The organism is Serratia sp. 2C06 (assembly GCF_050037615.1).
Lineage (GTDB): Bacteria > Pseudomonadota > Gammaproteobacteria > Enterobacterales > Enterobacteriaceae > Serratia > Serratia ureilytica.
Genome location: NZ_CP188299.1, coordinates 4,763,443 through 4,874,505, shown reverse-complemented (window position 1 = coordinate 4,874,505; position 111,063 = coordinate 4,763,443). Strand labels below are relative to the sequence as shown.

The window sequence follows — 111,063 nt, the reverse complement described above, 5'->3', positions numbered from 1 at the left end:
GGAAGGCAGCTGGATATTAAATGCGGTGCAGGATCTGGAAAGCCGGGTGCGCAACATCCCCAAGCTGGACAATAATATCCGCCTGGCGGTAGACACCTTCTTCCCGTTGGAAACCCTGACGCAGGATATCCGCGACTATATTCAGCATTGCCCGAACGCCAGTATCTCGGTGCAGCGAGAAGCGTTGAACGGCACCTGGGATGCGCTGAAGAACAACCGGGCGGATCTGATCATCGCCATCGGCCAAATTCCCGACAGCGTGCAGGCTAAAACCCTGATGCTCGGCAAGCTCAACTTTGTGCTGTGCGTGTCGCCTTCGCACCCGTTCGCGGCGCAGAGAAAGCCGGTGTGCAAGAAACAGCGGTTGAACGACATCGTGGTGGTGATCGCCGACAGCAGCCATGAGCTGCCCAAGCGTAATCACGGCACGCTGCCCTTGCAGCGTCAGTTGGTGGTATGCGACGTGGAAAGCAACCTGGCGCTGCTCAAACGCGGCATCGGCCACGCTTTTCTGCCGCCTGCTTTGATCGAAAAGGAATTGGCCAGCGGCGAACTGGTGACGGTGCCGGTGGAGATGCAAAAGGGCGACGAAATGATTTGGCTGGCGTGGCACCCGGCCAGCAAGGGCGCCGGGTTTAACTGGTGGCATGAGCGGCTGACGCGCAAAAGCGATGTCTACAGCCTGATGGGCCGCGAAGTGGTGCGGGATGGCGGTTATCCTTGGTGCCACAACTGAAGGAATAGAGACGAAGGGACGCGAAAATCAAACGGTTAACTCAATGAAAACCCCGCAGCATTCGGCTACGGGGTTTTTTTACGGCTTACGCCACGCGGCCCACCTTCAGCCAGGCGCCGTCAGAACCGGGCGCCGAGGTGATGTAACCCCATTTGGTTTGCCAGACGTAACCCTGGTAGGACACCAGCGCGCCCTGCGCGTAAGTGGTGCCCGGCACATAAGCCGGCGCGGTCATGATCGGCAGGTTGCCGGGGCCGACGCCGGTGTAGCGCAGCCCGGTGCCCATATCCAGCTGGCTGTCGTCGTAGTCCGCGGCGTTGAAATAGCGATCCAGCGAGGCCAGCAGATCGCCGTTGCGGTTGTCTTGCCCCAGATGCCAGAACATCACGCCGCCCAACTGCTGCTGCTTGATGTATTTCGCTTTGTATTTGAAGCTCTCGGCATCGTCATAGGTGACGAACAGCCCTTTCTGCGCATGATACAGGTAAGGCGTTTTGGTCTTGTCGTTCCACAGCCGCTGATAGCCGTAGTTGCCCAGCAGCATCTGCTCCAGCTGGCGATAGGAGGCGATGCGCGGATCCTTGTCGCGCACGCACTCTTCGCAGCCCACCAGCCAGTAATCGGTGTTCGGGTACGGATCTTCGCCCGGCGTGCTGTGGCTGCTGTATTGCCCGCTGTTGCCGCCGCTGACGCCCTTGAAGGCGCGGCCGTAGAAGGGCACGCCCATCACGATTTTGGCGCTCGGCACGCCTTCCATCATCAGGTGTTGCTGCACCGCGGCGTCGACCGTCAGGCTGAACGGGCTGGGGAAGGCGCGGGTCAGTTCTTCCCAGCTCCAGCCCAGGTTGGCTTCGCGCAGCGCATTGTAGAAGGTCGGCCCGGCCGCATCGCCGAACAGTGCCGCCTGGTGGTTGGTTACCTTCTCCCAGGGGCCAGCCAGATCGTAGGTCATCAGGTTGATGTAATCGAGCGGCGCGACGATCTGCGCCAGCTTGCTGTAATAGCGCGACAGGAAGAAGGCGCCGCCGGCGCCGGCGATGGTCAACTGGTACGGCAACGCCTGGCGGCCGTCGGCGATGGTTTGCTGGTTCAGCAGGGTGCGGATCTCCTGCAGCGCGGCGATGAAACCGTCCACTTCCGAGGCTTGCGGGTACTCCCAGTCGATGTCCACGCCGTCGAAGCCGTAATCCTTCATGATGCGCACGCAGGATTGGGCGAACTTGGCGCGCGACGCTGGGGTTTTCACCGCGTTGACGTAGTTGGCGTGCGACACGCCCAGATCGTTGGAGTAGTACCAGCCGCCGATGGAGAACATGATGCGCAGGCTGGGGTTGTGCGCTTTGAGCGCGGTCAGACGGTTGACCACATCGCGCGCCTTGGCGTCGTTGGTGGCCGGATCCCAGGCGCATTCCAGATTGCTGTTGATATCCAGGAACGAGAAGTTAATGTGCGTCAGCTGCTTGGCTTTGGCCGGCGTGATGTTGGAAACCGGGAACGGCACGACAGACGTATCGGTCTCGGTGTAATTATTGATTTGGTTGGTCGGAATAAAATAATACCCAATAACGGCTTTACGTGTGGACATGGCATTTCTCCAGAGTGGATGTTTTTCGATGGGGAAATATTTCCCGTTGCCATTAATGTTTATTTTTCGCGGAAATAACAGTCGAAACAAATCACGATAAGAATGAATTTTTTATTCACTGCCGCCTGCCTTGGCGTTTATGTGTTGTGCCAGCATTCAGCATGAATTAATTCGACCATAGGGCCTGTATTTATTCATTTGCTTTGTAATAGCATCCTTAACTAGATTCTGAGTATCCGATGTCCCACCGGCCGTGATTGGCATTTAATTAAAAATAAAAAAGGAGATGAGCTATGTCCAGCATAGAGCCTGACGCTGTTGGCTTAATAGTCCAGCGAGTATGTGAATATCTTCAGCCGGTATTGAACGCCATTCTGGCCGGCGTGATGGCGCTATTACACGGCGCCTATCGCAACGTGGGTATTCGGCGACGTTTATTGAATGCGGCGATGTGCGCGTTATTGGCCTGGACGGTGCGCGATGCGCTGGCGTTGATGGGCCTGGAATTAAACTGGGCGAATTTGGCCAGCGTATTGATTGGCTTTATGGGGGCGGATTACATCAACGCCTTAATTAAAAAATTCATCGGCAAAAAAACGGGGTTTAAAAATGTTAAATGACATCGAAGAGATTCGCTTTACCGCCCGCAGCGAAGAGAATCTGCGCGGCGTGCATCCGGATCTGGTGCGCGTTATTCGTCTGGCGCTGCGCTATTCCCTGGTGCCGTTTTCCGTCAGCGAGGGGCTGCGCAGCATGGCGCGCCAGCGGGAAATGGTGCGCGCCGGCAACAGCCAAACGCTGCGCAGCCGCCATCTGACCGGACACGCGGTGGACGTGGTGGCGATGCCGGCGGGCGTGGTCTCCTGGGAGTGGGATTACTACGCGCAAATTGCGGTGGCGGTGCGGCGCGCGGCGCGTGAATGCGGCATCAACGTCGAATGGGGCGGCGAATGGAAGACCCTCAAGGACGGCCCGCACTTCCAACTGCCGTTCCGGGACTATCCGGCATGAGCGGCTGGCTGCAAAAACTGATGCAGGGCGGGTTGCTGCTGCTGTTGCTGGCGGCTATCTGCCTCGGCGGCTACAGCTCGCTGTTGTCGCACCAGTTGGCGTCTGCGCGGCAACAGGCGGCGGAACTGCAAAAAAGCCTGGCGCAGCAGGCGGGGCTGATCGCCACCTTGCAGACACAGGATGCGCAAAATCGCGCGCTGATGGCGGCGCAGCAGCGACAGGAACGGCAGCTGCGCCAACAACACGAGGCTTATCAGAGGAAATACCGTGAAGCGATTAAAAACGATCCCTGCGCCGCTCGGCCTCTGCCTGGCGCTGTGCTTGAGCTCCTGCGCCCGGCCGCCGGCGCCGCAGGCCGTGCCGCTGTTGCCCCCTGAGTCGGTATTCGCTCCCTGTGAGCAGCCGCAGTTGCAGGGGGAGACCTGGGGCGATGCGGTAAGCTATGCCCTGGCGTTACAAACCTCGTTACACATTTGCGCCGGCCAGGTGGAGACGCTCAACGCCTGGCGCGCCACGCTGCCGCCGCGCTGACGGCGGCGCTTGTCTGACTTGTCCCGCAGGCCTTCTTTTTTTACTTTTAAAACGCTCTTTCGACCAAGGTTATGGCGCGCTTCAAAGTTTGTGATGTTTCTCTCACTATACTTCAAGGCTGTGCCCTGTCATTGTACCTGGGCGCCATGGCCCACGGCAGGGCGCAGCCTCAAAGCCTTACCTCAACATAAAAGCAAAAAACAAAGGAATCCATAATGGACGAACAGCTCAAACAGAGTGCCCTTGATTTCCATCAGTTTCCTGTCCCAGGGAAGATCCAGGTTTCCCCAACCAAACCGTTGGCGACCCAGCGCGATCTGGCGCTGGCCTATTCGCCTGGCGTCGCCGCGCCTTGCCTCGAGATCGCCGAAGATCCGCTGGCGGCCTACAAATACACCGCGCGCGGCAACCTGGTGGCGGTAATTTCCAACGGCACGGCGGTACTGGGTCTGGGCAATATCGGCGCGTTGGCCGGTAAGCCGGTGATGGAAGGCAAGGGCGTTTTGTTCAAGAAGTTTTCCGGTATCGATGTATTTGATATCGAAGTGGATGAGCATAACCCTGACAAATTAATCGACATTATCGCCGCGCTGGAACCGACCTTCGGCGGCATCAACCTGGAAGACATCAAGGCGCCGGAGTGTTTCTACATCGAACAGAAACTGCGTGAGCGCATGAAGATCCCGGTGTTCCACGACGACCAGCACGGCACGGCGATCATTACCACTGCCGCGGTGCTCAACGGCCTGCGCGTGGTGAAGAAGAACATCTCCGATGTGCGGCTGGTGGTGTCCGGCGCCGGCGCGGCGTCCATCGCCTGCCTGAACTTGCTGGTGGCGCTGGGGCTGCGTCAACAAAACATCACCGTCTGCGATTCTAAGGGCGTCATCTATAAAGGCCGCGACGCCAATATGGAACAGACCAAAGCCGCCTACGCCATCGAGGATAACGGCCAACGCACGCTGGGCGACGCCATCCCGAACGCCGACATCTTCCTCGGCTGCTCCGGCCCGGGCGTGCTGACGCAGGATATGGTGAAAACCATGGCGCGCGATCCGCTGATCATGGCGCTGGCCAACCCGGAACCGGAAATTCTGCCGCCGCTGGCCAAAGCGGTGCGCCCGGACGCCATCATCTGTACCGGCCGTTCCGACTACCCGAACCAGGTGAACAACGTCCTGTGCTTCCCGTTCATTTTCCGCGGCGCGCTGGACGTGGGCGCCACCACCATCAACGAAGAGATGAAGCTGGCCTGCGTGCATGCCATCGCCGATCTGGCGCTGGCGGAACAGAGCGACGTGGTGGCCTCCGCGTATGACGATCAGGATCTCTCCTTCGGGCCGGAATACATCATTCCGAAACCGTTCGATCCGCGTCTGATCGTCAAGATCGCGCCGGCGGTGGCCAAGGCGGCGATGGACTCCGGCGTGGCGACGCGCCCGATCGAAGACTTCGACGCCTACGTGGAGAAGCTGGCGGAGTTCGTCTACAAAACCAATCTGTTCATGAAACCGATCTTCTCGCAGGCGCGCAAAGAGGTGAAGCGGGTGGTGCTGGCGGAAGGTGAGGAAGAGCGCGTGCTGCACGCCACGCAAGAGCTGGTGTCGCAGGGGCTGGCTTTCCCGATCCTTGTCGGCCGTCCGAGCGTGATCGAGATGCGCCTGAAAAAACTGGGCCTGCAACTGACGCCGGGCAAAGATTTCGAAGTGGTGAACAACGAGTCGGATCCGCGCTTCAACGAATACTGGGGAGAGTACTACCAGATCATGAAACGTCGTGGCGTTTCGCAAGAGCAGGCGCGTCGCGCGGTGATTGGCAACCCGACGCTGATCGCCGCCATCATGCTGCACCGCGGTGAAGCGGATGCGATGATCTGCGGCACCATCGGCAGCTACCACGAGCATTACGACGTGGTGAAGAACGTGTTCGGCTTCCGTGAAGGCGCGCACGTCGCGGGCGCGATGAACGCGCTGCTGCTGCCGAGCGGCAACACCTTCATCGCCGACACCTACGTCAACGACGATCCGACGCCGGAACAGCTGGCGGAGATCACCCTGATGGCGGCGGAAACCGTGCGCCGTTTCGGTATCGAACCGAAGGTGGCGCTGCTGTCTCACTCCAGCTTCGGCTCGTCTGATTGCCCGGCGGCGCGCAAGATGCGTAAAACGCTGGAGCTGGTGAACGAGCTGGCGCCGGAGCTGGAGATCGACGGTGAAATGCACGGCGACGCCGCGCTGGTGGAAAGCATCCGTCACGATCTGATGCCGGACAGCCCGCTGAAAGGCTCGGCCAACCTGCTGATCATGCCGAACATGGAAGCGGCGCGCATCAGCTACAACCTGCTGCGCGTCTCTTGCTCGGAAGGGGTGACCGTCGGGCCGGTGCTGATGGGGGTGGCCAAACCGGTGCACATCCTGACGCCGATCGCCTCGGTGCGCCGCATCGTCAACATGGTGGCGCTGGCGGTGGTGGAAGCCCAGACCGAACCGCTGTAAGCCCGGGTTAATGACTGGCCCCCTGCGCCGTTGGCGCCGGGGGCTTTTTTATGCCTTGCAGCGCGCGGCGATGGCGCGAATATCCTGCGGGGTGGTGCGGCAACAGCCGCCGATCAATTGTGCGCCGAGCGCGCGCCACTCTGTCGCCTGATCGGCCAGGCTGCCGTGCTCGCCGCCGCAGGCGCGCCAGGTTTTGCTCACCGCATCGTAGTGCTCGCCGGAGTTCGGGTAGACCAGCAGCGGTTTGTCGGCCAGCGCGCTCAGCTGACGCAGCGCCGGGGCGACCTTGTCCAGCGCGATGCAGTTGATGCCGATGGCCAGCACCTGCGGGTTACCGCGCAGCGCGGACAGGACCTCCGTCAGCGGCGTGCCGTCGCTGAGGTGTTGGCTGTCGCGCAGGGTGAAGGCGAACCAGGCGCCGAGCGTCGGGAATTCCTGCAGCAGCGTCAGCAGCGCCTGCAGTTCGGTGAACGACGGCAGCGTTTCGCAGGCCAGCAGATCGACGCCGGCGGCGGCCAGCGCGGCGATGCGCGGGCGGTGGAAGGCAATGAAGTCATCCTGCGCCAGCCGGTAGTCGCCGCGGTATTCCGAGCCGTCGGCCAGATAGGCGCCGTACGGGCCCACCGAACCGGCGATCAGCAGCGGCGCCGCCTGCGGGTGCGCGGCCAGATAATCGCGGCGTGCGCGCTGCGCCAGCTGCACGCTTTTGGCGATCAACGCCAGCGACTGAGCCTGGTCCAGGCCGCGGCGCGAGAAGCCCTGCGGCGTGGCCTGATAGCTGGCGGTGATAGCGCACTGGGCGCCGGCGTTGAAATAATCGAGGTGTACCTGATAGATAAGCTCGGGATTTTCAATCAGCACCTTGGCCGACCACAGCGGATCGGTCAGATCGCAGCCGCGCGCTTCCAGCTCGGTGGCCAGCGCGCCGTCCAGGATCAGCGTCGGCCGTTCGGCCAGCAAACGAGCGACGGGGTTGTTAACCGACATGTTGTTCTCCCAAAGCGTTTTTTTGCCCGGCGCGCCGGGTCAGGAAATAGGTGAGATAGCACAGGGCGACGAACGGCAGCCCGCAGTAGAGCGCGATGCGCTGCTCCGGATCGAACGCCAGCCCGATGCAGGCCAGCAGGCACAGCGCAAAACCGAGGATCGGCGTCAATGGATAGCCGGGCGCGCGGTATTTCAGGCCGTTTATCGGCTGGCCGCTGCGCAGATAGGCGCGGCGGAAAGCATAGTGGGCGGCGCAGATGCTCAGCCACACCGCCACCACCGCAAAGCCGGAGATCGCCGACAGGGCGACAAACACCGTATCCGGCGCGATCACGCTGGTCAGCAGCGCCAGCACGCCGCCGAGCATGCTGAAGGTCAGGGCGTTGATCGGAATGCCGCGCGCATTGACGCGCGCAAAGTAGGCCGGCAGGGTGCGCTGGTGGGCCAGCGACCACAGCATGCGCCCCGAGGCGTACAGGCCGGAGTTGGCCGCCGACAGGATGGCGGTCAGGATCACGAAGTTGAAGATATCGGCGGCGTAAGGCACGCCGATGCGTTCAAACACCAGCACGAACGGGCTTTTGACGATCCCCGCCTGATCCATGGGGATCAACGCCGCCAGCACAAACACCGTGCCGATAAAGAACAGCATCAGGCGGATCACCGTGGTGCGGATCGCCAGCGGCACGACTTTCTCCGGGTTCTCGGTTTCACCGGCGGCGATGCCGATCAGCTCCGTGCCGGAGAAAGCGAAGTTCACCGCCACCATGGTCATCAGGATCGGCAGCGTGCCGTGCGGCAGCCAGCCGGAAGCGGTCAGGTTGTGCAGGAACGGCGCCGGGGTGCCGTCTTTCATCGGCAGCAGGCCGAACATGGCGGCGCCGCCCAGAATGATGAACGCCAGAATGGTCACCACTTTGATCAGCGAAAACCAGAATTCGCTTTCGGCAAAAAAACGGGTGGTCACGACGTTGAGCAGGAAAATGGCCGCGCAGAAGATCAGGCACCACAGCCACACCGGCGACTGCGGGAACCAGTACTGCATGCAGAATCCGGCCGCGGTCAGGCTGGAGCCCAGCGCCACCGTCCAGGTGAGCCAATACAGCCAGGCGACGGCATAGCCGGTGGCCGGCCCCAGATAGCGCGAAGCATAGACGTGAAAGGCGCCGGTTTCCGGCATCGCCACCGACAGCTCGCCCAGGCACAGCATCACCAGATACACCACCAGCGCGCCGATCAGGTAGGCCAGCAGCGTGCCGAGCGCCCCGGTGGTGGAGATGATGTAGCCGGTATTGAAAAACAGCCCGGTGCCGATCACGCCGCCCAGCGACAGCATCACCAGATGCCGGGCCTTCATGCTGCGTTTGAACTGCCCTGCGGCGGGCGCCGATGAGTGCATAATAATCTATCCGTATAGACGTCTAAATATCTGAATGGCTATTGGTTATACCCGCAATGCCGTTTCAACGCAATGCGTCACCGGCGATCGCCGCGTAAAAAAATCGTCAGGCCAGATCTATATGCAAATGATAATTATTATCTATAATGTCGCCATTTTCGCTAATGGGGCAACATGATGAGATATCTGATTTTATTGGCGGCGTTGGCGCTCGGCGCCTGCAGCCAAACGCCGGTGAAGACGCCGGCCAGCGACGTCGCGAGCATGGGGAATATCACCGATCTGCACAGCGGCGCGACCCTGACGCCCGAGCAGCTGTTGACGCGGTTGGCGCAGCAGCCGCGGGTGATCGTCGGGGAAAAGCATGACAATCCTTACCACCATCAGATTGAGCAATGGCTGGTGCAGCAGCTGCCGCAATTGCGGCCGCAGGGTAGCGTGCTGATGGAGATGATCAACCCGAACCAGCAGGCGCAGGTCGACAAAGTCAAGCAGTGGCTGCAGAGCGATCCCGCGGTGCGTGATGGCCGCGTGGCGGAGCTGATCGCCTGGCAGCCGGGCTGGAAATGGGCGCTGTATGGCGGGGTGACGATGGCGGCGATGCGCGCGCCTTACCCGCTGTGGTCGGCCAACCTGGATCGCAGCGAGATCGCGGCGTTCTATCAGCAGCCGCAGTTCCCGGCGGGGCAGCTCTCGTCGCAGCCGGCGGTGCGCAAGGCGCTGGAAGAGACTATCCGCACTTCGCACGGCGGCCAGATTGAGGCCGCGCAGCTGCATGCGATGCTGGCGATCCAGCAGCAGCGCGATAGGCGCATGGCGGAGCGCCTGCTGGCGGCGCCGACGCCCGCGCTATTGATCGCCGGCGGTTATCACGCCGCCAAATCGGTGGGCGTGCCGCTGCACGTGCGGGATCTGCAACCGGCGGCGGCGCCGACGGTGCTGATGCTGGCGGAGCCGGGCGTACAGGTTGACGCGCACACGGCGGACTACCTGTGGATTACACCATCAGTGAAATGAATACGTTAAGGCAGTGAAAAGGGGTGTTAATTATAGTTGCAAATGATTATCATTAGTAAATGTGATCTGCAATCATTCGCAATTAAGTAAGCTAATGCCCCTATGTTAAGTCAGTCTTATCCCCCTCCGGCCTTTGCGCTGCCGCAGCCGCGCTGGGCGCGCGGCTTGCTGCTCGCCCTGGCGGCGCACGCGGCGTTAGCGTTGCTGTTTTACTGGCCGCAGACGGCGCTCGAGCCGGTCGAGCTGCCGCCGCCGGCGGTGATGATGAGCTGGGCGGCGCAGATTGAAGCGCCGGAAAGCAAACCGTTGCCGCTGGGCGTGCAGCAGGCGGAATCCGCTGCGGCGCAGCCGGCGGAGCAGCAGCAACAGCCGGATCTGCCCAAGCTGGCGCGCGCCGATAAAGCGAAGATCGTGACGGCGGACAAGAAGCGCGCCGAGCACCGTCCCCCGCAAAAAGCGCAGCCGAAGCCGCAGGAACAGGCGAAAGAGACGCGCAACGCCGCCGCGTCCAGCGCCGCCGCGCCGCAGGCGCAGACGCTCTCTCACCAAACCACCGCCCCGATTAACAGCGACGCCAACAGCAACGCGCAGGCCAAGCTGTCGTGGGAGAGCCTGGTGAAGGGCAAACTGAACCGCATCAAAGAGTATCCCCTGGATGCCCGCAACCGCCGGCGCAGCGGCATGCCGCAGGTCAGTTTTAGCGTCGATGCGCAGGGGCGGGTGTCGAACGTGACCCTGCAGATCCGTTCCGGCACCGCGTCGCTGGATCGGGAAGCGGTGGCGGTGGTGTCGCGCGCGCAGCCGTTGCCGCCGCCGCCGCCGGAGATGCTGCAGCAGGGGGCCGTCAGGGTAAGGATGCCGATCGATTTCAATCTGGCGGAGCTGAATGCCCGCCGTTAATGCCCGCAGACGCGGCAGCGCCGCCGTCCGGCTCTTCAAACTTCGTGAGGGATTATGAATCCGCTGTTATTTACCCCGCGTCGTCGCATCGCGGCCGCGCTCTGGCTTTCTTTAGGCATCGCCGGCGCCGCGCTGGCGCAACCGCAGCCGCCGTTGGCGGAACGGGCGCCGAAAGCGCTGACGGCCCACGGCGAGACGCGTACCGACGATTACTACTGGCTGCGCGACGACAGCCGAAAAGATCAGAAGGTGCTGGACTACCTGAAGGCGGAGAACCGCTACACCGAGCAGATGATGGCGCCGTACCAGAAGCTGCGCGCCACGCTGTATCAGGAGATGCTGGGCCGCATGAACCCTGACGATCGTTCGGTGCCGTATCAGCTCAACGGCTATCGCTATCAGGAAAGCTACGCCGCCGGTAAAGATTTCGCGCTGTATCAGCGCCAGGCGCTCACTACCGACGCGCCGTGGCAAACCTTGCTGGACGCCAATCAGCGCGCGGCCGGCCACGCCTACTATCGCCTGGGGGCGATGGACGTCAGCCAGGACAACCGCCGGCTGGCGGTGGCCGAAGATCTGCAGGGCCGCCGCCAATACCGCATCTCCCTGCGTGAGATAGGCAGCGAACGCTGGTCGCCGGAAACGCTGGAAAACACCTCCGGCAACATGGTGTGGGCCAACGACAACCAAACCCTGTTCTACGTGCGCAACCACCCGCAAACGCTGTTGCCATACCAGGTTTATCGCCATCAGTACGGTACGCCGACGGCGGAAGATAAGCTGGTGTACCAGGAAAACGATCCGGCGTTCTACCTCAGCCTCGGCCGCTCGTCCTCGCGCGATTACCTGATTCTGACCATCAGCGGTAACACCACCTCCGAGGTGCGCCTGATCGACGCCAACCAGCCGCAGCGCGAGCCGCAGCTGTTCGCCGCCCGGCAGAACGGCCGCGAGTATTACCTCGATCACTACCGCGGCGAGTTCTACCTGCGTTCTAACCATCAGGATCCGAACTTTGGCCTGTACCGCACGGCGGCGGCGGGCAAACCCTGGCAGACGCTGATCGCGCCGCAGGCGCAGCACGAGGTGGAGAGCTTCAGCCTGTTCCGCGACTGGCTGGTGGTGCAGGAGCGCGCCAACGGGCTGGTGCAGCTGCGGCAAATCAGCTGGGACGGCAAAACCGAGCGCGCCATCCCGTTCGACGACGCCAGCTACATGGCCTGGCTGGGCTATAACCCCGAGCCGGACAGCGATCGTTTGCGTTACGGCTATTCGGCGATGACCACGCCGACCCGCACCTATGAGTGGGATCTGAACAAGGGCGAGCGCACTCTGCTCAAGCAGCAGGAAGTGAAAGGCGTCGATCCGAGCCTGTATCACAGCGAGCGCATCTGGGTCACGGCGCGCGACGGCGTGAAGGTGCCGGTCTCGCTGGTGTACCGCACATCGCTGTTCAAAAACGGGCATAACCCGCTGCTGGTGTATGGCTACGGCGCTTACGGCATGAGCATGGATCCGGCGTTCAGCGCCAACCGCATCAGCCTGCTGGATCGCGGCTTCGTCTATGCGCTGATCCACGTGCGCGGCGGCGGCGAGCTGGGGCAGAGCTGGTACAAACAGGGCAAGCTGACGCACAAACCGAACAGCTTCAACGACTTCATCGACGCCACCCAGGCGCTGATCAAAGACGGCTACGGCCAACCGGGGCGCATCTACGCCATGGGCGGCAGCGCCGGCGGCTTGCTGATGGGGGCGGTGATCAATCAGGCGCCGCAGCTGTTCAACGCGGTGGTGGCGCAGGTGCCGTTCGTCGACGTGGTGACCACCATGCTGGACGACAGCATTCCGCTCACCACCGGGGAATACGAGGAGTGGGGCAACCCGCACCAGCCGGCCGCCTATGCGCTGATGAAGTCCTACAGCCCGTACGACAACGTGCGTAAGCAACGTTACCCGAACCTGTTGGTCACCAGCGGTCTGTACGACTCGCAGGTGCAGTATTGGGAACCGGCCAAATGGGTGGCGAAGCTGCGGCGCTTCAAGCAGGGCGATTCGTTGCTGCTGCTCTCCACCGACATGACCGCCGGCCACGGCGGCAAATCGGGTCGCCTGGCGCGGTTGGAAAACGGCGCGCTGGAGTACGCCTTTATTTTGGCGGCGGACCGGCAGGCGCAGAAATAATCTTTAGCGCCGCAGCACGCTGCGGCGCAATAAAACAATAACAACCTTTTACCGCGCTTTCGGCGGGCTTTTTGCTGGGCATTGTCGGCCATCAAACCTTATTGGCTATTTCTGGGGATATATGAAAATCAAAATGATAGCGAGCCTGATCGGCGCGGGACTGGCGCTGTACGGGCCGGCTGCGGCCGCGCAGGAACAGGCGGAAAATAATAAAGGCAGCGTGGCGTTCAGCCCGCTCAACGTCTCGGCCGCCGACAGCGGCAAGAGCAGCGAAAAAGACGCGTTGGCGAGGCCAGGCGCGTTCAGTTCGCGCGATGAAAACAAGAATCTGGAGTCGGTGGACAGCATTCTGCGCAGCATGCCGGGCACCTATACCCAGATCGATCCCGGCCAGGGATCGGTCAGCGTCAATATCCGCGGCCTGAGCGGCTTTGGCCGGGTCAACACCATGGTCGACGGCATCACGCAAAACTACTACGGCAACTCCCCGAGCGATGCAGCGCACGGGGGATTGCCCACCAGCCAGTTCGGGGCGCTGATCGATCCTAACTTTATCGTCGGCGTCGACGTGGCGCGCGGCAACGCCACCGGATCCGCTGGGGTGAACGCCTTGGCGGGCAGCGCCAACTTCCGCACCATCGGCGTGGATGACGTGGTATTTTCCGACAACCCGTTCGGCGTGCGCACCAAATTCTCGGTGGGCAATAACGGCATTGGCCGCAGCGGCATGATCGCCGTGGGCGCCAAAACCGCCGCCTTTGCCGACGGCGGCAGCCTGGGGGCGATGGCGGCGATCAGCGGCAGTTCCATCACCTCCAACTACAAAAACGGCGCCGGTTTCGACAGCGAGATGTTCAACGTCGATAAGACCTACCGCCAGAACCCGAAATCCCAGCTGTTCAAGGTGGACATCAAGCCGGATGCCTTCAACAGCATCGAACTGTCGGCGCGCAGCTACCAGAATAAAATCACCCGCCGCCACATCGACAGCGACGATTTCTACCTTAAATACCACTATGCGCCGTTCTCGGAGCTGATCGATTTCAACCTGACCGCCAGCACCAGCCGCGGCAAGCAGCAGTTCATGTCCGACAACATGGCGGGATTCAGCGACAGCACGGCGAAAAACATCTCCGATGCGCTGGATATCAACAACACCAGCCGTTTCAGCCTGCAGGACGTCGATTTCGCTTTCAGCTACGGCGGCAAGCTGGTGCGCAACGAGTATAAGAAAAAGGCCTCCGGTTTGGTGACGGATGACAATCAGGCAGAAAGCTCGCCGGTGGGAATGTCGGGCAAGCAGGATATTTCCAGCCTGTACAGTGGCCTGCAGGCCAACTACGGCATCTGGCAGGGTAATTTCGATCTGAACTACACCGCCTATCGCCTCTCCGGCTATAAGCCGGCCTGTGATGAGCGCGTAGAGTGCTTCCCTCAGGGCGCCGGCACTATCAACCGCAATGAACACGGCTTCAACCCGTCGGTCATGCTGTCGGCGCAGGTGACGCCGTGGCTGCAGCCGTTCGTCAGCTACAGCAAGTCGATGCGCGGGCCGAATATCCAGGAAGTGTTCTTCGCCAACAGCGGCGGCCAGTCGATGAACCCGTTCCTGAAGGGTGAAAAAGCGGAGACCTGGCAGGGCGGGTTCAACGCCAATGCCCACGATCTGTTGTTCAAGCAGGACAGCTTCCAACTGAAAGCGGTCTATTTTGAAACCAGGATCAAAAACTACATATCCAGCCAAACCTACCTGGTGTGTAAAAACCGTCAGAAGTGCAACCGTTCGCAGGCGACGCAGGAAGAGTGGGATGACGCGGACGTCAACGTCAGCATGACCATGTATAGCAATGCCCCCGAACCGGTCAAAATGCGCGGGGTGGAGCTTGAAGCGCTGTACGACGCCGGTTTCGCCTTCACCAAGCTGTCGTTAAGCAAGGAGCATACCTCCCAGCCGACCAACCAGGCCAGCAACGTATTCGGCGCGGGCGATATCAGCGAGCTGCCGGAGTTCTACTTCACGCTGGACAGCGGGGTGCGCCTGCTTGACGAGACGTTGACGCTGGGCGGGGTGGTGAAATACACCGGCAAGTCGGTGCGCCTGTCGCCGGACTCTGATTACGATGAGAATGAGCAGTTGTTGAAAGAGCCGGCGCCGCATATTCCGACCATTATCGATCTGTACGGCACCTATCAGGTGAATCGCAATCTGCTGCTGAAGCTCAGCGTGCAAAACCTGATGGACAAGGACTACTCGGACGCGCTGAACAAGATGAACTCGCTGCCGTCTCAGTCGCAGTATGAGACGCCGACCAACACTGCCCGTGGACGCACCTATATCTTCGGCGGGGAGGTGCGCTTCTAAACCGCAGCGGAGCAGGGCGCAGTCACTGCGCCCGTTTCGCCTGCAGCAGCCATTTGTCCAGCTCGTTGGCGAACTGCTGGCGGTCGCGCTGGTTCAGGGCGTTCGGGCCGCCGGTCTGAATGCCGCTGGCGCGCAGGGTATCCATAAAATCGCGCATGTTGAGGCGCTCGCGGATGGTGTCCGGCGTATAGCGTTCGCCGCGCGGGTTCAGCGCCACCGCGCCTTTCTCTATCACCTCCGCCGCCAGCGGAATGTCGGCGGTGATCACCAGATCGCCCGCTTCGCAGCGGCGCACGATCTCGTTGTCGGCCACGTCGAAGCCGGCCGCCACCTGCAGCGAACGGATGTACTTCGACGGCGGCGTGCGCAGCGGTTGGTTCGCCACCAGCGTCACGGTGATGGCGGTGCGATCGGCGGCGCGGAACAGCACCTCTTTGATTACGTTCGGACAGGCGTCCGCATCGACCCAAATCTGCATCATTTCGTCTCCCGCAGCCAGTCGCGCACCGGCAGGAAATCGCGCGCCAGCGCCGCTTCCGGGCTGTCGCCTTCCGGCTGGTAGTTATATTCCCAACGCACCAGCGGCGGCATCGACATCAGGATGGACTCGGTGCGCCCGCCGGTTTGCAGCCCGAACAGCGTGCCGCGATCCCACACCAGGTTGAATTCCACGTAGCGGCCGCGACGGTACAGCTGGAACTGGCGCTCGCGCTCGCCCCAGGTCAAGGCCTTACGTTTTTCGACGATCGGCAGATAGGCGTCGAGGAAGCCCTGGCCCACCGCGCGGGTGAAGGCGAAACAATGGTCGAAATCCGGGGTGTTCAGATCGTCGTAGAACAGGCCGCCGATGCCGCGCGCTTCGTTGCGATGCTTGATGAAAAAGTAATCGTCGCACCACTGTTTATATTTGGGGTAGACCTCGTCGCCGAACGGCGCGCACAGCTCGGCCGCGGTGCGGTGCCAGTGCACGGCATCCTCTGCGAAACCGTAGAACGGCGTCAGGTCAAAACCGCCGCCGAACCACCACACCGGCGCTTCGCCCGGCTTTTCAGCGATGAAAAAGCGTACGTTGGCGTGGCTGGTGGGCACGTAGGGGCTGAGCGGATGGATAACCAGGGAGACGCCCATCGCCTGGAAGCTGCGCCCGGCCAGTTCCGGACGGTGTGCGGTCGCCGAGGCCGGCAGGGTGGCGCCGGAGACGTGCGAGAAGTTGACCCCCGCCTGTTCGAACACCGCGCCGTTGGTCAGCACGCGGCTGCGGCCACCGCCGCCTTCTTCACGCGTCCATTGGTCTTCGGTGAACACGGCGCCGCCATCGGCCTGGGCGAGCTGCGCGCAGATATGATCCTGCAGCGCCAGCAGGAAGGATTTTACTTCAGCGATGTTAGGTAAACTCATGCGGGGTCTTTATAGCGTCTGGCTGAACAAGGCGCTGAGTATACTCTTATTCGCCGCCCGCGGCATCAGCGGGGTTTGCGTTGGTGTGCGTCGAAGTAGTCGAAGAAGTTGACGATGCCGTCCGCGATGGCGCGGGCGATTTTCTCGCGAAACGCGGTGGTGCCCAGCAGCCGTTCTTCGTTCGGGTTGGTGATGAACGAGGTTTCTACCAGCACCGAGGGAATGGACGGGGATTTCAGCACCGCGAACGCCGCCTGTTCGGTGCTGTCGCTGTGCAGATGGTGTACCGGACGAATTTGGCCGAGCACGTGGCGGCCGAGCGTCAGGCTGTTGTTGATGGTGTCGGTTTGCACCAGATCGAACAGCACCTGCTGCAGGTAGTTGTCCTGATCCTTGTATTTGCCGCCCGCTACGTCGTCGGCGGCGTTTTCACGGTTGGACAGGTAGCGCGCCATGGCGCTGCTGGCACCGCGGTTGGAGAGGGCGAATACCGAAGCGCCGGAGGCCGACGGGCTGGTAAAACCGTCGGCGTGAATGGAAATGAACAGATCGGCCTGGTGCTGGTGGGCGATCTCCACCCGCTGGAACAGCGGAATGAATTCGTCTTCTTCGCGCGTCAGGCGCGCCTCGATGTGATCGTGCTCATGCAGGAAACGGCGCACGTGGTTGGCGATTTCCAGCACGATGTGTTTTTCCTGCGAACCTTCGTGGCCGACCGCGCCGGAGTCGATGCCGCCGTGGCCGGGATCGATCATCACCCGCTTTTTGCCGCCGGCCGGTTTCGCCGCCGGTTTGCTGTGCTGATTGCGCAGCATGCCTTCCGCCTTGGCGCTTGGGTTTTTCACGCCGAACAGCGCTACTGCCAGGCCGGAAAGCAACAGTTGGCGTCGCGTCGGGGAAACGGCAAGCGGCTTAAAATTGAGGAATTGTTTACCCTGCTTTTTCATTACGCAACGCTCCATCGACGATTCTATTTCGCGACGTTATATCGTATTGATAATCATTAATCGACCCGATAACTATTTCCATTTATTACGCCTGTTACCGGCGATTTCGGGGCAAATAGCGCGGTAAATCGCAGTTTGATATTGCGTAAGTGAATAATCACGCGATAATCAGATAAACACCTTAATTAACAGCGGCCAACATCGATGGAAATTCGCGTATTTCGACAAGACGACTTTGAAGAAGTCATTACCCTGTGGGAGCGCTGTGATCTGCTGCGGCCCTGGAACGATCCGGAAATGGACATCGAGCGCAAGCTGAACCACGATCCTGAGCTGTTCCTGGTGGCGGAAGTCGGCGGCGAAGTGGTCGGTTCGGTGATGGGCGGCTATGACGGCCACCGCGGCTCGGCGTATTACCTCGGGGTGCATCCCGACTATCGCGGGCGCGGCATCGCCAATGCGTTGATCAATCGTCTGGAGAAGAAGCTGATCGCCCGCGGCTGCCCGAAGATCCAGATTATGGTGCGCGAAGACAACGACACGGTGGTCGAGATGTACGAGAAGCTCGGCTACGAGATCCAGGGCATCACCAGCCTGGGCAAGCGGCTGATCGAAGATCAGGAATATTGATCGAGCGGCGGGCGGCGGCGTTGCCCCGCCCGCCGCAACGCATTACGGCAGCTTTTTGACGGTTTTCACGTCCACTTCGACGCTGCTCCAGTCTTTATCCACTTTGCCTTCCAGCTGCACCTTGTCTTTCGGCGTGACGGTTTGGCCGTTCCAGCGTTTGCGATCGATCTCGACCGTCAGCGTGCCGGTGGCGTCGCGGAAGGTGTAGGTATCGTCGCCGATGCGCTGCTCGATGTTGCCTTGCAGCATCACCCAGGTGTCGTCGCTCAGCGATTTCACCTTGTCCACGGTGGTCAGCGCCGCGCTGGGGCCGGAGAAACCACCTTGTGCGGTGGTTTGCGTTTGAGCCTGCGGCGCGGCCGGATCGAGGAACCCGCCTTGTTGCGCCAGTACCGGTGCGCTGCACAGCGCGATCAGAGCGGCCAGAGTCAGTTTTTTCATGTTGCGCTTCCTTATCGTTATCGAAAATCACATCCCGCTGATATCGGGTGCTTGCTAAGTGATAAGGATTAAAACACACCGATCTTAAGAGCTTCTTAAGCCGACGCATTGAAATTCCCATCGCCGGCGCCCATCTGTAGCCATAGTCTTTATTCTGTTGGCAAGGAACGAGCGTTGAAGCCATTCTCACCCCGGTTTTCCCCGGACGATTACGATCAGCACGGCGCGCTGCGGCTGCCGCTGGGATTTTGGGCCGTGCTGATTTTGCAGGCGCGCACCTGGCTGTTGTTCGTGATGGCCGGCGCTTCGCGCGAGCAGGGCGAAAGCTTGTTGGCGTTGTTTTATCCGGATACCCAACGCTTTTGGTACGGCATGCTGCTCGGTCTGCCGGCGGCGCTGGCGTTTTTGCTGAGCGGCCGTCGCCACCAATGGCCGCGGCTGTGGCGCGGTTGGCGCTGGGGGCTGGCTGTCTCGCTGCTGGCGTCGTTCGGCGGCTCGCTGTTCAGCCTGTGGCGCCAGGACGGCGATGCGCCGGGGCTGGAGCTGACGTTGGCGCTGCTCGACGCGCTGGCGCTGAGCTATCTGCTGCTGAACGCGCGTCTGAAAGCCTGTTTCGCGCCGGCGGAGCGCGCCGACTAATTGCCGAGAAGTGCGGCACTTTTCGCATTTTCCGCACTCCAAGCTGGCAACCGTTGGCGTAGTGCGGGCCGTTGTGAGAGGCTGGCACGCAGCAAAACGCCGAATGCGGCAGGAGCGGGTGACCCGCCCCGTGCCATTGATGTCTAAGGAGCTAGAGATGAATATTCGCCCCCTGTTGTTAGGGCTTCCGCTGTTACTGACCGGCTGTTCGAGCATGTCCAATTTCTCCTGGTCCAGCCTGTCGCCGTTCAACTGGTTCGGCAGCAGCCTGGAAGTCGGCGCCAAGGGCGTCGGCAAGCTCAACGCCGGCACGCCGATGTCGGAAAGCGCCATCAACGACGGGCTGGACGGCAACTACCGCCTGCGCGGCGGCATGGCGACCAACAACGGCCAGATCGTCTCTTATTATCAGGCGCTGTCCGGCGACGAGGTGAAGCTGGTGATCACCGGCGAACCGAAAGGGCGCCTGCAGCGGGTGGACGTGCTGGATCCGAAAGTGGCGACGGAGTGGGGCAACAAGCTCGGCACGCCGTTCGGCGACATGTACAGCAAGGCGTTTGGCTCCTGTAAGCCGGGCAGCGGCGAAGACGCCGGTAAAGTGGAGTGCGTGGCGGAGCAGAGCAAATACGTCACCTACATCTTCAGCGGCAAGTGGGCCGGGGCGCAGGATATCATTCCGCCGGACGACACCCTGAAAAGCTGGACGGTCAGCAAAATCATTTGGCACGCCAAGCCGCAGCAGTAACGCGTTCAACGGGCGCCGGTTCCCGGCGCCCGCTTGTCCAAATCATTACCCCTATTTTCTTTGCGCTGCTGCAAGGCAATCGCCTGTGCTTGCGGTATGATAGCGCGCGTTTGTAACAGGGACCCCGCGCGTCAACCGCCATACCTTACCTGTTGCCGGATTCTGGTATTGAGGATAACAACATGACACAGGTTCAGAGCGGCATTCTGCTGGAGCACTGCCGTTTCGCCATTTTTATGGAAGCCAGCGTACAGGGCGAATTCGCCGATTTGCGCCAGGGCTGCAAACAGTTTTGTCAGACGCTGAGCGAACTGCAGCAGCAGTTCCCCGATGCGCGCCTCGGCGCGGTGATCGCTTTCGGCTACGACGTCTGGCACGATCTCTCCAGCGGCCAGGGCGCGAAAGAGCTGAAGCCATTCACGCCGCTCGGCAAAGGGCTGGCGCCGGCCACCCAGCGCGATATGCTGATCCACATCCAGTCGCTGCGCCACGACGTCAACTTCACGCTGGCGCAGGCCGCGCTGGCGGCGTTCGGCAACGTCATCAAGATTGAGGAAGAAACCCACGGTTTCCGCTGGGTGGAAGAGCGCGATCTGAGCGGCTTCATCGACGGCACCGAAAACCCGCAGGGCGACCAACGCCCGGCAGTGGCGACGATCGCCGAAGGTGAAGAGGACGCTGGTGGCAGCTACGTGCTGGTGCAACGCTACGAGCACAACCTGCGCCAGTGGCAGCGCTTTACCACCGAACAGCAGGAGCAGATCATCGGCCGCACCAAGCACGACAGCGAAGAGCTGCCGGCGGATCGGCGCCCGGATACCTCCCACGTCAGCCGCGTCGATCTGAAAGAGAACGGCAAAGGCCTGAAAATTCTGCGCCAGAGCCTGCCTTACGGCACCGCCAGCGGCAAGCACGGCCTGTTCTTCATCGCCTATTGCGCGCGCCTGCACAATATCGAGCAGCAACTGCTGAGCATGTTCGGCGATCTGGACGGCAAACGCGACGCGATGTTGCGCTTCAGCCGTGCGGTCACCGGCAGCTACTACTTTGCGCCATCGCTGACGCGCTTGCTGTCACTTTGACGCCGTTGCCGAAGCCGGCGCGTCCGGCTTCGGTCTGTTTTCCCGCCCCAAAACGCCTCGCATTTCCTGCCTTATAGCGTTTGATGCTTGTAAATCACTAAACGGTATATAAAAGCGTTACAGCTCCGCACCGAGTTATAAATACACTGGTCGTCAATAAGGCGAAAGCCTGAAGGAATGACTCAGTGATAAGGTGCAGAATGAAACAAAACCGGGTTAAAAATCTCGTGCTGAAAGGTTGGCTGGCGGCTGCGCTGTTGGCGAGCGGCGCCGCGTCGGCGGCGGAATTGCTGAACAGCTCTTATGACGTTTCCCGTGAATTGTTCGTCGCGCTGAATCCCGGCTTTGAACAGCAGTGGAATCAGCAGCATCCGAATGACAAGCTGACCATCAAACAATCGCACGCCGGCTCGTCGAAGCAGGCGTTGGCGATCCTGCAGGGCCTGCGCGCCGACGTGGTGACCTATAACCAGGTCACCGACGTACAGATCCTGCACGATCGCGGGCAGCTGATCCCGGCGGACTGGCAGTCGCGTCTGCCGAACAACAGCTCGCCGTTCTATTCCACCATGGCGTTTCTGGTGCGCAAGGACAACCCGAAGGGCATCCACACCTGGAACGATCTGGTGCGTGACGACGTGAAACTGGTGTTCCCGAACCCGAAAACCTCCGGCAACGGCCGTTACACCTATCTGGCCGCCTGGGGCGCCGCCAGCCAGGCCGACGGCAACGATGCGGCCAAGACCCGCGCCTTCATGACCCGTTTCCTGAAAAACGTGTTGGTGTTCGATACCGGCGGCCGCGGCGCGACCACCACCTTCGTCGAGCGCGGTTTGGGCGACGTGCTGATCAGCTTCGAGTCCGAAGTGAACAACATCCGCAAGCAATACGGTGAAGACAAGTACGAAGTGATCGTGCCGCCGGTCGATATTCTGGCGGAGTTCCCGGTGGCCTGGGTCGACAAAAACGTCGCGCGCAACGGCACCGAACAGGCGGCCAAAGCCTATCTGAACTATCTCTACAGCCCGGCGGCGCAGCAGGTGATCACCAGTTTCTACTACCGCGTGTATGACCAGAAAGCGATGGCGGCGGCCAAGGGGCAATTCCCGGACACCCAACTGTTCCGCGTGGAAGATCAATTCGGCGGCTGGCCGCAGGTGATGAAAACCCACTTCGCCACCGGCGGCGAGCTGGATCAGCTGTTAGCGGCAGGGCGCAAGTAAATGTTGGCGTTGTCGTCCAGTAAGCGGGTGCTGCCCGGATTTGGCCTCAGCCTCGGCAGCAGCTTGTTTTATACCTGTTTGATTCTGCTGCTGCCGCTCAGTGCGCTGGTGATGCAGCTGGCGCAGATGAGCCTGGCGCAATATTGGGAAGTGATTTCCAACCCGCAGGTGGTGGCGGCGTATAAAGTGACGCTGCTGGCGGCCGCTGTCGCCAGCCTGTTCAATGCGGTGTTCGGCATGCTGATGGCCTGGATCCTGACGCGCTACCGCTTTCCCGGCCGTTCGCTGCTGGATGGCCTGATCGACCTGCCGTTCGCGCTGCCGACGGCGGTAGCCGGCCTGACGCTGGCCGGTCTGTTTTCCACCACGGGCTGGTACGGGCAGTGGCTGGCGCACTTCGACATCAAGGTCACCTTCACCTGGCTTGGGATCGCGGTGGCGATGGCGTTCACCAGCCTGCCGTTTGTGGTGCGTACCGTGCAGCCGGTGCTGGAAGAGTTAGGGCCGGAGTACGAAGAGGCGGCCGAGACGCTGGGCGCCACGCGCTGGCAGAGTTTTCGCCGCGTCGTGCTGCCTGAAGTGGCGCCGGCGCTGCTGGCCGGCACCGCCATTTCCTTTACCCGCAGTCTGGGCGAGTTCGGGGCGGTGATTTTCATCGCCGGCAATATCGCCTGGAAGACGGAAGTGACCTCGCTGATGATTTTTGTGCGTTTGCAGGAGTTCGATTACCCGGCGGCCAGCGCCATCGCCTCGGTGATCCTGGCGGCGTCGCTGCTGCTGCTGTTCAGCATTAACGTATTGCAAAGCCGCTTCGGCAGACGTTTGGGAGGAGGGCACTGATGGCTGATATTTCCGCCTTCAACGGCGCCGAGCGCCCGCGCGTCAACTGGGGAAAGTGGACGCTGATCGCCATCGGCACGCTGTTTTCGGTGCTGCTGCTGGTGGTGCCGATGATATCGATTTTCGCCGAGGCCTTCTCCAAAGGATTCGGCGCGATGTGGAGCAATTTGCTCGATCCGGACATGCTGCACGCCATTTGGCTGACGGTCCTGATCGCGCTGATCACCGTGCCGTTCAACCTGGTGTTCGGCACGTTGCTGGCGTGGCTGGTGACGCGTTTTACCTTCCCCGGCCGCCAGCTGCTGCTGACGCTGATCGATATCCCGTTCGCCGTATCACCGGTGGTGGCGGGGCTGATTTATCTGCTGTTTTACGGCAGCAACGGCCTGTTGGGCGGCTGGCTGGATGCGCATAACATTCAGGTGATGTTCTCCTGGCCGGGCATGGTGCTGGTGACCATTTTCGTCACCTGTCCCTTCGTGGTGCGTGAGCTGGTGCCGATGATGCTCAGCCAGGGCAGCCAGGAAGATGAGGCCGCCATTCTGCTGGGAGCGTCCGGCTGGCAGATGTTCCGCCGCGTGACGCTGCCCAACATTCGCTGGGCGCTGCTGTACGGCGTGGTGCTGACCAACGCGCGCGCCATCGGCGAGTTCGGCGCGGTGTCGGTGGTGTCCGGTTCGATTCGCGGCGAAACCTACAGCCTGCCGCTGCAGGTCGAGCTGTTGCAGCAGGATTACAACACCGTCGGGGCCTTTACCGCCGCCGCCCTGTTGACCCTGATGGCGATCGTTACCCTATTTTTGAAGAGCGCGCTGCAGTGGCGTCTGGAACGTCAAAACGCGCGTCTCGAGCGGGAGGAAAATCATGAGCATTGAGATTAACGGCATCAACAAGTCCTTCGGTCGCACCAAGGTATTGAACGATATCTCGCTCGATATTGCTTCCGGCGAAATGGTGGCGCTGCTTGGGCCATCCGGTTCCGGCAAGACCACGCTGCTGCGCATCATCGCCGGGCTGGAAAGCCAGAGCGGCGGCAAGCTGGGCTTCCACGGCACCGACGTCAGCCACATGCACGCGCGCGACAGGCGCGTGGGCTTCGTATTTCAGCACTATGCGCTGTTCCGCCACATGACGGTGTTCGATAACATCGCCTTCGGCCTGACCGTGCTGCCGCGCCGTGAGCGCCCGAACGCCGCGGCGATCAAACAGAAAGTCACTCAGCTGCTGGAAATGGTGCAGCTGGGCCACCTGGCTACCCGCTATCCGTCGCAGCTGTCCGGCGGCCAGAAACAGCGCGTGGCGCTGGCGCGCGCCCTGGCGGTGGAACCGCAGATTCTGCTGCTGGATGAACCGTTCGGTGCGCTGGATGCGCAGGTGCGCAAAGAGCTGCGCCGCTGGCTGCGTCAGCTGCATGAAGAGCTGAAATTCACCAGCGTGTTCGTCACCCACGATCAGGAAGAGGCGATGGAAGTGGCCGACCGCATCGTGGTGATGAGCCAGGGCAATATCGAACAGGTCGGGTCGCCGGTCGACATCATGCGCGAACCGGCGAGCCGCTTTGTGCTGGAATTCATGGGGGAAGTGAACCGCCTGAACGGCGAAATTCGCGGCTCCCAGCTGTTCGTCGGCGCGCATCAGTGGCCGTTGTCGTTCCAGCCGATGCACCAGGGCAGCGTCGATCTGTTCCTGCGCCCGTGGGAAATGGAAGTGGCGACCGAAAGCAGCGAACGTTGCCCGCTGCCGGTTCAGGTGCTGGAAGTCAGTCCGCGCGGCCATTTCTGGCAGTTGACGGTGCAGCCGATCGGCTGGCACCAGGAACCGATCAGCGTGGTGCTGCCGGAAGGCAACGCCACGCCGGTGCGCGGCGGCCGTTATTACGTCGGCAGCCTCAATGCGCGGCTGTATGCCGGCGATCAACTGCTGCAACCTGTTGCGTTAGCCAAAAGCGCCTGATAGGTTTTAGCAGCCCTTTATTCAAGGCAACCCCAGGGTTGCCTTTTTACTTTACGCACACCAACACACAGGCAAAGATCGTGACAACGCTCGAACAATGCATCGGGAATACCCCGCTGGTAAAACTGCAACGGCTGGCCGCCCAGGCGGGCAGCGAGGTATGGGTCAAACTGGAAGGCAACAACCCGGCGGGATCGGTGAAGGATCGCGCCGCGTTGGCGATGATCCAGCAGGCGGAGCTGCGCGGTGAGATCAGGCCCGGCGACGTGCTGATTGAGGCCACTAGCGGCAACACCGGCATTGCGCTGGCGATGATCGCTGCATTGAAAGGCTATACGCTGAAGCTGCTGATGCCGGAGAACATGAGCCTGGAGCGGCAGGCGGCGATGCGCGCCTACGGCGCCGAGCTGATCCTGGTCAGCCGTGAGCAGGGCATGGAAGGGGCGCGCGATCTGGCGCTGGAGATGCAGCGTCAGGGGCAGGGCAAGGTACTGGATCAGTTCAACAACCTGGACAATCCCTACGCCCATTTCACTACCACCGGCCCGGAGATTTGGCGCCAAACCGAAGGGCGCATCACGCATTTCGTTTCCAGCATGGGCACCACCGGCACCATTACCGGCGTGGGCGGTTACCTGAAAAGCCAGAATCCGCAGGTGCAGATCATCGGCCTGCAGCCGGCGGAGGGCAGCAGCATCCCCGGCATTCGCCGCTGGGCGCCCGCTTACCTGCCGGGTATTTTCCGCCCGGAGCTGGTGGATCAGGTGCTGGATATCGAACAGGGCGATGCCGAGCAGACCATGCGCCAGCTGGCGCAGCGTGAAGGCATCTTCTGCGGCGTCAGCTCCGGCGGCGCGGTGGTCGGCGCCTTGCGCGTCGCCGCGGCTCACCCCGGCAGCGTGGTGGTGGCGATCGTCTGCGATCGCGGCGATCGCTACCTTTCTACCGGCGTGTTCGGCTGAGCGCGCCCTCCCGGCGGTGTGTTCCGTCGGGAAAACCTTTCCTCCTTTCCTTTCGACAGACGGCAGCCCCGCTTGCGGCGGCTGCCGCTTGCCCGTGCGACAATGCCATGACTGAAGTAGAGAAATCGCGCGACAGCGGCCACAATAACGGTGACGAGACGCCAAGAGCGATGTGTAAGGATTGAGTAAAACCGGCTGCGGACCGGCGAAATTGGCGGGAAAATAACGAAAATCGGTGAAGGAGCAAGGCATGAAAATTTTACTGGTCGACGATGACCTGGAGCTTGGCACCATGCTGAGCGAATACCTGACGGGCGAAGGTTTCGACGCCACGCTGGTGCTGACCGGCAAGGCGGGGGTAGAGGGCGCGCTGTCGGGCGACTATACTGCGATGATCCTCGACATCATGCTGCCGGATATGAGCGGCATCGACGTGCTGCGCGACGTGCGCAAAAAGAGCCGGCTGCCGATCATCATGCTGACCGCCAAAGGTGACAACATCGATCGGGTGATTGGTCTGGAGATGGGCGCCGACGATTACATGCCCAAACCCTGCTATCCGCGCGAATTGGTGGCGCGTTTGCGCGCGGTGCTGCGCCGTTTCGAAGAACGGCCGCAAGATGCGGACGACGAGGCCGCCATCAGCGTTGGCGAGCTGACGTTAAACCCTTCAACCCGCAGCAGCGAATGGCGCGGCAAGGCGTTCGATCTGACCGCTTCGGAATTCAATCTGTTGGAGCTGTTGCTGCGCGCGCCGGACCGTGTGGTGTCGAAGGACGAATTGTCCGAGAAGGGGCTGGGGCGCCCGCGTGAAGCCTATGACCGCAGCGTGGATGTGCATATCAGCAATATCCGCCAGAAGCTGAGCGCGTTGGCCGGCAATACGCTGAGCATCGAAACGGTGCGCAGCATCGGCTATCGCATCCGGTAACCTGACATGCGCGGAAGACTGTTCTGGAAAATTTTGCTCGGCTTTTGGCTGACCTTTCTCATCATGACGCAGGCCCTGTGGGTGGCGTTTTCTCTTTATGGCGATCGCTATGTGCCGCCGGAGAACGCCATGGCGCGGCGGGCGATCGGCCTGCAGCTGACCTCCGCCGCCACCCAATTGCGCAGCGGCGGCATGCCGGCGCTGGAAGCGCTGATGCGCGACTGGCCCGAGGACGACAGGCGTCTGCTGTCGGTAACGCCGATGACCCAACCGCCGCCGCCCGCGCCGGAAGAACCGCTGTTTGAAGGGCGGCGGATGCCGAAAGCGATTTCCGCCTGGGTGCAGACCGGGGAAGGGCAGGGATACTGGCTGAGTTATAACGTGCGCGGGCTGCGGGAAGAGTATCGGCCGGAGCGGCGTTCCCATTTCTTCAACATTCCTGCGCCGATGTTGTGGGTCGGCGGGCTGGGCGGTTTGCTGTTCAGCGCCGTATTGGCCTGGAACCTGACCCGGCCGATGCGTCAGCTGCGCGGCGGCCTGGATCGGGTGGCGCAGGGCGATCTGTCGGTGCGGCTGTTCCCGAAAATGCGGCGCCGTCATGACGAGCTGTCCGACGTGGCGCGCGATTTCGACACCATGGCCGAACGCTTGGAGCTGCTGGTCAGCGCCCGCGAACAGCTGTTGCACGATGTCTCGCACGAGCTGCGTTCACCGCTGGCGCGCCTGCAGCTGGCGATCGGCCTGGCGCGGCAAAACGCCGGCAACGTCGAAACCTCGCTCAAGCGCATCGAACATGAGTCGGGGCGGCTGGACAAAATGATCGGCGAGCTGCTGGCGCTGTCGCGCACCGAACACAGCAGCCTGCCGGACGAGGAGTACTTCGATCTGTACGGCCTGGTGGATGCGGTGGTGAGCGATGCGCGCTACGAGGCGCAGGTGCCCGGCGTGGAGATCGTGCTGCAGGCCGAGTCGGACGTGGAGTATACCGTCAAGGGCAATGCGGAGCTGATGCGGCGCGCGGTGGACAACATCGTGCGCAATGCGCTGCGCTTTTCCAGCCAGGGCCAGCGGGTGACGGTAGCGCTGTCGCGCATCGACAACCAGTTCCAGCTCGCCGTCAGCGATCAGGGGCCGGGCGTGGAGGAGTCGAAACTGTCGAGCATCTTCGATCCATTCGTGCGCGTGAAGTCGGCGCAGTCGGGCAAGGGTTACGGCCTGGGGCTGGCGATTACCCGCAAGGTGGTATTGGCGCACGGCGGCCAGGTTGAGGCGCGCAACGGCGACAGAGAGGGGCTTATCATCACTCTGCGTATCCCGCGCTGGCAATAATAGACTATCTTACTTGCCATTTTGAACTAGGGCAGTGCTCGCCTTCGTCACGTACTGTGTGTACGCTCCGAAGGTTGCGCGCTGTCCATGTTCAAACTGCCTGCGCCGATAACGTCTATTATCCGCGGCATACCCAAAGGATTTCGAATTGCAGCTAGGCGGCAAGCGGGGGAATCCCCGGGAGCTTACTCCGGTAAGTGACCGGGGTGAGCACGTGCGGCCAACAACGCTGCGGTTCGAAAGACGAAGGGGATAAAAAAACGGCGCCGAGGGCGCCGTTTATCTTGCTCATTCGCGATTACTTCTTGATGCGGATGATCGGGGTTTCGCCAACGGTCACGCTGCCGGACAGTTTGATCAGCTCTTTGATCTCGTCCATGTTGGAGATAACGACCGGCGTCAGGGTAGACTTGGCTTTCTCTTCCAGCAGTGGCAGGTTGAACTCGATAACGACGTCACCTTTCTTGACGCGCTGACCTTCTTCGGCGATGCGTTTGAAGCCTTCGCCTTTCAGTTCTACGGTATCGATGCCGAAGTGGACGAACAGCTCAATGCCGCTGTCGGATTCGATAGAGAATGCATGGTTGGTTTCGAAAATCTTACCGATGGTGCCGTCAACCGGAGCAACCATTTTGTTGCCGGCCGGTTTGATGGCGATACCGTCGCCAACGATTTTTTCAGCGAACACTACGTCCGGCACATCTTCGATATTGACGATTTCGCCAGAAAGGGGAGCGACGATCTCGATAGTGCCCGTGTCTTTCTTGTCATCAGAAACCAGAGATTTCAGTTTATCGAACAAACCCATGATCTTCTCCTAAGCATTAAATTGGGCGGCGTTCCAGTGTCGTGGAAGTTTAGCAGAGCGTTTTTTCTTCGATGAATTTATTGACGCAATTCATCAGGTCTTGTGCCGTTGGCTGTGCCAAGGCTTGCGCTGCCAACGCCTTCACATCTTCGAAATTCGTGTTGCGAATAATTTTCTTGATGCGCGGGATTGAAATCGCACTCATGCTGAACTCATCCAGCCCCATGCCCAATAACAACAGTGTAGCACGCTCATCGCCAGCCAGTTCGCCGCACATGCCGGTCCACTTGCCTTCCGCGTGAGATGCATCAATAACCTGTTTGATCAGGCCAAGCACTGATGGGGACATCGGGTTATAGAGATGAGAAATCAGCTCGTTGCCGCGATCTACCGCCAGAGTATACTGGGTTAGATCGTTTGTCCCAATACTAAAGAAGTCGACTTCTTTCGCCAGGTGGTGAGCGATGACCGCCGCAGCCGGTGTTTCCACCATCACGCCCACTTCGATGCTCTCGTCAAACGCCTTGCCTTCTTCGCGCAGCTGCGCCTTCAGCGTCTCGATTTCGCCTTTCAGATCGCGCACTTCTTCCACGGAGATGATCATCGGGAACATGATGCGCAGTTTGCCGAACGCCGAGGCGCGCAGGATGGCTCGCAGCTGGGCGTGCAGGATTTCACGGCGGTCCATCGCGATGCGGATGGCGCGCCAGCCGAGGAACGGGTTCTCTTCCTTCGGCAGGTTCATGTACGGCAGGTCTTTGTCGCCGCCGATGTCCATGGTGCGGACGATCACGGCCTGCGAGCCCATGGCTTCCGCCACGGCTTTATAAGCCTGGAACTGCTCGTCTTCGGTTGGCAGCGAGTCGCGATCCATGAACAGGAATTCGGTACGATACAGGCCGACGCCTTCCGCGCCGTTGCGCTCTGCACCCGCGACGTCGCGCACGGTGCCGATGTTGGCGCAGACTTCAACCTGATGGCCGTCCAGCGTAATCGCCGGCAGGTCCTTCAGCTTGGCCAGATCGTTTTTCTCGGTGATGTATTGGTTCTGGGCGGCTTTCAGCTGATCGATAACGTCAGCTGTCGGGTTAACGTAAATCTGGTTGTTAACCGCGTCCAGAATCAGGTAGTCGTCGTTCTTCACCTGCTTGGTCACGTCGCTGGTGCCGACGATTGCCGGCAGCTCCAGGGAGCGCGCCATGATAGAGGTGTGGGAGGTGCGGCCGCCGAGATCGGTAATGAAGCCCAGCACTTTGTCCAGGTTCAGCTGCGCGGTCTCGGACGGGGTCAGATCGGTGGCCACCAGGATCACTTCATCCTGAATGGAGCCCAGATCGACGATAGGCATGCCCAGAATGTTCTGCAGCAGGCGTTTGCCGATGTCGCGCACGTCGGCGGCGCGTTCTTTCAGGTATTCGTCGTCCAACTCTTCCAGCGCTTTCGCCTGACCTTCGATCACGGTGTAGGCGGCGGCGTCTGCGGAGGCCAGATCGTCTTTGATTAGGGCTATGATTTCCTGCTCAAGCTCTTCGTCTTCCAGCAACATGATGTGGCCTTCGAAGATAGCTTCCTTCTCTTCGCCGAAGGTTTCGCCAGCTTTGGTCTTGATCGCTTCCAGCTGTTCGGACGCTTTCGCGCGGCCGGCCAGAAAACGCGAGACTTCCTGCTCTACTTGATCAGCAGAGATTTTCTTCCGGTTGATGACGATGTCGTCTTCTTTCAGCAAGAGAGCCTTACCAAAAGCGATGCCCGGTGATACTAAAATGCCTGAAATCATAACCCTACCTTACTCTTGACTGGTGTTAACTAAAAAGACGGGCCGATTACTCAAGCTCTGCCATCAGTTTTACCAAGTGCTCAACGGCTTTCTGCTCGTCTTCACCTTCAGCTGAGATGGTCACTACGGTCCCTTGAGTCAGCCCCAGAGTTTGCAGTTTGAACAGGCTTTTCGCGCTGGCGCTTTTGCCGTTGGAGGTCACGGTGATGTCAGACGTGAAGCCTTTGGCTTCTTTAACGAACTGAGCGGCAGGGCGAGTATGCAGACCATTCGGAGCGGTAATAGTAACTTCTTGCTGGAACATTGATGTTTCCCCAACTTATTGGATTAATGTTGTGGAGTTAAAGTTTAGCCCAGGGGCCTGACTTTAACTTGTCTGGTTATAGCGCCTGACTATGGACAGGGGCGAACGTTGATGCAACAGAAAACGACGCGTTAGGCACTTCAGATCAAAAAACTCGGCTTTAGACGTCGTTCCAATCCGCTCCCCATTATGCCCGATTCGCCGCGTCGGCGACAGATGAGTAAATCGATTCAGCCTCGACCAGGCTCGGAGAGTGATTAATTTTGCGCATCGAAATAATGCACCGTTAAATACTAAAGGCGACGGGCAAAAGCAATCTTGGACTGCTATAAAGTTTGATCCAGTCCACAAAAAAGCACCCCACAGGGTGCTTTTTTAGCGATTTGTGCAGTGGCGGGATTACTGCTGCAATTCCTGCTCGGTGAACAGATCGGCGAACAGCGCGGTGCTGAGATAACGTTCGCCGGAAGAGGGCAGGATGACCACAATGGTCTTGTCGGCGAACGCCGGTTCTTCGGCCAGTTTCACCGCCGCTGCGACCGCTGCGCCGGAGGAGATGCCTGCCAGGATGCCTTCTTCGTCCATCAGGCGGCGCGCCATGCTGATGGCTTCGTCGTTGGAGATTTTTTCGACGCGATCCACCAGGTCAAGATCGAGGTTGCCTGGAATGAAGCCGGCGCCGATGCCCTGGATCTTGTGCGGGCCCGGTTTCAGCTCTTCACCGGCCAGCGCCTGGCTGATGACCGGCGAGTCGGTCGGCTCGACCGCCACGGTGGTGATGGCCTTGCCTTTGGTGTTCTTGATGTAGCGGCTGACGCCGGTCAATGTGCCGCCGGTGCCGACGCCGGAGATGAACACGTCGACTTCCCCATCGGTGTCTTCCCAGATTTCCGGGCCGGTGGTTTTTTCATGGATGGCCGGGTTGGCCGGGTTGCTGAACTGTTGCAGGATCAGGTAGCGGTTCGGATCGGTAGCGACGATCTCCTCCGCTTTGGCGATGGCGCCTTTCATGCCTTTCGCCCCTTCGGTCAGCACCAGATTGGCGCCCAGCGCCTTGAGCAGCTTGCGGCGCTCGATGCTCATGGTTTCCGGCATGGTCAGCGTCAGCTTGTAACCGCGCGCGGCGGCGACGAAGGCCAGCGCGATGCCGGTGTTGCCGCTGGTCGGCTCCACCAGTTCTTTGCCGGCGGTCAGCACGCCGCGTTGTTCCGCATCCCAAATCATATTGGCACCGATGCGGCATTTGACGCTGAAGCTCGGGTTGCGTGATTCAACCTTGGCCAGAATGCGTCCGTTGCCGATACGGTTCAGACGAACCAGCGGCGTATGGCCGATTGTTAATGAGTTGTCTTCATATATCTTGCTCATAGCCCGTCCTTTAACTCTATGAAAATGTGGGGAACATCGAAAGCATACGCTAACAGTACCGGCAGGGAAGTAAAGAATTGGTATATCTATATGTTATTAGGAAATAAGTTTTAAGCACAATGATAAGGGCGCGAAATGCGCGCCCTGTCGAAAATTTCCGCGCTGTCGGCGGCAAAAAACGGCGGTTATCGGACGAATTGCGAGCGGTAGCGATCGACCCACATCGCGGTGGCACCGCAGACGGCGACCGGCAGGATCACCAGGTTGAGGATCGGGATCATGGTGAACAGGCTGACCAGCGCGCCGAACTGCAGGTTGTCGGTTTTGTGCTGGCGCAAAGCGCGGCGCATGTCGGCAAAGCTCACCTTGTGGTTGTCGAACGGATAGTCGCAATACTGGATCGCCAGCATCCAGGCGCTGAACAGGAACCACAGCACCGGCGCCACCGTCTGGCCGATGCCGGGCACGAAGTACAGCGCCAGCAGCAGCAGCGCGCGCGGCAGGTAATACATCAGCTTGCGCCATTCGCGCGCCATGATGCGCGGCAGGTCTTTGGCGATGCCGAGCAGGCCGGTGTCCGGCAGCGGTTTGCCGGTCAGGCTGCCTTCGAGCTGTTCGGCCAGCAGGCCGCAAAACGGGGCGGCGATCAGGTTGGTGAGGGTGCTGAACAGATAGCTGAACACCAGCAGCACCGAAATGACCGCCAGCGGCCACAGCAGGTAGCTCAACCATTGCAGCCAATCGGGAACGTGGCTCATCATCGCCGGGATCCAGTCGCCGAGGCGGCTGAACAGCCACCAGAAAGCGGAGCCCATCAGCAGCACGTTGACCAGCAACGGCAGGACCACATAGCGTTTAATCCCCGGGCGCGAAATCAGGCGCCAGCCTTCGGCGAAATAATGAATGCCGCTGGTGGAACGGGAAGGGGGCTGCGTATAGGACATATCTTAAGTTATCTCGTTGTCTGAACAGGCATCATTATCATATAGGGATGATTTTCCACTGGCTAGGGTAGGGTTGGCTGAAAAACCAGCAGAAAAAGGCAGTATAATCATCTTTATTGGCATAAAGTTCAGCACGGACTTGCACTTGTGTGCGCGGGCAAATAGAGTTAAAGAGTGAATGTTTGCCGCGGTGGCAATGTATTGGAACAACAGAGATAGCAATGATGCAGGATTTGCGTCTGATATTAATCGTTGTTGGCGCGATCGCCATAATAGCGCTGTTATTGCACGGTCTGTGGACCAGTCGCAAAGAACGGTCAGCGCTCTTCCGCGATCGCCCAGCCAAACGTTCCCAAAAGGAACGTGAACAAACTCCGATCGACGATCTCGAAGAAGGCGTCGGTGAGGTGCGCGTACGCGCCGCTCACCCGCAAGACGAGCCGTCATTCGGCCATTTCGATGCCGCACGCGAAGAACCCGTGGCCGCGCCGAAGCCCGCTCCGGCGGCTGCGCCTGCGCCCCGCGCCGTTCAGCCGGCTGCTCATCAGACGCCGCCTCCGCTGTCTCAGCGGCCGGAGTACGATGACATCCTGCTGAACAACTACGCGCCGGACGAAGAACCGGCCGAGCCGCAGCAACCGCAACCGGCCGCGCGCCGCGAGCCGCGCGTTGACGATCTGCCGCATGAACATGAGGCGCCGCTGGCGGCGGAACCGGCATTCCACGCCGAACCCGCCCCGGTGCAGCAAGCGCCGGAAGTGAAGCCTGCGTCGGAACCTGCACCGCAGCCGCAACAGCCGGCCGCTGCGCCAGTACAGGCTAAACTGAAAGAGACCGTGCTGGTGCTGCACGTCGCGGCCCATCAGGGCGGCGTGATCGGCGGCGAAGTGCTGCTGCAGAGCGTGTTGCAGGCGGGCTTCCAGTTTGGCGAGATGGGCATCTTCCACCGCCATATCAGCCCGGCCGGCAGTGGCCCGGTGCTGTTCAGCCTGGCGAACATGGTCAAGCCGGGGTCGTTCGATCCTGACATGATGTCCGATTTCTCCACGCCGGGCGTGTCGATGTTCATGATGGTGCCGTCTTACGGCGACGCCAATCAGAACTTCAAGCTGATGCTGCAGTCGGCGCAGCGCATCGCCGACGACGTGGGCGGTGTGGTGCTGGACGACGAGCGCCGCATGATGACGCCGCAGAAGCTGGAAACCTACAAAGCGCGTATCCGTGAAGTGTTGGAAAACAACGCCTGACCGGGTTGCCGCGCGCACTGAACATCCGTAACAACAAAGCCCCCGCTAGCCGGGGGTTTTTTATCTTTGATGGTGAGCCATGGAATCGATAATCCAACAAATCAATCAACTACGAGCCACATTGCGCCATCATGAATACCAGTATCATGTGCTGGATGCGCCCGAAGTGCCGGATGCGGAATATGACCGCCTGATGCGCGAGCTGCGCGAGCTCGAGAGCGCGCATCCGGAGCTGATCACCGCCGATTCGCCGACCCAGCGCGTGGGCGCGGCGCCGCTGGCGGCGTTTGATCAGGTGCGTCACGAAGTGCCGATGCTGTCGCTGGACAACGTGTTCGACGAAGAGAGCTTCCTGGCGTTTTACAAGCGCGTGCAGGACAGGCTCAAGAGCAGCGATCCGCTGACCTTCTGCTGCGAGCTGAAGCTGGACGGCCTGGCGGTCAGCCTGCTGTACGAAGACGGCGAGCTGGTGCGTGCGGCGACGCGCGGCGACGGCACCACCGGCGAGAACATCACCTCCAACGTGCGCACCATTCGCGCCATCCCGCTGCGCCTGACCGGCGACAACATCCCGCGCCGGCTGGAAGTGCGCGGCGAAGTGTTCATGCCGCAGGCCGGGTTTGAACAGATGAACGAAGAGGCGAGGCGCAAAGACGGCAAGGTGTTCGCCAACCCGCGCAACGCCGCCGCCGGTTCGCTGCGCCAGCTCGATCCGCGCATTACCGCCAAACGCCCGCTGACCTTCTTCTGCTATGGCGTCGGGCTGCTGGAAGGCGGCGAGCTGCCGCGCAGCCACTTTGAACGCCTGATGCAGTTCAAGGCCTGGGGCCTGCCGGTCAGCGATCGCGCCCAGCGCCGCACCGGCAGCGAGGAAGTGCTGGCGTTCTATCGCCAGGTCGAGCGGGACCGCGCACAGCTCGGTTTCGATATCGACGGCGTGGTGATCAAGATTGACGACATCGATCTGCAGGAAACGCTGGGCTTTGTGGCGCGTGCGCCGCGTTGGGCGACGGCGTTCAAATTCCCGGCGCAGGAGCAGATCACCGTGGTGCGCGAAGTGGAGTTTCAGGTTGGCCGCACCGGTGCGATTACGCCGGTGGCGCGCCTTGAGCCGGTGCTGGTGGCCGGGGTAACCGTCAGTAACGCCACCTTGCACAACGCCGATGAAATTGAGCGTCTGGGGCTGCGCATCGGCGATACGGTGATCGTGCGCCGCGCCGGCGACGTGATCCCGCAGGTGGTGGGGGTGCTGGAAGACCGCAGGCCGCAGGATGCGCGCGAAGTGGTGTTCCCGCTGCACTGCCCGGTGTGCGGCTCCGACGTTGAGCGCGTGGAAGGCGAAGCCGTTGCGCGCTGCACCGGCGGGCTGATCTGCGGGGCGCAGCGCAAAGAGGCGTTGAAGCATTTCGTTTCTCGCCGCGCGCTGGACGTCGAAGGCATGGGCGACAAGATCATCGAGCAACTGGTGGACAAGGAGTACGTGAAGAACCCGGCCGATCTGTTCCGCCTGTCCGCCGGCATTCTGACCGGTCTGGATCGCATGGGGCCGAAATCGGCACAGAACCTGGTTAACGCGCTGGAGAAATCCAAGCAGACCACCTTCGCCCGTTTCCTGTATGCGCTCGGCATTCGCGAGGTTGGTGAAGCGACCGCCGCCAACCTGGCGGCGCATTTCGGATCGCTCGAGAAGTTGTTTTCCGCCGATATCGAAGCGCTGAAAGAGGTGCCGGACGTTGGCGAAGTGGTGGCCAAACACACTCGCAACTTCCTCGATGAAGCGCTCAATCAGCAGGTGATCAACGAGCTGGTGGGCGCCGAGATTGGCATCCATTGGCCGGCGCCGGTGATGGTGGTGGCGGAGGAGATAGACAGCCCGTTCGCCGGTAAAACCGTGGTGCTGACCGGCTCGCTGAGCCAGCTGTCGCGCGACGAGGCCAAAGATCGCCTGACGGCGTTGGGCGCCAAGGTCAGCGGCAGTGTGTCGAAGAAAACCGATCTGGTGATCGCCGGCGAAGCGGCCGGTTCCAAGCTGGCGAAGGCGCAGGAGCTGGGTATCGCCGTGATCGACGAAGCGGAGATGATCCGCTTGCTGGGTGACTGATGGAAAAAGAAAACCTGCTGGAGATCGCCAATACCGTGATGCCGTTCGGCAAGTACCAGGGGCGGGTGCTGATCGATCTGCCCGAAGAGTACCTGCTGTGGTTCGCCCGCAAGGGCGAGTTCCCCAAAGGCAAGCTCGGCATGCTGATGGAGATGACGCTGGCGATTAAAATCGAAGGGCTTGACCACCTGGTCAAGCCGCTGAAGAAAAGCTGAACTGACGGGCCTTGGCCCGTCTTTTTTTACCCGCGCGACGCCTGCGCGTTGGCGTTGGGCACCGCCTGTTGCGCCCGCTGCTTGCGCTGATACCTTTTCGCCAGCACCGCACAGGTCATTAGCTGCACCTGATGGAACACCATCAGCGGCAGCACCATGATCCCTACCGTCGCCGCCGGGAACAGGATATTGGCCATCGGAATGCCGTTCGCCAGGCTTTTCTTCGAACCGCAGAACACGATGGTGATCTCGTCCGCCTTGCTGAACCCCAGCCAGCGTGCCATGTAGGTGTTCACCACCAGCACGATCGCCAGCAGCACGATGCTGCCGCCGACGATAAACGCCAGCGAACCGATCCCCACCTGATGCCAGATGCCGTGCGTCACCGCCTCGCTGAAGGCGGCGTACACCACCAGCAGAATCGAGGTCTGGTCGGTTTTACCGATCAGCGGGCGATGGCGCTCGATCCAGCCGCCGATCAGCGGCCGCAGCAGGTGGCCGGCGACGAACGGCACCAGCAGCTGCAGCACGATCGAGCCCACCTGCCGCAGGCTGCCGGTATCGCCGTGCACGTTCATCAGCAGGCCGACCAACAGCGGCGACACGAAGATTCCCAGCAGGCTGGATGCAGACGCGCTGCACACCGCTGCCGCCACGTTGCCGCCCGCCAGCGAGGTGAAGGCGATGGCCGACTGCACGGTGGCGGGCAGGATGCACAGGTAGATGAAACCGGCGTACAGCTCGGGGCTGACGTCGATCGGAGCCCACCAGGCGAACAGCATCCCCAGCGCCGGAAAAATGATGAAGGTGCTGAACATCACCCACAGATGCAGCCGCCAGTTATTGCTGCCGGCCAGGATGGCCTCGCGCGACAGCTTGGCGCCGTGCATGAAAAACAGCAGGGCGATGGCGGCGATGGTCAGGGCGTTGAGCCAGCCGACGAACTCGCCGCGAGCCGGCAGGAACGACGCCAGCAGCACGGTGGCGATCAGCGTCAGGGTAAAACGATCGGGCAGGAATCTCATGGCGATGCGCTCGGGTAGAAAATCGATGGGGCTATTCTCCCGCGTGGGCATATAATAATTAAATTGATTTATTTAATTCATCTATGAATAAAACACATGAATTACTCACTCAAACAGCTGCGGGTGTTCGTCGCCATCGCCCGCCACGGCAGCTTCAGCCGCGCCGGCGAGGCGATCGGCCTGACGCAATCGGCGGTCAGCCACAGCGTGAAAGAGCTGGAGGCGGAGGTCGGCGTGCGCCTGCTGGATCGCACCACGCGTGAAGTGGTGTTGACCGACGCCGGCCTGCGGCTGGCCAACCGGGTCGAGCGGCTGCTGGACGAACTGCAGGCCGCTTTGCTGGATGCGCGCAGCTTTGGCGTACAGCGCAGCGGCACGGTGCGGGTGGCGACGAGCCAGACCATTTCCGCCCATCTGATGCCGCAGTGCATCGCCGCCGGCGAACGCGAATACCCGGAGATCCGCATCATGCTGCGCGATCAGGCGCAGCAGCAGGTGCTGCACAGCGTGCGTAACGCCGAGGTGGATTTCGGCATCGTGGTCGATCCGGTGCAGGCGGTGGATCTGGAGTGCGAAGCGGTGTTGCACGAACCGTTTCTGCTGCTGTGCCGCGACGATCACCCGTTTGCTGAGCAGCAAGAGGTGCGTTGGTCGGCGTTAAACGGCTGCCGCCTGGTGTTGCAGGATTATGCGTCGGGCAGCCGGCCGCTGATCGACAGCGCACTGAGGCAGCAGGGCGTCGAGGCGCAGGTGGTGCAGGAAATCGGCCATCCGGCGACGCTGTTCCCGATGGTGGCGGCGGGGATCGGCATCAGCATTTTCCCGGCGTTGGCGCTGCCGTTGCCGGAAGGGGGGCGGCTCCGGGTGCGGCGGCTGGTGCCGGAAATTAACCGCGCGCTGATGCTGGTGCGGCGCAAGAACCGCTCACTGACGCCGGCGGCGGAGGCCATCTGGCAGGTGGCGCGTCAGCAGGCGGCGCTGCTGCAACAGCGCCGGCGGGAAAACGCGGCATATTGACTCAGATATAGACGTCCACCGCGTTGAGCGGCGTTGGGCGGTTTACGCCGTCGCCGGATTTCGCCGCGGCTTTTTCCATTTGCTCCTGCTGCTGCTTTTCCATTTCTTCTTTCTGGATGCGCGCGATCTCGGCCTGCAACATCTTGATCTGCGCTTCGATCAGCTGTTTCTGCTTTTCGATCTCTTTGGGATCGGCGTCGGAATCCTTCAGTTCCACCAGCTTTTGCTGCAGCGCCTGAATCTGCCGGTTCAGCGCCTTGATACGCGCCGAAGCGCGGCTTTCATTGAGGTTAACCGGTTCGTCATTGCCGTTGGCGCGTTCGTTTTTCTCCATCTTGCCGCCTTGCGGCTGGTTGTTGACCGGTTTGGCCATCAGTAATTCGCCCTGATGGCCCGGCGCGCTGAAGACGTTGCTGACGCCGGGGACGGTATTCTTGATCGGTACGATCATGGTGATGGTGGTCGACATGGTTGCTCTCCCTGAGTCTGGATCTCGCTGTTCAGGGTATCGGCAGCGGCGGCTAAATCTTTACCTGCCGCAGACGCGGCCAGCGCAGCAGCCAGCCTTTGTCGACCACGCGCTGGGCATAGGCCGTGCGATCGCCATTTTTTACGTTGAAGGTAATGGTGTCGTTGAACAGCGCCGCGAGCCCGAAAGGGGCGACCAGCGTGATGCTGTCGTCGGCGTTCAGGCGCGCGCCGATCGCCGTTTCCACTTCGGTCCAGAAGCTGATGGCCTCTTCGCTGTTGCGGTAGGGCGCGCGGCCGCTGCGCAGGTGCATGCGCGCCTGGTTCTTGACCGACCACGGCTGCGGCAGCCACTGCTGCAGCCGCGCCTCCAGCATGCGATCGCGTTCGGCGTCCGCCCGCTCCGCATCGAAGTGGATCACGTCGATATCGTTGAGCGGCGTGGGCTCCGCATAGCCGTGGCGCCGATCCCACACCAGGTTGCGCACAAAGCCGGCGCCGAGGCACCAGTCATTCAGGCCGAGCCGGCGCACGGTGCGCAGGGCGGCCATGCGCGCGCTATCTTGTTGCAGCCAGTCGATAATTTGCCGTTGCGGATCCATCACCCCTCCTGTTTTCGCGGCTACTGTAACCCGAAGCGGCGGCGGGTGAAATGGGGGGATGCGCGATGGCGGCGATAGCAGGCAAATTAATTTTCTTGCTTCACTGACTACACTTGGTGCAGGGCTTTTATCTCGTCACTCAGGGCAAGGGAGGGGGCTATGTATCAGGCAACGTTGGGCCAACGCGGCTATCGCTTCGGCGGCCTGCGCCAGCTGATGGCGAAAGCTTCGCCGGCGCGTTCCGGCGATTATCTGGCGGAGGTGGCGGCGGAAAGCGCCGAAGAGCGCATGGCGGCGCGCATCGCGCTGGCGGATGTGCCGCTCAAGACTTTCCTGCAGCAGCCGCTGGTGCCGTACGAGCAGGACGAGGTGACGCGCCTGATCATCGATAGCCACGACGCCGCCGCCTTTGAGCCCATCTCGCACCTCACGATCGGCGATTTTCGCGACTGGTTGCTGAGCGAGCAGGCGGACAGTGCCATGCTGGCGCAGGTGGCCGCCGGCATTACGCCGGAGATGGCGGCGGCGGTAAGCAAGATCATGCGCAATCAGGATCTGATCCTGGTGGCGAAGAAATGCCGGGTGGTGACGCGCTTTCGCAATACGATTGGCCTGCCGGGCCACCTCAGCGTGCGGCTGCAGCCCAATCACCCGACCGACAGCCTGCAAGGCATCGCCGCCAGCATGCTGGACGGTTTGCTGTACGGCAGCGGCGACGCGGTGGTCGGCATCAATCCGGCCAGCGACAGCCTGCCGCTGCTGGAAAAACTCAACTACATGCTGGACGACGTGATCCAGCGCTTCGCCATACCCACCCAATCCTGCGTGCTGACCCACGTGACCAACACGCTGCGGCTGATGGAGCGTGGTGCGCCGGTGGATCTGGTGTTTCAGTCGATCGCCGGTACCGAAGCGGCCAATCGCGGTTTCGGCATCAGTCTGGCGCTGCTGGCGGAGGCGCAGCAGGCGGCGCTGAGCCTCAAGCGCGGCACGTTGGGCGATAACGTGATGTACTTCGAAACCGGGCAGGGCAGTTGCCTGTCGGCTAACGCGCATCACGGCGTCGATCAGCAGACCTGCGAGGCGCGCGCCTATGCGGTGGCGCGGCATTTCTCACCGCTGCTGATCAACACCGTGGTGGGGTTTATCGGCCCTGAATACCTGTATGACGGCAAACAAATTATCCGCGCCGGGCTGGAGGATCATTTCTGCGGCAAGCTGCTCGGCCTGCCGCTGGGCTGCGATGTCTGTTACACCAACCATGCCGAGGCCGATCAGGATGATATGGACACGCTGCTGACGCTGTTGGCCGCCGCCGGGCTGACGTTCCTGATCGGCGTGCCGGGCGCGGATGACATCATGCTCAATTACCAAAGCACCTCGTTCCACGACGCGCTCTATATCCGTGAACTGCTGGGGCTGAAGCACGCGCCGGAGTTCGCCGCCTGGCTGGCGGCGATGAACATCACCGATGAACGCGGACGGCTGCGCGACGCCGCCGCCAATCACCCGCTGTTGCTGGCGCTGCAGGGAGAACGGACATGAGCAAACCGGTTCACGTCAACATTTGGGACGCGCTGCGCGCCTTTACCGATGCGCGCATCGCGCTGGGGCGCACCGGCGCCAGTCTGCCGACCGACGAGCTGCTGCGCTTCGGCCTGGCCCATGCCCAGGCGCGCGACGCGGTGCATCAGCCATTCGAGAGCGAACGGCTGGCGGCGGATCTGCACGATGCCGGTTGGCCCACGCTGGCGGTGCACAGCCAGGCCGTTGACCGCGCCGCCTATCTGCGCCGTCCGGATCTGGGGCGGCGATTGGCGCTGGACAGCCGCCGCCTGCTGCTCGGCGTGCCGCCGCGCCGGACCGATCTGCTGCTGCTGGTGGCGGATGGCCTCTCCTCCAAGGCGGTGCACCGCCAGGCATTGCCGCTGCTGCAGGCGCTGCGGCCCTATCTCGATACGTTGGGGCTGGCGATCGCGCCGGTGGTGTTGGCGCATCAGGCGCGAGTGGCGCTGGGGGATGAGATCGGCGAGTGCCTGCAGGCCCGGGCGGTGGCGGTGCTGATCGGCGAACGGCCGGGGCTGTCGTCGCCGGACAGCCTGGGGATTTATCTGACCTGGGAGCCGAACGCGCGCAGAAGGGACTCAGAGCGCAACTGCATCTCCAATGTGCGGCCGGAGGGGCTGGATTATCCGCAGGCGGCGTTCAAATTGGCCTGGTTGCTGGAACAGGCGTGCCGGCGAGGGCTGACCGGCGTCGAACTGAAAGACGAGAGCGACAACCCGGCGCTGCGCGGCCGCGTCACCCCGCTTTACGCCCAGTTGGGCGGTTGACCGATGGTTTGCTGCAGCAGGGCGGTGAAGGCCGCCAGGCGGGCGGACACTTTCGCCACCGGCCGCAGCAGATAGATGCCTTGCTGTTCATGGCGCGGATCTTCCAGCATCTGCACCAGCCGCCCATGCTGCACGTCCGGCCCCACCACCCAGTTGGGCAGAAAGGCGATGCCGAGGCCGAGCAGCGCCGCCTGACGCTGCGCGGTGAAGTCATCGCAACGCAGCGCCATGGTGCAGCGGTTCATCAACGCCGCGTCGAGGATCTGCGCCCAGCAGGCCGGCTGTTGTTTGTGGTAGCGGGCGATCAGCCGGTGCTGCGGCAGCGCCTCCAGATCGCTCGGCAGGCCATAGCGGGCGACGTAGCCGGGGCTGGCGCACATCACCCAGCGTTGGGTGGCGATGCGGCTGGCGTACAGCGCGCTGTCCTTCTGCTCGCCGATGCGGATGGCGGCGTCCAGCCGTTCCTGGGTCGGATCGGTCTGGCGTTCGGTCAGATCGAGATCGACCCACAGCTGAGGGTAGCGTTCCGCCAGCGTCGGCAGCAGCGGCAGCACATAGGTTTTGCCGAAGGTCGGCAGGCAGCTGATGCGCAGCGTGCCCTGCGGCGTTTCGTTCAGCGCGTTCAGCTCGGCGCGAATGCCGGTAATGTCCGTCATCAGCGCGGCGGCGCGTGCCAGCAGCAGCTCGCCGGCGTCGGTCAGCAACAGGCCGCGGGTGGAGCGTACGAACAGCGTCGCGCCGAGCGCGCTTTCCAGCGCATCGATATGGCGCACCAGCGAAGAAGGCACCATACCCAGCTGGCGTGCGGCGGCGGAAAAGCTGCCCAGGCGGGCCACGTCGAGAAAGATTGGCAGATGTTCTACATAGCGGGCGTCATTCATTTTTGCATTATATGCAAAAGCGTTTCTTATGAATACCCGCTTCTCTGTTGGCGATGCTGCGGCTACTCTGATTGCGGGTTGACGACGGGCTTCAGCGCCGCCGCATCCCGGCCGCATAGAGAGAAAACGCATAAACCTAGCGGCGTTTAGCACCAAATAGCAGATGTTTTTCCCAGGCTGCGTCAGCCGCCTGTGGCGTTGATTGTCGCTCCAACACCAGATTAACCGTTCAATTTGATATCCGACTCAACCTCAATGATTAGTGAGTCTTTACTTTCACTTATCTTCCTGTTGTTTCTGGATATCGGCCGGCCAGCCGTGCCGGTTTTTTTGTCGCCTCAGGCTGAATCGTTCCAACTGATGAACGCGCCTGAGGGGCATCTTGGCTCGCCGTCGGCGGGTCTTTTGAACGCGTGGAACCGCAGTTCCGCGCTGGTGGAGGAGTCAGCATGAACGAAAAACACGGGTGTTCCTGTGCGCGCCATTTGGCGCAGGGTTTCGCCAGGCAGTCGATCAACGCCGGGGAGGGCGAAATCTATCAAATCTCGCTGATGAGCGCGCTCATCGACGGGGTTTATGAAGGGGAGACCACCATCGCCGAATTGCTGAAACACGGCGATTTCGGCCTCGGCACCTTCAATCATCTGGATGGCGAACTGATCGCGTTCGATCAGGAAATACACCAGCTGCGCGCCGACGGCAGCGCCCGCCCGGCCGGTTTGCAACAGAAAACCCCTTTCGCCGTCGTCACCTTTTTCCAGCCCAGCGTCAGCCAGCAATTCGATCGGCCGATCACCAAGGCGCAACTGCACCAATGCATCGATGAACAGGTCGCCTCGCCGAACCTGTTCTGCGCGGTGCGGGTCGACGGTGAGTTCAGCCATGTCGAAACCCGCACCGTGCCGCGTCAGGAACGGCCTTACCGCCCAATGCTGGAAGCGATAGAAGAGCAGCCGACCTTCTCGTTCCATCAGCGGCGCGGCACGCTGGTCGGCTTCCGCTCGCCCGATTACATGCAGGGCATCGGCGTGGCCGGCTATCACGAACACTTCGTTACCGACGACCGCAGCGGCGGCGGCCACGTGCTGGATTACCAGCTCGATCATGGCCGCCTGCAGTTCGGCGTCATCACCCGTCTCAATCTTCAGTTGCCGCATGATGCGGATTTCTTGCGCGCCAACCTCTGTCCAGAGGATTTGGATCGCGCAATTCGTTCCGCCGAGGGCTAATCCCGGCGATCGTTTTCTTAGGAGGTGGAACCATGGCACAGGAAAAAACAGGCAATGACTGGCAATGCGGCGCCGACTTGGTGGTGAAAAACCTGGAAGCGCAGGGCGTCAAACACGTTTTCGGCATTCCGGGCGCCAAGATCGACCGGGTGTTCGATTCGCTGGAAGATGCGCCGTCGATCGAAACGGTAGTGGTGCGCCATGAGGCCAACGCGGCCTTTATGGCGGCGGCGGTCGGCCGCCTGACCGGCAAGGCGGGGGTGGCGCTGGTCACCTCCGGGCCGGGCAGCTCCAACCTGATCACCGGGCTGGCAACCGCCACCTCGGAAGGGGATGCAGTGGTGGCCTTCGGCGGCGCGGTGAAGCGCGCCGACAGCCTGAAGCAGACGCACCAGAGCATGGATACCGTCAGCATGTTCCGGCCGGTGACCAAGTACTGCGCCGAAGTGCATGCCGGTTCGGCGATTTCCGAGGTGATCGCCAACGCCTTCCGCCGCGCCGAGTTCGGCCGGCCGGGGGCGTCGTTCGTCAGCCTGCCGATGGATATCGTCAATGAGCCGGTCACGGCGCCGGTGCTGGCGGGCTGCCGCTTGCCGCGCATGGGGGCCGCGGCGGCGGACGACATTCAGGCGGCGGTGAAACTGATCCGCCAGGCCAAATGCCCGGTGCTGCTGCTGGGCTTGCAGGCCAGCCGGCCGGAGAACAGCGAGGCGGTGCGCCATCTGCTGTACCGCACCCATATGCCGGTGGTCGGCACCTATCAGGCGGCGGGGGTGATTGACGTCAATCACTTTGCCCGCTTCGCCGGCCGCGTCGGCCTGTTCAACAACCAGCCGGCCGATCAGCTGTTGCAAAAGGCCGATCTGGTGGTCAGCGTCGGCTACGATCCGATCGAATACGATCCGTGCATGTGGAACAGCCACGGGCGGCTGAAGCTGGTGCATATCGACGTGCTGCCGGCGGACATCGATACCTGCTATCGGCCGGACGTCGAGCTGGTGGGCAACATCAGCGCCACGCTGAACATGATGACCGAAGCGTTCAATGAGGCGGTCTGCGTCCCGGCGGAGGTGGAACTGATCCTGACCGATCTCGGCCGCCAGCGCGCCGAATTGGCGGAACGCGCCGCGCGCCGCGGCGGCATGCCGATCCATCCGTTGCGCATCGTCAAGGAGCTGCAGGACATCGTCAGCGACGACGTGACGCTGTGCGTGGACATGGGCAGTTTCCACATCTGGATAGCCCGCTATCTTTACAGCTTCCGCGCTCGCCAGCTGTTGATCTCCAACGGCCAGCAAACCATGGGGGTAGCGCTGCCGTGGGCCATTGGCGCGGCGCTGGTGCGCCCCGGCGATAAGGTGGTGTCAATCTCCGGCGACGGCGGCTTCATGCAGTCGAGCATGGAGCTGGAGACCGCGGTGCGGCTGAAAAACAACATCGTGCACGTGATCTGGGTCGATAACGCTTACAACATGGTGGAAATGCAGGAAGTGAACAAATACCAGCGCAAATCCGGCGTGGAGTTCGGGCCGATCGACTTCAAGGCCTACGCGGAATCCTGCGGCGCGGTCGGTTTCGCCGTGCAGTCGGTGGAAGATCTGCGGCCGATGCTGCGCAAGGCGATGGAGATCCAGGGGCCGGTGGTGGTGGCCATTCCGGTCGACTACGCCGATAACTATAAGCTGATGGCGCAGATGAACTTCAGCCAGATGATTTAATTTCATCATCCTCGCGCCGTTTCACCGGGGCAGGCCGCTTGCGCGCCTGCCCGTTTTTATGCGCGGAATTTGTCCTTTACATCGCTAACTGCATGATTTATTGCTATCCGTTCGGCTGTTTTTTCACCACTGGGGATAGCGCAATGAAAAGAAAAGCAATAACGATCGGGCTGCTGGCGTTGGCGATTGCCGGCGGCGCGCGGGCCAATACGCTGGTCTACTGTTCCGAAGGCTCGCCGGAAGGCTTCAACCCGCAGCTGTTCACCTCCGGCACCACGGTAGACGCCAGTTCGGCGGCGATCTACAACCGGCTGGTGGATTTCAAACCCGGCACCGTCGAGCTGCAACCCAGCCTGGCGGAAAGCTGGGAGGTGAGCGAAGACGGCAAGCGCTATACCTTCCATCTGCGCAAGGGCGTGGCATTCCAGAGCAATAAATATTTCACGCCCACCCGCGATTTCAACGCCGATGACGTCATCTTCTCGTTTATGCGCCAGAAGGACGCCAACAACCCGTATCACAAGGTCTCCAACGGCGCCTACACCAACTTCGAGTCGATGGAGTTCGGCACGCTGATCGACCGGATCGTCAAGGTGGATGAGCACACCGTGCGCTTTGAGCTCTCCCGCGCCGAGGCGCCGTTCGTCGCCGATCTGGGCATGTATTTCGCCACCATTTTATCGGCGGAATATGCCGACGCGATGCTGAAGGCCGGCACGCCGCAGCGGGTGGACAACGATCCGATCGGCACCGGGCCGTTCCAGCTGGTGCAGTACCAGAAGGACGCGAAAATCCTCTACAAGACGTTCGACCGCTACTGGGAAGGCAAGCCGAAGCTTGATCGGCTGGTGTTCTCGATCACGCCGGATGCGGCGGTGCGTTACGCCAAGCTGCAAAAGAACGAATGCCAGGTGATGCCGTTCCCCAATCCGGCGGATCTGGCGCGCATGCGGCAGGACGGCAACATTCAGGTAATGGAAAAATCCGGCTTGAATATCGGTTTCCTGGCGTTCAACACCCAGAAGAAACCGTTGGATAACGTTAAGGTGCGCCAGGCGTTGGCGCTGGCGGTCAACAAGCCGGCGATCATCGACGCGGTGTTCCACGGCGCCGGTCAGCCTGCCAAAAATCTTCTGCCGCCGGCCCAATGGGGCAGCAACGCGCAGCTTGAAGACTACCCGTATTCACCGGAGCGGGCGAAGCAGCTGTTGCAGGAGGCCGGGCTGGGGCAGGGCTTCGACATCGATCTGTGGGCGATGCCGGTGCAGCGGCCCTATAATCCCAACGCCAAGCGCATGGCGGAGATGATCCAGGCCGATTGGGCTAAAATCGGCGTGCGCGCCAAAATCGTCACCTTCGAGTGGGGCGAGTATTTACAGCGGATTAAAAACGGCGAACACCAGACCGCGCTGATGGGCTGGACCACCGCCAACGGCGATCCGGACAACTTCTTCGGCCCGCTGTTCACCTGCGCTTCGCTCGGCGGTTCGAACTCGGCGAAATGGTGCTATAAACCGTTCGACCAGCTGATCCTGCAGGCGCGCGAGGAGAACGATCACGCCAAACGGGTGGCGATGTATCAGCAGGCGCAGGTGATGATGCACGATCAGATGCCGGCGTTGATGATTGCGCACTCGACCATCTTCGAACCGGTGCGCAAGGAAGTGAAAGGCTACGAGATAGACCCGTTCGGCAAACACATCTTCAAACAGGTGTCGCTGGAGAAGTAACGACAAGGCCGGGATAACCCGGCCTTTTTCATGCCTGTGGTGCGTCGCAGTGGTAGCGGCCGCGCGGGATCACCAGCGGCGTGTGGGACAGCGGATCGTCGATGATCATGCACGGCATGCCGAACACCCGCTCCACCAGTTCGGCGGTAATGATCTCCGCCGGTTTCCCTTCCGCCACGATCTTGCCGTCGCGCATGGCGATGATGTGATCGGCATAGCGGCAGGCGTGGTTGAGATCGTGCAGCACCGCGATCAGGGTTTGACCGCGCTCGCGGTTGAGCTGGCGGAACAGATCCAGCAGCTCGATCTGGTGCGCGATGTCCAGATACGTCGTCGGTTCATCCAGCAGCAGCAGCGGCGTTTGCTGCGCCAACGCCATCGCTACCCAGACGCGCTGACGCTGCCCGCCGGACAGCTCGTCAACGCTGCGATCCGCCAGTTGGCTGACGTTGGTGGCCGCCATGGCGGCTTCCACCGCCTGTTTGTCGGCCTGTGTCCACTGTTTCAGCAGGCTCTGGTGCGGATAGCGGCCGCGCGACACCAGGTCCGCCACGGTGATGCTGTCCGGTGCGATCGAGGTTTGCGGCAGCAGGCCAAGCTCGCGCGCCAGCGCCTTGGTGGCGAAACTGCTGATGTTCTTGCCGTCCAGCATCACCTCGCCGGCGCTGGGTTTCAGCAGGCGGCACAGGGCGCGCAACAGCGTCGATTTGCCGCAGGCGTTCGGCCCGACGATCACCGTAAAGGCGCCGTCGGGGATCGCTACGCTCAGATCGTCAGCGATGATTTTATTGTCGTAGCCCAGCTTCAGGTGCGAGGCGTGCAGGCGGTGGCTCATGGCATTATCACTCTTCATTATCTATCTGCGGGCCTCACGGATGAGCAGCCAAATCAGGTACAGGCCGCCGATGCAGACGGTCACGATCCCGACCGGCAGTTGGATCGGCGCGAAAAGATGTTGGGACACCACGTCGGCGCCGAGCAGCAGCGCCGCGCCCATCAGCGCCGAGGACGTCAGGGTGACCGAGGATTGCCCGGCCAAGCGGCGGGCGATTTGCGGCGCCGCCAGCGCGATAAAGGAAATCGGCCCGGCGGTGGCGGTGACGGCGGCGGTGAGGGTGACGCCGAACAGCATCAGCCACAGCCGGCTGCCTTCGGCATTGACGCCCAGCGCGCGCGCCGTGTCGTCGCCCATTTCCAGCAGCTGCAGCCGTTTGCCCATCAACAGCGCGGCCGCGGCCGCCAGCAGGATGAACGCCGTGGCGGGCTGGGCTTTCTGCCAGGTCATGCCGTTGAGCGAACCGGCCTGCCACATGGCGGCGTCCATGGCGCGCTCGAGCGAGGCGGTGATGATCAGCCAGGTATTGGTGGAGACCAGCACCGCGCTGATGGCGATGCCGACGATGATCAGCCGGAAGCCGGCGATGCCTTGCCGCCAGGCCAGCAGGTAGATGGCCAGCGCGGCGAGAATGCCGCCGGCCAGCGCGCCGCCGGCGATGTAGTAATAGCCGCCGTTGAACAGGGTGATGGCGATCAGCGCGCCGGTGTAAGCCCCCATGTTAAAGCCAATCACGTCCGGGCTGCCGAGCGGGTTGCGGATAATCGACTGGAAGATGGCGCCGCTCATGCCGAGCGCGGCGCCTAACAGCAGCGCCATGGCGATGCGCGGCAAGCGCCATTGGGTGACCACGGTGACCAGGTTTTTCGGCGCCTCGCCGGTCAGCGCGGCAAAAACCTGCTCCAGCGAAAGTTGCAGCGTGCCGTAGCACAGGGCGGCGACGGCCATCACCAGACACAGCGCCAACAGTGAAAGGTTGACCAGCAGCAGGCGCAGCGGCAGGCGCCCGTTGATGACGCCGTCCGGGCGGCCGATATGCAGCGTGTGCGGCAGACTCATCACAGACCCCCCAGCGTTTTCTTGCGGCGCACCAGCCAGATCAGCACCGGCGCGCCGATGAAGGCCGCCACGATGGAAACGCGCAGCTCACCGGCCGCCAGCAAGCGGCCGACGACGTCGGCGCACAGCAGTAAAATCGGCGCCAGCAGCATGGAGTAGGGCAGGATCCAGCGTTGGTCGGGGCCGACCCACCAGCGGGCGATATGCGGCACCATCAGGCCGATGAAACTGATCGGGCCGACGGTGGCGGTCGCCGCGCCGCACAGGAGCGTAATGGCGATCACTGCGATCGCCTGAGTCAGCACTACGCGCGCGCCGAGCGCGATAGCCAGATCTTCCCCCATGCCGATGGTATTCAGCGGCCGGGCGATGAGCAGCGTCAGCAGGCAGCCGAGCAAAATGGCGGGGGCGGTCACCGGCAGGGTGGCCAGCGTGCGGATATCCAGCGTGCCGGCCTGCCAGAAGCGCAGTTGGTCGAAGGTTTGTGGATCGATCAGCGACAGCCCGGTGGTGATGCCGAGCAACACCGCGCCGATCGCCACGCCGGCCAGCGTCAGCCGCACCGGGTTGATGCGCCCGCCCGCCAGCGTGCCGATCAGGTAGACCAGCAGGGTGGTGACGGCGGCGCCGACAAAGGCATAGGCCATATAGCTTTCGGTGGTGGCGGCGCCGAAAAACATGATGCCGATGACTACGGCGAAGCTGGCGCCGGCGTTGATGCCGAGCACGCCGGGATCGGCCAGCGGGTTGCGCGTCAGCGCCTGAATCAGCGCGCCGGCGGCGCCGAGCGCCATGCCGGCCAAAATGCCCGCCAGCGTACGGGGCACCCGGGCGTTGAGAATGATGGTGCTGTCGGAGCCGCTCGCGGCGCCCTGTAGGCTGAGCCAGACGGTATGGAAGGGGATGGCTTTGGAACCCAGCATCAGGCTGGCAATGATGCACAGCAACAACAACGCCAAGCCGATACCGAACCCGGCGATGCGTTTGAAGCCACTGGCGTAAGCTGCGTGCGGTGCGGACGAAAGCGTCCGCTCAGTCGGAGTGGGTACGTTCACACCGGTAACTCCTTTATGATTTTTATTCTCATTGTTATTTGCGTTCGTGAAGGGCGCCAATAGTAACACGAGTTTACGCCCGCATGCACCCGCCGGTTGGTGGCGAAGGCGCGTGGACGATGTTAATAACTATTGATATTTCAATTGATTGAATGTGAATGGTTGCCCCGTTTGCGAAAAGCGTCGGCAGGGGACTGGCCTGCCGACGGCGTGATTCAGGGCTTTTTGAACAACCGTTCGATTTGGTTCAGCATGTTGGTGGCGCTGTAGTAATCGAGGCGGAAGGTATCGTTGCCGACGGCGTAGACGTGCCGCTGTTCCACCGGTTCCAGATGCTTGAGGAACGGGTTGGCCAGCACCTCTTGCACTTTGCGCTCATTGGTGGCGAACAGGATCAGGGTTTTGCCGTTCAGGCCTTCGGCCATTTTTTCGCCGGAGATCTGGATGATGTCATGGCGTTTACCCATGCTGGCGTTGCCTTTGGCGCTTTCCGGCGGGGTAGCCAGCTGGAAACCGAGCTGGGTCAGCAGCTTGCCTTGGGCGGAGCCCGGCGTCCACAGCATGGCTTCGCGGCCGTTGTCGGCATACACCAGCGGCGTGGTCGGCTGCGGCGGCAGGGTAATCGCCTGCTTCACTTGTTCCACGCGCTGCTCGAAACGATCTTCCGCCTGTTTGGCGCCGGCTTCGTGACCGGTGATCTCACCGAGCTCGCTGGCCAGCTGTTGCCAGCTTTTGTCGCCGTAATCGAGCACCAGCGTCGGCGCAATGGCGGACAGCTGATCGTACAGTTTCAGCGCCGAATCACCGCCGGTCGCGGCGACGACGATCAAATCCGGCGCGGCGGCGGCAACGGCTTCGGCATTGGGTTCCACCTGATACAGCCGTTCGACGTGGCGCTGTTTGGCCACTTCGCTCCACTGGGTAAAGAAGCCTTGTTGATCGGCCACCAGGGGATTTGGGCTGGTGGCGGCGCTGGCGACCACCGGGGCGTCGATAGCCAGTAACGTGCCGGTGATGGTGACGCTGGTGGATACGATGCGCTGCGGCGGTTTTTCCAGCGTGAACTTCCCTTTAGCGCTATCGATGGTGCGCGGCCAACTGCTGTCGGCAGCGGGGGCGGACGGTTTCTGCCCGTCGCTCTTGTCGTCCGGGCCGCAACCGCTGAGCAGCAAGGCCGCGGCGGCAATAACTGAAATGAACAGCTGACGTAAGGATAGGGTCATGAGCGGGCTCTTTCTTTCCTTAAACTAAGGCGTATCAATCCGCGTGCGGATTGCTGGGGAGTGTTATGCCCGCTAATTTACCATTCAAACCGTAAAAATGATAACCATTCGTATCTCAGCGCGTGGCGAATGAAGAAAGGGAGGCGAACGGCAGAAACGAAAAAAGCGCCAAAAGGCGCTTTTTTCTGAATTGGTGGGTCGTGCAGGATTGATTCGGCCTGTGGCCTCACCCTGCGGGCAACGCTGCGCGTTGTCGTATCGCTGCGCGATGCTCGAACCTCTACGGTTCTTCATCCTACACGACCCGGTGAACTCTGTCGGCGAGAGATGAAGTCAGAGTCGGATGGTGCAGAAACGAAAAAAGCGCCAAAAGGCGCTTTTCTCTGAATTGGTGGGTCGTGCAGGATTCGAACCTGCGACCAATTGATTAAAAGTCAACTGCTCTACCAACTGAGCTAACGACCCGCAGAAGTGGTGGGTGATGACGGGCTCGAACCGCCGACCCCCTCCGTGTAAAGGAGATGCTCTACCAACTGAGCTAATCACCCACTTCAGGACTTCCAGGTACTGCTAAACGAGAGAATGATGGTGGGTGATGACGGGCTCGAACCGCCGACCCCCTCCGTGTAAAGGAGATGCTCTACCAACTGAGCTAATCACCCTCATTCGTTCTCATTTTTCTCAACAAGATGGTGGGCGATGACGGGCTCGAACCGCCGACCCCCTCCGTGTAAAGGAGATGCTCTACCAACTGAGCTAATCGCCCCGTCTTGTTGGAGTCGCATTATAGGGATAGTTCAAAGTGAGTCAACGGTTTTTAAAATGATTTCAATCGTTCGCCGCAAATTTAGGCAGGGCGCGATAATTATCGCCAACGGCGCCGATTCTTTGCGCAACGCTCTGCGAAACTCGCCGCAAAACGCGCGAAATCGACCGGTGCAATATCGTGTCGGCGTTGAGGAATTAGCGCGTGGTGATACAATGTCGTCCACTCTTTTTTCAATTCCGAGCAATCGTCGGCCATCGCCGACACGCGTTGCGTAATAAGGCAGTGAACCCAATGAAAATCAAAACCCGTTTTGCACCGAGCCCGACCGGCTATCTCCACGTCGGCGGCGCGCGTACCGCACTTTACTCCTGGCTGTTCAGCCGCCATGCGGGCGGTGAGTTCGTTCTGCGTATCGAAGATACCGATCTGGAACGTTCTACCCAGGACGCGATCGACGCAATTATGGATGGCATGAACTGGTTGAATCTGGATTGGGATGAAGGCCCGTACTTCCAGACCAAGCGTTTCGATCGCTACAACGCGGTCATCGACGAAATGCTGGAGCAGGGCACGGCCTATAAATGCTATTGCTCCAAGGAACGCCTGGAAGCGCTGCGCGAGAAGCAGATGGAAAACGGCGAGAAGCCGCGTTACGACGGCCACTGCCGCGACAGCCAGTGCAGCCACACCGACGACGAGCCGCACGTGGTGCGCTTCCGCAACCCGCAGGAAGGGTCGGTGATCTTCGACGATAAAATTCGCGGCCCGATCGAATTCAGCAACCAGGAGCTGGACGATCTGATCATCCGCCGCACCGACGGTTCGCCAACCTATAACTTCTGCGTCGTCGTCGATGACTGGGACATGGAAATCACCCACGTGATCCGTGGCGAAGACCACATCAACAACACCCCGCGCCAGATCAACATTCTGAAAGCGCTGGGCGCGCCGGTGCCGGAATACGCGCACGTGTCGATGATCCTTGGCGACGACGGTAAAAAGCTGTCCAAGCGTCACGGCGCCGTGGGCGTGATGCAGTACCGCGACGACGGCTATCTGCCGCAGGCGCTGCTGAACTACCTGGTGCGTCTGGGCTGGTCCCACGGCGATCAGGAGATCTTCTCCATCGACGAGATGAAAGAGTTCTTCACGCTGGAAGCGATCAACAAATCCGCCAGCGCGTTCAACACCGAGAAGCTGCAGTGGCTGAACCACCACTACATCAACCATATGCCGGCGGAAGAAGTGGCGGTGCATCTGGCATGGCACGTTGAGCAACTGGGCATTGAAACCCGCAACGGACCGGAACTGAAGGACATCGTCAAGCTGCTGGGCGAGCGCTGCAAGACGCTGAAAGAGATGGCGGAGTCTTGCCGTTACTTCTACGAAGACTTCAGCGAGTTCGACGCCGACGCCGCCAAGAAGCACCTGCGTCCGGTCGCGCGTCAGCCGCTGGAAGCGGTGCGCGCCAAGCTGGCCGCCATCACCGTCTGGACGCCGGAAAACGTGCACGACGCCATTCAGGGCACGGCGGATGAGCTGGGCGTCGGCATGGGTAAAGTCGGCATGCCGCTGCGCGTCGCGGTGACCGGCGCCGGCCAGTCGCCGGGCATGGACGTGACCGTGCATGCGATCGGCCAGAAGCGTTCGCTGCAGCGTATCGATATGGCGCTGGCTTACATCGCCGAGCGTGAAGCCCAAGCCTGATTAGGCTGATACGCCTTAAAGAAAAAGCCCCGTGGAGCGATCCCGGGGCTTTTTTATTGCGCTTTGTCAGGCTTGTTCGCTAGCCGGCAAACCCGGACGGTAGGCGAGGAAATACATCAACCCGACAAAGCCGGCGCCGCCCAGCGCATTGCCGAGAAATACCGCGACGAAATTAGGCAGATACTGCTCCCAGCCCATGCCGCCGGCAAAGATGGCCGCCGGGATGATGAACATATTCGCCACCACGTGCTGGAAGCCGATGGCGACAAAAGCCATGACCGGGAACCACATGCCGATCACTTTGCCCGGCACATCTTTGCTGGCGAAGGCTAACCACACCGCCAGGCATACCAACCAGTTGCAGCCGACGCCGGAAATGAAGGCGTGCAGGAAGTCCGCATCCACTTTGGCCTGCGCGATCGCCAGCGTCTTATGTAAAAACGCGCCTTCGGTCAGGCTCAGCAGGTGGCCGAAGAAGTAGGCGACGGCCACGCTGCCGGCGAAGTTGGCCAGGGTGACCCAAAACCAGTTGCGCAGCACGGCGATGGCGGGAATTTCACGGGCGAACCAGGCCATTGGCAAGGTCATCATGTTGCCGGTCAGCAGTTCGCCGCCGGCCAGAAGGGTCAGGATCAAACCGATAGGGAAGACCGCGGCGCCCAACAGCGCGCCGAAAGAGCCCCATTCGGCCGGCAGGGTGCCGATGACGTGAATATCCAGCAGGAAGCCGGTGGCGATAAAGGCGCCGGCGAGAAAGCCCAGAATCAGCAGATTAGCGAGAGGGGCGCGGCTTTTGTTTACCCCGGCCTGAACGGCGAGGGCGGCGATTTCTTTTGGTGAATGCAAAGACATGACAGACTCGGTTTATAGTAATAAAGTTTATGGCGCGGGCAGTCTATGCCGCTCGGGAGCCCGACTCAAGCGCATTTCGCTAACATTCCGTTAATTAAAAATCAACGTGATATGCAGGGTCTTTTGCCATTTTGAGAAGTAGCGCGCAAAATGGATGAACTCTGCGCAAAGTGATGATTTTTTGGCGCCAAAGATGCTGATTTGGCGGCTTTTTCAACGCTTGATTCAGTAATTCAATTTAGCCGTTGACAGCTTTGAGCGGGTTTCATATTATGCGCCCCGTTCACAGCACAAAGTGATTGTGGAACGGGGCTATAGCTCAGCTGGGAGAGCGCTTGCATGGCATGCAAGAGGTCGACGGTTCGATCCCGTCTAGCTCCACCAACCTTCTTCTCAGAGAGGTTGGGGAATACCGTAACGCCGGTCAACGCGTACCACTTTTGTGGGGCTATAGCTCAGCTGGGAGAGCGCTTGCATGGCATGCAAGAGGTCGACGGTTCGATCCCGTCTAGCTCCACCACCATTTGAAAAGCCGACCTTAGGGTCGGCTTTTTGCTTTGCGTTATTTCACCTTCGCCGAAGGCCAGCCAATAAAAAAGGCGCCCGCAGGCGCCTTATCATTGCTGTAAATTTCAGGCTTAGCCCAGCACCAGACCCGCGATAGAAGCGGACAGGATGCTGACCAGCGTAGAGCCGTAGACCAGCTTCAGACCGAAGCGGGACACTACGTTGCCCTGGTGTTCGTTCAGGCCCTTGATCGCACCGGCCACGATGCCGATGGAAGAGAAGTTGGCGAAGGACACCAGGAACACCGACAGGATCCCCAGGCTGCGCGGCGACAGCTCGGCAGAGACTTTCTGCAGTTCCATCATTGCCACGAATTCGTTGGAAACCAGCTTGGTGGCCATGATGCTGCCGACCTGCAGGGCTTCGTGCTTAGGAATACCCATGATCCAGGCGAACGGATAGAAGAAGTAGCCGAGGATTTCCTGGAAGCTCAGGCCGAAGATGGCGCTGAACACGCCGTTAAGCGCGGCGATCAGGGCGATGAAACCAATCAGCATCGCGGCGACGATAATCGCTACTTTGAAGCCGGCCAGGATGTATTCGCCCAGCATTTCAAAGAAGCTCTGGCCTTCGTGCAGGTTGCCGAGGTGCAGCTCTTCTTCTTTATTGGTGTCGTACGGGTTGACCAACGACAGCACGATAAAGGTGCTGAACATGTTCAGTACCAGCGCCGCCACCACGAACTTGGCATCCAGCATGGTCATGTAGGCGCCGACGATGGACATAGACACCGTAGACATCGCGGTCGCCGCCATGGTGTACATGCGCTTTTCCGACATCTTGCCCAGGATATCCTTGTAGGCGATGAAGTTTTCGGATTGGCCCAGGATCAGCGAGCTGACGGCGTTGAACGACTCCAGCTTGCCCATGCCGTTCACTTTCGACAGCACGGTACCGATAATGCGGATGATGAAAGGCAGCACTTTGATGTACTGCAGAATACCGATCAGCGCCGAAATGAAGACGATCGGGCACAGCACCTTCAGGAAGAAGAACGCCAGGCCTTTGTCGCCCATGCCGCCGAACACGAAATCAGTCCCTTGTCCCGCAAACCCGAGCAGTTTGTCAAACAGCGCGGCGAATCCTTTTACGAAGCCCAAACCCGCTTCCGAATGCAGGAAAAAGTAGGCCAGCAGTACTTCGATAACCAATAATTGAATAACATAGCGAATGCGGATGCTTTTGCGATCGCGGCACACCAACAGGGCCAGGATCGCCACCACCACTATCGCCAACGCAAAGTGCGCAATATGGGACATGTTTGCTCCAAATTTGAGGCAGGCTGAATTTCGGCTGTCATTTTATGTAACGCTACGTTTAAAAACGAGACTTCTATTGCAAATATGGAAAATCATAGCGGGAATTCTCCTAAAGTGTTGCGCAAAAGCATAAAAAATCAAGATGTTAAAGCAGAAATAGGAAATTCGTATTCTTGTGCTAACCTGTCTTTCAGGGGTATTGCAGCCAAAATCCCATCAGAAAAGCATGGAAATCGGCAAGCTCCGCGCTGAACCCTTCGATAAAACCATTAATGTTGGCTATTACAGAGATAAGTTTTACCGCTCTAAATGCGCTTGATAATTATTATCATTTATATAGAGTGGAGATAAACGTAATTTCAGTAAGGGTTCAACATATGCTGAACAGTCGCGTGGTTGAAACCACCTCCGGTCGCTCCGCCAGAAAAATCAAACTCTCGCTGATGGGGCCCGCCTTCATCGCCGCTATCGGCTATATCGACCCCGGCAACTTCGCCACCAATATCCAGGCTGGCGCCTCGTTCGGCTATAGCCTGTTGTGGGTCGTGGTCTGGGCCAACGTGATGGCGATGCTGATCCAGCTGTTGTCCGCCAAGCTGGGGATCGCCACCGGAAAAAACCTGGCCGAGCATATTCGCGATCGCTTTCCGCGGCCGGCGGTATGGGCCTATTGGGTTCAGGCGGAGATTATCGCCATGGCGACCGATCTGGCCGAATTCATCGGCGCGGCGATCGGCTTCAAACTGCTGCTCGGCGTCTCCTTGTTGCAGGGCGCGGTGCTGACCGGCATCGCCACCTTTTTAATTCTGATGCTGCAAAAGCGTGGACAAAAGCCGCTGGAGCTGGTGATTGGCGGCCTGCTGCTGTTCGTCGCCGCTGCTTACATCGTCGAGCTGGCGTTTTCCCAGCCGCAGCTTGCGCCGCTGCTGAAAGGCATGGCGTTGCCCGATTTGCCCAACGGCGACGCGGTATTCCTGGCCGCCGGGGTATTGGGTGCCACCATCATGCCGCACGTGATCTATCTGCATTCGTCGCTCACCCAAGTTGGCGGTGAGCACGACAAGGCGGAGCGCTATGCCGCCACCAAAGTCGATGTCGCCGTGGCCATGACTATCGCCGGCTTCGTCAACCTGGCGATGATGGCCACCGCCGCCGCCGCGTTTCATTTCAGCGGCCACAGCGGCATTGCCGATCTCGACGTGGCTTACCTGACGCTGCAACCGCTGCTCGGGCAAGCCGCCGCCACCGTGTTTGGTCTGAGCCTGGTGGCCGCCGGCCTCTCTTCTACCGTAGTGGGCACGCTGGCGGGGCAGGTGGTGATGCAGGGGTTCGTGCATTTCCATATTCCGCTGTGGCTGCGGCGCGCGGTGACCATGCTGCCGTCGTTTATCGTCATCATGCTCGGGATGGACGCGACGCGGATTCTGGTGCTGAGCCAGGTGCTGCTCAGCTTCGGCATTGCGTTGGCGCTGGTGCCGCTGCTGGCTTTCACCGGCAATCGGGCGCTGATGGGGGAGATGGTTAACGGTCCTGTGGTACAAAACCTGGGCAAGCTGATCGTGCTGGTGGTGGTGGGATTGAACGGCTACCTGCTGATCGGCAGCGTGTTGTAGGCAAAAAAAGCGCGGGCCGGCATGGTGCCGGCCCGTCGTCGTTAATCGCGGTCGTCATCGCCGTGGCGGCGCCAGCGATCGCGATCATGATCGTGGTGGTGCTTTTTCTCTTTCTTCCAGTAATGCTTGTCGCAACGGCGGTCGCACTTGTAATAACGGCCATCGCGCGAGTAGTAGTATTTGCGCCAATAGTCGCGGTCGCGCCAGCGATAGCCGTCCCAGTAATAACCACGCGGGCTGCGGTCGCCGAGATAGCGGCCCTGATGGCCTTGCCACCAGTCGCGATCGCGCCAGTCGTAACCGTCCCAGTAACGGCCGCGATTGTCCTGATCGCCGATGCGCAATGAAACGCCCGGCATCAGATCGATGCTGATCCCTTCGGCGTGCGCCTGCTGTGCGGCGGGCAGTACCGTCGCCGCCAAGATGGCGGCCAAGAGCAGAGGTTTAAACATGACTTCTCCTTTCCGCTTGCGCGGCCTGGCCGTTGATCACTTTATGAAGCGCGTTCATCAGTTTAAAAAGCGGCCTTATCGTTATTTTTGCTGCAATATCGGCATCATAGCGCCGGCGCATAGGGTTGAATCTGAGAGCCATTCTGAAAACGGTGCGGGAGTTCAAGATTTGAGATTTTTCTGGAGTATCGCCGCTCGATTGAGCGGCGGAATTTGTAAGCGATTACAATAAGATTTTCTCGATCTGCGCGAGTTCTTCTTCACTGAAGTGACGATTGGCCAGCATGCCCACCGCGTCTTCTATCTGCGCACTCTTGCTGGCGCCGATCAGCACCGAGGTAACGCGATCGCCGCGCAGCACCCAGGCCAGCGCCATCTGCGACAGCTTCTGCCCGCGTTGCCGCGCCAGCGCATCGAGGCGGCGCACCTTGTCCAGTCGGTCGGCGGTCAGCTGTTCCGGCTGCAGGAAACGGCTGCCGCTGGCGGCGCGGGAATCTTGCGGGACGCCGTGCAGATAACGATCGGTCAGCAGGCCGCCCGCCAGCGGGGAGAAGGCGATCGCGCCGACGCCATGATCCGCCAGCGTATCCAGCAATTCCGTCTCCGGCCCGCGTTCCAACATCGAATACTTGGGCTGGTGGATCACGCACGGCGTGCCGAGCCGCTGCAGGATGTCGAACGCCTGGCGCGCGCGCTCGGCCGGGTAGTTGGACAAACCGACATACAGCGCTTTGCCCTGGCGCACCAACAGATCCAGCGCCGCCATGGTTTCTTCCAGCGGCGTATCCGGGTCCGGCCGGTGGTGATAAAAGATATCCACATACTCCAATCCCATGCGCCTGAGGCTCTGATCGAGGCTGGCGACCAGGTACTTTTTCGAGCCCCAATCGCCGTAGGGGCCGGGCCACATGGTGTAACCGGCTTTGGATGAGACGATCAGCTCGTCGCGCCAGGCCCGCAGATCGGCGTTGAGAATGCGGCCAAAGTTTTCCTCGGCGGCGCCAGGCGGCGGGCCGTAGTTGTTGGCCAGATCGAAGTGGGTTATGCCGCGATCGAAGGCGCAGCGGATCAGGGCGCGGGCGTTGTCGTACAGCGTGGCGTCGCCAAAGTTGTGCCATAGCCCGAGCGAGACGGCGGGCAGCTTCAATCCGCTGCGGCCGCAGCGCCGGTATTCCATATCTTGATAACGCGAGGGGGAGGCTGAGTAGGACATTGTGATCCTTTGTCGGCGAAGAAGTGGCGTGTTTTGAGTGTATGCGTTTTCACAACGTGCCGTCGAGGGGGCGATCACAAGGCCGGCATGTAACGCCAGGTTGCCGCTCGACACGGAAAGCGCTGTTCGAAAATTAACCGGCATCTTCGATACTTAAAGATAATCGCTTCAGCTGCAGGCAGGTGATGATCATGACTCAGATCTACACGGTGGCCGATTATCTGCTCGATCGTCTGGCCCAGATTGGCATCCGCCACGTCTTCGGCGTGCCGGGGGATTACAACCTGCAATTCCTCGATCACGTCATCGCTCATCCGCAAATCACCTGGGTAGGCTGCGCCAACGAACTGAACGCCGCCTACGCCGCCGACGGCTATGCGCGTTGCAAACTGGCCGCGGCGCTGCTCACCACCTTCGGCGTCGGGGAGCTGAGCGCGCTGAACGGCGTGGCCGGCAGTTATGCCGAATACCTGCCGGTGATCCACGTGGTGGGCACACCGGCGCAGCGTGCCCAGCGCGCCGGCGATTTGCTGCACCATTCGCTGGGCGATGGCGACTTCACTCACTTTGCGCGGATAGCCAAAGAAGTCAGCGTCGCACAGGCCAACCTGACCGCCGACAACGCCGCCAGGGAGATTGACCGCCTGATCGACGCCGCCTTGCTGGAGCATCGTCCGGTTTATCTGATGCTGCCCAGCGACGTAGCGGAAGCGCCGCTGCCGGGCAAACCGGCGCCGCTGATGCTGCGCCAGGCCAGGCTGTCGCGGAGCGCATTGCAGGCGTTTATCGCCGCAGCGCGTGAAAAGCTGCAATCGGCACGGCAAGTGTCATTGCTGGCGGACTTTCTGGCGGACCGCTTTGGCGTTGAAACGGCGCTGGATAACTGGATGCAGGAGGTGGCTATCCCGCACGCCACGCTGCTGCTCGGCAAGGGCGTGCTGGATGAGAACCGCGACGGTTTTGTCGGCACCTACAGCGGCGGCGCCAGCGCTGCGGCGACCAAAGCGCTGATTGAAAATGCCGATGTCGTGATCACCGTTGGCGTGCGTCTCACCGACACCATTACCGGAGGATTCACACATCATCTGCCGGCGGAAAAATGCATCGATATCCAACCGTTCGAAGCCTGGGTCGGTCGTCAACGGTTCCGCCGCATCCCGATGTGCGCCGCCGTGCAGGCGCTGCACCGCCTGACTCTGTCGCTGGCGTCGCGCTGGCCGTTGCCGACGATCGGCCGTCCGGCGCTGCCGGAAGGCGATGGGGAAGGGTTGGATCAGCACGCCTTCTGGCGGCAGATACAGGATTTCCTGCGGCCGGGGGATATCGTGCTGGCCGAGCAGGGCACGGCCTGTTTCGGCGCCGCGACCTTGACGCTGCCGCGCGGCAGCCGGATGATCGTGCAGTCGCTCTGGGGCTCGATCGGCTATACCTTACCGGCGACCTTCGGGGTGCAAACCGCCGAACCACAGCGCCGGGTGGTGCTGTTGATCGGCGACGGCGCCGCGCAATTGACCGTGCAGGAGCTGGGATCGATGCTGCGCGACGGGCTTAAACCGGTGATCTTCGTGCTGAATAATCAGGGCTACACGATTGAACGCGCTATCCACGGGCCGGAGCAGAGTTACAACGACATCGCCCGGTGGAACTGGACGCAGCTGCCAACGGCATTGGCCGGTGGGCGGCCGGTGACGGCGTTGCGGGTCAGTCAGCCGGAGGCGCTGCGCCAGGCGCTGAGTGAGGCGGCGCAGGGCGACCGGCTGGCTTTCATCGAAGTGATGCTGCCGAAGATGGATATTCCCGAACTGCTCGATACGATCTCGCGCGTCATTCAGTCGCGCAACGCCGCCGCCTGAGCCGCGTCGTCTTCCAGCAATCGCTCCAGCATCCAGTACCCCGCCGGGCCCGGCGGGGTCAATTTGGACCATACCGCATCCACCGAAATCAGTTTGGGCCAGCCGCGCGGGCGCAGCTGGGTGAGCCTGCCGTGGCCGTATTGTTGCACCAGCCAGTGCGGCAGCACCGCCCAACCGAATCCCTGTTCCGCCATCTCCAGCAACAGCAGATAGCTGGGCGCCGACCAGACCAGCCCGCCTTGTCTGGCCGCTTCGGCGCCGGTGTAAGTATTCAGGATCAGCTGACGAGTGCTGGATAATTGCTCCGGGGTCGGCGCGGCGACCTGCGCCAGCGGATGCTGATGGGCGACGAACAACCCCATTTCGGTCTGCTCAGGCAGGCGGGAGAAGGCGATATCCGGCGGATAGGTTTTTTGCACTTCCACCATGCCCAAATGCGCGCGGCCGCTTTGCAGTAGATCGATAACGTCGCCTTCCTCGGCGATCATCCATTCCAGCTCAATCTCCGGGTAACGTTGTTCAAACCGCTGCATCAGGCTGTCGTGATGCTTCGGTTGGTAGGTATCGGAAAATACCATGCTCAGGCGCGGTTCGACATTGCCCGCCAGCTGAATGCTCAGCGCGTCGAGTCGCTCGCTGGCGGCGAGGATCTCCTGCACGTGCCCCAGCACCTTGCGGCCGGCGGCGGTGAGCACCGGTTGGCGCGCACTGCGATCGAACAGCGTCAATGCCAGGTCGGCTTCCAGATTGGCGATGGCGGTGCTGACGGTGGATTGGCTTTTGCGCAGCTTGCGCGCGGCGGCGGAAAATGAGCCGAGGGCGGCGGCTTCAACGAACGCCTGTAACGCTTCCGGTGAATAGTGCATATATCTACTTTATAGATGGAACCTATTTTTAATCTACCCAAAAAAGCGATGATAATCACCTGGCTTTCGCAACAACTGTTGAAAAAAAGGTGATGTATGCAACTGCAAAACAAGTCTCTCATTGAACGTATCGTCCACGCCGTCGGTTTCGAGGCCATCGCCGTGATGGTTTGCGCCCCGCTGGGCGCGTGGTTGTTGAACCGCTCAATGGTGCAGGTCGGTGCGTTGGCGGTGATGCTCTCCACCGTCGCGATGCTGTGGAACATGGTTTACAACACGGTGTTCGACCGCCTGTGGCCGGTCAGCCGGGTGGTGCGTAACCTGAAGGTGCGTGCGCTGCACGCCGTCGGCTTTGAAGCCGGTTTTATCCTGATCGGCGTGCCGATCGCCGCCTGGATGCTGAGTATCTCCTGGGCGCAGGCGTTTATGCTGGAAATCGGTTTCTTCCTGTTCTTCCTGCCGTACACCATGGCCTATAACTGGCTGTACGACACGCTGCGCCAGCGCTGGTTCGAAGCGCGCCAGCCGATCAATTCCGGCGCCAAATAAGGCGTCGTCAGCCCGGCGATTCTCAGGTAAGGTCAGAGGATCGTCGGAAAATGCTGAGGAACGAAGGATGAAAGTGTTGGGTCTGCTGGGCGGCATGAGTTGGGAATCCACCATTCCGTATTACCGCACCATCAACGAGCAGGTAAAGGCGCGCCTCGGTGGGCTGCATTCGGCCAAAATCGTGCTCTACAGCGTCGATTTTCAGGAGGTTGAACGCTTGCAGCACCAGGGCGATTGGGACGGCGCCGGTCGGCTGCTGGCCGCCGCCGCGGTGGCTTTGCGCGCCGCCGGCGCCGAAGCTATCGTGATCTGCACCAACACCATGCACAAGGTGGCGGAGGCGGTCGAGCAGGCCAGCGGCCTGCCGCTGATTCACATCGCCGACGCCACGGCGCTGCAGGTGCGGGAAAAAAACATTCGCCGCGTCGGGCTGTTGGGCACGCGCTTTACCATGGAGCAGACCTTCTACCGAGGCCGCCTGCAGGAATTGCACGGCATCGATGTGGTGACGCCGGTCAGCGCCGATCGTGACATCGTACACCGCATCATCTATGACGAACTCTGCCTCGGCAAAATTCGCGACGCCTCGCGCGACGAGTATCGCCGGATCATCAGCGATCTGGAACAACAGGGCGCGCAGGGGATTATTTTCGGCTGCACCGAGATAGGGTTGCTGGTGAGCGAGCGGGATGCCTCGGTGCCGGTGTTCGACACCACCGCGATCCACGCTCGCGCCGCCGCGGCGTTCGCGCTGGCCTAATCGTCGTGCGGCGGTTGCCGGCGGTTCACCAGCATCAAGGGTTTGCCCGCCAGCGCCAGCCAGGCGGGCAGCATCACGATGCACAAGATCGGCAGCAGGTGCAGATCCGGCACCACCGCCACCGCCATGAACAGGCTGAGCCAGCCGTCGCGCGTGACCACCAGCACCAGCCCCATGATGGCGCAGGAGACGGTGATCGCCGCCGGCACCGCCGGAACGTGCTGGTGCAGCATCAGCCCCAGCGCCACGCCGACGAACACCGCCGGGAAGATGCGCCCGCCGCGAAAGCCGCAGGCGGCGGCGATCACCAGCGCCGCCAGCTTGGTCAGGGTAACGGCCAACAGCGCCGGCACCGAATAGTTGCCGTCTGCCGCGAGGCGCTTCATTTCATCCAGCCCTTTGAACAGGGTAATCTCACCGCCCACCAGCGCCAGCAGGCCCAGCACAAAGCCCCCCAGTCCTAGCATCAACACCGGATTCTTCATCGAATGGAACAGGCGGTGAACGTGCGGGAAGCACCACAGCGCCACCATGCCGAGCGCGATGGCGATCAGCGCCACGATGGCGCCGCTGAAGATGTCCGGCAGTCGCGTTACGTCGTAGGCGTCGAGCTGCAGGGCGAAATTGGGCACGAAGAACATCTGGGTGGTGACCGCGCCGGCGGCGGCGGCCACCAGCGGGGCGAACAGCCGATCCCACAGCGGCGTTTCGTTATTGCCCGCCAGGGTTTGCGAGAAGATCAGCGCGGCGGCGACCGGCGTGCCGAACATCGCGCCGATGGTGCCCGCGGCCGCCAGGATGATCCAGTCCATGCGCGGCACCTTAGGCAGCAGGCGCGCCCCCGCCGCCGCCACCAGCGCGATATTGATGGCGGTGATCGGGTTCTCCGGCCCCAGGCTGACGCCGCCGGCCAGGCCGACGATCAGCGCCAATCCCAGCCCCGGCAGGGCGGAGAGCGGCAGCGGCATGCCGATCAGCGATTCCGTCGCCGGATCCGGCCCGGCATGGCCCGGCATGTAGCGCACGATCAGGCCGACCGCCACGCCGGTCAGCGTCAGCATGCCGAGCGGCCACCAGGGTGCCTGGGCGTCCAGGCTCAGCGCGTCGGGCAGCGTCACCCACAGCCATTGCTGCAGCGTAGCGGCGACTTTCATCATCAACAGCAGCACCAGACTGGAGGCGGAACCGATAATCAGCGCAGGCAAAGCAAAGGCCAACATGGCATTGGCGCGCGGATGCAGCATGGATAATCCCTTGTCGATGCCTCCATGCAGGGCAGGGAGAGCGGGTGGTTGGACAGTGACCACAGCTTGCCAGACTATCGGCGAGCAGGCACGCATTGATATTGCCCGGCGTCGATGACGGTTAACAGTCACGGCGGCGCGTTTTTTGCCGCAATTTGTTTCAAATCGCGGCTTGGCGGGCCAGCTGAAACGTTTTTTGTGATCCGGATCGCTATTGGGGCGCAGATCCGAGGCGGGTGATTGTTGTTTTCGCAGCAGGATTTTACAGTGTGGGCAGCTTTTTATTTTTCATTTTGCGGAGACGAAATCAATGACCTATGCCCTCGTAGGTGATGTTGGCGGCACCAATGCCCGCCTGGCGTTGTGCACTGTTGCGACGGGTGAGATTACCCAGGCGAAAACCTATTCCGGCCTGGAGTTCGACAGCCTGGAAGCGGTGATCCGCCACTATCTGAAAGCGTGCGATATCGAGGTGCAGGACGCCTGTATCGCGATCGCCTGCCCGGTGACGGAAGACTGGGTTGCGATGACCAACCACAGCTGGGCGTTCTCTATCAAAGAAATGAAGGCCAACCTGGGGTTGAGTCATCTGGAAGTGATCAACGATTTCACCGCCGTCTCGATGGCGATCCCGATGCTCTCGCCGGACGACGTGCTGCAGTTTGGCGGCGGCGATGCACAGCCGGGCAAACCGATCGCGGTGTACGGCGCCGGCACTGGGCTGGGTGTTGCCCACCTGGTGCAGGTCGATCGCCGCTGGGTCAGCCTGCCGGGCGAGGGCGGCCATGTCGATTTCGCACCGAACAGCGAAGAAGAAGACATTATTCTGGAGGTGCTGCGCGGTGAAGTGGGGCACGTTTCCGCCGAGCGCGTGCTGTCCGGGCCGGGCCTGGTCAACCTGTATCGCGCCATCGTCAAGGCGGACAACCGCCTGCCGGAGAAACTGGAGCCGAAGGACATTACCGAGCGGGCGCTGGCCGACAGCTGCATCGACTGCCGCCGTGCGCTGTCGCTGTTTTGCGTGATCATGGGGCGCTTCGGCGGCAACCTGGCGCTGAATTTGGGCACCTTTGGCGGCGTGTACATCGCCGGCGGCATCGTGCCGCGCTTTATGGAATTCTTCAAGGCCTCGGGTTTCCGCGCCGCCTTCGAAGATAAAGGGCGTTTTCGTGACTATGTGCGAGACATTCCGGTGTTCATGATAACCCATGGCCAACCGGGCCTGCTGGGAGCCGGCGCGCATCTGCGCCAGACGCTGGGCATGCAGCTGTAAGCAACGCGGCGGCACGATAAAAAAAGGGGCGCAACCCGCAGGTTGCGCCCCTTGTCGTTTTCGCGGGGTATCAGGCTTTGGCCAGCTCTGCCGCCTGTGCCGTTTCTTCGCTTTCCACTTCCACGGCTTTCGGCGCTTTGATGAACAGCGTAATCAGCAAGGAGGCGGCGGACAGGACGCCAATCACCATGAAGGTGGCGTGGAAGCCGCCGAAGTATTTGGCGACGAACGAACCGGCCAGCGCGCCCAGGCCGAAGCCCTGGTAGATGATGCCGTAGTTCTTGCTGTGGTTTTTCAGACCGAAGAAGTCGCCGACAATCGCCGGGAACACGGTGATGTTGCCGCCGAAGCAGAAGGCCACCGCGCCGACGCAGATGAAGAACAGCGTGTGGTTCAGAGTCATGAAGCTCAGGGCGACAATCGCCAGCACGGTAACCAGCATGGTGAAGCTGATGACGCGCATACGGCCCACTTTATCGGACAGCGTCCCCAGGATGATGCGGCCGGCGGTGTTGAAGATGGCGACGGCGGACACGGTGTTGGCGGCGGTGGCCAAGTCCATCCCGGCCAGTTGAACGCCCATGTCTTTCACGATGCCAATCAGATACAGACCGCTCATGCAGGCGGCAAAGAAGATGGTGAACAGCAGGTAGGCTTCTTTGGTGGCCAGCATCTGGCGCACGCTGAAGTCGTTGCCCAGACCGTTGGCGCCTGGCTGTGCGGCGTTGGTCGCCAGCACCGGCTCTTTCAGCAGCAGGGAGCCGACGACGATCAGGCCCATCACGATGGCACCCCAGTAGAAGAAGGCGCCGGAAACGCCGACGTCGGCGATCAGGGCGGCATTGACGTATTTGAACAGCAGGCTGCCGCTGCCGAAGGCGCCGACGGAGATGCCGGAAATCAGGCCTTTGTTGGCCGGGAACCATTTGATCAGGTTGGACAGGGTGGAGATGTAGGCGATACCGACCGCAAAGCCCACCACCACGCCGGCCAGCAGGTAGATCATGTCGAGAGAGCTGACGTGGGCGCTGGCGATAAGGCCCAGGCCGACCAGGATGCCGGAGCACAGCGTCAGGTTGCGGATGCCGAAGCGTTCTTGCAGCTTACCGGCGAACAGCGTGGCGAAGGCCAGGAAGAAGCTGGTGATGGAGAAGGTGGTGGCGACGTCCGCCAGCCCCCAGTGGAACTTGTCGACCAGCGGCTGGTTGAACAGGCTCCAGGTGTAGATGGTGCCCAGACCCATCTGACAGATGATGGTGCCGAGAACGATTAAGCTGCGATTTGCCGGTTTGGTGTTCATGGCCGGTCTCCTTCCTGTGTGTGCGTTGCCGGGCGTGAGCCGTTGGCTGAAATTTGCGGGGTGAATCAGCGTTCCCGCGGTATGGGCTTATTATATGGCCGGCCCCTGCGGCGGGCGGCGGATCGGGAATGAGTTGCACGACGGAAGGAATGAAATGCATTTTATGCGGCGTGAGTTGCCGTTTTTGCGCCTGAAAGCCCGTGAAATGCCGGGGGTGACACGTGATCTACATCAAAGATATCAACGATTTATTGTTAATCGCCGGTGAACGATTGTGGTGGAATTGTGAAGGATGCGTCTGAAAGGCGTAAATCGGCATTGCGCCTATAGAGCGGCGGTGAGCGCGGGGCTATGTTATCTGCGATCGGACAAGGTCCGCTCTGCAGGAGCCATGAAATGAAAAAAACGCTGTTGTTACTGGCTGCGCTGCTGGCGCTGCCGCTGGCGAGCCAGGCCGACGTCTCCATCGGCGTGAACGTGCCTGGCCTGTCGTTGCATATCGGCGATCGCGACAATCGCGGCCATTACTGGGACGGCTATCGCTGGCGCGATCCGCGCTGGTGGGCCGATCACCGCCGGTATGAACGCCCGCGCGGGTACTATTACGGCCAGCCGCCCCGGGTGATTTACTACGGGCCGCCGCGGCGCGACCGGCCGCATTACCGCATGCCGCCACCGCCGCCGCCGGGGTATTACTACCGTCCGGGCCCGCGCTGGTAAGCGCTTACAGGCGCATCAGCTTGCGGAACTCTTTCACCTTGCTGCGGCTGACCGGCACTTCAAACTCGAGATCGCTCAGCCGCAGAATGTAGGTATTGTTGAACCAGGGCACGATCTCGCGGATCTTCGCCAGGTTAACGCAGTAAGAGCGGTGGCAGCGGAAGAAATGCTCTTCCGGCAGCCGGCCGTAAAACTCGGTGATGTTCATCGGCATCACGAACTCTTCCCGGCGGGTATAGACCCGCGTCACCTTTTCATCGGCGGCGGCGTAATAGATGTCGTTGATGTCGGTAACGATGATCCGCTCGTCTTTGATCAGGTTGATGCTGTGGCTGCCGCGGCTCGGCGCGCTGGCCGGCTCCGTCGCGCCGGCGGGGCGATGATGCAGCGCCTCCAGCTTTTGCAGCATGGTGACGATGCGCGCCTCGTGATAGGGCTTGAGGATATAGTCGAACGCTTCGATCTCGAACGCTTCCACCGCGTGCTCTTTATAGGCGGTGATGAACACGATAGACGGGCGATGCGCGAATTTGCTGATGTTTTGCGCCAGCAACACGCCGTCCAGCGACGGGATGTTGATGTCGAGGAAAATGGCGTCGACCTGGTGGGTCTGCAGGTATTTGAGGACGTCGAGGCCATCTTCGAAGGTGGCGACGATATCGATATTGCTGTGTTTCTTGATCAGGTAGCTGAGTTCTTCCTGCGCGAGGAATTCGTCTTCCACGATAATGGCTTTCATGAGGCCTCCCCGACCGGCGGCGCGCTCGGCTCCTGATGCAGCTTGCCGCCGTTTTTGCTGATGTAGAACGCGATTTCGGTGCCCGGCTCCAGGCGGCGGATATGCAGCCCTTCACCGTACAGCAGCGACACGCGGTGGTGTACGTTGAGCAGGCCGATATTGTGGCCCGGCATCTCGTTGCGCGCCACCCGATCGATGGTTTCCTGATTGATGCCGTGGCCGGTATCTTTCACCGATATTTTCACCCGGTCGCCCTGATCTTTCACTGCGATCACCACTACCCCTTTGCCCTTGCAGGGCTGGATGCCGTGCACGATGGCGTTCTCCACCAGCGGCTGGATCAGCAGACTCGGAATGCGCACCGAGACGTCGTCGTCGATGTCGTAAATCACCGTCAGCTTGGCGCCGAAACGCGCCTGTTCGATGGCGATGTAATCCTGGATCTGATGCAGTTCCTTGCGGATATCGATCAGTTCGTCGTTCAGCTCCAGGTTGTAGCGCAGGTAGCGCGACAGGTTGATGATCAGCTGGCGCGCGGTGTCCGGATTCAGGCGGATGGAGGAAGAGATGGCGTTCAGCGCGTTGAACAGGAAGTGCGGGTTAATCTTGCTCTGCAGCGCGCGCATTTCGGCTTTATCCGCCATCTGACGCAGGTGCTCGATGCGCGAAACCTCCATCTGGGTGGAGATGATCTGCGACAGCCCGACCGCCATCACCTTCAGCGTGTTGGTGATCTGGTGAGCGTGGCAGTAGTAAATTTTCAGCGCGCCGGTCACTTCGCCTTTTTCCCACAGCGGCACCACCAGCTGCGAATGGATCTGCGGCGCGGCCGGGTTTTCCAGGTTGTTTTTGATGATGATTTTGCCGTGGCGAATGCTTTCGCGAGTGACGCGGCTCAGCCCTTCGCGGCCGATCGGGTAGGCTTCGCGCCCTACGCCGACGTAAGCCAGCACCTGATGGGTATCGGTGATCGCCACCGCGTCGGCGCGGATATCCTGGCGGATGATATCGCAGATGGTGGCCAGCGATTCGCTGTTGATGTTGCGGAAATAGGGCAGCGTCTTGTGGGCGATATCCAGCGCCAGCTTGGCCTGGCGCGCGGCGATCACTTCTTTCTCATCCTCGACGCTCTGCACCAGCAGCACGATCAGGCCGATGCACACCGTGCCGAGGATCATCGGCAGGGCGATCTGCGACACGATGTCCAGCCCGAGCTCGGTCGGCTTGGCCCACAGCACGATCAGCAGCATGGTGAGGGATTCGCACAGCATGCCGCCGACGATGCCGGCGCGCCAGCGCTGCTCTTTTTTGACCTTGAGGTTGATGTAACCGGCGCTGATGCCGGCGATGATGCTGGTGATAAGGCAGGGCACCGAGGTGATGCCGCCGATGTCGATCAGATAACGGTGCACCCCAGCGATGATGCCGGTGACGATCCCCACCCAGGGGCCGAACAGGATGCCGCCGGCCATGATGGCGATGACGCGCACGTTGACCAGCGAGCCCTCAACGTTGATGCCGGAGTAGGTGCTGAACAGCGCGAACAGCGAGAAGATTGCCGTGACGATGCCGAGCTCAAGCGGCGTATGGTCTTCTTTTTGCAGCAGTTGGCGGAACAGCCGGGTGCGGGTCAGGAAAAACAGACAGATCAACATCAGCGCGGCGCGATCAAACACCGCCAACAGCATTTCAAAAAAAGGGTGCACGACGGGTTCTCGCTGCGGCCTACGGATGACGGCAGTATACCACAGCGAGAGAGGCCCGTGGCTGGGGGCGGCGGTCAGCGCATCCCGAGCTGCGCTTTGCCCAGCGGCGTCAGCAGCTCGACGGTGGCGCGGCCCTCGAAATCGACCTCGAAATCGTCGGGGGCGAAGTCCGGCGGCGTTCTGCCGTCGATAAAGCTCGGCAGCTGGCGCTGCAGATAGGCGTCGTTTTTCTCGCAGCCCGGCGCGGCGGCGATGTACATCACGTTGCTGTCGAACTCGCCGTTATGTTCGTTCTCCACCGCGTGGATCACATCGCAGTGCCAAAAGACCGTGTCGCCCGGCTCCAGATCGGGAATAGGGGAAATCCCGCTTAATAAAAGGGGATGCCATTTTTCCGAGATCGACAGCGCGCGACCCAGCGCCGCATCGCACAGATCGTCATCGGCGACGTCGTCCTGCAGCGCGCGCAGCAGCACATAGGCCATGGCGTTGGCGATTGGCACCAGGTTCAGCGTGCCGGCGTTGGTGCGCTGCGGCGTCAGCGCCGTCCAGCCCTGGAAGGTGCGGAACATCGAGCAGACCGCCGGAGAGGCTATCTCGCGCACTTCGGTGCGGCCGTCGGCGGCGAAGGGATCGTACTGCTGCCAGTCGCCGGAGAAGACGTGGCGATACACATAGCGGAAGTTCTCGTCCAGCCAGCGCTCGATGGTGCCGCTGTCGACGTGCGGCGACAGGCCCAGCGACGAGGAGTTCGGCGGGCGGCGGCGGGTGCGATCGGCGTAGGTGGCGACGCGAGTCGGATCGAAATGCTGTTTGCCGTTGCTTTCGGTGGCCCACAGGCTGTTGAGGAACACCTGCACCGCATGCATGCGCGCGTCCTGCCGCGCTTCAACCTGCGGTTTTGACCAATAGATGCCGTAGATCTGTGGCTTGCTGGCGGCCAGCTTGCCGAAATAGTTGTCTTCGGCGGCGTTCTTCAATCGCTCGACGAAGTTGTTGCGATCGAGGTAATCGCCGATTTCTCGGTTCCAGCCCTCGGCTTTGGCGCGCGGAAACACCCCGCGAATAGCGCAGGCGCCGCGTTGTTTGATCAGCGCTTTTTGTTGTTCAGTGACGCGCTGCTGCAGGATATCTTCCGCGTCAATTTGCGGCACCGGGTTGTGGCCGGCGGCCAGTTCGCGGCGAATCTGTTCGACCTGGCCGCGGATGTTCTCTTCCAGCGCCTGGAATACGTCGCGATAGTTGGGCAATGCCTGGCGCAGCTGACGCTTGACGTTAACGATCGCCTGCGGAATATCGTCGATGACTAAAGAGGCCATGGTGTTCTCCTGATGCCGCGTGGGTAACGGCGGCGGGCAGTTGTAGGGAATCGGGCAAGACGTTATGGTTTTGTGGTTTTAACGTAAATGATTATCGGCAACCAATCGGGGAAAATAAAGAGATATCTTTCATTCGTAAGTTCCTCTTTTTCGTTTTTCGGAGATTTTATGAAGCTGGTCACTGAACGTCTGCAGTTACAGTCGATAACCGCCGAGGATTGGCCGCTGTTTCTGCGCCTGTACCAAGATCCCGAGGTGATCCGTTACATCTCCGATCCGCGCAGCGAAGCGGAGATCCGCGCACGGTTCGAGGAGCGCCTGCCGGTCTGGGACAAACACGGCGACCAGTGGCTGTGCCTGGTGATGCGTGAGAAGCACAGCGGAGAGGCGGTGGGCATTACCGGCTTTCGCCCGCACTGGGCGCCGTATCGGCAGGCGGAAGTGGGATATGGGAGTTTGCCTTCCGGGCAGGGCAAGGGCTATGGCAAGGAGTCGCTGCGGGCGGTGCTGGATTTTGCGGTGAACGCCTGCGGTTTTCACAAGCTGACCGCCACCGTGACCGCCGGTAACGTCGCCTCGCGCGGCCTGCTGGAGTCGTGTGGTTTCCAGCTGGAGGGCACGCTGCGCGACAACTACCGTCTGGCGGATCAGTGGTGCGACGACTGGCTGTTCGGGCTGCTGGCGGCGGAGTTTCAGAGCGCTAAATAAAAATATCGCGCAGGGTATCGACAAGCTCGTCGGCGCTGCGCTATGTTCGATATTCGGTCAGTTCGCTGGCCAGCGTCGCTCGGACGGTCCGGGCGCTAACGTCTATCGAGGAATCCCCTATGGCTGATAACAGTCCACAGCGCCGTTTCACGCGCATTGAACGCCTTCCCCCTTACGTATTCAACATCACCGCCGAACTGAAGATGGCCGCACGCCGTCGCGGCGAGGATATTATCGACTTCAGCATGGGTAACCCCGACGGCCCGACGCCGCCGCACATCGTGGAAAAACTGTGCGCCGTCGCCCAGCGCGACGACACCCACGGTTATTCCACCTCGCGCGGCATTCCGCGCCTGCGCCGCGCCATTTCGCGCTGGTATGCCGATCGTTATCAGGTGGATATCGATCCGGAAAGCGAAGCCATCGTCACTATCGGTTCGAAAGAGGGGCTGGCGCACCTGATGCTGGCGACCCTCGATCACGGCGATACCGTGCTGGTGCCGAACCCCAGTTACCCGATCCACATTTACGGCGCGGTGATCGCCGGCGCTCAGGTGCGCTCGGTGCCGCTGGTGGACGGCGTGGATTTCTTCGGTGAGCTGGAGCGCGCCATTCGCGAAACCATTCCGCGCCCGAAAATGATGATCCTCGGCTTCCCGTCCAACCCGACAGCCCAGTGCGTGGAGCTGGATTTCTTCGAGCGGGTGGTGGCGCTGGCCAAGCAGTACAACGTGCTGGTGATCCACGATCTGGCCTATGCCGATATCGTCTATGACGGCTGGAAAGCGCCGTCGATCATGCAGGTGCCGGGGGCGAAAGACATTGCGGTGGAGTTCTTCACCCTGTCGAAAAGCTACAACATGGCCGGCTGGCGCATCGGTTTCATGGTCGGCAATCCCGAACTGGTCAGCGCGTTGGCGCGCATCAAGAGCTATCACGACTACGGGACCTTTACGCCGCTGCAGGTGGCGGCCATCGCCGCGCTGGAAGGCGATCAGCAGTGCGTGCGCGATATCGCCGAACAGTATCGGCAGCGCCGCAATGTGTTGGTGAAAGGGCTGCATGAGGCCGGCTGGATGGTGGAAAACCCGAAGGCGTCGATGTACGTCTGGGCGAAAATTCCCGAACCTTATGCCCATCTCGGTTCGCTGGAGTTCGCCAAACGCCTGTTGGCGGAAGCCAAGGTTTGCGTTTCGCCGGGCATCGGCTTCGGCGACTATGGCGATACCCATGTGCGCTTCGCGCTGATCGAAAATCAGGACCGTATTCGCCAGGCGGTGCGCGGCATCAAGGCCATGTTCCGCGCGGACGGGTTGCTGATGCCGGGCAAAGGCGGCGGCGCCAAATAATCCTGTCAGGCCGGACGTTTGTCCGGCCTTATTTTTTCCCGTCCCAAGGTTTTCTTCATTATTTCCCCATTATGCTCGACTACGCTGAATTTTATTTTTTGGATAGAGTGTATGAGCAACCGCTACGCGCGATCGCAAATCGTTTTACATTGGTTGACGCTGCTGATGGTGATCCTCACCTACGCGGCGATGTTGCTGAAGGATTCGGTGCCGGAGGCGTGGGCGCCGCTGGTCAAAAATCTGCACTTTAATTTTGGGGCTTCGGTTTTTGCCCTGATGCTGATTCGGCTGGCGGTGCGCACCCTCCACGCGACGCCACCGACCACGCCGCCGCTGGAGGAATGGCAGGAAGTGGGCGCCAAGATCTTCCATTGGCTGCTGTACGTGGTATTCCTGATGTTGCCGCTGCTGGGCGTGTTAACCCTGGCCTACGGCGGGAAATCGTGGACTTTACTGGGGTGGCCGGTACCGCAATGGGTGACGCCGGATCCGGTGATGCGCAAGCTGGTTAAAACGGTTCATGAGACGCTGGCGAATATCGGCTACTTTATCATTGGCGCGCATGCGCTGGCGGCGCTGTATCACCACTACCTGCGCAAGGACGACACCCTGCGCCGCATGATGCCGGGCAAATAACGGCGAACGACGGAAACGACAAAGGGACGCTCGCGCGTCCCTTTGGCTGTGTTCCCGGTCAGGCAACCATCAACATGAAGGTGCCAACCCAGGCAACCAGCATGAATGACACGCCCATCAAAAAATATTTCACTGAACAACTCCTGTCTGGAGTCCTCGCCAGCAATGATCCCGATTGTTGTGCTGAGTGTTTTATGGGCAACCTGTTTGTCGGGCGGGTTCTTCCAAACGAAAGAACAACGTCCTCGCGCGCGGGTTGTCCGGTTGTCGCGCCTCATGCTCCGTGAGGTAAAATCCGAACCGCGACAGGATCGGCGCTAATGTACTCTCAATACTGGTCTGATTTCAATACTGTGTTTTTGATCACAATTTTTGGCTGTTTTTTGAACAGGGTGCGCTGTTTTATAACGCTTTTTATCGGCGGGCGACAGGAACTAGCCCGCCGTGGCGGGCTGTAAAATAAGGGATGAAGCAATGCAGCGGCAGGCGCTCAGGCGACGGCGTTGATGCCGGTCGCCAGAATGACCCAAAAAACGAGACAAGACAGCAGAATAACGGCCCAAATATGACGGCGACTCCACTCCATTTTTAGCCTTCGTTGTTGCGACAGAGGATTAGGTAACGATCACATCGGCGCAAATGGAGGAAAATTTAGCCCCTGCGGATAATATTTTGCTTACCTGTTGCTAACTTATTGGCAAACTTCACTTATTGTCACGCGCACGTCGTAGCCCAACAGATACAGCGCCTGCTCCAACGCTTCCACCTTCGAGGCGTAACCGATATCCAGCAACCGCTCCATTTGCCCGCCGTTGAAACCCAGCTTGCGCGCCAGCGCCGCTTTACCGGTGTTTTTGCGCAGCATGGCGTTATGCAGTTCGATTTTCAGCGCCACCAGCGCCGGCAGGTGTACCCTCAACTCATCGGCTTGCAGAGGAGAAGGGGCGGGCAGGGGCAAACCTTCATCCATCGTGGCGGCGATGGCGGCCAACAGGCTTTCCTGCGCCTCCAGTTCGATGTCTTCGCGTTTATAGCAGGCGGTTTGCCACTCGGGGAAGTCGCGAAAACCGATCTGCCAGGCGTCGCTGTCGCGATCGAAGGCGTAATGGGCGAAGTAATGGCTGAACATGGCGATCCCTGATTAAAACCTGAATGAGGCGCTATTGTGACGGCACGGCCGGCGGATAGCCATAGCCTTGAGCGGAATGGCGCTCAATCGGTCTGTTCACGCGGCTTGCGTCGCAGCCCGTCGGGCGGCAACAGCAGGGCGCAGACCATGACTGCCAGACTGAACAGCGGCAGCCAGCGCGCTACCGGGCCGGGGGAGTAGTTGTTGAGCACCGAGCAAACATAGCACGCTACGGCCAACGCCCAACCGGGCAGGCCGATATCGTTGAGTCGGAATGCGGTTTTGGCCATGAACCACGTGACCAGGCCGAAACAGAACAACGCCCACACCATAATGCACAGCAGATACAGCAGCACCGAGACGAATTCGGCGCCGTCGCCGTGCGCGTGGGCGCGAAAATGGTTTTTATCCAGATAGGTCGACAGAAACGACAGCAGCACGATACCGATGGCGAAGATCGCCAGCGAGAAAATAAACGGTTTGCGCGAGATGCGCCCACGGTACAGGTCTTTGGCGAGTTGTCCGAGAGATTCCATCACAGTCCATTGTCGTGATCATTGCGGCGATAGCCGGGTGGCAAGCAGTCGGGCATTTTATCGGGGCAAACGTGGGCGTCAAGGTGATAACTTTTCTCATTTAGTTGCGGTTGAGATTCAGCGCGGCCGCACCGGGCGTTCTTTGCCCGTGCAAAACGTCACAATTTGGCACGTTTGGCTACCTGACGCGGTCATTGGCGGCATAATCCTGTTTGTTCGCGTTGAACAATGCATTAACATAACTCCCACTTATCTCTTGCATGGCTATATGGATATCCGATGCGTCACCTGGTTGCGCTTTTACCGCTGATTACCTTGCTTGCTGCCTGTAGCAGCACGCCGAAACCCAGTACCACCGCTACGCCGCAGAGCGCCCCGGTAAAGGGCGGCTTTTTGCTGAGCCCGGCGCACAGCGGCGCGCCGCTGGGTGGGGATTTCGCCAATAACCCGAATACCGCGCGCTTTATCGAGAAGATGGTGCAGGAACACGGTTTTGACCGGCAGCAGCTGCACGACGTGCTGGCGCAGGCTCGGCGATTGGATTCGGTGCTGCGGCTGATGGACAGGCAGGCGCCGACGCCGTCTACCCAGTGGCCAACCGGGCCGAATGGCTCCTGGCTGCGCTACCGCAACAAGTTCATCACCCCGGATAACGTGCAAAACGGCGTAGTGTTCTGGAATCAATATCAGGATGCGCTGCAGCGCGCCTGGCAGGTGTACGGCGTGCCGCCGGAGATTATCGTGGGGATTATCGGCGTGGAAACCCGTTGGGGCCGCGTAATGGGTAAAACCCGCATTATCGATGCGCTGGCGACGCTGGCCTTCGACTACCCGCGCCGCGCCGATTACTTCGCCGGTGAGCTGGAAACCTTCCTGCTGATGTCGCGCACCGAAGGTGACGATCCGCTCGAGTTGCGCGGCTCCTTCGCCGGTGCGATGGGCTATGGGCAGTTCATGCCTTCTTCCTTCAAAAGCTACGCGGTAGACTTCAACGGCGATGGGCATATCAACCTGTGGGATCCGGTCGATGCCATCGGCAGCGTGGCCAATTACTTCAAGGCGCACGGCTGGTCTAAAGGCGAGCCGGTCGCCATTCAGGCCAACGGCCAGGCGCCGGGATTGGAAAACGGCTTCAAGACGCGCTACTCGGTCGCCGCACTGGCTGAAGCCGGCCTAAGCCCGCAGGGATCGCTCGGTGATAATCAGGAAGCCAGTCTGCTGCGGCTGGACGTCGGCACCGGCTACCAGTATTGGTACGGCCTGCCGAACTTCTACACCATCACCCGCTACAACCACAGTACCCACTACGCCATGGCGGTGTGGCAACTGGGCGAAGCGGTAGGGCGCTCGGCGCGCGGCGGCTTCTGACGCTGCTTCAATCAACGAAAAAGGCCGCTTACGCGGCCTTTTTTACGTTCTGAGCAATCAGAAATCGTAACGCAGACGCACCACGGTCATATCACCGAGGTTGTCGGTGCTCGATGTCAGCACGTGCTCTACGTCAACGCGGAAGCCGTAGTCAAACTGTACGGTCACCCCGAGGCCGTTGTCGATGCGCTGATAGTTGCGGCCGCTGATGTATTCCAGGCGGTCGCCCATGAAGTACGGCATCACCGATTTCACGGCATACTGACCCACCGGCACGGTATAACCGGCCAGGTATTCGATACCCCACGCATCGCCGGCGAAGTAATTATTGACGTCGGCTTTCTTGGTGGTCAGGAAGTCGTTGTAGTAACCGCCGCCGAAGGTGAGCGTCCAGTTGTCCGGTTTCCAGCTGATGGCGGTACCGAAAATGTTCTGGTCATAACTCTTGCTACCGCTGGTGGACGGGTTGCGCATTTCGGCGCGGGTGTAGTTCCAGGCGGTACCCCAGGTCAGATCCTGTGTAATGTGGTAATCCACACCCAGTGAGCCGCCGCCTTTGCGCTTATAACGCAGGCCGTTGCCCGGCAGGTAGTCGCTGTCGCTGAACAGGTACGACGCATAAACGTCCGCATCGCCGAAGCGGTTCTTGTACTTCAGCATTTTGCGTGAACGGTAAGAGCCGTCGTAGTCGCCATTGATGCCGTTGCCCGGTGCCTGGGCCAGCATGTCGTAGTCCCAGATATCGGTCTTGGCGCCAACCACATCATAGTAAACGCTGTTCTGCTGACCGAAGGTCATCTGGCCCCAGGTGTTGCTTTTCAGGCCGGTATACAGCATACGGCGGCTGGTGTTTCTCGCACCGTCGGCATAGTGGTGATCCCAGTCAAACAGCGCAGGAATGTTCACGCCCAACTCGTAGTAGCTGATCCAGCTGATATCGTCGAACAGGTAGTAGTCCGCCGCGAAACGGAAACGGGTGCCGCCGTCGAAGCCGTTACGTTTGTACGAGCCCTTGTCACCGTCGCCCGTCATGTTGTTGAACTGAGGACGGATACTGCCGCCAACGGTGAAGTTCAGGCGGCTGAGCGGATCGCCGGCCTGTGGGTCTTGCTTCAGCAGAGTGATTTCCGCCTGAGCGGCGAACGACGCGCTGCCGATCGCCAGACCCAGCGCCACCGCTTGAGTCACTACGCGCAATTTCATTGCCATGTGTTATCCCTGTTTTATGTATGACCGTCACATCAGCGCCGCCATGCCGATGTTTTGCGCAGAACGCTGCGTTTTTACGCATTTTGACGGTTTTTTTTGGTGTTTTAGCGGCGGGCGGCATTTGTAACATAAACGGTGAGATAAATAATTACTTTTCTTGCTAATTATTGGCCGGTTTTTGACCATTTCGTGCGGTGAAAAGGGCCGCTTTTCATGCCCTTCGATTCGGATGAATTCATTTAACGCCAAGGTTTATATTTTTCATTTGTCAGTCACCAACCCCAGCCTGTAATTTCAGCCATGCAAGAGATAATTAATTCCAGCCTGTCACCGCCGTATTAACGTGAGGCATTTTTGCGTAATCGGTTGGCAGGAATAAGCGATTGGGAGGTCGCCATGAGAAACCTGTTAATGTTGTTGGTGGGGCTGTTTTCATTACCGGCGATGGCGGCGGAGTCGCACGTCTGCCATTCTCAAGCTTATGATTATGCAGAGGTTAGTAAGCTAAGGTTGTCTGACGACACTCTGTTTTTCTGCCGCGGCGTGGGGCGCCTGACGATCCCGGAATTGGCGCGAAAAGGCTGGAAGGTGATTCACCTGGCGCAGCAAACTGAATATACCGACTCCGTCGACAGCGATGGCGAAGTTATTAAGCTTTATCAGGAAATCGTGGTGTATAAAGAATAACGCGACGGCAGCCTGTGATTATTTCAACGGCGGCGGGAACCCTATTATGAATGCAAGAATCGGTATCGACGGCAGGGCTGCCGCCGCCATGGTGATGCTATGCGCCATTTGGGGAATGCAGCAGGTGGCGATCAAGGCCGCCGAGCCGGATGTGTCGGCGGTGCTGCAAATTGCCATTCGCTCTGGTCTTGCCGCGCTGGGGGTTTACCTGCTGGCGCGCTGCCGCGGCGAGTGCTTCACCTGGGATCGCGCCACGCTGAGCGCCGGTTTGAGCGTAGGGGCATTGTTCGCGCTGGAGTTCTTTTTTGTCTCCGAAGGGCTGCGCTATACCAGCGCTTCGCATATGGCGGTGTTTTTGTATACCGCGCCGCTGTTTTCCGCTCTCGGCCTGCATTTTCTGATTCGCCAGGAACGCCTGTCGTCGGTGCAGTGGCTTGGCATGCTCATCGCCTTTGGCGGCGTGGTGTTGGCCATATCGGGCATGGCTGAGGGCAGCGGCGCTGCAGCTCGGTTGAAGGGCGATCTCTACGGTCTGCTGGCGGGGATCGCCTGGGGCGGTTCTACGCTGGTGATCCGTACCACGCGTCTGGCGGAGTGCCCGGCTAAACAGACGCTGCTGTTCCAGTTGACGGGCGCCTGCGTGCTGCTGTCGTTGCTGGCGATAGCGTCGGGCAATTTGCACGTCGTTCTGAGCCGGGTGGCCTGGAGCAGCCTGCTGTTCCAAACGGTGATCGTGTCGTTTTTCAGTTACCTGATCTGGTTTTCACTGTTGCGTCGTTATCAGGCGTCCTCGCTGGGCATTCTCACCTTTATGACGCCGGTATTCGGCATCCTGGCCGGCGTCGTCATGCTCGGCGAGCCGCTGCAAATTGAGTTTGTATTGGGTGCCGTGCTGATCGTGCTGGGGTTAATCGTGGTGAGTTGTTCATATCTTATTTATTTTGACCGTAGGGTGGCACCAAAAATATAAATTATGGATGTTGATGTACAGAATTACCAAATAAGCTGCGAAAGCCAATTCATTATTCAGATGCAAATATCCCGCTATGCCTGGGGCGTGCCGTTGATTACGCTCAGCGATAACGGTGACTTTACCGTGATAAGAAGCCGAGGTTGGTCGAAATTGGCTAACGGGATGCCGCTGGAGGTTTATTACTTTGCCAATAATTCCCTGCTGACCTGGGATAAAAATCGCAAATATATCTCTTATTCAAAGGCCGGCCGGCTCTATGCCTGCGCGTTGCATTTTTCTTATTCTCCCAAAGTATGGCGATAACCCTCTGGCCATCAGACCAGAGGGGATATTTTCATGATCCACTGCTTAAACGCGAGGATCTTCGGCCACTGCCGCTCGGAGATGGTCGAGGTAAAATAGCAGTGTTCGCAGGGCACGGTCATATCGGCGAACGGAATGATCAGCTCGCCGCTTTTGATCCAGTCCTGCACCAGATTAAGCCGCCCCATGGCGACGCCAAGGTGCCGCGTAGCGGCCAGCACCGCGAGATCGGAACGGTCGAACTCCATACTTTTACTGTCGGTATCCAGCCCCAGCGCAAAGTGTTGTGACCAGGTTTGCCACTCATCTTCGCCGGAGTTGTAGCGATCGTGCAGCAGCGTACAGTGAGCCAGGTTTTCCGGCGCATCATACAGATTGTGTGCGGCGGCGTACTGCGGCGTGCAGATCGGCACCATCGATTCCTGCATAAAGGCTTCTTCCAGATGCCGCCCCGAGCGCAGTTTGCCGAAGTACATCGCCAGATCCACGCCGCGGTTGGCCAGGTTGATGATTTCCTGCCCGGTCAGAATGTTGAGGTGAATGGTGGGGTGCTGGGCGATAAAATCGCCGATGCGCGGCAGCAGCAGACATTGCACCAGGGACGGGTGCGAGTAGAGGGTCAAGGTCCCCGTCAACTCGCGATTTTTGATGTCCAGGATTTCCTGATTCAAGGTGTTGAAGGAGCTGTCCAGCGCCCATTGCATGCGCTCGCCCTCCGGCGTCAGCGTAATTCTGCGATGAAAGCGTTGGAATAGCAGAAACCCCAATTCCTTTTCGAGCAAATTAATGCGGTGGCTCACGGCGCTGGGGGTGATCGACAATTCTTGTGCCGCCAGCGCAAAAGATAAATGACGGGCGACGCATTCGAAAGTATGCAGCCTGGAAAATTGATAGCTGGTCAGCGGGGTCGCCCGCTGCGAATGTTTTTTACTGGGGAACATGCTATTTCTCCGTGCGCATAATCCGGCAATATTAACATTTAATGGTGCGGAGGATAAACCCAGCCTGATTGATATATTCGGTTTTTATGCCGAGGGATTTCGTTATGTTGAGGGTAAATTAACTTACTGGCATAACACGCGGAAATAACAGACACAGGGGGCGTTGACTGAGAGGCGATGATAATCAGCAATAGGACGAATATAATAAAAGAGGTGCCGTTAAGCAGCGAGTAAAGGCGGTGTGCGACAGCCTGAACGATAAAGGCTCATGTTCCATGCGGGATAGAATGGTTTCGCCATAATAATCCGTGGCATGGCGACGCAGAGCATGCGTTAAGCCCGGATGCCAACGAGAGGGAGGCAGCAATCCCCCGCCTGGCAAAGAACCGTGCCCGGTGGCTGCCCACCGGACACGGCATTCAGGGAAAAGTGGTTTGCTCGTCGGCGCCCATCAACGGCGACGCAGCAGCAGGCCGGCCAACAGACCTGCGCCGGCAACGAGTGCCAACGCGGCGAGGGGATTTTTCTTCATCATGCTGCCGGCGCAGCTCAGGGCGTCGCCGTATTTTTCTTGCAGCGCGCCCACTGCCTGGCGCGTGACGCCTTCGGCCTGCCAACGTTCGTTGCCGCTGACGTCGCCCGCGATTTCCTGCGCTTTGCCCGCCACTTTTTCCATCATGCCATTGGCTTTTTCGCTGTTCATTATGATGCGCTCCTTAGGTTCGATCCGTTTGGCGTTCGCACAGGGCGAAAGCCTGCATTTGCACCGCCATGTTATGCACTTCACTCGGTGCTCATAAGGGGCGTTTGCATCGGTATGGCTAGTGCATTTGCAGGCTACTTGCCATTCATCGAGGCTGGTCCGCCGGTAAACAGCCCGCGTTCTCTGGCCCATACGATGGCTTCGCTGCGGCTGTGCACGCCGAGTTTGGAATAGACCGTCGCGACATGATTGCGAATGGTGTTGAGCGCCAGATTGAGGCGCGCCGCGATTTTCTTGTCCGGCAGTCCCTCGCAGATCAAACCCAGCACATCGCGCTCGCGCGGGGTGAGATCGTTGGCGGCAAACCCGGTCTGGTTGGACCGATTGATGCTTTTCACATTAGCCAGTTTTTCGATCAGGGTTTGGCTAAACCACGAGGCGTCCTGCATCACTTCCTCGATGGCGTTCACCAGCTCCAGCTCCGAGCGCTTGCGTTCGGTAATGTCCATGAGCACCAACAGATAGCAGGGCGCATTATGGATGCTGACGGCATCCGCCGAGGCCACGCAGTCGATTAACTCGCTCCCTTTCTTGCGCACCCGGATGTCCATCCCTTCGACATTGCCGGTTTTTTCCAGGGCGGCAAACAAACGGCTGCCCGCCTCGGGATCGTCAAAAACCGGGATCTCGTCGACCGATTTGCCGACCAAGGCTTCGGCGTCGTATTCGATAGCGCGGGTGAAGGCTTCGTTAACATCCAGCACGCGCCGCCCGTCTGCGGTGCACACCAGCGTTGGCACCGGGCTCAGGCGGAAAGATTTGGCGAACCGCTCTTCACTTTCTCGCAGCGCCGATTCAGCCTGGCGCCGGGGTTCGAGATCGGTAAACGTGAACAGCATGCAGTCGTCTTCATTGATGTCCAACGGTTGACCGGCAACCACCACCAGCTTGCTGCCTCCGTCGGGCAGTTTCAGCTCGGCCTCCATCTGCGGAATGGTGGCGCCTTCCCCCAGGCGCTGCACGGCCAGCTCTTTATGCTCGGCCTGTTGCAGGACGTCCAGTTCATAAACCGAACGCCCCAAGACCTGTTCACGTTGGTAACCGGTCATATCAAGGAACCCTTGATTGACCTTGACGTAGCGCAGATCGCTGAGCCGACAGATGACCGCCGGCGCCGGATTGGCGTTAAAGGTTTTTTCAAAGCGCTGTTCGGCGCTGGCCCACTCCGTCGCGTCGCTCATGATCAGCGCCAGCAGCTCCGGCTGCCCCTGCGGATCGGTGACGATCAGGCTCCGCAGGCGGTGCACCCAGAAACTGTCCGGATCGTCGACCTGGCGAACTTCCACCACCACATCGGTGAAGGTCTCGCCATCGGCAACCCGGTTCAAAGGGTACTGCTCCAAAGCCAGCGGATGGTTGTTGCGATAGCGCAGGGCAAAACGCGCCGCGTACTCGCCGGCATTGGCCCCCAGGGCTTGCTGGTGGCTCACGCCATGCATGGCTAACGCGGCCTCGTTGGCCCATAGCAGGGTTTGATCGGTATCCGTCAGGATCACGCCGTCGGACAAGCCGGAGATGATTTGCTGCAGGTGGCCGCGGTTGGTTTCGCTGGCCAAGACGGATTGGCTCATGTGTTCTCCGCTAGACAGAAGGGGAGCGGCCTCTCTAGGGGCCGCGGGTTACGCTACTCGCTGAGCAGCTTAGTGCATAACGTGCGTATTCGCAGGGTGTGAATGCACCAGGCGTTCTGGTGCAAATGAACCGGGACGGCCGATGATGTCGCGCGGCAGACTGAATTTGTCTGCGCGGTTTTCTGCCGTGCGTGCAATCACTTGTCCAGAAAATATAAGGAACAACGATGACCACTGTCTATGAATCAAATCGCTTTGCGTTTCAGGTGTCATGGGGCTCGATATTGGCCGGGAGTGCCGTGGCGCTGGTGACTTATCTGATATTCAGCGTGCTGGGGACGGCGATCGGCGCCCAGGCCGTGGATATGATGCAAAAGGGCAACCCGCTGAGCGGATTTGGCACCAGCACCGGGATCTGGCTGCTGGTTTCAACGCTGGCGTCGTTGGCCGCAGGCGCGTTCGTCGCCGGCCGCACCGCGCCGAATCGCGGCGGCTTGCATGGCCTGTTGAGCTGGGCGATCACCACCTTGCTGACCACCTGGTTGATGGTGTCGCTGGCAAGCGGCGTGGTGGGGCTGGCTGGCAACGCGGTTGGCAAAGGGCTCTCGCTGGCGGGCAGCGGCCTGGCGGCGGCGGCGCCAAGCGTGGGCGACAGCCTGAAGCAACAGTTGGATAAAAATGGCATCAGCCTGGACTGGGGAAACCTGGAAAGCCAGTTGAACGCAACGCTTAAGCAGACCGGTAAGCCGGAGCTGGATCCGGCTCGGTTGGAGCAGAAAGCCAATCGGGCGGCCGCCGACGGCAAACAGTCGGCGGTGGATGCCGCGGCCGATCCGGCGCAGGCCGCCACCGAGCTTAAGCAGTGGTTCGAGCGCGTTAAGCAGTCCGGTGAGCCGACGTTGAGCGCCGCCGATAAGGACGCGCTGGTAAATATTGTTGCGGCACGCACCGGCAAGAGCCGTGATGAAGCGAGCCAAATCGTCGATAACTACGCCCAGGCTTATCAGCAGGCGGTGCAGAAGGTGGAAAAACTCAAGGCCGAGGCCGAGCAGAAAGCGCGTGAAGCGGCTGATGAAGCGGCCAAGCAACTCTCTCGCGCCGCGTGGGGCTCACTGCTGATACTGTTGCTGGGCGCTGCGTTGAGCGCCGGCGTGGGGCGAATTGCCGAGTCAACCCGCCGTACCGTCACGGTGAGTTGAGATGGGCAAAAACCTGTCGTGCATCTCGCTGAATTATCGAAAAGTGGCGGGAGCGTCCGCGCCCGTACTGGTCATCGATTTTTGCAACGAGAACAACGAGCGCTACACCTTGCGCTATAACTTGCCGCCGGATACCCCGGAACGGACCGAGCGACGGGTGTCCTTGCTGCTGTATCTGTTGCGTAAGCACAGAGCGGCAGAGATCGACAACCTGACGGACTAATCCGCTCATTGGATGAAAAGCCCAGCTTTGCGTGCTGGGCTTTTTTTTGAGGAGCGGGCGGTTACGGTAACAAACTATGGCGCGTATCGGCTTGGCGCTTGACGGCGGAGAGGCTGGCGCGGTGCGGGAGCATCAATGCCCCCGGGACGGGAAGGCAATATATGACCTCTAACATGATTTGTTGATGCATCCGCTTTTTCTGTGCAGGGAAAGATAAAAAAGAAACTCACTGTTGCGACACGTGATTATTAAGCCTGATGTTCAGGCTTTGCGTTTATTCCTCTCAGCTTCCTTAGCCACGGCTCAGGCTTTACCCATTAGCTGCAATAAGTGTTATCAACAATCAAGGCTATAAAATGCGATTTAATTTCTGATGATGAAATTCCTATTCTGCCATGCAATTGATGCGATAAAAAACACTTTAAGATAAAAAATTTAACAGAAAGTGTGATTCTCAGTGGCGGCGCAAGTGCTCCTTCAATAGATGCACTTTGTGCCGTTAAATTTTGTTTTTCGATTTTCTTGTGGGTGGATTTATATAACATGATCATTTTCAGTTATTTATATAATGACCTCTTGGAGGGTGTGAGAATAAAAAGAAGAGGGCGTGATTTTTTAGGATTAATCTTAATGACTTAATTTCTTCGCTTAACGATTTTAATGAAAAGGATACGGCTTTTATAAATGCAAGGAGCGCACATGGATTACAGAAGAGATATTCTTTTACAAGTGTTGGAGTATATGGAAAAGAATATTGTGGAGGGGCTTTCGGTTGAGAAGGTTTCAATTATCTCGGGTTACTCTAAATGGCATTTACAGCGGTTGTTTAAGCATTATTTTGGCATTACGCTCGGGACGTATATCAGGAATAGAAAGCTGAGCCGATCGGCTGTCTTGCTCAAACAGCATCAAGGGAACATATTGGATGTCGCCTTGGCATCGGGGTTTGCCTCTCAGCAATGCTACACCCGGGCATTCAAACGTTTCTTTGGCGAAACGCCCAACAGCTTTAGAAACAGCCGGGGATGGGATTTTTCCACGCAGATCCCCCCGTACGGCAACGATAATAAACCCTATTTCTATCATACGGTCATGCCGGATGACATCGAGATGCTGAAGCATTACAAAACATTAATTTTCCATTCTATAAGGAAATACAGAGATGCCAATGATATTGCGCAGACTAATGAGAAACGGCTAAGCAAAAATTGGGGGGCATATAATGTAGAGAAAAGCAGGGGGAATAAATGCCATGCCAACGGCAAGGAGCAGGCGGTTTTTCACTCCATCTTCAACTTCTATATCCCAATGGGCAAATATATTGTTATTCCCTTTATGGGCGAGTTGCCTGAGTACGTTAATTTTTTTGAGGGGATATATGACGCTTACTTGCCGGCTATCAACGTCAAAATGAGGGAAAGCTTCTTTATCGAGCTATATAGAGATGAAAGTTCAAATAGTAAGGTTATCAATGTCGATATACTTATTCCTGTGACGTAGTGATGGAAAAGGAGACGTCATGGATAGAGAAAATCGCCCCGATTCGATGAATAAACGGCACCGCGCACTCCTGCTACTGTATTTAAGGCTGTCTGCCTTTGGCCGAATCATCGTCGCCGGTTTAGGGAAACGGGCCATTCAATTCATGCTGGCATTTATTCTGTTCATGTTTTCAGGAAATGCGATGGCCAATAATTGGGAACATCAGCCAATCGCAGTAGTCGGTGCCTGGATACATATTTCAAATGCGTCGGCCGATATCCTATACATGCCACACTGAGCCCGGATGGCAAGTTTTTGGTTGCCGCCAACGACTCTGCAGTCAAGGCGTTTCAGGTCTGGCGGCGCTGCTGATTTGCAGCTACGGTAAACTGGTTTAACGTGTGCAACATTATCCGTTCATACCTGGTTACGGCATCGTACAGGGGCGTTGGGGGAGAGGCATGCATACTCCACCGCGTTCAGCCGCGATGGTAAACATCTGTACGCGGCAGATATCGATGGGGACAAACTGGACGCCTATCGCTATCGCTCGGATAACACGCAGCCGTTGCAAGCAGGTACTGTATGCGATGCCGGTTTTGTAACCGGCGCTGGTCCACGGCACATGGTGTTATCACCAGAAGGCGAATATGCGTATGTCATCACTGAAATGGTGGGCGAGATCGAGGCGATTACCGTTAACGACAATCGATTGACTCTGAGAGGGAAAGTGAAACTGAACGGCAGCCTCGATTCGGAGGAGGCGAAAAGCGGTGGAGCCGTTATTCTTAGGCCGAGCGGCAGGTATCTTATTGCCACCAATTTGCGGTACCGAAAACCAACTACGGGTATTAAAAATTGCTGAGGATAGCCTGCCGGGTATGTCGACGCGCTATCAGGCCGGCGATATTGAACCGCGCGCGTTCGCGTTCGATGCCGCCAGCCACTCTCTCTATGTTACGAATGTGTTCATTAATACCGTTATGCTGTTCGATTTCGATGATGATTCGGGGGAGTTGAAGGCCAGGGGAGAGGCCGCGACGATCTCTACCCCGACGGATATTAAGTTTTTTAATTAGTGTCAATCGGGGGCTTAAGTCTCTGGCGGCGTGTTTATTAGAGAGAGGGAATGCGTTATTTGCATCGCGTTGGATTAAAGCCGTCAACGTACTATGTGCTATTGCCTAATAATTTAGGCGCAAGGGCTCCTTGAAAGATGTTACATTAATGGCCGGAAATGTATGGAGGGGATAGCCCCTCCTTGTAAGGTTTAAGAGAGACGATGATTAGTATTATATGTTAACTGAACCGATATAGCGCCCTAGTTCTACGTTGTCAGCATATTCGTTATCAAACTTATCATTTTGATAATTTTTACAGGAAACATAGAAATGAACTTTACGGCCGACACACTCCATAGTGACATCACCGGCACGATTCTGTGTAATTGTCTTGTAACCCGTATAGTAATGCAAATGACGAGAGGGAGCCTCGCCGATAATGATCACTTTGGGTTTAATCTTATCTAGCCAGGAATTAGGGATTTTCCCCGAATCTCGGCCATGGTGAGAGGCGAAAACAACGGTGGTTTCCTGTAATTCTATATCATCGACGATATTTTCCATAAATTCAGTTTCTAAATCTCCTAGCCACATCACGCTTGCACCATCGTTCAGTTTATAGCGGACAACAGCAGAAATGTTATTGTAACTTTCGCCGCGCTCGCTGGCGTTCAATGCGTCAGTAAAATGCGGGTTGTCTGTTTTTGGCCAAAGAATAGACAGGCCTGCGCTTTTTCTTGCTTCGTCGCTAAGGTTCATCCACTTACGTTTACAGTTTTTTGAAATATAAAATGCTTTATCTCCATCTCGCAATTCACAATATTTTTTAAAGGAAACGGTTTCTTCCGCTTTGATGGCCTTATTCTTGACTACATAAAAGTTGTATATCTTGAATGCGGCATCAAGAAGCTCAATTCCGCCGAAGTGGTCTTCATCCGGATGCGTGCTGATAAAACGGCTTATTCCCTTGTCGGCAGCCTGCTTCTTTATATCTGCGATGATGCTCTCTGCATTATCGCGGTTGATATGGCAATCAATGATCGTAAAATTATCGGTGTTATGCCTAATATAGAACATATCGCCATTGCTGACGGAGAAGCTTTTTATTAATGACATGGACTTTCCTTATTCCTGAGAATGATTATTTCTTCGAAGCCTCAATGGCCAGCGCCGTGCAGACTAAGCGGATGCCCATCTGCTGAGCGGCGATTGCGCTCATGAGGTATTGAATCAGAAAGACGATGATGATCGGCCAGATCGTCACTTCCGTATGAGTAGCACGCAAGATCACTGGCAGAATAATGAGGAACAAAAACGATATTGTCGCCAGATCGCGAAAAAGCAGAAAGCGTTTATTGATATCCTGAATGGCTTCTTCTTTATGATGCTTTCTATAAATTCTATACCACTCAACGTTTTGTTCTCTGGCAGTGGAAGGCAAGGGGGTTATATTTTCTTGTAGCCATCGCTCATCAATACGATTGTCACTATACATATATTTACTGAATGCCCTGTGACCCGGCAAGGCATACTTAAACCGCCAGAAGGCGAGTGACGCCTTGGCGTCCGGCGGGATAACCGTAGATAGCAGAAGTAATAAGGGAGGAGCTAAGAATGTACTGGCTATTTTGGCTATTTCTATACTTTCCGATAACGAGACTTGCTGTATCATGACTGAAGCCAATATGCTGATATCAAAGGCCAGGAATGCGCCAAGCCAGCCAATGAGTCCTTTCTTTATCGACATTTAAATACCAATGATTTTTAAGGGGAAATGATGTATTTCGGGAATATATCAGCAGGGCGTTTTTTTTCAATTAAACAATTCGGTTTTTCTAAATTAAGTCTTTAATTTTATCGCGAGCGTTTCTACTTGCTATTTAATTTGGTTTTTATATGTTTTCTTGTTTTTTTGACTGTTTTTTATCGTGAGGGTGAAACTTAACTTTTATTTAATTTATGCTTTTTATGGTTAATTCGTTAATTAATTTAAAATTTTAATGTTTTAGCTAAATTTATTCTTTGGGGTGATTTTTACCGTGAATTTATATGTGGTTTTAATGGTTCTTTCGTTAGTCTTGGTCGATGAATTTCTATGGAGGGCTTTAGGGGACGGTGCACGATGAGTGGCACAGTGGCACAGTGGCACAGTGGCGATAGCCCGGCAAGAGGTAAGGAAAAATGGTGTCCCCGACTGGAATCGAACCAGTAACTAGCCCTTAGGAGGGGCTTGTTATATCCGTTTAACTACGGGGACGCTGCGGACCGGCAACCGAAGCTGCCGGGGCATTATACCTTTTTTTACCCGCAGAATAAGCGCTTAGCGGCGCGTTTGCTCAATACCTCGCCAGTTCGCGCCGAAATTTCCTCGGCTAACCGACGGCGATCACGGTTTTTCCCCGCCGTGGCGCCGTTTTTCCTCTTGCAGGCGCGCCGCCTTATTTTTGGCGCTCAAATCGTTGCGGATTTGCGCGTGGCTTATCAGCGCAAAGATAAAGGTGCCGCCGATGATGTTGCCCGCCAGCGTCGGCAGGGCGAATGGGTAAACGAATGCTTGCCATCCCATCGCGCCGTTGAACACCAGATACAGGATCTCTACCGAACCGACCACGATATGGGTCAGATCGCAAATCGCCACCAGGTAGGTCATCAGCACGATCACCCAAATTTTCGCTGCACCGGCGGCCGGGATCATCCACACCATGGTGGCGATGATCCAGCCGGCCAGGATGCCGTTGGCGAACATCTCTCCCGGCGTATGGCGTATGACCTCTTCGCCCAGGCTGATGAAGGCGCGGCGCGTTTCGGCGTCGAACAGCGGCATATGGGTAAACGCCAGCGCCGCCAGCCCGGTGCCGATCAGGTTGCCGAGCAGCACCACGCCCCACAGGCGCAGTAGGATAAGCAGGTTGCGCGGCGTGGGTTTATGCATGATGGGCAATACCGCCGTGACGGTGTTTTCGGTAAACAGCTGCTGGCGCGCCATGATGACAATGATAAAACCGAAGGTGTAGCCGAGGTTCTCAATGAAAAAGCGGCTGGGATCGTCCGGCAGGCGGGCATGGAAAATGCCTTTTGCCGCCAGCGAGGCGCCCATCGACAACCCGGCGGCGATCGCCGACCACAGCAGCGCCAGCCCGTCGCGCTCCAGCTCTTTTTCGCCTTCCATCCGGATCTGTTCATGCACCGCCGCCGCGCGCGACGGCAGATTCTCTTCCCTGACTTCGATTTCGCGTTTGCCCTGTTCCTGCTCTTCGCTCTCTACCTGCATTGTCTCATCCGGCTCGTGCTCCTGGCGTTGCTGTTCGTTCATGCTGTCGCTCCTGCTCAATAAGGGTGAGTTCACGTCATTAAGCGTAGTTGCCCGGCCTAAATGCGGCGAAATACAGAAAAAGGTAACAAGAGTTAACATCCGCCGATTTTTTCCACGCATTCTTGATCCTGCTCGCCATATTGGCCCCCAGCGCGCCCGCCGCGGGCTGCGTGTGGAGAAAGGCTTATGCTATGATTCGCTATCCCAAAGAAAAATATGAGTTCCCCGATGCTGGAAGCCAAAAGTCTGAGTTGCGTGCGCGATGAGCGCATCCTGTTTAGCGAGCTAAGCTTTTCAGTTCAGCCGGGCGATATCATTCAGGTAGAGGGGCCGAACGGCGCGGGCAAGACCAGTTTGCTGCGCATTCTTGCCGGCCTGGCGCGGCCGGACGACGGCGAGGTGTGCTGGCGCGGGCGTAACACGCTGCGCGATCGTGCGGGTTACCAGCAAGATTTGCTGTTTATCGGCCATCAGCCCGGCATCAAAGCCGTATTGACGCCCTTCGAAAACCTGCAGTTTTATCAGGCGGTGCGCGGCGCGGCCGAGCCTCAGGCCATCTGGCGTGCCCTGGAGCAGGTCGGGCTGGTAGGGTACGAGGATCTGCCGGTGGCGCAGCTTTCCGCCGGGCAGCAGCGGCGCGTGGCGTTGGCGCGGCTGTGGCTCAGCGCGGCGCCGCTGTGGATCCTCGATGAGCCGCTCACGGCGATCGATAAACAGGGCGTGGCCGAGTTGATTAGCCTTTTTGAGCAACATGCGCAGCGGGGCGGCATGGTATTGTTGACCACCCATCAGGATTTGGCTGGCGTCAGCCAAACGGTGGGCAAAGTTCGTTTGGCGGAACATGACGCGGGGAGTCTGTGATGTTTTTGACCCTGGTGCGCCGTGAACTGAAGATCGCCTGCCGTAAAGGTTCGGAGATCGTCAACCCGCTGTGGTTTTTCCTGATTGTGATCACGCTGTTCCCGCTGGGGATTGGCCCGGAGCCGCAGCTGCTGGCGCGCATTGCGCCGGGCATCGTGTGGGTGGCGGCGCTGTTGGCCTCGCTGCTGTCGCTGGAGCGGCTGTTTCGCGACGATTTCCTCGATGGCTCGCTGGAGCAGCTGTTGCTGCTGCCGACGCCGCTGCCGATAACGGTGCTGGGCAAAGTGTGTGCTCACTGGGTCGTGACGGGATTGCCGCTGCTGATCCTGTCGCCGCTGGTGGCGCTGCTGCTGTCGCTTGATATGCCAACCTGGTTGGCGGTGGCGGGGACGCTGCTGCTCGGTACGCCGACGCTGAGCCTGATCGGCGCCATCGGCGTGGGGCTGACCGTCGGCCTGCGTAAAGGGGGCGTGCTGCTCAGCCTGCTGGTGCTGCCGCTGTATATCCCGGTGCTGATCTTTGCCACCGGCGCGATCGACGCTGCCTCGATGGGCATGCCGATCGACGGCTACCTGGCGATACTCGGCGCGATGCTGGCGGGCAGCGTGACATTGGCGCCGTTTGCCACCGCGGCGGCGCTGCGAGTGAGCGTGCACTAGCTAACGTATTGAATGAACAGACGGGGCAAGGCCGACAAGAGCGTACCCCGCAGAAGATTTTCGCCGTTTCGATCGCTCGGGGCGGCCGACGCATAAAAATTACCGTGAGCACTGACGACAATGTGGAAATGGTTACATCAACTGGCGCGGCCTGAACGGCTGTATCACGTCTGCGGCCGCTTCATCCCCTGGCTGGGGCTGGCGGCGGCGGTCTGCCTGCTGCTTGGCTGGGCATGGGGCTTTGGTTTCGCGCCGAAGGATTATCAGCAGGGCGACAGCTTCCGCATCATTTATATTCACGTGCCGGCGGCCATGTGGTCGATGGGCATCTACGCCTCGATGGCGGTGGCGGCGTTTATCGGCCTGGTGTGGCAGATGAAAATGTCCGATACCGTGGTGGCGGCAATGGCGCCGATCGGCGCGGTGTTCACCTTTATCGCGCTGGTGACCGGCTCCGCCTGGGGCAAGCCGATGTGGGGCACCTGGTGGGTGTGGGATGCGCGTCTGACCTCCGAGCTGGTGCTGCTGTTCCTCTATATGGGCGTCATCGCGCTGTACAACGCCTTTGAAGACCGCCGCCTGGCGGGCCGCGCCGCCGGGATTCTGGTGCTGGTAGGCGTGGTGAATATCCCGATCATCCATTTCTCTGTCGAATGGTGGAACACGCTGCATCAGGGCTCGACCAACATGCAGCAATCCATTGCGCCCAGCATGCGCACCCCGCTGCGCTGGGCGATCCTCGGTTACCTGCTGTTGTTCATTACGCTGACGCTGATGCGCCTGCGCAATCTGATCCTGTTCCAGGAGCGCCAGCGCCCGTGGGTCGCCGGGCTGGTGAATAAGGAGCGTCAGTCATGAATGCCGCGTTCGATTCCTGGCCGGCGTTTTTCGCCATGGGCGGTTATGCCTTCTATGTCTGGCTGGCGGTTGCCGTCACGCTGATTTCGCTGTTGGGGCTGGTGGCGCACACCGTCTGGCAGCGGCGGCTATTGCTCGCCGAGATCGGCCGCCGTCAGGCGCGCGAGCGGCGCATTCGCCATGCGCAACAATCAAAACAAAAATCCGCCGCACCGCGGGAGAAATCATTGTGAATCCACGTCGTAAAAGCCGCCTTTATCTGGCGATCGTTGTGCTGATCGGCATCGCGCTGACCGCAACCCTGATGCTGTACGCGCTGCGCTCCAACATCGATCTGTTCTACACCCCGGGTGAAATCCTGCAGGGCAAGGGCGAAAACCATGAGAAGCCCGAGGTCGGCCAGCGGCTGCGCATCGGAGGCATGGTGATGCCGGGCTCGGTGAAACGCGATCCCAATACGCTGCAGGTCAGCTTCAAGATTTACGATGCGCGCGGCGCGATCGGCGTGACCTACACCGGCATTCTGCCGGACCTGTTCCGCGAAGGGCAGGGCGTGGTGGCGCAGGGCGTGCTGGGCGAGGGCAACGTGGTCAACGCGCGCGAAGTGCTGGCCAAACACGATGAGAAATACACCCCGCCGGAAGTGGCCGACGCGATGAAAGAGAATCACCAAGGGCCGGCGGAAGCGTATAACGCGCCGCAGGCGGAGGGCGCCAAGTCATGATGCCGGAACTGGGCAGTTTTCTGCTGTGCCTGGCGCTGGCGATCGCGCTGCTGCTGAGCATTTACCCGCAGTGGGGCGCGGCGCGGCAGGACAGCCGCATGATGGCGGTGGCCCGCCCGCTGACCTACGGCATGTTCGCCGCGATTGCGCTGGCGTTCCTGTGCCTGGTGCATGCCTTCGTGGTTAACGACTTTACCGTCGCCTACGTGGCCACCAACTCCAATACCCAACTGCCGGTGTATTACCGCATCGCCGCCACCTGGGGGGCGCACGAGGGTTCGCTGCTGCTGTGGGTGCTGCTGCTGAGCTGCTGGTCGCTGGCGGTGGCGTTGTGCAGCCGGGCGATGCCGCAGGATGCGGTGGCGCGAGTGCTGTCGGTGATGGGGATGATCACCGCCGGCTTCCTGCTGTTCATCATCATGACCTCCAACCCGTTCACCCGCACGTTGCCTAACTTCCCGATCGACGGCAGCGATCTCAACCCGCTGCTGCAGGATATCGGCCTGATCTTCCACCCGCCGCTGCTGTACATGGGCTATGTCGGCTTCTCGGTCGCCTTCGCGTTCGCCATCGCCTCGCTGATGGCCGGCCGGCTCGACACCGCCTGGGCGCGCTGGTCGCGCCCGTGGACCACCGCCGCCTGGGTGTTCCTCACGCTGGGCATCGTGCTCGGATCGGCCTGGGCCTACTATGAGCTGGGCTGGGGCGGCTGGTGGTTCTGGGATCCGGTGGAGAACGCTTCCTTTATGCCGTGGCTGGCCGGCACCGCGCTGATGCATTCGCTGGCGGTGACCGAGAAACGCGGCACGTTCAAAGCCTGGACGGTGTTGCTGGCGATCACCGCTTTCTCGCTGTGCCTGCTGGGCACCTTCCTGGTGCGCTCCGGCGTGCTGGTCTCGGTGCACTCCTTCGCCTCCGATCCGGCGCGCGGCATGTTTATTCTCGCCTATCTGGTGATCGTCATCGGCGGTTCGCTGCTGCTGTACGCGGTCAAGGGCGGGCAGGTGCGCAGCCGGGTGCAGCACGAGACCTTCTCGCGCGAGACCTTCCTGCTGGGCAACAACGTGCTGCTGATCGCCGCCATGCTGGTGGTGCTGTTGGGCACGCTGCTGCCGCTGGTGCACAAACAGTTGGGGCTGGGCAGCATTTCGATCGGCGAGCCGTTCTTCAACACCATGTTCACCTGGCTGATGGCGCCGCTGGCGCTGCTGTTGGGCATCGGGCCGCTGGTGCGCTGGCGCCGCGATGAGCCGGGCAAGCTGTGGCGCCGCCTCGGCGTGGCGCTGCTGGTGACGCTGGTGCTGTCGATTCTGCTGCCGTGGCTGTTGCAGGACAGCATCGCCGGCATGACGGTGGTGGGCCTGATTATGGCGCTGTGGGTGATCATCCTGACGCTGATGGAGCTGCATGAGCGCGCCACCCATCGTCACGGTTTCTGGCGCGGCCTGCGGCAGCTGTCCCGCAGCCACTGGGGCATGGTGCTCGGCCACCTCGGCGTGGCGGTGACGGTGATCGGCATCGCCTTCAGCCAGAACTACAGCGTGGAGCGCGACGTGCGGATGAAGGCCGGCGACAGCGTGGATATCCACAACTATCACTTTGTGTTCCGCGACGTGCACGACATTCGCGGCCCGAACTACAGCGGCGGCGTCGGCATCATCGACGTCACGCGCAACGGCAAGCCGGAGGCGACGCTGCACGCGGAGAAACGCTACTACAGCGTGGCGCGCAGCATGATGACCGAGGCGGCGATCGACGGCGGGTTCAGCCGCGATCTGTACGCGGCGCTGGGCGAGGAGCTGGAAGACGGATCCTGGGCGGTGCGTCTGTATTACAAACCCTTCGTGCGCTGGATCTGGTTCGGCGGCGTCTTTATGGCGATCGGCGGCCTGCTGTGCATTCTCGATCCGCGTTATCGCATGAGCAAAAAGCTCAAGCGCGAAGGCAAGCTGGAGGCGCAATCATGAAGCGTAAGCTGCTGTTTATCCCGTTGGTGCTCTTCCTGCTGCTGGTGGCGGCCCTGATGGTGCAACTGACGCGCAACGCCGGCGGCGAAGATCCGACCATGCTGGAGTCGGCGCTGATCGGCAAACCGGTGCCGACCTTCAGGCTGGAATCGTTGGATCAGCCGGGCAAAACCTACGATCAGGCGGTGCTGCGCGACGGCAAGCCGATATTGCTCAACGTCTGGGCCACCTGGTGCCCGACCTGCCGCGCGGAACACCAGTATCTCAATACGCTGGCGGCGCGCGGCGTGCGGGTGGTCGGCTTGAACTATAAAGACGATCGCGCCAAGGCGGTGACCTGGCTTAATTCCCTCGGCAATCCCTATGCGCTCAGCCTGTACGACGGCGACGGCATGCTGGGGTTGGATCTCGGGGTGTACGGCGCGCCTGAGACCTTCCTTATCGACGGACAGGGGATCATTCGCTATCGCCACGCCGGCGACATGAACGAGCGCGTCTGGCAGCAGGAAGTGCTGCCGCTGTATAGAAAGTACGGGGGTGAGGCATGAGGCTGATTGCCCTGCTGTTCGCCGCATTGCTGAGCTGGAGCGCCGCTGCGGCGATCGATACCTATCGCTTCAACTCCGTCGAGCAGGAGCAACAGTATCGCGAGTTGACCGAACAGCTGCGCTGCCCGAAATGCCAGAACAACAGCATTGCCGATTCCAACGCCATTATCGCCGCAGACATGCGCACCAAGGTGTACGAGCTGATGATGCAGGGGCAAAGCAAGCAGCAGATCATCGACTACATGGTGGCGCGTTATGGCAATTTCGTCACCTACGAACCGCCGGTAACGCCGGCGACGCTGATCTTGTGGATCGGCCCGCTGCTGTTCGTGCTGATAGGCGGGGCGGTGGTGATCCTGCGCACCCGTCGCCGGCCCGATGCGGCGGTGGACGATGAATTCTCCGAACGGGAACGGCAGCGCCTGGCGGCGTTGTTGCAAGAGACTGACAGGAAGAAACCCTAATGGCTTTTTGGCTGATTATTTGCGTGTTGCTGGCCGGCGCCGCCGCGTTGCTGGTGGTGCCGGCGATGCGCCACGGCAAGCAGAGCGCCGCTACGCGCGATGCGCTGAACAAGGCGTTCTATCAGGATCGCCTCAGCGAACTGGAGCAGGACGAGCAGCAGGGCGTGGTGGCCGAGCGCCCGGAGCTGGTTAAAGAGCTGCAACAGAACCTGTTGAACGACATCCCCGTCGAACAGGCAGAGCAGGCGAAACCGATCAACCGTTGGGCGTTAGTGCCGGGCGTGCTGTTATTGCTGGCGGTGACCGTTGGCTTTTATCTGAAAACCGGCGGGTTGGCGCAGGTGCTGGATTGGCGTCTGGTGCAGGCGCAAATGCCGGAATTGCGTGAGCGCGTCGCCAATGAGCGCGCCAAACCGCTGAGCATGGAAGAGATCGCTCGCCTCGGGCTGGGGCTGCGCACCGAGCTGCAGCAGGACGATCGCAATATCAATGACTGGATGATGCTGGGGCGCGTCGGCATGGCGTTGAACAACGCCACCACCGCCACGCAGGCATTTGCTCATGCCTATCAATTGGATCCGAATAGTCTGGAAGTGCGGCTCGGCTATGCCGAGGTCTTGACGCGATCCAACGATCCGGAGGATAACAAGCAGGCGACGCAGCTGTTGCGGCGCATGATCGCGGAAAATCACAGCGATCCGCGGGTGCTCAGCCTGTTGGCGTTCAACGCTTTCGAACAGGGCGATTTCAAACAGGCGATCGGCGCCTGGCAAGTGATGCTGCAGCTGCTGCCGGCCAACGATCCGCGCGCGGAAGTGATAAAGCGCAGTATTGCACAAGCAAAAGCCCAGGCCGGCGGAGAAACTGTTAAACTGAATGTGACTGTTTCACTGTCACCGCAGGCGGCGAAAGCCATGCCGCCGCAGGGGACGCTGGTTATCTCGGTGACCGACGGCGTCAGCCCGGTGCCGGTCGCGGTAAAACAATTGCCGCTGAGCCGTTTTCCGCTGTCTTTCTCTCTGGACGACAGCAACGCCATGATGCCCGAGCGTCTACTCTCGGCACAGCATCAGGTGCAGGTGCGTGTGCGCCTCTCACAGGACGGATTGGCCACGCCGCAGCCGGGGGACTGGTTCGGCGAAAGCTCGCTGCAGACATTCAGCGGCAAAGAGCAGGTTAGCGTTCAGATAAACAAGCAGGTCCCTGAAAAATAAGACCGAACGTGTTTTTATGGAGAAAAATATGAACTTTCGCCTGACTGGGGTGGCATTCGCAGCGGCATTACTGGTGGGCTGTGCCAGCGCGCCAGACAATGAGCCGCAAGGGCGTTCCGATCCTCTGGAAGGATTTAACCGGACGATGTTCGACTTCAACTACAACGTCCTGGATCCTTATATCCTGCGTCCGGTCGCGGTGGCCTGGCGTGACTACGTGCCGATGCCGGCGCGTAACGGCATCAGCAACTTCACCTCCAACCTGGAAGAGCCGGCCAGCATGGTCAACGCCTTCCTGAAGGGGGATCCTTACCGCGGGATGATCCACTTCAACCGTTTCTTCCTGAACACCCTGCTCGGGATGGGCGGCCTGATCGACGTGGCCGGCATGGCCAACCCGAAACTGGCGCGCGAAGAGCCGAACCGTTTCGGCAGCACGTTGGGGCATTACGATGTGGGCTACGGTCCGTACGTGATGCTGCCGGGCTACGGCAGCTTTACCCTGCGTGAAGACGGCGGCGACTTTGCGGATACGCTGTATCCGATGCTGAGCTACCTGACTTTCTGGATGTCGGCGGGCAAATGGGTGGTCGAGGGTATCGAAACTCGCGCTCAACTGCTGGATTCCGACGGCCTGCTGCGCAACTCCTCCGATCCTTATGTCATGGTGCGCGAAGCTTACTTCCAGCGCCACGACTTCATCGCCAACGGCGGTTCGCTCAAGCCGGAAGAGAACCCGAACGCCAAGGCGATTCAGGGCGATCTGGACGAGATCGACTCGCAGTAACCGCCGGCTTTATGCCCATGAAAACCCGCCGTCTGGAGGGTTTTTTTACGCCCGCTGCGAGCGACAGGCAAAGAAAAAGCGCCCCGCGGGGCGCTTTGGCATCCATCTCAAGCGAGATTAGAAGCGGTAGTTGAAGTTGGCGCCGTACAGCCAGGCTTTACCCACCGAGTTGAAGGTGTAAGGACCTTCATTGATGGTGACTTTCTGGCCGTGCATGTAGGACACGCCGACGTCAACCGAGGCGTCTTTGTTGAACGCATAGGTAGTACCGGCACTCAGCCAGAAACGATCCTGATCGGGAATGGAAATCGAACGGTTTTGGGCAGGCACCGGGCTATCATCGAAGGCGATACCGGTACGGAAGGTCCAGTTGTCGTCGTAGAAGTAGGTGGTGCCCAATGCGATACGGTAGGCATCGCGGAAGCCTTCATGCTTCTCGAACAGCGTCTGGCCGTTGTTGCCGGTGGCTCTCAGCTCCTGGAACTGGCTCCAACTGGTATAAGCCAGGCTGTAGTGAACGGCCCACTGCGGCGCCACTTTGTTGTAACCGGACAGCTCCCACATTTCCGGCAGGTTCAGATCCAGAGAACCTGGAATGGTGCTGCCGCTGGTGCCCCACGGTAAACCAACGCCCAGCGCCTGGGTAATTGGGTTGTACTGTGCCGGCAGGCTGCTCTTGTAATCGCCGTCGAACTTGATTTTCACTTCAGAGCGATAGGTGAAGCCGTAACGGTTGTTTTCATCCACTTCGTAGAGAATACCGGCGTTCCAGCCGAAGCCCCATTTATCGCCTTTCAGGTGAGAAATCTGGGTATCGCCAGGGATTTGAGCGATCATTCCGGCTTGCTGCTGCGTTAATCTACCGGTTTGTAAGCCTTGAGCGGCCAATAGCTTAGGCAATTCACCGGCGTAACGCTCGAGTTTAGCCTTGGCGTAGACGGCGTCAAAGCCCAGGCCAAAGCTGAAGTGTTGGTCCAGACGATAGGCGCCGCTCAGGTTCAGGTTCAGGGTTTCCAGATCGGTTTTACCGCCGTAAGCGCCTGCGGTGTAACCGTTATTGAATTCGGTCGCCAAACCGAAGTTGCTGGTGACCGAGCCGCCTACGGCGAATTGATCGTTAATCGGGTGAACATAATGCAGGTTCGGCACCCAGGCGGTCGGCGCGATGTTTTTCGCATCCAGACTGGCGCGGGAAGGCGAGGTACCGGAAATATCTACGTCCGGATCGATGAAGACTGCGCCGAAAGAGAGTTCCGGGCGGGTATACATCATCAGCAACGCCGGGTTGCGGCTTGCGGAGGCCGCCGTATCCGCCATGGCGCCTTCGCCAGAATACGAACGTCCTAAACCAGCTGATGAGAACTCATTCAGCTGGAATCCTGCGGCAGACACGTTTGAAGAAATAATTGCCACTGCAGCTGCGAGAGCTGATTTAGTCAATAGGTTTTTCTGGCTCATGACCAAAACCTCATTATGTGTTTATTATTTAAACTATTGTTACACGAAGTAACAAGGAGCGCGGGATTGTAGGGTCCGTTATCGTTCAGACAAATCAGACCAGTGGCTGAAGTATAGGTCTGACCTGTGAAAATGTTGCAAGTTTGTTTTTGAAATATTTCCACTCTGATATCAAAAAAGAGATCTGCTTAACAAAAAGACAGTGGTAAATAACAAAATTCTTACCATTTCTTAGCAGGCGCTCATTTTTATTTGTGATTTCCATCACTTAAAACACCCAGTAAAAGTAAGTGCTAGTGATTGCCGGCTTGGGAGCGTAAAATACCCACAGAATTTTGTGGCTTTGCGCCGGTGAATAAAACGGCAATTTGGGCTGATAACAGAGGCCCTTGAGGAGAACCAATCATGTCAGATGCAATTAATAAATGCAGCGCCCAGGAAACCGCCGCGTGTTGCTGCGTGGATGTCGGCACCGTGATGGATAACACCGATTGCACCGCATCCTACAGCCAGGTGTTCAGCAATCAACAAGATGCGGAGGCGATGCTGGCGGCCCTGAGCGAAAAAGCGCGCGCGGTCGAATCCGATCCCTGTGACATCAGCAGTAGCATTAAACCGGTTGACGGCGGCGTACAATTGGAAGCCGATTTTACCTTCGCCTGCCAGGCGGAAACCCTGATCTTCCAGCTCGGCCTGCGTTAATCCCCGCTTTACCCCCGGCGCCGCCTGCTGCGCGCCGGGGATTTCCTTCCCTGCCTCGTTCCCGATAGAAAGTGCGCCTGCTCGCAGTTTTGATCTCTGCCGGTTTGCCAAATGTAACCGTTTGGTTAACAATGACCTCATCAGGTCAGACCTCTTTCTGCCCATTGCGCTGACGTTATTTTCTTCAGGAGCATTTATGAGTAAGGCACTGCCGTTGGTGACCCGTCATGGTGACCGCATTGCGATTGTGAATGGACTGCGTACCCCCTTTGCCAAACAGGCGACCGCCTATCACGGCATTCCGGCGGTGGATTTAGGGAAAACGGCGGTGAGCGAGCTGTTGGCGCGCAGCGGTATCGAGCCGCAACTGATCGAACAACTGGTGTTCGGCCAGGTGGTGCAAATGCCCGAGGCGCCGAACATCGCGCGTGAGATCGTGCTTGGCACCGGCATGAGCGTTCATACCGACGCCTACAGCGTGTCGCGCGCCTGCGCCACCAGTTTCCAGGCGATCGCCAACGTGGCGGAGAGCATCATGGCCGGCAGCATCAGCGTCGGCATCGCCGGCGGGGCGGACTCTTCTTCCGTCTTGCCGATCGGCGTCAGCAAGGCGCTGGCGCGCACGTTGGTGGACGTCAACAAGGCGCGCACGCTGTCGCAGCGCCTCAAATTGTTCAGCCGGCTGAAATTCCGCGATCTGATGCCGGTGCCGCCGGCGGTGGCGGAGTATTCCACCGGCCTGCGCATGGGCGATACCGCCGAACAGATGGCGAAAAGCCACGGCATCACCCGTGAAGCGCAAGATGCGCTGGCGCATCGTTCCCACGAACTGGCGGCCAAGGCCTGGCGGGAGGGGTGGCTGCGCGACGAGGTCATGACCGCCTACGTGCCGCCTTACCGCGCTCAGCTTTCTGAAGACAACAATATCCGCAAAGACTCCAGCCTGGCTTCCTACGCCAAGCTGAAACCGGCGTTCGATCGCAAACACGGCAGCGTCACTGCGGCCAACAGCACGCCGTTGACCGACGGCGCGGCGGCGGTGCTGATGATGAGCGAATCGCGCGCCAAAGCGCTGGGGCTGCAGCCGCTCGGCTATCTGCGCAGTTTCGCCTTCGCCGCCATCGACGTGTGGGAAGACATGCTGCTGGGGCCCTCCTACGCCACGCCGCTGGCGCTGGATCGCGCCGGCATCGGCCTGGCCGATCTGACGCTCATCGACATGCATGAAGCCTTCGCCGCGCAAACGCTGGCCAACCTGAAGATGTTCGCCAGCGAAGCGTTCGCCCGCGAGAAGCTTGGCCGCAGCCAGGCAATCGGCGAAGTGGACATGGACAAATTCAACGTATTGGGCGGTTCTATCGCCTATGGTCACCCGTTCGCCGCCACCGGCGCGCGCATGATTACCCAGACGCTGCGTGAGCTGAAACGCCGCGGCGGCGGGCTGGGCCTGACCACCGCCTGCGCCGCCGGCGGGTTAGGGGCCGCGATGATCGTGGAGGTGGAATGATGAGCGTCGAAAACGCATTGCACGAGCAGCGCGCCAAACCGTCGGCCTTTCAACTGACGATCCGCCCCGACAACATCGGGGTGATCACCATCGACGTGCCGGGCGACAAGGTCAATACGCTCAAGGCCGAGTTCGTCGAACAGGTTAACGACGTGCTGATCCGCGCGCAGCAGCATACTGCGCTGGAAGGGCTGGTGATCGTTTCCGGCAAGCCGGACTCGTTTATCGCCGGCGCTGATATCACCATGATCGCCGCCTGCACCAGCGCCAAAGAGGCGGAAACGCTGGCCAAGAAAGGGCAGAGCACGCTGGCGCAGATCGCCGCCTTCCCGGTACCGGTGGTGGCGGCCATCCACGGCGCCTGCCTGGGCGGCGGGCTGGAATTGGCGCTGGCCTGCCACGGCCGCGTCTGTTCGCTGGATGACAAAACCGCGCTCGGTCTGCCGGAAGTGCAGCTGGGCCTGCTGCCGGGCTCCGGTGGCACTCAGCGCCTGCCGCGCCTGATAGGCGCCGCCAAGGCGCTGGACATGATCCTGACCGGCAAGCACATTCGCGCCCGCCAGGCGCTGCGCATGGGGCTGGTGGACGACGCCGTGCCGCAATCGATTTTGCTGCAGACCGCCATCGAGCGGGTGAAACAGGGCTGGAAGCATCAGCGCGAGCTGCCGTGGCAGGATCGCCTGCTCAACGGCCCGCTGGGCAGAAATCTGCTGTTCAGCATCGTGCGCAAGAAAACGTTGGCGAAAACGCACGGCAACTACCCGGCGGCGGAGCGCATCATTCAGGTGGTGCGCACCGGGCTGGATCACGGCAGCGCCAGCGGCTATGAAGCCGAAGCGCGCGCCTTTGGCGAACTGGCGATGACGCCGCAATCGGCGGCGTTGCGCAGCCTGTTCTTCGCTTCCACCGCGCTGAAAAAAGAGCGGGGCGGCGATGCTCAGCCGCGCGCCTTGCATCGCGTAGGCATTCTCGGCGGCGGCCTGATGGGTGGCGGCATCGCCTGCGTCACCGCCACGCGCGGCGGTTTGCCGGTTCGCATCAAAGATATCAATGAAACCGGCATCAATCATGCGCTGAAATACAGTTGGGACGTGCTCGGCAAGCGGGTGCGCAGCAAGCGCATGCGCCCGGCGGAACGGCAAAAGCAGATGATGTTGATCTCCGGCTCTACCGATTACACCGGCTTCGAGCAGGTGGATATCGTGGTCGAGGCGGTGTTTGAGGATCTGGCGCTGAAGCAGAAGATGGTGGCCGAGGTCGAAGCGAACTGCGCGCCGCATACCGTGTTCGCCTCCAATACTTCCTCGCTGCCTATCGGTCAAATCGCCGAACAGGCCCAGCGGCCGCAGCAGGTGATCGGTCTGCACTACTTCAGCCCGGTGGACAAAATGCCGCTGGTGGAAGTGATCCCGCACGCCGGCACCAGCGAACAAACCATCGCCACCACCGTGGCGCTGGCGCACAAGCAGGGCAAGACCGCCATCGTGGTGGGCGACAGCGCCGGTTTTTATGTCAACCGCATCCTGGCGCCGTACATCAACGAAGCGGCGCGCTGCCTGCTGGAAGGCGAGCCCATTGAATCGCTGGACAAAGCGCTGGTGGACTTCGGCTTCCCGGTCGGCCCCATCACCCTGTTGGACGAAGTGGGCATCGACGTCGGCACCAAGATCATTCCGGTGCTGGTCGAGGCGCTGGGGCCGCGCTTCGCCGCGCCTGCCGCGTTCGATGCGGTGCTGAAGGACGGGCGCAAAGGGCGCAAGAACGGCCGCGGCTTCTATCTTTACCCGAGCGAGGGGCAGCAGCGTCAGCGGCGTAAGCGCGCGGATACCTCATTGTATACGTTGCTCGGCGTCACGCCGAAGGCGCACATGCTGCCGGCGACCATTGCCCAGCGCTGCGTGATGATGATGCTGAACGAAGCGGCGCGCTGCCTGGATGAAGGCGTGATCCGCAGCGCGCGCGACGGCGACATCGGTGCGGTATTCGGCATCGGTTTCCCGCCGTTCCTTGGCGGCCCGTTCCGTTATATGGATGAACTCGGCGCCGAGAAAGTGGTGAAGACGCTGGACTACCTGCGTCAGCAGCACGGCGAGCACTTCGCGCCGTGCGAGCGCCTGCAGCGCATGGCGCAGCAGGGCGAACGTTTTTACCCGCTGGGGAGTTGAACGCAGGGCGGCCCGATTTGCACTATAGTTGCAACAGGGCCGCGTTGTGATCGCCATCACTCCTTGCGACAGCGTCAGCCCGTGAGGCTGTACAGCAAGGCTGCGGCAGCGGTAAGTTAGCTTGAGCGCCATCAATAATTTTCATGGCGAAAAGGTTAAAATTTAACCCGTTGAATTGATTGTTCTATGAGCAATCGAGGTTTGCCCGGGGAGGATTGCTGTAAAAAACAGCATTTTCTTTACGCAAACTTTCAGGCAAAATGCCCGGCCGCCATAAAGAGACGGCGCGTTATCGTTTTAAAGCTTTGGCTTTGGGGTTGTAAAACTCGGCGGTACAGCACGCACGGCGTTTCTGTATAGCGTTACTTTGTCAACAACAGCGGTGCAATATGCAAGTTTTGATTATGCGTCACGGAGAGGCGGCGCTCGAGGCAGCCAGCGATGCGGTAAGGCCCCTTACCCTGTGCGGCCGCGACGAGTCCCGTCAGATGGCGGCCTGGTTGAACACCAAGTCTGTGGATATTGAACGCGTGCTGGTCAGCCCCTATCTGCGGGCCGAACAGACGCTGGCGACGGTGCGTGAAGCCTTGACGCTGCCGGAGGGCGAAGAAGTGCTGCCCGAACTGACGCCGGGCGGGAACGCCGAACAAGTCGGCAGCTATCTTCAGGCGCTGGCGATGCAAGGGGTGAGCTCGGTGCTGATCGTGTCGCACCTGCCGCTGGTGGGGTATCTGGTGGCGGAACTGTGTCCGGGCGAGTGCCCGCCGATGTTCGCGACCTCGGCGATCGCCAACGTCGATCTGCCGGCGGACGGCAGCTACGGCAAATTTGAATGGCAGGTCAGCCCGTCGCAGGTGATGGCCAAAGTGTGAGCCGCGGATGCGGTGCGGAATAAACTCAGGGCGATGTCTGACATCGCCCTGAGTCGTTTCTGCGGGAGGCTATTCTGCCAGCTCCACCAACAGCAGGACGGCGGCGTTGCCGCCCCATTCCTTCGGCGCCTGATGGAACGCCAGCACGTCGGGATGCTGCGCCAGCCACAGCGGCGTTTGCTGTTTGAGAATGTGTTTGCCGTGCCCGTGCATCACGCAGGCGCAGTGTACATGCTCGCGTTTGCAGGCGGCGATCAGCGCCCCCAATTCCTGCTTGGCCTGCAGCTGAGTCAGGCCGTGCAAATCAAGAAACAGCTCCGGCGAATAATCGCCGCGTCGCAGCTTCTTCAGCTCATACGGGCTGCTGCCGGGGCGCACGTAGCGCGTCGGGCCTTCCTCTTCCAGCTGCGGCTGATATTCATCTGAAAAATAATAGCTGGCATCGACCTGCTCCTGCCGCAGCCGCTGCGGCGCAACCTGTTTGACCTTGAGCTTCGGCGGGCGGTGGACGATGGTGTCCTGGCGCAGCTTTTTTGCGCCCGCCACCGACTCTCTGAAGAGCTGTTGTTCGTCTTTGCTCAGAGGGGGCTTGTTCTTCATGCTTCATTCACCGGAAATCGTTTATTTCGCTAGTTTACCTTGTGAATGAGCGCTGTCGACGCAAAACTCGGGCCAGAGTGAAAAGCGCGAGGGGCGCGCGTGATTTGTCGCGGGCTTCATGGCAAACTATGCGGCTAAATCATGAAACACAGCGCCTGCCGGAGGGCAAATTGGACAAAATTTTCGTCGACGAAGCAGTGAACGAACTGCACACCATTCAAGATATGCTGCGCTGGACGGTAAGCCGTTTCAACGCCGCCAATATCTATTATGGTCACGGAACCGACAATCCGTGGGACGAAGCGGTGCAATTGGTGCTGCCAAGCCTGTTTCTGCCGTTGGACATTCCGGAGGACATGCATACCGCTCGTCTGACTTCCAGCGAGCGCCATCGCATCGTTGAGCGCGTGATCCGCCGCGTCAACGAGCGTATCCCGGTCGCCTACCTGACCAACAAGGCCTGGTTCTGCGGCATGGAATTCTACGTCGACGAACGCGTGCTGGTGCCGCGCTCGCCGATCGGCGAGTTGATCAACGATCGTTTCAGCGCGCTGATCCCGCACCCGCCGCGCCATATTCTCGACATGTGCACCGGCAGCGGCTGCATCGCCATCGCCTGTGGCTACGCTTTCCCGGAAGCGGAAGTGGACGCGGTGGACATCTCCAGCGAAGTGCTGGCGGTGACCGAGCGCAATATTCAGGCGCACGGCGTCGAGCACCAGGTGATCCCGATCCGTTCCGATCTGTTCCGCGACGTTCCCGCGATCCAGTACGATCTGATCGTCACCAACCCGCCGTACGTCGATGCGGAAGACATGTCGGATCTGCCGCAGGAGTTCCGCTTTGAGCCGGAACTGGGGCTGGCGGCGGGCAGCGACGGCCTGAAGCTGGTGCGCCGCATCCTGGCCTGCGCGCCGGACTACCTGACCGACGACGGCGTGCTGATTTGTGAAGTGGGCAACAGCATGGTACATCTGATGGAACAATATCCGGACATCCCGTTCACCTGGCTGGAATTCGAAAACGGCGGCGACGGCGTGTTCATGTTGACCAAACAGCAGCTGGTGGATTGCAAGGATCACTTCAGCCTCTATCGCAGCTAAGCCGCATTTCCAAGGCCCGCATGGCGGGCCTCATAACGATAAAAGACTAACGGTAAGGAGCCGTGATGGCAGGAAACAGTATTGGGCAGATTTTCCGCGTCACCACCTTCGGTGAATCTCACGGGGTGGCGCTGGGTTGTATCGTCGACGGCGTGCCGCCCGGCATCCCGCTCACCGAAGCCGATTTGCAACACGATCTGGACCGCCGTCGTCCGGGCACCTCGCGTTACACCACCCAGCGTCGCGAACCGGATCAGGTGCGCATTCTCTCCGGCGTATTCGAAGGCGTGACCACCGGCACCAGCATCGGTCTGATCATTGAAAACACCGATCAGCGCTCGCAAGACTACAGCGCCATCAAAGACGTGTTCCGTCCAGGGCATGCCGACTACACCTACGAACAGAAATACGGTCTGCGCGACTATCGCGGCGGCGGCCGCTCTTCGGCGCGTGAAACCGCCATGCGCGTCGCGGCGGGCGCTATCGCCAAGAAATACCTGCAGCAGAAGTTCGGCGTGCAGGTGCGCGGCTATCTGGCGCAGATCGGCGACGTGACCTGCGAGCTGAAAGACTGGGATCAGGTCGAACAGAACCCGTTCTTCTGCCCGGATCCGGACAAGCTGGAAGCGCTGGACGAACTGATGCGCGCGCTGAAAAAAGAGGGTGACTCCATCGGCGCCAAGGTCAGCGTGATTGCGGAAAACGTGCCGGTTGGCCTGGGCGAGCCGGTGTTTGACCGCCTCGATGCCGATCTGGCGCACGCGCTGATGAGCATCAACGCGGTGAAAGGCGTGGAGATCGGCGACGGATTCGCCGTGGTGACCAAACGCGGCAGCGAAAACCGCGATGAAATCACCCCGGAAGGCTTCCAAAGCAACCATGCCGGCGGCATTCTCGGCGGCATCAGCAGCGGCCAACCGGTGATCGCGCATCTGGCGCTGAAGCCAACCTCCAGCATCATGGTGCCGGGCCGCACCATCAATCGCCACGGGGAAGCGGTGGAAATGGTGACCCGCGGTCGCCACGATCCGTGCGTGGGCATCCGCGCCGTACCGATCGCCGAAGCGATGATGGCGATCGTGTTGATGGATCACCTGCTGCGCCAGCGTGCGCAAAACGGTGATGTGGTTTCCGACGTGCCTCGCTGGTAATCGCCATGAAAAACTGGATGTTGGGCCTGGTGGCCCTGACGGCCTCCGCTTCCGCCATGGCGCTGACGCCGTGGCAGAAAATCGACCATCCGGTGGCCGGCGCGCCGCAGGCGGTGGGCGGTTTCGCCAACGGCTGCATCATCGGCGCGCAGCCGTTGCCGCTGAATTCACCGGACTATCAGGTGATGCGTACCGACCAGCGCCGCTATTTCGGCCATCCGGATCTGCTGGCGTTCATACAGCGTCTCAGCAGCAAAGCGAACCAGAAAGCGCTGGGCACGGTGCTGATCGGCGACATGGCGATGCCGGCCGGCGGGCGCTTCAGCAGCGGCCACGCCAGCCACCAGTCTGGGCTCGACGTCGACATCTGGCTGCAGCTGCCGCGCCAACGCTGGAGCGCGCAGCAATTGCTCAAGCCGCAGCCGATCGACCTGGTGTCGGGCGACGGCAAACAGGTGGTGGCGAGCCAATGGCAACCGCAGATTGAGTCGCTGATCAAACTGGCGGCGCAGGATGCGGACGTGACGCGCATCTTCGTCAACCCGGCGATCAAGCAGCGTCTGTGCCTGGACGCCGGCGCCGATCGCGCCTGGCTGCACAAGGTGCGGCCGTGGTTCGGCCACCGTGCGCATATGCACGTGCGTCTGCGTTGTCCGGCCGGCAGCCTGGAGTGCCAGGAGCAGGATACGCCGCCGCCGGGCGATGGCTGCGGCGCCGAACTGGCGAGTTGGTTCGTACCGCATCAGCCGAATGCGAAGCCGGGCAAACCCGTGCCGCCGCCGTTACCGCCTACCTGTCAGGCATTGCTGGATCACCATTTCTCAGCGGAATAACACATGGACTGGTTCGTCATTGGCCCCGAGATGCTCGGGGTGTTGTTTGCGGTAGCGCTGCTGGCGGGGTTTATCGACTCCATCGCCGGCGGCGGCGGATTACTGACGGTGCCGG

Annotated in this window: 111 protein-coding genes, 7 tRNA genes and 1 other RNA gene (2 of these 119 cut by a window edge); 71 read left to right on the top strand and 48 right to left on the bottom strand. The window is 60.0% G+C overall.

All coding sequences use genetic code 11. The annotated features are described in order from the left end of the window. Positions 1-736, top strand: the 3' portion of a protein-coding gene (locus ACP3TA_RS23820; protein ID WP_025303805.1) for a LysR family transcriptional regulator. The gene continues 206 nt to the left of window position 1, outside the view; only the last 736 of its 942 coding nucleotides appear in the window; its start codon lies off the left edge, out of view; its stop codon occupies positions 734-736. A gap of 85 nt (positions 737-821) precedes the next feature. Here ACP3TA_RS23820 and ACP3TA_RS23815 read toward each other — a convergent pair whose 3' ends face one another. Beyond that, complete coding sequence (locus tag ACP3TA_RS23815; protein WP_160204477.1) at positions 822-2,321, bottom strand: glycosyl hydrolase family 18 protein; 1,500 nt, start codon at positions 2,319-2,321, stop codon at positions 822-824. A gap of 293 nt (positions 2,322-2,614) precedes the next feature. Between ACP3TA_RS23815 and ACP3TA_RS23810 the strand changes: the two genes are divergently transcribed. From ACP3TA_RS23810 to maeB, 5 genes are all read left to right on the top strand, one after another. Further along, positions 2,615-2,941: a phage holin, lambda family gene (locus tag ACP3TA_RS23810; RefSeq protein ID WP_033643982.1), complete on the top strand. Its 327-nt coding sequence runs from the start codon at positions 2,615-2,617 to the stop codon at positions 2,939-2,941. Then, on the top strand, positions 2,931-3,332 hold the full coding sequence (locus ACP3TA_RS23805; RefSeq protein ID WP_033643981.1) for a M15 family metallopeptidase: 402 nt from the start codon (positions 2,931-2,933) through the stop codon (positions 3,330-3,332). The genes ACP3TA_RS23810 and ACP3TA_RS23805 overlap by 11 nt, the downstream gene beginning before the upstream one ends. Then, positions 3,329-3,709, top strand: coding sequence for a DUF2570 family protein (locus ACP3TA_RS23800; protein ID WP_122016643.1), 381 nt, complete (start codon positions 3,329-3,331; stop codon positions 3,707-3,709). Before ACP3TA_RS23805 ends, ACP3TA_RS23800 begins: the two co-directional genes overlap by 4 nt. Further along, positions 3,690-3,863: an Rz1-like lysis system protein LysC gene (gene lysC, locus ACP3TA_RS23795; RefSeq protein ID WP_004936544.1), complete on the top strand. Its 174-nt coding sequence runs from the start codon at positions 3,690-3,692 to the stop codon at positions 3,861-3,863. Before ACP3TA_RS23800 ends, lysC begins: the two co-directional genes overlap by 20 nt. 215 nt (positions 3,864-4,078) lie before the next feature. Continuing rightward, positions 4,079-6,358, top strand: a complete 2,280-nt coding sequence (gene maeB, locus ACP3TA_RS23790; protein ID WP_016926766.1) for an NADP-dependent oxaloacetate-decarboxylating malate dehydrogenase — start codon at positions 4,079-4,081, stop codon at positions 6,356-6,358. Between the two features lie 48 nt (positions 6,359-6,406). On the opposite strand, the gene mmuM is transcribed toward maeB, so the two are convergent. Together mmuM and mmuP are read right to left on the bottom strand one after the other, a co-directional pair. After that, positions 6,407-7,345: a homocysteine S-methyltransferase gene (gene mmuM / locus ACP3TA_RS23785; RefSeq protein ID WP_164120035.1), complete on the bottom strand. Its 939-nt coding sequence runs from the start codon at positions 7,343-7,345 to the stop codon at positions 6,407-6,409. Continuing rightward, complete coding sequence (gene mmuP / locus ACP3TA_RS23780; protein WP_033643976.1) at positions 7,335-8,744, bottom strand: S-methylmethionine permease; 1,410 nt, start codon at positions 8,742-8,744, stop codon at positions 7,335-7,337. The genes mmuM and mmuP overlap by 11 nt, the downstream gene beginning before the upstream one ends. 177 nt (positions 8,745-8,921) lie before the next feature. On the opposite strand from mmuP, the gene ACP3TA_RS23775 reads away from it, so the two are divergent. The 4 genes from ACP3TA_RS23775 (at position 8,922) to ACP3TA_RS23760 (ending at position 15,204) form a co-directional block, all read left to right on the top strand. Further along, on the top strand, positions 8,922-9,761 hold the full coding sequence (locus tag ACP3TA_RS23775) for a ChaN family lipoprotein (RefSeq protein ID WP_206196237.1): 840 nt from the start codon (positions 8,922-8,924) through the stop codon (positions 9,759-9,761). Positions 9,762-9,863: 102 nt separating this feature from the next. Continuing rightward, positions 9,864-10,661: an energy transducer TonB family protein gene (locus ACP3TA_RS23770; RefSeq protein ID WP_206196236.1), complete on the top strand. Its 798-nt coding sequence runs from the start codon at positions 9,864-9,866 to the stop codon at positions 10,659-10,661. 54 nt (positions 10,662-10,715) lie between these two features. Then, positions 10,716-12,842 carry a S9 family peptidase gene (locus ACP3TA_RS23765; RefSeq protein ID WP_206196235.1) on the top strand — a complete coding sequence of 709 codons (2,127 nt, stop codon included), beginning with the start codon at positions 10,716-10,718 and terminating at the stop codon, positions 12,840-12,842. A gap of 121 nt (positions 12,843-12,963) precedes the next feature. Then, positions 12,964-15,204, top strand: coding sequence for a TonB-dependent receptor domain-containing protein (locus ACP3TA_RS23760; protein WP_206196234.1), 2,241 nt, complete (start codon positions 12,964-12,966; stop codon positions 15,202-15,204). Positions 15,205-15,226: 22 nt separating this feature from the next. On the opposite strand, the gene ACP3TA_RS23755 is transcribed toward ACP3TA_RS23760, so the two are convergent. The 3 genes from ACP3TA_RS23755 to amiA all read right to left on the bottom strand — a co-directional run bounded on the left by ACP3TA_RS23755 (position 15,227) and on the right by amiA (position 17,549). Continuing rightward, positions 15,227-15,682, bottom strand: coding sequence for a YaiI/YqxD family protein (locus ACP3TA_RS23755; RefSeq protein ID WP_004936514.1), 456 nt, complete (start codon positions 15,680-15,682; stop codon positions 15,227-15,229). After that, the gene (hemF, locus tag ACP3TA_RS23750) at positions 15,682-16,602 is read right to left on the bottom strand and encodes an oxygen-dependent coproporphyrinogen oxidase (RefSeq protein WP_122004427.1); all 921 of its coding nucleotides are present in this window, start codon (positions 16,600-16,602) and stop codon (positions 15,682-15,684) included. The genes ACP3TA_RS23755 and hemF overlap by 1 nt, the downstream gene beginning before the upstream one ends. Before the next feature lie 65 nt (positions 16,603-16,667). Beyond that, a complete protein-coding gene (amiA, locus tag ACP3TA_RS23745; protein ID WP_033652564.1) occupies positions 16,668-17,549 on the bottom strand; it encodes an N-acetylmuramoyl-L-alanine amidase AmiA in 882 nt (293 codons plus the stop codon). 204 nt (positions 17,550-17,753) lie between these two features. Here amiA and ACP3TA_RS23740 point away from each other — a divergent pair, with 204 nt between their 5' ends. Beyond that, positions 17,754-18,179, top strand: coding sequence for a GNAT family acetyltransferase (locus ACP3TA_RS23740; protein ID WP_004936504.1), 426 nt, complete (start codon positions 17,754-17,756; stop codon positions 18,177-18,179). 42 nt (positions 18,180-18,221) lie between these two features. Here ACP3TA_RS23740 and ACP3TA_RS23735 read toward each other — a convergent pair whose 3' ends face one another. Beyond that, positions 18,222-18,620 carry a YgiW/YdeI family stress tolerance OB fold protein gene (locus ACP3TA_RS23735; RefSeq protein WP_016926776.1) on the bottom strand — a complete coding sequence of 133 codons (399 nt, stop codon included), beginning with the start codon at positions 18,618-18,620 and terminating at the stop codon, positions 18,222-18,224. Positions 18,621-18,794: 174 nt separating this feature from the next. Between ACP3TA_RS23735 and ACP3TA_RS23730 the strand changes: the two genes are divergently transcribed. From ACP3TA_RS23730 to ACP3TA_RS23685, 10 genes are all read left to right on the top strand, one after another. Further along, positions 18,795-19,259 carry a DUF2919 domain-containing protein gene (locus ACP3TA_RS23730; RefSeq protein ID WP_033652563.1) on the top strand — a complete coding sequence of 155 codons (465 nt, stop codon included), beginning with the start codon at positions 18,795-18,797 and terminating at the stop codon, positions 19,257-19,259. 157 nt (positions 19,260-19,416) lie between these two features. Beyond that, on the top strand, positions 19,417-20,004 hold the full coding sequence (locus ACP3TA_RS23725) for an RpoE-regulated lipoprotein (protein WP_004936494.1): 588 nt from the start codon (positions 19,417-19,419) through the stop codon (positions 20,002-20,004). A gap of 182 nt (positions 20,005-20,186) precedes the next feature. Continuing rightward, complete coding sequence (locus ACP3TA_RS23720) at positions 20,187-21,086, top strand: Dyp-type peroxidase (protein WP_033643968.1); 900 nt, start codon at positions 20,187-20,189, stop codon at positions 21,084-21,086. A gap of 200 nt (positions 21,087-21,286) precedes the next feature. Beyond that, on the top strand, positions 21,287-22,309 hold the full coding sequence (locus ACP3TA_RS23715; protein WP_033652562.1) for a sulfate ABC transporter substrate-binding protein: 1,023 nt from the start codon (positions 21,287-21,289) through the stop codon (positions 22,307-22,309). Further along, on the top strand, positions 22,310-23,149 hold the full coding sequence (gene cysT / locus ACP3TA_RS23710; protein WP_033652561.1) for a sulfate/thiosulfate ABC transporter permease CysT: 840 nt from the start codon (positions 22,310-22,312) through the stop codon (positions 23,147-23,149). Beyond that, entirely contained in the window at positions 23,149-24,024 is an 876-nt protein-coding gene (cysW, locus tag ACP3TA_RS23705) for a sulfate/thiosulfate ABC transporter permease CysW (protein WP_160204472.1), read from the top strand. Before cysT ends, cysW begins: the two co-directional genes overlap by 1 nt. Then, positions 24,014-25,102 (top strand): sulfate/thiosulfate ABC transporter ATP-binding protein CysA, encoded by a 1,089-nt coding sequence (gene cysA, locus ACP3TA_RS23700; RefSeq protein ID WP_033643965.1) that lies wholly within the window; start codon positions 24,014-24,016, stop codon positions 25,100-25,102. The genes cysW and cysA overlap by 11 nt, the downstream gene beginning before the upstream one ends. 80 nt (positions 25,103-25,182) lie before the next feature. Then, positions 25,183-26,064 carry a cysteine synthase CysM gene (gene cysM / locus ACP3TA_RS23695; protein ID WP_033644334.1) on the top strand — a complete coding sequence of 294 codons (882 nt, stop codon included), beginning with the start codon at positions 25,183-25,185 and terminating at the stop codon, positions 26,062-26,064. Positions 26,065-26,314: 250 nt separating this feature from the next. Continuing rightward, complete coding sequence (locus ACP3TA_RS23690) at positions 26,315-26,995, top strand: response regulator transcription factor (protein WP_160204471.1); 681 nt, start codon at positions 26,315-26,317, stop codon at positions 26,993-26,995. Positions 26,996-27,001: 6 nt separating this feature from the next. After that, positions 27,002-28,324 (top strand): ATP-binding protein, encoded by a 1,323-nt coding sequence (locus tag ACP3TA_RS23685; RefSeq protein WP_033643962.1) that lies wholly within the window; start codon positions 27,002-27,004, stop codon positions 28,322-28,324. 298 nt (positions 28,325-28,622) lie between these two features. Here the strand turns inward: ACP3TA_RS23685 and crr are convergent, their stop codons facing one another. From crr to cysZ, 5 genes are all read right to left on the bottom strand, one after another. After that, complete coding sequence (crr, locus tag ACP3TA_RS23680) at positions 28,623-29,132, bottom strand: PTS glucose transporter subunit IIA (RefSeq protein ID WP_004936467.1); 510 nt, start codon at positions 29,130-29,132, stop codon at positions 28,623-28,625. Between the two features lie 49 nt (positions 29,133-29,181). Continuing rightward, positions 29,182-30,909: a phosphoenolpyruvate-protein phosphotransferase PtsI gene (gene ptsI / locus ACP3TA_RS23675; RefSeq protein WP_004936461.1), complete on the bottom strand. Its 1,728-nt coding sequence runs from the start codon at positions 30,907-30,909 to the stop codon at positions 29,182-29,184. 46 nt (positions 30,910-30,955) lie between these two features. Continuing rightward, complete coding sequence (gene ptsH / locus ACP3TA_RS23670; protein WP_004936458.1) at positions 30,956-31,213, bottom strand: phosphocarrier protein Hpr; 258 nt, start codon at positions 31,211-31,213, stop codon at positions 30,956-30,958. 399 nt (positions 31,214-31,612) lie between these two features. Then, a complete protein-coding gene (gene cysK, locus ACP3TA_RS23665; RefSeq protein WP_016926786.1) occupies positions 31,613-32,581 on the bottom strand; it encodes a cysteine synthase A in 969 nt (322 codons plus the stop codon). Between the two features lie 185 nt (positions 32,582-32,766). Next, a complete protein-coding gene (gene cysZ, locus ACP3TA_RS23660) occupies positions 32,767-33,525 on the bottom strand; it encodes a sulfate transporter CysZ (protein ID WP_033643961.1) in 759 nt (252 codons plus the stop codon). A 221-nt stretch (positions 33,526-33,746) separates the two neighbouring features. On the opposite strand from cysZ, the gene zipA reads away from it, so the two are divergent. The 3 genes from zipA to ACP3TA_RS23645 all read left to right on the top strand — a co-directional run bounded on the left by zipA (position 33,747) and on the right by ACP3TA_RS23645 (position 37,088). Then, positions 33,747-34,772, top strand: a complete 1,026-nt coding sequence (gene zipA, locus ACP3TA_RS23655) for a cell division protein ZipA (protein WP_089195040.1) — start codon at positions 33,747-33,749, stop codon at positions 34,770-34,772. A gap of 79 nt (positions 34,773-34,851) precedes the next feature. Beyond that, positions 34,852-36,873 carry an NAD-dependent DNA ligase LigA gene (gene ligA / locus ACP3TA_RS23650; protein WP_089195039.1) on the top strand — a complete coding sequence of 674 codons (2,022 nt, stop codon included), beginning with the start codon at positions 34,852-34,854 and terminating at the stop codon, positions 36,871-36,873. Next, positions 36,873-37,088, top strand: coding sequence for a DUF3820 family protein (locus tag ACP3TA_RS23645; protein WP_004936441.1), 216 nt, complete (start codon positions 36,873-36,875; stop codon positions 37,086-37,088). Before ligA ends, ACP3TA_RS23645 begins: the two co-directional genes overlap by 1 nt. Positions 37,089-37,114: 26 nt before the next feature. Here the strand turns inward: ACP3TA_RS23645 and ACP3TA_RS23640 are convergent, their stop codons facing one another. Continuing rightward, a complete protein-coding gene (locus tag ACP3TA_RS23640; RefSeq protein WP_049198403.1) occupies positions 37,115-38,113 on the bottom strand; it encodes a bile acid:sodium symporter family protein in 999 nt (332 codons plus the stop codon). A 96-nt stretch (positions 38,114-38,209) separates the two neighbouring features. Between ACP3TA_RS23640 and ACP3TA_RS23635 the strand changes: the two genes are divergently transcribed. Next, on the top strand, positions 38,210-39,130 hold the full coding sequence (locus ACP3TA_RS23635) for a LysR substrate-binding domain-containing protein (protein WP_426784455.1): 921 nt from the start codon (positions 38,210-38,212) through the stop codon (positions 39,128-39,130). A gap of 1 nt (position 39,131) precedes the next feature. On the opposite strand, the gene ACP3TA_RS23630 is transcribed toward ACP3TA_RS23635, so the two are convergent. After that, positions 39,132-39,599 (bottom strand): FlxA-like family protein, encoded by a 468-nt coding sequence (locus ACP3TA_RS23630; RefSeq protein WP_021505617.1) that lies wholly within the window; start codon positions 39,597-39,599, stop codon positions 39,132-39,134. 52 nt (positions 39,600-39,651) lie between these two features. Further along, positions 39,652-40,200, bottom strand: coding sequence for a nucleotidyltransferase family protein (locus tag ACP3TA_RS23625; RefSeq protein WP_072627219.1), 549 nt, complete (start codon positions 40,198-40,200; stop codon positions 39,652-39,654). Positions 40,201-40,359: 159 nt separating this feature from the next. On the opposite strand from ACP3TA_RS23625, the gene ACP3TA_RS23620 reads away from it, so the two are divergent. Beyond that, positions 40,360-41,745, top strand: a complete 1,386-nt coding sequence (locus ACP3TA_RS23620; protein ID WP_042785150.1) for an ethanolamine ammonia-lyase subunit EutB — start codon at positions 40,360-40,362, stop codon at positions 41,743-41,745. Then, positions 41,742-42,533, top strand: a complete 792-nt coding sequence (eutC, locus tag ACP3TA_RS23615) for an ethanolamine ammonia-lyase subunit EutC (protein WP_426784454.1) — start codon at positions 41,742-41,744, stop codon at positions 42,531-42,533. The genes ACP3TA_RS23620 and eutC overlap by 4 nt, the downstream gene beginning before the upstream one ends. Here the strand turns inward: eutC and ACP3TA_RS23610 are convergent. Next, positions 42,512-43,414 (bottom strand): LysR family transcriptional regulator, encoded by a 903-nt coding sequence (locus ACP3TA_RS23610; RefSeq protein WP_033652550.1) that lies wholly within the window; start codon positions 43,412-43,414, stop codon positions 42,512-42,514. The genes eutC and ACP3TA_RS23610 overlap by 22 nt on opposite strands. Positions 43,415-43,863: 449 nt before the next feature. On the opposite strand from ACP3TA_RS23610, the gene budA reads away from it, so the two are divergent. From budA to ACP3TA_RS23595, 3 genes are all read left to right on the top strand, one after another. Beyond that, positions 43,864-44,643, top strand: coding sequence for an acetolactate decarboxylase (gene budA, locus ACP3TA_RS23605; protein ID WP_033643951.1), 780 nt, complete (start codon positions 43,864-43,866; stop codon positions 44,641-44,643). A 32-nt stretch (positions 44,644-44,675) separates the two neighbouring features. After that, a complete protein-coding gene (alsS, locus tag ACP3TA_RS23600) occupies positions 44,676-46,361 on the top strand; it encodes an acetolactate synthase AlsS (protein WP_033643950.1) in 1,686 nt (561 codons plus the stop codon). 143 nt (positions 46,362-46,504) lie between these two features. Next, positions 46,505-48,091, top strand: a complete 1,587-nt coding sequence (locus tag ACP3TA_RS23595) for an ABC transporter substrate-binding protein (RefSeq protein WP_426784452.1) — start codon at positions 46,505-46,507, stop codon at positions 48,089-48,091. Between the two features lie 28 nt (positions 48,092-48,119). Here the strand turns inward: ACP3TA_RS23595 and ACP3TA_RS23590 are convergent, their stop codons facing one another. From ACP3TA_RS23590 to ACP3TA_RS23550, 9 genes are all read right to left on the bottom strand, one after another. Next, complete coding sequence (locus ACP3TA_RS23590) at positions 48,120-48,926, bottom strand: ABC transporter ATP-binding protein (protein ID WP_004936408.1); 807 nt, start codon at positions 48,924-48,926, stop codon at positions 48,120-48,122. A 21-nt stretch (positions 48,927-48,947) separates the two neighbouring features. Further along, a complete protein-coding gene (gene fepG / locus ACP3TA_RS23585; RefSeq protein WP_406874925.1) occupies positions 48,948-49,985 on the bottom strand; it encodes an iron-enterobactin ABC transporter permease in 1,038 nt (345 codons plus the stop codon). Next, positions 49,985-51,040: a Fe(3+)-siderophore ABC transporter permease gene (gene fepD, locus ACP3TA_RS23580; RefSeq protein WP_033643948.1), complete on the bottom strand. Its 1,056-nt coding sequence runs from the start codon at positions 51,038-51,040 to the stop codon at positions 49,985-49,987. The genes fepG and fepD overlap by 1 nt, the downstream gene beginning before the upstream one ends. Positions 51,041-51,255: 215 nt before the next feature. Continuing rightward, positions 51,256-52,263: a Fe2+-enterobactin ABC transporter substrate-binding protein gene (gene fepB / locus ACP3TA_RS23575; protein WP_046896262.1), complete on the bottom strand. Its 1,008-nt coding sequence runs from the start codon at positions 52,261-52,263 to the stop codon at positions 51,256-51,258. A 191-nt stretch (positions 52,264-52,454) separates the two neighbouring features. Then, positions 52,455-52,578, bottom strand: a non-coding RNA gene (locus tag ACP3TA_RS23570) — RtT sRNA. A gap of 74 nt (positions 52,579-52,652) precedes the next feature. Further along, positions 52,653-52,728 (bottom strand) — tRNA-Lys (locus tag ACP3TA_RS23565). A gap of 7 nt (positions 52,729-52,735) precedes the next feature. Next, positions 52,736-52,811: transfer RNA gene (locus ACP3TA_RS23560), tRNA-Val, on the bottom strand. A gap of 38 nt (positions 52,812-52,849) precedes the next feature. Continuing rightward, positions 52,850-52,925 (bottom strand) — tRNA-Val (locus ACP3TA_RS23555). Positions 52,926-52,953: 28 nt separating this feature from the next. After that, positions 52,954-53,029, bottom strand: a tRNA-Val gene (locus ACP3TA_RS23550). Between the two features lie 294 nt (positions 53,030-53,323). On the opposite strand from ACP3TA_RS23550, the gene gltX reads away from it, so the two are divergent. After that, positions 53,324-54,739 (top strand): glutamate--tRNA ligase, encoded by a 1,416-nt coding sequence (gltX, locus tag ACP3TA_RS23545; RefSeq protein WP_033643946.1) that lies wholly within the window; start codon positions 53,324-53,326, stop codon positions 54,737-54,739. A gap of 66 nt (positions 54,740-54,805) precedes the next feature. Here the strand turns inward: gltX and ACP3TA_RS23540 are convergent, their stop codons facing one another. Beyond that, positions 54,806-55,591 carry a formate/nitrite transporter family protein gene (locus tag ACP3TA_RS23540; protein WP_122016648.1) on the bottom strand — a complete coding sequence of 262 codons (786 nt, stop codon included), beginning with the start codon at positions 55,589-55,591 and terminating at the stop codon, positions 54,806-54,808. 308 nt (positions 55,592-55,899) lie between these two features. Here ACP3TA_RS23540 and ACP3TA_RS23535 point away from each other — a divergent pair. Together ACP3TA_RS23535 and ACP3TA_RS23530 are read left to right on the top strand one after the other, a co-directional pair. After that, positions 55,900-55,975, top strand: a tRNA-Ala gene (locus ACP3TA_RS23535). 60 nt (positions 55,976-56,035) lie between these two features. Continuing rightward, positions 56,036-56,111: transfer RNA gene (locus tag ACP3TA_RS23530), tRNA-Ala, on the top strand. Positions 56,112-56,229: 118 nt separating this feature from the next. On the opposite strand, the gene ACP3TA_RS23525 is transcribed toward ACP3TA_RS23530, so the two are convergent. Further along, entirely contained in the window at positions 56,230-57,417 is a 1,188-nt protein-coding gene (locus tag ACP3TA_RS23525; protein WP_004936373.1) for a NupC/NupG family nucleoside CNT transporter, read from the bottom strand. Positions 57,418-57,794: 377 nt separating this feature from the next. Between ACP3TA_RS23525 and ACP3TA_RS23520 the strand changes: the two genes are divergently transcribed. Then, positions 57,795-59,030 carry an Nramp family divalent metal transporter gene (locus tag ACP3TA_RS23520; protein WP_038876583.1) on the top strand — a complete coding sequence of 412 codons (1,236 nt, stop codon included), beginning with the start codon at positions 57,795-57,797 and terminating at the stop codon, positions 59,028-59,030. Between the two features lie 41 nt (positions 59,031-59,071). Here the strand turns inward: ACP3TA_RS23520 and ACP3TA_RS23515 are convergent, their stop codons facing one another. After that, positions 59,072-59,482 carry a DUF2502 domain-containing protein gene (locus ACP3TA_RS23515; protein ID WP_160204467.1) on the bottom strand — a complete coding sequence of 137 codons (411 nt, stop codon included), beginning with the start codon at positions 59,480-59,482 and terminating at the stop codon, positions 59,072-59,074. On the opposite strand from ACP3TA_RS23515, the gene ACP3TA_RS23510 reads away from it, so the two are divergent. Beyond that, entirely contained in the window at positions 59,481-59,714 is a 234-nt protein-coding gene (locus tag ACP3TA_RS23510; RefSeq protein ID WP_129992796.1) for a hypothetical protein, read from the top strand. The genes ACP3TA_RS23515 and ACP3TA_RS23510 overlap by 2 nt on opposite strands. On the opposite strand, the gene mgrA is transcribed toward ACP3TA_RS23510, so the two are convergent. After that, complete coding sequence (gene mgrA / locus ACP3TA_RS23505) at positions 59,706-60,695, bottom strand: L-glyceraldehyde 3-phosphate reductase (protein WP_426784449.1); 990 nt, start codon at positions 60,693-60,695, stop codon at positions 59,706-59,708. The two genes, ACP3TA_RS23510 and mgrA, sit on opposite strands and share 9 nt — an antisense overlap. A gap of 191 nt (positions 60,696-60,886) precedes the next feature. Here mgrA and ACP3TA_RS23500 point away from each other — a divergent pair, with 191 nt between their 5' ends. Next, the gene (locus tag ACP3TA_RS23500) at positions 60,887-62,548 is read left to right on the top strand and encodes an alpha-keto acid decarboxylase family protein (RefSeq protein WP_060660879.1); all 1,662 of its coding nucleotides are present in this window, start codon (positions 60,887-60,889) and stop codon (positions 62,546-62,548) included. Here ACP3TA_RS23500 and ACP3TA_RS23495 read toward each other — a convergent pair. Then, positions 62,524-63,414 carry a LysR family transcriptional regulator gene (locus tag ACP3TA_RS23495; RefSeq protein WP_060660405.1) on the bottom strand — a complete coding sequence of 297 codons (891 nt, stop codon included), beginning with the start codon at positions 63,412-63,414 and terminating at the stop codon, positions 62,524-62,526. The genes ACP3TA_RS23500 and ACP3TA_RS23495 overlap by 25 nt on opposite strands. Before the next feature lie 96 nt (positions 63,415-63,510). Between ACP3TA_RS23495 and ACP3TA_RS23490 the strand changes: the two genes are divergently transcribed. Further along, positions 63,511-63,963: a multidrug/biocide efflux PACE transporter gene (locus ACP3TA_RS23490; RefSeq protein WP_016926809.1), complete on the top strand. Its 453-nt coding sequence runs from the start codon at positions 63,511-63,513 to the stop codon at positions 63,961-63,963. 67 nt (positions 63,964-64,030) lie between these two features. After that, a complete protein-coding gene (locus tag ACP3TA_RS23485) occupies positions 64,031-64,723 on the top strand; it encodes an aspartate/glutamate racemase family protein (RefSeq protein WP_019453821.1) in 693 nt (230 codons plus the stop codon). Here the strand turns inward: ACP3TA_RS23485 and ACP3TA_RS23480 are convergent. Then, a complete protein-coding gene (locus ACP3TA_RS23480; RefSeq protein ID WP_060660406.1) occupies positions 64,720-65,967 on the bottom strand; it encodes an ion channel protein in 1,248 nt (415 codons plus the stop codon). The genes ACP3TA_RS23485 and ACP3TA_RS23480 overlap by 4 nt on opposite strands. A 310-nt stretch (positions 65,968-66,277) precedes the next feature. Between ACP3TA_RS23480 and glk the strand changes: the two genes are divergently transcribed. Next, positions 66,278-67,240, top strand: coding sequence for a glucokinase (glk, locus tag ACP3TA_RS23475; protein ID WP_025303754.1), 963 nt, complete (start codon positions 66,278-66,280; stop codon positions 67,238-67,240). A 70-nt stretch (positions 67,241-67,310) separates the two neighbouring features. On the opposite strand, the gene ACP3TA_RS23470 is transcribed toward glk, so the two are convergent. Further along, a complete protein-coding gene (locus ACP3TA_RS23470) occupies positions 67,311-68,540 on the bottom strand; it encodes an L-lactate MFS transporter (RefSeq protein ID WP_033643939.1) in 1,230 nt (409 codons plus the stop codon). A gap of 396 nt (positions 68,541-68,936) precedes the next feature. On the opposite strand from ACP3TA_RS23470, the gene ACP3TA_RS23465 reads away from it, so the two are divergent. Then, positions 68,937-69,260, top strand: a complete 324-nt coding sequence (locus ACP3TA_RS23465; RefSeq protein WP_426784446.1) for a DUF2502 domain-containing protein — start codon at positions 68,937-68,939, stop codon at positions 69,258-69,260. Positions 69,261-69,264: 4 nt separating this feature from the next. Here ACP3TA_RS23465 and ACP3TA_RS23460 read toward each other — a convergent pair whose 3' ends face one another. From ACP3TA_RS23460 to ACP3TA_RS23450, 3 genes are all read right to left on the bottom strand, one after another. Continuing rightward, a complete protein-coding gene (locus ACP3TA_RS23460) occupies positions 69,265-69,999 on the bottom strand; it encodes a LytR/AlgR family response regulator transcription factor (protein WP_025303751.1) in 735 nt (244 codons plus the stop codon). Further along, positions 69,996-71,687 carry a sensor histidine kinase gene (locus ACP3TA_RS23455; RefSeq protein ID WP_025303750.1) on the bottom strand — a complete coding sequence of 564 codons (1,692 nt, stop codon included), beginning with the start codon at positions 71,685-71,687 and terminating at the stop codon, positions 69,996-69,998. The genes ACP3TA_RS23460 and ACP3TA_RS23455 overlap by 4 nt, the downstream gene beginning before the upstream one ends. A 92-nt stretch (positions 71,688-71,779) precedes the next feature. Beyond that, entirely contained in the window at positions 71,780-73,024 is a 1,245-nt protein-coding gene (locus tag ACP3TA_RS23450) for a DUF1479 domain-containing protein (protein WP_426784445.1), read from the bottom strand. A gap of 168 nt (positions 73,025-73,192) precedes the next feature. Between ACP3TA_RS23450 and ACP3TA_RS23445 the strand changes: the two genes are divergently transcribed. The 3 genes from ACP3TA_RS23445 to ACP3TA_RS23435 all read left to right on the top strand — a co-directional run bounded on the left by ACP3TA_RS23445 (position 73,193) and on the right by ACP3TA_RS23435 (position 75,717). Then, positions 73,193-73,732 (top strand): GNAT family N-acetyltransferase, encoded by a 540-nt coding sequence (locus tag ACP3TA_RS23445; protein WP_033643935.1) that lies wholly within the window; start codon positions 73,193-73,195, stop codon positions 73,730-73,732. Between the two features lie 119 nt (positions 73,733-73,851). After that, positions 73,852-75,081: an alanine transaminase gene (alaC, locus tag ACP3TA_RS23440; RefSeq protein ID WP_033643934.1), complete on the top strand. Its 1,230-nt coding sequence runs from the start codon at positions 73,852-73,854 to the stop codon at positions 75,079-75,081. A gap of 111 nt (positions 75,082-75,192) precedes the next feature. Beyond that, positions 75,193-75,717 (top strand): cytochrome b, encoded by a 525-nt coding sequence (locus ACP3TA_RS23435; protein ID WP_033643933.1) that lies wholly within the window; start codon positions 75,193-75,195, stop codon positions 75,715-75,717. A gap of 58 nt (positions 75,718-75,775) precedes the next feature. Here the strand turns inward: ACP3TA_RS23435 and ypdK are convergent, their stop codons facing one another. From ypdK to ACP3TA_RS23420, 3 genes are all read right to left on the bottom strand, one after another. Continuing rightward, on the bottom strand, positions 75,776-75,850 hold the full coding sequence (gene ypdK / locus ACP3TA_RS23430) for a membrane protein YpdK (RefSeq protein ID WP_099782600.1): 75 nt from the start codon (positions 75,848-75,850) through the stop codon (positions 75,776-75,778). A 558-nt stretch (positions 75,851-76,408) separates the two neighbouring features. Further along, positions 76,409-76,846 carry an antitoxin HicB gene (locus ACP3TA_RS23425; protein WP_033651988.1) on the bottom strand — a complete coding sequence of 146 codons (438 nt, stop codon included), beginning with the start codon at positions 76,844-76,846 and terminating at the stop codon, positions 76,409-76,411. A gap of 83 nt (positions 76,847-76,929) precedes the next feature. Further along, entirely contained in the window at positions 76,930-77,382 is a 453-nt protein-coding gene (locus ACP3TA_RS23420; RefSeq protein ID WP_033643931.1) for a DUF805 domain-containing protein, read from the bottom strand. 279 nt (positions 77,383-77,661) lie between these two features. On the opposite strand from ACP3TA_RS23420, the gene mltB reads away from it, so the two are divergent. Beyond that, the gene (gene mltB / locus ACP3TA_RS23415; protein WP_426784444.1) at positions 77,662-78,750 is read left to right on the top strand and encodes a lytic murein transglycosylase B; all 1,089 of its coding nucleotides are present in this window, start codon (positions 77,662-77,664) and stop codon (positions 78,748-78,750) included. A 57-nt stretch (positions 78,751-78,807) separates the two neighbouring features. On the opposite strand, the gene ACP3TA_RS23410 is transcribed toward mltB, so the two are convergent. After that, the gene (locus tag ACP3TA_RS23410; protein WP_025303743.1) at positions 78,808-79,959 is read right to left on the bottom strand and encodes a porin; all 1,152 of its coding nucleotides are present in this window, start codon (positions 79,957-79,959) and stop codon (positions 78,808-78,810) included. 396 nt (positions 79,960-80,355) lie between these two features. Here ACP3TA_RS23410 and ACP3TA_RS23405 point away from each other — a divergent pair, with 396 nt between their 5' ends. Genes ACP3TA_RS23405 through ACP3TA_RS23395 form a run of 3 tightly spaced genes read left to right on the top strand, consistent with a single transcriptional unit; the run spans position 80,356 to position 81,922 of the window. Next, positions 80,356-80,646 carry a hypothetical protein gene (locus ACP3TA_RS23405; RefSeq protein WP_033643929.1) on the top strand — a complete coding sequence of 97 codons (291 nt, stop codon included), beginning with the start codon at positions 80,356-80,358 and terminating at the stop codon, positions 80,644-80,646. A gap of 46 nt (positions 80,647-80,692) precedes the next feature. Then, positions 80,693-81,616, top strand: a complete 924-nt coding sequence (locus ACP3TA_RS23400) for a DMT family transporter (RefSeq protein ID WP_046687576.1) — start codon at positions 80,693-80,695, stop codon at positions 81,614-81,616. 3 nt (positions 81,617-81,619) lie between these two features. After that, on the top strand, positions 81,620-81,922 hold the full coding sequence (locus ACP3TA_RS23395) for a hypothetical protein (protein WP_042785132.1): 303 nt from the start codon (positions 81,620-81,622) through the stop codon (positions 81,920-81,922). 11 nt (positions 81,923-81,933) lie between these two features. On the opposite strand, the gene dsdC is transcribed toward ACP3TA_RS23395, so the two are convergent. The 3 genes from dsdC to ACP3TA_RS23380 all read right to left on the bottom strand — a co-directional run bounded on the left by dsdC (position 81,934) and on the right by ACP3TA_RS23380 (position 85,197). Beyond that, on the bottom strand, positions 81,934-82,863 hold the full coding sequence (gene dsdC / locus ACP3TA_RS23390; protein WP_033651984.1) for a DNA-binding transcriptional regulator DsdC: 930 nt from the start codon (positions 82,861-82,863) through the stop codon (positions 81,934-81,936). 451 nt (positions 82,864-83,314) lie between these two features. Then, positions 83,315-83,566, bottom strand: coding sequence for a CsbD family protein (locus ACP3TA_RS23385; protein ID WP_033643925.1), 252 nt, complete (start codon positions 83,564-83,566; stop codon positions 83,315-83,317). Positions 83,567-83,700: 134 nt separating this feature from the next. Further along, on the bottom strand, positions 83,701-85,197 hold the full coding sequence (locus tag ACP3TA_RS23380; protein ID WP_160204464.1) for a PAS domain S-box protein: 1,497 nt from the start codon (positions 85,195-85,197) through the stop codon (positions 83,701-83,703). Positions 85,198-85,424: 227 nt separating this feature from the next. Between ACP3TA_RS23380 and ACP3TA_RS23375 the strand changes: the two genes are divergently transcribed. The 6 genes from ACP3TA_RS23375 to ACP3TA_RS23350 all read left to right on the top strand — a co-directional run bounded on the left by ACP3TA_RS23375 (position 85,425) and on the right by ACP3TA_RS23350 (position 89,180). Continuing rightward, a complete protein-coding gene (locus ACP3TA_RS23375; RefSeq protein WP_046687574.1) occupies positions 85,425-86,396 on the top strand; it encodes a YrzE family protein in 972 nt (323 codons plus the stop codon). 1 nt (position 86,397) lies between these two features. Continuing rightward, complete coding sequence (locus tag ACP3TA_RS23370; protein ID WP_033643922.1) at positions 86,398-86,619, top strand: hypothetical protein; 222 nt, start codon at positions 86,398-86,400, stop codon at positions 86,617-86,619. 699 nt (positions 86,620-87,318) lie between these two features. After that, positions 87,319-88,119, top strand: a complete 801-nt coding sequence (locus tag ACP3TA_RS23365) for a helix-turn-helix domain-containing protein (RefSeq protein ID WP_047574208.1) — start codon at positions 87,319-87,321, stop codon at positions 88,117-88,119. A gap of 19 nt (positions 88,120-88,138) precedes the next feature. After that, complete coding sequence (locus tag ACP3TA_RS23360) at positions 88,139-88,399, top strand: hypothetical protein (protein ID WP_069100768.1); 261 nt, start codon at positions 88,139-88,141, stop codon at positions 88,397-88,399. Positions 88,400-88,549: 150 nt separating this feature from the next. Then, entirely contained in the window at positions 88,550-88,966 is a 417-nt protein-coding gene (locus tag ACP3TA_RS23355; RefSeq protein ID WP_261989800.1) for a lactonase family protein, read from the top strand. Between the two features lie 16 nt (positions 88,967-88,982). Beyond that, positions 88,983-89,180, top strand: coding sequence for a beta-propeller fold lactonase family protein (locus ACP3TA_RS23350; protein WP_052752698.1), 198 nt, complete (start codon positions 88,983-88,985; stop codon positions 89,178-89,180). A 213-nt stretch (positions 89,181-89,393) separates the two neighbouring features. Here ACP3TA_RS23350 and ACP3TA_RS23345 read toward each other — a convergent pair whose 3' ends face one another. The 4 genes from ACP3TA_RS23345 to ACP3TA_RS23330 form a co-directional block, all read right to left on the bottom strand. Further along, entirely contained in the window at positions 89,394-90,278 is an 885-nt protein-coding gene (locus tag ACP3TA_RS23345) for an MBL fold metallo-hydrolase (RefSeq protein WP_122016653.1), read from the bottom strand. 25 nt (positions 90,279-90,303) lie between these two features. Then, entirely contained in the window at positions 90,304-90,909 is a 606-nt protein-coding gene (locus ACP3TA_RS23340) for a hypothetical protein (RefSeq protein ID WP_046687572.1), read from the bottom strand. 435 nt (positions 90,910-91,344) lie between these two features. Further along, positions 91,345-91,419: transfer RNA gene (locus tag ACP3TA_RS23335), tRNA-Arg, on the bottom strand. Positions 91,420-91,548: 129 nt separating this feature from the next. Next, positions 91,549-92,475 (bottom strand): formate/nitrite transporter family protein, encoded by a 927-nt coding sequence (locus tag ACP3TA_RS23330; RefSeq protein WP_206196224.1) that lies wholly within the window; start codon positions 92,473-92,475, stop codon positions 91,549-91,551. Between the two features lie 228 nt (positions 92,476-92,703). Here ACP3TA_RS23330 and ccmA point away from each other — a divergent pair, with 228 nt between their 5' ends. The 10 genes from ccmA (at position 92,704) to mlaA (ending at position 100,557) form a co-directional block, all read left to right on the top strand. Continuing rightward, positions 92,704-93,336, top strand: coding sequence for a cytochrome c biogenesis heme-transporting ATPase CcmA (ccmA, locus tag ACP3TA_RS23325; protein WP_163966036.1), 633 nt, complete (start codon positions 92,704-92,706; stop codon positions 93,334-93,336). Next, on the top strand, positions 93,336-93,995 hold the full coding sequence (ccmB, locus tag ACP3TA_RS23320; RefSeq protein ID WP_195880243.1) for a heme exporter protein CcmB: 660 nt from the start codon (positions 93,336-93,338) through the stop codon (positions 93,993-93,995). Before ccmA ends, ccmB begins: the two co-directional genes overlap by 1 nt. A gap of 120 nt (positions 93,996-94,115) precedes the next feature. After that, on the top strand, positions 94,116-94,853 hold the full coding sequence (locus ACP3TA_RS23315; protein ID WP_197816072.1) for a heme ABC transporter permease: 738 nt from the start codon (positions 94,116-94,118) through the stop codon (positions 94,851-94,853). Next, a complete protein-coding gene (ccmD, locus tag ACP3TA_RS23310) occupies positions 94,850-95,086 on the top strand; it encodes a heme exporter protein CcmD (RefSeq protein WP_033651976.1) in 237 nt (78 codons plus the stop codon). Before ACP3TA_RS23315 ends, ccmD begins: the two co-directional genes overlap by 4 nt. Beyond that, positions 95,083-95,577 carry a cytochrome c maturation protein CcmE gene (ccmE, locus tag ACP3TA_RS23305; RefSeq protein WP_046687569.1) on the top strand — a complete coding sequence of 165 codons (495 nt, stop codon included), beginning with the start codon at positions 95,083-95,085 and terminating at the stop codon, positions 95,575-95,577. The genes ccmD and ccmE overlap by 4 nt, the downstream gene beginning before the upstream one ends. Further along, positions 95,574-97,544, top strand: a complete 1,971-nt coding sequence (locus ACP3TA_RS23300; protein ID WP_033632468.1) for a heme lyase CcmF/NrfE family subunit — start codon at positions 95,574-95,576, stop codon at positions 97,542-97,544. Before ccmE ends, ACP3TA_RS23300 begins: the two co-directional genes overlap by 4 nt. Then, the gene (locus ACP3TA_RS23295; RefSeq protein WP_033643916.1) at positions 97,541-98,092 is read left to right on the top strand and encodes a DsbE family thiol:disulfide interchange protein; all 552 of its coding nucleotides are present in this window, start codon (positions 97,541-97,543) and stop codon (positions 98,090-98,092) included. The genes ACP3TA_RS23300 and ACP3TA_RS23295 overlap by 4 nt, the downstream gene beginning before the upstream one ends. Then, on the top strand, positions 98,089-98,556 hold the full coding sequence (locus ACP3TA_RS23290; protein WP_033643915.1) for a cytochrome c-type biogenesis protein: 468 nt from the start codon (positions 98,089-98,091) through the stop codon (positions 98,554-98,556). Before ACP3TA_RS23295 ends, ACP3TA_RS23290 begins: the two co-directional genes overlap by 4 nt. Continuing rightward, positions 98,556-99,770 (top strand): c-type cytochrome biogenesis protein CcmI, encoded by a 1,215-nt coding sequence (gene ccmI, locus ACP3TA_RS23285; protein ID WP_033651975.1) that lies wholly within the window; start codon positions 98,556-98,558, stop codon positions 99,768-99,770. Before ACP3TA_RS23290 ends, ccmI begins: the two co-directional genes overlap by 1 nt. A 28-nt stretch (positions 99,771-99,798) precedes the next feature. Next, positions 99,799-100,557 (top strand): phospholipid-binding lipoprotein MlaA, encoded by a 759-nt coding sequence (mlaA, locus tag ACP3TA_RS23280; RefSeq protein ID WP_033643913.1) that lies wholly within the window; start codon positions 99,799-99,801, stop codon positions 100,555-100,557. Between the two features lie 117 nt (positions 100,558-100,674). Here mlaA and fadL read toward each other — a convergent pair whose 3' ends face one another. Then, the gene (gene fadL, locus ACP3TA_RS23275) at positions 100,675-102,015 is read right to left on the bottom strand and encodes a long-chain fatty acid transporter FadL (protein ID WP_042785124.1); all 1,341 of its coding nucleotides are present in this window, start codon (positions 102,013-102,015) and stop codon (positions 100,675-100,677) included. A 405-nt stretch (positions 102,016-102,420) separates the two neighbouring features. On the opposite strand from fadL, the gene ACP3TA_RS23270 reads away from it, so the two are divergent. The 4 genes from ACP3TA_RS23270 to sixA all read left to right on the top strand — a co-directional run bounded on the left by ACP3TA_RS23270 (position 102,421) and on the right by sixA (position 107,261). After that, positions 102,421-102,717 carry a YfcZ/YiiS family protein gene (locus tag ACP3TA_RS23270; RefSeq protein WP_072145088.1) on the top strand — a complete coding sequence of 99 codons (297 nt, stop codon included), beginning with the start codon at positions 102,421-102,423 and terminating at the stop codon, positions 102,715-102,717. Between the two features lie 196 nt (positions 102,718-102,913). After that, complete coding sequence (fadI, locus tag ACP3TA_RS23265; RefSeq protein WP_042785123.1) at positions 102,914-104,224, top strand: acetyl-CoA C-acyltransferase FadI; 1,311 nt, start codon at positions 102,914-102,916, stop codon at positions 104,222-104,224. Beyond that, positions 104,224-106,389 (top strand): fatty acid oxidation complex subunit alpha FadJ, encoded by a 2,166-nt coding sequence (gene fadJ / locus ACP3TA_RS23260; protein ID WP_047025283.1) that lies wholly within the window; start codon positions 104,224-104,226, stop codon positions 106,387-106,389. Before fadI ends, fadJ begins: the two co-directional genes overlap by 1 nt. A 389-nt stretch (positions 106,390-106,778) precedes the next feature. Next, positions 106,779-107,261, top strand: a complete 483-nt coding sequence (sixA, locus tag ACP3TA_RS23255) for a phosphohistidine phosphatase SixA (protein WP_004936230.1) — start codon at positions 106,779-106,781, stop codon at positions 107,259-107,261. 69 nt (positions 107,262-107,330) lie between these two features. Here the strand turns inward: sixA and smrB are convergent, their stop codons facing one another. Next, entirely contained in the window at positions 107,331-107,861 is a 531-nt protein-coding gene (gene smrB, locus ACP3TA_RS23250; RefSeq protein ID WP_197665936.1) for an endonuclease SmrB, read from the bottom strand. Positions 107,862-108,031: 170 nt separating this feature from the next. Here smrB and prmB point away from each other — a divergent pair, with 170 nt between their 5' ends. The 4 genes from prmB to ACP3TA_RS23230 form a co-directional block, all read left to right on the top strand. Beyond that, positions 108,032-108,964, top strand: coding sequence for a 50S ribosomal protein L3 N(5)-glutamine methyltransferase (gene prmB / locus ACP3TA_RS23245; protein ID WP_025160157.1), 933 nt, complete (start codon positions 108,032-108,034; stop codon positions 108,962-108,964). A gap of 65 nt (positions 108,965-109,029) precedes the next feature. Beyond that, a complete protein-coding gene (gene aroC / locus ACP3TA_RS23240) occupies positions 109,030-110,115 on the top strand; it encodes a chorismate synthase (RefSeq protein ID WP_033643909.1) in 1,086 nt (361 codons plus the stop codon). Positions 110,116-110,120: 5 nt separating this feature from the next. Beyond that, entirely contained in the window at positions 110,121-110,948 is an 828-nt protein-coding gene (gene mepA / locus ACP3TA_RS23235) for a penicillin-insensitive murein endopeptidase (protein ID WP_025303719.1), read from the top strand. 3 nt (positions 110,949-110,951) lie between these two features. After that, a protein-coding gene (locus ACP3TA_RS23230) for a sulfite exporter TauE/SafE family protein (RefSeq protein WP_047025284.1) crosses the window boundary here: on the top strand, positions 110,952-111,063 show its 5' portion. It continues 695 nt past the right edge of the window; the window shows 112 of its 807 coding nt (coding positions 1-112); its start codon is at positions 110,952-110,954; the stop codon falls past the right edge of the window.

Coding starts and splice junctions, on each gene's coding strand:
- ACP3TA_RS23815 (WP_160204477.1), bottom strand. CDS start 2,321: ATGTCCACACGTAAAGCCGTTATTGGGTATTATTTTATTCCGACCAAC.
- ACP3TA_RS23810 (WP_033643982.1), top strand. CDS start 2,615: ATGTCCAGCATAGAGCCTGACGCTGTTGGCTTAATAGTCCAGCGAGTA.
- ACP3TA_RS23805 (WP_033643981.1), top strand. CDS start 2,931: ATGTTAAATGACATCGAAGAGATTCGCTTTACCGCCCGCAGCGAAGAG.
- ACP3TA_RS23800 (WP_122016643.1), top strand. CDS start 3,329: ATGAGCGGCTGGCTGCAAAAACTGATGCAGGGCGGGTTGCTGCTGCTG.
- maeB (WP_016926766.1), top strand. CDS start 4,079: ATGGACGAACAGCTCAAACAGAGTGCCCTTGATTTCCATCAGTTTCCT.
- mmuM (WP_164120035.1), bottom strand. CDS start 7,345: ATGTCGGTTAACAACCCCGTCGCTCGTTTGCTGGCCGAACGGCCGACG.
- mmuP (WP_033643976.1), bottom strand. CDS start 8,744: ATGCACTCATCGGCGCCCGCCGCAGGGCAGTTCAAACGCAGCATGAAG.
- ACP3TA_RS23775 (WP_206196237.1), top strand. CDS start 8,922: ATGAGATATCTGATTTTATTGGCGGCGTTGGCGCTCGGCGCCTGCAGC.
- ACP3TA_RS23770 (WP_206196236.1), top strand. CDS start 9,864: ATGTTAAGTCAGTCTTATCCCCCTCCGGCCTTTGCGCTGCCGCAGCCG.
- ACP3TA_RS23765 (WP_206196235.1), top strand. CDS start 10,716: ATGAATCCGCTGTTATTTACCCCGCGTCGTCGCATCGCGGCCGCGCTC.
- ACP3TA_RS23760 (WP_206196234.1), top strand. CDS start 12,964: ATGAAAATCAAAATGATAGCGAGCCTGATCGGCGCGGGACTGGCGCTG.
- ACP3TA_RS23755 (WP_004936514.1), bottom strand. CDS start 15,682: ATGCAGATTTGGGTCGATGCGGACGCCTGTCCGAACGTAATCAAAGAG.
- hemF (WP_122004427.1), bottom strand. CDS start 16,602: ATGAGTTTACCTAACATCGCTGAAGTAAAATCCTTCCTGCTGGCGCTG.
- amiA (WP_033652564.1), bottom strand. CDS start 17,549: ATGAAAAAGCAGGGTAAACAATTCCTCAATTTTAAGCCGCTTGCCGTT.
- ACP3TA_RS23740 (WP_004936504.1), top strand. CDS start 17,754: ATGGAAATTCGCGTATTTCGACAAGACGACTTTGAAGAAGTCATTACC.
- ACP3TA_RS23735 (WP_016926776.1), bottom strand. CDS start 18,620: ATGAAAAAACTGACTCTGGCCGCTCTGATCGCGCTGTGCAGCGCACCG.
- ACP3TA_RS23725 (WP_004936494.1), top strand. CDS start 19,417: ATGAATATTCGCCCCCTGTTGTTAGGGCTTCCGCTGTTACTGACCGGC.
- ACP3TA_RS23720 (WP_033643968.1), top strand. CDS start 20,187: ATGACACAGGTTCAGAGCGGCATTCTGCTGGAGCACTGCCGTTTCGCC.
- ACP3TA_RS23715 (WP_033652562.1), top strand. CDS start 21,287: ATGAAACAAAACCGGGTTAAAAATCTCGTGCTGAAAGGTTGGCTGGCG.
- cysT (WP_033652561.1), top strand. CDS start 22,310: ATGTTGGCGTTGTCGTCCAGTAAGCGGGTGCTGCCCGGATTTGGCCTC.
- cysW (WP_160204472.1), top strand. CDS start 23,149: ATGGCTGATATTTCCGCCTTCAACGGCGCCGAGCGCCCGCGCGTCAAC.
- cysA (WP_033643965.1), top strand. CDS start 24,014: ATGAGCATTGAGATTAACGGCATCAACAAGTCCTTCGGTCGCACCAAG.
- ACP3TA_RS23690 (WP_160204471.1), top strand. CDS start 26,315: ATGAAAATTTTACTGGTCGACGATGACCTGGAGCTTGGCACCATGCTG.
- ACP3TA_RS23685 (WP_033643962.1), top strand. CDS start 27,002: ATGCGCGGAAGACTGTTCTGGAAAATTTTGCTCGGCTTTTGGCTGACC.
- crr (WP_004936467.1), bottom strand. CDS start 29,132: ATGGGTTTGTTCGATAAACTGAAATCTCTGGTTTCTGATGACAAGAAA.
- ptsI (WP_004936461.1), bottom strand. CDS start 30,909: ATGATTTCAGGCATTTTAGTATCACCGGGCATCGCTTTTGGTAAGGCT.
- ptsH (WP_004936458.1), bottom strand. CDS start 31,213: ATGTTCCAGCAAGAAGTTACTATTACCGCTCCGAATGGTCTGCATACT.
- cysK (WP_016926786.1), bottom strand. CDS start 32,581: ATGAGCAAGATATATGAAGACAACTCATTAACAATCGGCCATACGCCG.
- cysZ (WP_033643961.1), bottom strand. CDS start 33,525: ATGTCCTATACGCAGCCCCCTTCCCGTTCCACCAGCGGCATTCATTAT.
- zipA (WP_089195040.1), top strand. CDS start 33,747: ATGATGCAGGATTTGCGTCTGATATTAATCGTTGTTGGCGCGATCGCC.
- ligA (WP_089195039.1), top strand. CDS start 34,852: ATGGAATCGATAATCCAACAAATCAATCAACTACGAGCCACATTGCGC.
- ACP3TA_RS23645 (WP_004936441.1), top strand. CDS start 36,873: ATGGAAAAAGAAAACCTGCTGGAGATCGCCAATACCGTGATGCCGTTC.
- ACP3TA_RS23640 (WP_049198403.1), bottom strand. CDS start 38,113: ATGAGATTCCTGCCCGATCGTTTTACCCTGACGCTGATCGCCACCGTG.
- ACP3TA_RS23635 (WP_426784455.1), top strand. CDS start 38,210: ATGAATTACTCACTCAAACAGCTGCGGGTGTTCGTCGCCATCGCCCGC.
- ACP3TA_RS23630 (WP_021505617.1), bottom strand. CDS start 39,599: ATGTCGACCACCATCACCATGATCGTACCGATCAAGAATACCGTCCCC.
- ACP3TA_RS23625 (WP_072627219.1), bottom strand. CDS start 40,200: ATGGATCCGCAACGGCAAATTATCGACTGGCTGCAACAAGATAGCGCG.
- ACP3TA_RS23620 (WP_042785150.1), top strand. CDS start 40,360: ATGTATCAGGCAACGTTGGGCCAACGCGGCTATCGCTTCGGCGGCCTG.
- eutC (WP_426784454.1), top strand. CDS start 41,742: ATGAGCAAACCGGTTCACGTCAACATTTGGGACGCGCTGCGCGCCTTT.
- ACP3TA_RS23610 (WP_033652550.1), bottom strand. CDS start 43,414: ATGAATGACGCCCGCTATGTAGAACATCTGCCAATCTTTCTCGACGTG.
- budA (WP_033643951.1), top strand. CDS start 43,864: ATGAACGAAAAACACGGGTGTTCCTGTGCGCGCCATTTGGCGCAGGGT.
- alsS (WP_033643950.1), top strand. CDS start 44,676: ATGGCACAGGAAAAAACAGGCAATGACTGGCAATGCGGCGCCGACTTG.
- ACP3TA_RS23595 (WP_426784452.1), top strand. CDS start 46,505: ATGAAAAGAAAAGCAATAACGATCGGGCTGCTGGCGTTGGCGATTGCC.
- ACP3TA_RS23590 (WP_004936408.1), bottom strand. CDS start 48,926: ATGAGCCACCGCCTGCACGCCTCGCACCTGAAGCTGGGCTACGACAAT.
- fepG (WP_406874925.1), bottom strand. CDS start 49,985: ATGAGTCTGCCGCACACGCTGCATATCGGCCGCCCGGACGGCGTCATC.
- fepB (WP_046896262.1), bottom strand. CDS start 52,263: ATGACCCTATCCTTACGTCAGCTGTTCATTTCAGTTATTGCCGCCGCG.
- gltX (WP_033643946.1), top strand. CDS start 53,324: ATGAAAATCAAAACCCGTTTTGCACCGAGCCCGACCGGCTATCTCCAC.
- ACP3TA_RS23540 (WP_122016648.1), bottom strand. CDS start 55,591: ATGTCTTTGCATTCACCAAAAGAAATCGCCGCCCTCGCCGTTCAGGCC.
- ACP3TA_RS23525 (WP_004936373.1), bottom strand. CDS start 57,417: ATGTCCCATATTGCGCACTTTGCGTTGGCGATAGTGGTGGTGGCGATC.
- ACP3TA_RS23520 (WP_038876583.1), top strand. CDS start 57,795: ATGCTGAACAGTCGCGTGGTTGAAACCACCTCCGGTCGCTCCGCCAGA.
- ACP3TA_RS23510 (WP_129992796.1), top strand. CDS start 59,481: ATGACTTCTCCTTTCCGCTTGCGCGGCCTGGCCGTTGATCACTTTATG.
- ACP3TA_RS23515 (WP_160204467.1), bottom strand. CDS start 59,482: ATGTTTAAACCTCTGCTCTTGGCCGCCATCTTGGCGGCGACGGTACTG.
- mgrA (WP_426784449.1), bottom strand. CDS start 60,695: ATGTCCTACTCAGCCTCCCCCTCGCGTTATCAAGATATGGAATACCGG.
- ACP3TA_RS23500 (WP_060660879.1), top strand. CDS start 60,887: ATGACTCAGATCTACACGGTGGCCGATTATCTGCTCGATCGTCTGGCC.
- ACP3TA_RS23495 (WP_060660405.1), bottom strand. CDS start 63,414: ATGCACTATTCACCGGAAGCGTTACAGGCGTTCGTTGAAGCCGCCGCC.
- ACP3TA_RS23490 (WP_016926809.1), top strand. CDS start 63,511: ATGCAACTGCAAAACAAGTCTCTCATTGAACGTATCGTCCACGCCGTC.
- ACP3TA_RS23485 (WP_019453821.1), top strand. CDS start 64,031: ATGAAAGTGTTGGGTCTGCTGGGCGGCATGAGTTGGGAATCCACCATT.
- ACP3TA_RS23480 (WP_060660406.1), bottom strand. CDS start 65,967: ATGCTGCATCCGCGCGCCAATGCCATGTTGGCCTTTGCTTTGCCTGCG.
- glk (WP_025303754.1), top strand. CDS start 66,278: ATGACCTATGCCCTCGTAGGTGATGTTGGCGGCACCAATGCCCGCCTG.
- ACP3TA_RS23470 (WP_033643939.1), bottom strand. CDS start 68,540: ATGAACACCAAACCGGCAAATCGCAGCTTAATCGTTCTCGGCACCATC.
- ACP3TA_RS23465 (WP_426784446.1), top strand. CDS start 68,937: ATGAAAAAAACGCTGTTGTTACTGGCTGCGCTGCTGGCGCTGCCGCTG.
- ACP3TA_RS23460 (WP_025303751.1), bottom strand. CDS start 69,999: ATGAAAGCCATTATCGTGGAAGACGAATTCCTCGCGCAGGAAGAACTC.
- ACP3TA_RS23455 (WP_025303750.1), bottom strand. CDS start 71,687: ATGCTGTTGGCGGTGTTTGATCGCGCCGCGCTGATGTTGATCTGTCTG.
- ACP3TA_RS23450 (WP_426784445.1), bottom strand. CDS start 73,024: ATGGCCTCTTTAGTCATCGACGATATTCCGCAGGCGATCGTTAACGTC.
- ACP3TA_RS23445 (WP_033643935.1), top strand. CDS start 73,193: ATGAAGCTGGTCACTGAACGTCTGCAGTTACAGTCGATAACCGCCGAG.
- alaC (WP_033643934.1), top strand. CDS start 73,852: ATGGCTGATAACAGTCCACAGCGCCGTTTCACGCGCATTGAACGCCTT.
- ACP3TA_RS23435 (WP_033643933.1), top strand. CDS start 75,193: ATGAGCAACCGCTACGCGCGATCGCAAATCGTTTTACATTGGTTGACG.
- ACP3TA_RS23425 (WP_033651988.1), bottom strand. CDS start 76,846: ATGTTCAGCCATTACTTCGCCCATTACGCCTTCGATCGCGACAGCGAC.
- ACP3TA_RS23420 (WP_033643931.1), bottom strand. CDS start 77,382: ATGGAATCTCTCGGACAACTCGCCAAAGACCTGTACCGTGGGCGCATC.
- mltB (WP_426784444.1), top strand. CDS start 77,662: ATGCGTCACCTGGTTGCGCTTTTACCGCTGATTACCTTGCTTGCTGCC.
- ACP3TA_RS23410 (WP_025303743.1), bottom strand. CDS start 79,959: ATGGCAATGAAATTGCGCGTAGTGACTCAAGCGGTGGCGCTGGGTCTG.
- ACP3TA_RS23405 (WP_033643929.1), top strand. CDS start 80,356: ATGAGAAACCTGTTAATGTTGTTGGTGGGGCTGTTTTCATTACCGGCG.
- ACP3TA_RS23400 (WP_046687576.1), top strand. CDS start 80,693: ATGAATGCAAGAATCGGTATCGACGGCAGGGCTGCCGCCGCCATGGTG.
- ACP3TA_RS23395 (WP_042785132.1), top strand. CDS start 81,620: ATGGATGTTGATGTACAGAATTACCAAATAAGCTGCGAAAGCCAATTC.
- dsdC (WP_033651984.1), bottom strand. CDS start 82,863: ATGTTCCCCAGTAAAAAACATTCGCAGCGGGCGACCCCGCTGACCAGC.
- ACP3TA_RS23385 (WP_033643925.1), bottom strand. CDS start 83,566: ATGAACAGCGAAAAAGCCAATGGCATGATGGAAAAAGTGGCGGGCAAA.
- ACP3TA_RS23380 (WP_160204464.1), bottom strand. CDS start 85,197: ATGAGCCAATCCGTCTTGGCCAGCGAAACCAACCGCGGCCACCTGCAG.
- ACP3TA_RS23375 (WP_046687574.1), top strand. CDS start 85,425: ATGACCACTGTCTATGAATCAAATCGCTTTGCGTTTCAGGTGTCATGG.
- ACP3TA_RS23370 (WP_033643922.1), top strand. CDS start 86,398: ATGGGCAAAAACCTGTCGTGCATCTCGCTGAATTATCGAAAAGTGGCG.
- ACP3TA_RS23365 (WP_047574208.1), top strand. CDS start 87,319: ATGGATTACAGAAGAGATATTCTTTTACAAGTGTTGGAGTATATGGAA.
- ACP3TA_RS23360 (WP_069100768.1), top strand. CDS start 88,139: ATGGATAGAGAAAATCGCCCCGATTCGATGAATAAACGGCACCGCGCA.
- ACP3TA_RS23350 (WP_052752698.1), top strand. CDS start 88,983: ATGTCGACGCGCTATCAGGCCGGCGATATTGAACCGCGCGCGTTCGCG.
- ACP3TA_RS23345 (WP_122016653.1), bottom strand. CDS start 90,278: ATGTCATTAATAAAAAGCTTCTCCGTCAGCAATGGCGATATGTTCTAT.
- ACP3TA_RS23340 (WP_046687572.1), bottom strand. CDS start 90,909: ATGTCGATAAAGAAAGGACTCATTGGCTGGCTTGGCGCATTCCTGGCC.
- ACP3TA_RS23330 (WP_206196224.1), bottom strand. CDS start 92,475: ATGAACGAACAGCAACGCCAGGAGCACGAGCCGGATGAGACAATGCAG.
- ccmA (WP_163966036.1), top strand. CDS start 92,704: ATGCTGGAAGCCAAAAGTCTGAGTTGCGTGCGCGATGAGCGCATCCTG.
- ccmB (WP_195880243.1), top strand. CDS start 93,336: ATGTTTTTGACCCTGGTGCGCCGTGAACTGAAGATCGCCTGCCGTAAA.
- ACP3TA_RS23315 (WP_197816072.1), top strand. CDS start 94,116: ATGTGGAAATGGTTACATCAACTGGCGCGGCCTGAACGGCTGTATCAC.
- ccmD (WP_033651976.1), top strand. CDS start 94,850: ATGAATGCCGCGTTCGATTCCTGGCCGGCGTTTTTCGCCATGGGCGGT.
- ACP3TA_RS23300 (WP_033632468.1), top strand. CDS start 95,574: ATGATGCCGGAACTGGGCAGTTTTCTGCTGTGCCTGGCGCTGGCGATC.
- ACP3TA_RS23295 (WP_033643916.1), top strand. CDS start 97,541: ATGAAGCGTAAGCTGCTGTTTATCCCGTTGGTGCTCTTCCTGCTGCTG.
- ACP3TA_RS23290 (WP_033643915.1), top strand. CDS start 98,089: ATGAGGCTGATTGCCCTGCTGTTCGCCGCATTGCTGAGCTGGAGCGCC.
- ccmI (WP_033651975.1), top strand. CDS start 98,556: ATGGCTTTTTGGCTGATTATTTGCGTGTTGCTGGCCGGCGCCGCCGCG.
- mlaA (WP_033643913.1), top strand. CDS start 99,799: ATGAACTTTCGCCTGACTGGGGTGGCATTCGCAGCGGCATTACTGGTG.
- fadL (WP_042785124.1), bottom strand. CDS start 102,015: ATGAGCCAGAAAAACCTATTGACTAAATCAGCTCTCGCAGCTGCAGTG.
- ACP3TA_RS23270 (WP_072145088.1), top strand. CDS start 102,421: ATGTCAGATGCAATTAATAAATGCAGCGCCCAGGAAACCGCCGCGTGT.
- fadI (WP_042785123.1), top strand. CDS start 102,914: ATGAGTAAGGCACTGCCGTTGGTGACCCGTCATGGTGACCGCATTGCG.
- fadJ (WP_047025283.1), top strand. CDS start 104,224: ATGAGCGTCGAAAACGCATTGCACGAGCAGCGCGCCAAACCGTCGGCC.
- sixA (WP_004936230.1), top strand. CDS start 106,779: ATGCAAGTTTTGATTATGCGTCACGGAGAGGCGGCGCTCGAGGCAGCC.
- smrB (WP_197665936.1), bottom strand. CDS start 107,861: ATGAAGAACAAGCCCCCTCTGAGCAAAGACGAACAACAGCTCTTCAGA.
- aroC (WP_033643909.1), top strand. CDS start 109,030: ATGGCAGGAAACAGTATTGGGCAGATTTTCCGCGTCACCACCTTCGGT.
- mepA (WP_025303719.1), top strand. CDS start 110,121: ATGAAAAACTGGATGTTGGGCCTGGTGGCCCTGACGGCCTCCGCTTCC.